Annotated in this window: 112 protein-coding genes and 2 pseudogenes (2 of these 114 running past the window's edge); 65 read left to right on the top strand and 49 right to left on the bottom strand. The window is 58.4% G+C overall.

Features of this window, described 5'->3' with window-relative positions:
• Window positions 1-266, bottom strand: partial view of an AraC family transcriptional regulator gene (locus tag B2590_RS17570; RefSeq protein ID WP_041333627.1) — the 5' portion only. 610 nt of this gene lie to the left of the window's left edge; only the first 266 of its 876 coding nucleotides appear in the window; its start codon is at window positions 264-266; its stop codon lies off the left edge, out of view.
• Between the two features lie 149 nt (window positions 267-415).
• On the opposite strand from B2590_RS17570, the gene B2590_RS17565 reads away from it, so the two are divergent.
• From B2590_RS17565 to B2590_RS17505, 13 genes are all read left to right on the top strand, one after another.
• Complete coding sequence (locus tag B2590_RS17565) at window positions 416-1,906, top strand: CoA-acylating methylmalonate-semialdehyde dehydrogenase (RefSeq protein ID WP_075195413.1); 1,491 nt, start codon at window positions 416-418, stop codon at window positions 1,904-1,906.
• A 9-nt stretch (window positions 1,907-1,915) separates the two neighbouring features.
• Window positions 1,916-3,082: an acyl-CoA dehydrogenase family protein gene (locus B2590_RS17560; RefSeq protein ID WP_126810748.1), complete on the top strand. Its 1,167-nt coding sequence runs from the start codon at window positions 1,916-1,918 to the stop codon at window positions 3,080-3,082.
• A 35-nt stretch (window positions 3,083-3,117) separates the two neighbouring features.
• A complete protein-coding gene (locus B2590_RS17555) occupies window positions 3,118-3,897 on the top strand; it encodes an enoyl-CoA hydratase (RefSeq protein WP_036202464.1) in 780 nt (259 codons plus the stop codon).
• Between the two features lie 39 nt (window positions 3,898-3,936).
• On the top strand, window positions 3,937-5,031 hold the full coding sequence (locus B2590_RS17550; RefSeq protein ID WP_036202467.1) for an enoyl-CoA hydratase/isomerase family protein: 1,095 nt from the start codon (window positions 3,937-3,939) through the stop codon (window positions 5,029-5,031).
• Between the two features lie 46 nt (window positions 5,032-5,077).
• Window positions 5,078-5,971, top strand: coding sequence for a 3-hydroxyisobutyrate dehydrogenase (mmsB, locus tag B2590_RS17545; RefSeq protein WP_036205549.1), 894 nt, complete (start codon window positions 5,078-5,080; stop codon window positions 5,969-5,971).
• Between the two features lie 159 nt (window positions 5,972-6,130).
• A complete protein-coding gene (locus tag B2590_RS17540; protein ID WP_036202470.1) occupies window positions 6,131-7,780 on the top strand; it encodes an AMP-binding protein in 1,650 nt (549 codons plus the stop codon).
• A complete protein-coding gene (locus B2590_RS17535; protein WP_036202471.1) occupies window positions 7,777-8,193 on the top strand; it encodes a PaaI family thioesterase in 417 nt (138 codons plus the stop codon). The genes B2590_RS17540 and B2590_RS17535 overlap by 4 nt, the downstream gene beginning before the upstream one ends.
• Before the next feature lie 4 nt (window positions 8,194-8,197).
• Entirely contained in the window at window positions 8,198-9,007 is an 810-nt protein-coding gene (locus tag B2590_RS17530; protein ID WP_127402302.1) for an alpha/beta fold hydrolase, read from the top strand.
• Between the two features lie 70 nt (window positions 9,008-9,077).
• Window positions 9,078-9,854, top strand: coding sequence for an ABC transporter ATP-binding protein (locus B2590_RS17525; RefSeq protein WP_036202477.1), 777 nt, complete (start codon window positions 9,078-9,080; stop codon window positions 9,852-9,854).
• Window positions 9,851-10,573 carry an ABC transporter ATP-binding protein gene (locus B2590_RS17520; protein ID WP_036202479.1) on the top strand — a complete coding sequence of 241 codons (723 nt, stop codon included), beginning with the start codon at window positions 9,851-9,853 and terminating at the stop codon, window positions 10,571-10,573. Before B2590_RS17525 ends, B2590_RS17520 begins: the two co-directional genes overlap by 4 nt.
• Before the next feature lie 92 nt (window positions 10,574-10,665).
• Complete coding sequence (locus B2590_RS17515) at window positions 10,666-11,880, top strand: ABC transporter substrate-binding protein (protein WP_036202482.1); 1,215 nt, start codon at window positions 10,666-10,668, stop codon at window positions 11,878-11,880.
• Window positions 11,881-11,996: 116 nt separating this feature from the next.
• Window positions 11,997-12,884 (top strand): branched-chain amino acid ABC transporter permease, encoded by an 888-nt coding sequence (locus tag B2590_RS17510; protein WP_075195407.1) that lies wholly within the window; start codon window positions 11,997-11,999, stop codon window positions 12,882-12,884.
• 2 nt (window positions 12,885-12,886) lie between these two features.
• Complete coding sequence (locus B2590_RS17505; RefSeq protein WP_041333636.1) at window positions 12,887-13,882, top strand: branched-chain amino acid ABC transporter permease; 996 nt, start codon at window positions 12,887-12,889, stop codon at window positions 13,880-13,882.
• Here B2590_RS17505 and B2590_RS17500 read toward each other — a convergent pair.
• A complete protein-coding gene (locus B2590_RS17500; RefSeq protein WP_286811991.1) occupies window positions 13,879-15,831 on the bottom strand; it encodes a hypothetical protein in 1,953 nt (650 codons plus the stop codon). The two genes, B2590_RS17505 and B2590_RS17500, sit on opposite strands and share 4 nt — an antisense overlap.
• A gap of 158 nt (window positions 15,832-15,989) precedes the next feature.
• On the opposite strand from B2590_RS17500, the gene B2590_RS17495 reads away from it, so the two are divergent.
• Window positions 15,990-17,054, top strand: coding sequence for an endonuclease/exonuclease/phosphatase family protein (locus B2590_RS17495; protein ID WP_127402300.1), 1,065 nt, complete (start codon window positions 15,990-15,992; stop codon window positions 17,052-17,054).
• A gap of 120 nt (window positions 17,055-17,174) precedes the next feature.
• Window positions 17,175-18,539: a glutamine synthetase family protein gene (locus B2590_RS17490; protein ID WP_127402299.1), complete on the top strand. Its 1,365-nt coding sequence runs from the start codon at window positions 17,175-17,177 to the stop codon at window positions 18,537-18,539.
• Between the two features lie 52 nt (window positions 18,540-18,591).
• Here B2590_RS17490 and B2590_RS17485 read toward each other — a convergent pair whose 3' ends face one another.
• Window positions 18,592-20,055, bottom strand: coding sequence for an aldehyde dehydrogenase (locus B2590_RS17485; protein ID WP_412535606.1), 1,464 nt, complete (start codon window positions 20,053-20,055; stop codon window positions 18,592-18,594).
• 260 nt (window positions 20,056-20,315) lie between these two features.
• On the opposite strand from B2590_RS17485, the gene B2590_RS17480 reads away from it, so the two are divergent.
• Window positions 20,316-21,599, top strand: coding sequence for an NAD(P)/FAD-dependent oxidoreductase (locus tag B2590_RS17480; protein WP_127402297.1), 1,284 nt, complete (start codon window positions 20,316-20,318; stop codon window positions 21,597-21,599).
• Between the two features lie 13 nt (window positions 21,600-21,612).
• Here the strand turns inward: B2590_RS17480 and B2590_RS17475 are convergent, their stop codons facing one another.
• Both B2590_RS17475 and B2590_RS17470 read right to left on the bottom strand, forming a co-directional pair.
• A complete protein-coding gene (locus tag B2590_RS17475) occupies window positions 21,613-22,107 on the bottom strand; it encodes a gamma-glutamylcyclotransferase family protein (protein ID WP_127402296.1) in 495 nt (164 codons plus the stop codon).
• A gap of 19 nt (window positions 22,108-22,126) precedes the next feature.
• Window positions 22,127-22,849 carry an FMN-dependent NADH-azoreductase gene (locus tag B2590_RS17470; protein ID WP_127402295.1) on the bottom strand — a complete coding sequence of 241 codons (723 nt, stop codon included), beginning with the start codon at window positions 22,847-22,849 and terminating at the stop codon, window positions 22,127-22,129.
• 121 nt (window positions 22,850-22,970) lie between these two features.
• Between B2590_RS17470 and gcvA the strand changes: the two genes are divergently transcribed.
• A complete protein-coding gene (gcvA, locus tag B2590_RS17465; protein ID WP_286811992.1) occupies window positions 22,971-23,888 on the top strand; it encodes a transcriptional regulator GcvA in 918 nt (305 codons plus the stop codon).
• A gap of 3 nt (window positions 23,889-23,891) precedes the next feature.
• On the opposite strand, the gene B2590_RS17460 is transcribed toward gcvA, so the two are convergent.
• Window positions 23,892-24,527 (bottom strand): glutathione S-transferase family protein, encoded by a 636-nt coding sequence (locus B2590_RS17460; RefSeq protein ID WP_127402293.1) that lies wholly within the window; start codon window positions 24,525-24,527, stop codon window positions 23,892-23,894.
• Window positions 24,528-24,677: 150 nt separating this feature from the next.
• Between B2590_RS17460 and B2590_RS17455 the strand changes: the two genes are divergently transcribed.
• The gene (locus B2590_RS17455; protein ID WP_127402292.1) at window positions 24,678-25,634 is read left to right on the top strand and encodes a helix-turn-helix transcriptional regulator; all 957 of its coding nucleotides are present in this window, start codon (window positions 24,678-24,680) and stop codon (window positions 25,632-25,634) included.
• A gap of 4 nt (window positions 25,635-25,638) precedes the next feature.
• On the opposite strand, the gene B2590_RS17450 is transcribed toward B2590_RS17455, so the two are convergent.
• The 4 genes from B2590_RS17450 to B2590_RS17435 form a co-directional block, all read right to left on the bottom strand.
• Window positions 25,639-27,264, bottom strand: coding sequence for a phytoene desaturase family protein (locus B2590_RS17450; RefSeq protein WP_127402291.1), 1,626 nt, complete (start codon window positions 27,262-27,264; stop codon window positions 25,639-25,641).
• Window positions 27,261-27,899 (bottom strand): TetR/AcrR family transcriptional regulator, encoded by a 639-nt coding sequence (locus B2590_RS17445; protein WP_127402290.1) that lies wholly within the window; start codon window positions 27,897-27,899, stop codon window positions 27,261-27,263. Before B2590_RS17445 ends, B2590_RS17450 begins: the two co-directional genes overlap by 4 nt.
• 112 nt (window positions 27,900-28,011) lie before the next feature.
• Window positions 28,012-28,785 (bottom strand): DODA-type extradiol aromatic ring-opening family dioxygenase, encoded by a 774-nt coding sequence (locus tag B2590_RS17440; protein WP_127402289.1) that lies wholly within the window; start codon window positions 28,783-28,785, stop codon window positions 28,012-28,014.
• A gap of 16 nt (window positions 28,786-28,801) precedes the next feature.
• Complete coding sequence (locus B2590_RS17435) at window positions 28,802-29,239, bottom strand: DoxX family protein (protein WP_127402288.1); 438 nt, start codon at window positions 29,237-29,239, stop codon at window positions 28,802-28,804.
• 117 nt (window positions 29,240-29,356) lie between these two features.
• Here B2590_RS17435 and B2590_RS17430 point away from each other — a divergent pair, with 117 nt between their 5' ends.
• Window positions 29,357-30,247 (top strand): LysR family transcriptional regulator, encoded by an 891-nt coding sequence (locus B2590_RS17430; RefSeq protein ID WP_127402287.1) that lies wholly within the window; start codon window positions 29,357-29,359, stop codon window positions 30,245-30,247.
• Between the two features lie 14 nt (window positions 30,248-30,261).
• On the opposite strand, the gene B2590_RS17425 is transcribed toward B2590_RS17430, so the two are convergent.
• The 4 genes from B2590_RS17425 to B2590_RS17410 all read right to left on the bottom strand — a co-directional run bounded on the left by B2590_RS17425 (window position 30,262) and on the right by B2590_RS17410 (window position 32,558).
• Window positions 30,262-30,747, bottom strand: coding sequence for a VOC family protein (locus B2590_RS17425; protein WP_036202538.1), 486 nt, complete (start codon window positions 30,745-30,747; stop codon window positions 30,262-30,264).
• A gap of 24 nt (window positions 30,748-30,771) precedes the next feature.
• A complete protein-coding gene (locus tag B2590_RS17420; RefSeq protein ID WP_127402286.1) occupies window positions 30,772-31,593 on the bottom strand; it encodes a YciI family protein in 822 nt (273 codons plus the stop codon).
• A 95-nt stretch (window positions 31,594-31,688) separates the two neighbouring features.
• Window positions 31,689-31,901, bottom strand: a complete 213-nt coding sequence (locus B2590_RS17415; RefSeq protein WP_036202542.1) for a hypothetical protein — start codon at window positions 31,899-31,901, stop codon at window positions 31,689-31,691.
• 42 nt (window positions 31,902-31,943) lie between these two features.
• A complete protein-coding gene (locus B2590_RS17410; protein ID WP_286811994.1) occupies window positions 31,944-32,558 on the bottom strand; it encodes a class I SAM-dependent methyltransferase in 615 nt (204 codons plus the stop codon).
• A 129-nt stretch (window positions 32,559-32,687) separates the two neighbouring features.
• On the opposite strand from B2590_RS17410, the gene B2590_RS17405 reads away from it, so the two are divergent.
• The 3 genes from B2590_RS17405 to B2590_RS17395 are packed head-to-tail and all read left to right on the top strand — an operon-like array spanning window position 32,688 to window position 34,094.
• Entirely contained in the window at window positions 32,688-33,047 is a 360-nt protein-coding gene (locus B2590_RS17405; protein WP_075195391.1) for an NIPSNAP family protein, read from the top strand.
• 1 nt (window position 33,048) lies between these two features.
• Entirely contained in the window at window positions 33,049-33,396 is a 348-nt protein-coding gene (locus tag B2590_RS17400) for an antibiotic biosynthesis monooxygenase family protein (RefSeq protein WP_228210277.1), read from the top strand.
• On the top strand, window positions 33,393-34,094 hold the full coding sequence (locus B2590_RS17395; protein WP_286811995.1) for an ArsR/SmtB family transcription factor: 702 nt from the start codon (window positions 33,393-33,395) through the stop codon (window positions 34,092-34,094). Before B2590_RS17400 ends, B2590_RS17395 begins: the two co-directional genes overlap by 4 nt.
• A gap of 49 nt (window positions 34,095-34,143) precedes the next feature.
• Here the strand turns inward: B2590_RS17395 and B2590_RS17390 are convergent, their stop codons facing one another.
• Window positions 34,144-34,776, bottom strand: coding sequence for a glutathione S-transferase family protein (locus tag B2590_RS17390; RefSeq protein WP_036202566.1), 633 nt, complete (start codon window positions 34,774-34,776; stop codon window positions 34,144-34,146).
• Between the two features lie 137 nt (window positions 34,777-34,913).
• Entirely contained in the window at window positions 34,914-35,036 is a 123-nt protein-coding gene (locus B2590_RS17385) for a hypothetical protein (protein ID WP_256713578.1), read from the bottom strand.
• A 183-nt stretch (window positions 35,037-35,219) separates the two neighbouring features.
• Between B2590_RS17385 and B2590_RS17380 the strand changes: the two genes are divergently transcribed.
• Together B2590_RS17380 and B2590_RS17375 are read left to right on the top strand one after the other, a co-directional pair.
• Window positions 35,220-35,459: a type II toxin-antitoxin system ParD family antitoxin gene (locus B2590_RS17380; protein WP_036202568.1), complete on the top strand. Its 240-nt coding sequence runs from the start codon at window positions 35,220-35,222 to the stop codon at window positions 35,457-35,459.
• A complete protein-coding gene (locus tag B2590_RS17375) occupies window positions 35,459-35,755 on the top strand; it encodes a type II toxin-antitoxin system RelE/ParE family toxin (protein WP_041334366.1) in 297 nt (98 codons plus the stop codon). Before B2590_RS17380 ends, B2590_RS17375 begins: the two co-directional genes overlap by 1 nt.
• A gap of 17 nt (window positions 35,756-35,772) precedes the next feature.
• Here B2590_RS17375 and B2590_RS17370 read toward each other — a convergent pair whose 3' ends face one another.
• Complete coding sequence (locus B2590_RS17370) at window positions 35,773-36,453, bottom strand: DUF2959 domain-containing protein (protein ID WP_286811996.1); 681 nt, start codon at window positions 36,451-36,453, stop codon at window positions 35,773-35,775.
• A 108-nt stretch (window positions 36,454-36,561) separates the two neighbouring features.
• Complete coding sequence (locus tag B2590_RS17365; protein ID WP_286811997.1) at window positions 36,562-37,245, bottom strand: winged helix-turn-helix transcriptional regulator; 684 nt, start codon at window positions 37,243-37,245, stop codon at window positions 36,562-36,564.
• Between the two features lie 144 nt (window positions 37,246-37,389).
• On the opposite strand from B2590_RS17365, the gene B2590_RS17360 reads away from it, so the two are divergent.
• Window positions 37,390-38,328, top strand: a complete 939-nt coding sequence (locus B2590_RS17360) for a carbon-nitrogen hydrolase family protein (RefSeq protein ID WP_286811998.1) — start codon at window positions 37,390-37,392, stop codon at window positions 38,326-38,328.
• 36 nt (window positions 38,329-38,364) lie between these two features.
• Entirely contained in the window at window positions 38,365-38,799 is a 435-nt protein-coding gene (locus B2590_RS17355; RefSeq protein ID WP_286811999.1) for a GFA family protein, read from the top strand.
• Window positions 38,800-38,866: 67 nt separating this feature from the next.
• On the opposite strand, the gene B2590_RS17350 is transcribed toward B2590_RS17355, so the two are convergent.
• Window positions 38,867-39,952 carry an aldo/keto reductase gene (locus B2590_RS17350; protein ID WP_286812000.1) on the bottom strand — a complete coding sequence of 362 codons (1,086 nt, stop codon included), beginning with the start codon at window positions 39,950-39,952 and terminating at the stop codon, window positions 38,867-38,869.
• 196 nt (window positions 39,953-40,148) lie between these two features.
• Between B2590_RS17350 and B2590_RS17345 the strand changes: the two genes are divergently transcribed.
• Window positions 40,149-41,081 (top strand): AraC family transcriptional regulator, encoded by a 933-nt coding sequence (locus B2590_RS17345; RefSeq protein ID WP_286812001.1) that lies wholly within the window; start codon window positions 40,149-40,151, stop codon window positions 41,079-41,081.
• A 12-nt stretch (window positions 41,082-41,093) separates the two neighbouring features.
• Here B2590_RS17345 and B2590_RS17340 read toward each other — a convergent pair whose 3' ends face one another.
• From B2590_RS17340 to B2590_RS17305, 8 genes are all read right to left on the bottom strand, one after another.
• Window positions 41,094-41,411, bottom strand: coding sequence for an antibiotic biosynthesis monooxygenase family protein (locus B2590_RS17340; protein WP_286812002.1), 318 nt, complete (start codon window positions 41,409-41,411; stop codon window positions 41,094-41,096).
• Between the two features lie 35 nt (window positions 41,412-41,446).
• Complete coding sequence (locus B2590_RS17335; protein WP_286812003.1) at window positions 41,447-42,013, bottom strand: GNAT family N-acetyltransferase; 567 nt, start codon at window positions 42,011-42,013, stop codon at window positions 41,447-41,449.
• A 39-nt stretch (window positions 42,014-42,052) separates the two neighbouring features.
• Window positions 42,053-42,676: a LysE family translocator gene (locus B2590_RS17330; RefSeq protein ID WP_286812004.1), complete on the bottom strand. Its 624-nt coding sequence runs from the start codon at window positions 42,674-42,676 to the stop codon at window positions 42,053-42,055.
• A 259-nt stretch (window positions 42,677-42,935) separates the two neighbouring features.
• The gene (locus B2590_RS17325; RefSeq protein ID WP_286848027.1) at window positions 42,936-43,328 is read right to left on the bottom strand and encodes a YciI family protein; all 393 of its coding nucleotides are present in this window, start codon (window positions 43,326-43,328) and stop codon (window positions 42,936-42,938) included.
• Window positions 43,329-43,475: 147 nt separating this feature from the next.
• Window positions 43,476-43,844 carry a glyoxalase superfamily protein gene (locus tag B2590_RS17320; protein WP_286812006.1) on the bottom strand — a complete coding sequence of 123 codons (369 nt, stop codon included), beginning with the start codon at window positions 43,842-43,844 and terminating at the stop codon, window positions 43,476-43,478.
• 12 nt (window positions 43,845-43,856) lie between these two features.
• Window positions 43,857-44,423, bottom strand: a complete 567-nt coding sequence (locus B2590_RS17315; protein WP_286812007.1) for a GNAT family N-acetyltransferase — start codon at window positions 44,421-44,423, stop codon at window positions 43,857-43,859.
• 42 nt (window positions 44,424-44,465) lie between these two features.
• Window positions 44,466-44,981 carry a GNAT family N-acetyltransferase gene (locus B2590_RS17310; RefSeq protein ID WP_286812008.1) on the bottom strand — a complete coding sequence of 172 codons (516 nt, stop codon included), beginning with the start codon at window positions 44,979-44,981 and terminating at the stop codon, window positions 44,466-44,468.
• A 52-nt stretch (window positions 44,982-45,033) separates the two neighbouring features.
• The gene (locus B2590_RS17305; protein WP_286812009.1) at window positions 45,034-45,681 is read right to left on the bottom strand and encodes a DJ-1/PfpI family protein; all 648 of its coding nucleotides are present in this window, start codon (window positions 45,679-45,681) and stop codon (window positions 45,034-45,036) included.
• A gap of 267 nt (window positions 45,682-45,948) precedes the next feature.
• On the opposite strand from B2590_RS17305, the pseudogene B2590_RS19295 reads away from it, so the two are divergent.
• Window positions 45,949-46,044, top strand: a pseudogene (locus tag B2590_RS19295) (IS110 family transposase); the annotation flags it as partial.
• Between the two features lie 3 nt (window positions 46,045-46,047).
• Here B2590_RS19295 and B2590_RS17300 read toward each other — a convergent pair.
• The 11 genes from B2590_RS17300 to B2590_RS17250 form a co-directional block, all read right to left on the bottom strand.
• The gene (locus B2590_RS17300; protein WP_199447575.1) at window positions 46,048-46,374 is read right to left on the bottom strand and encodes an antibiotic biosynthesis monooxygenase family protein; all 327 of its coding nucleotides are present in this window, start codon (window positions 46,372-46,374) and stop codon (window positions 46,048-46,050) included.
• A 95-nt stretch (window positions 46,375-46,469) separates the two neighbouring features.
• Entirely contained in the window at window positions 46,470-46,751 is a 282-nt protein-coding gene (locus tag B2590_RS17295; RefSeq protein ID WP_199447574.1) for a type II toxin-antitoxin system RelE/ParE family toxin, read from the bottom strand.
• Window positions 46,748-47,020: a CopG family ribbon-helix-helix protein gene (locus tag B2590_RS17290; RefSeq protein ID WP_075195372.1), complete on the bottom strand. Its 273-nt coding sequence runs from the start codon at window positions 47,018-47,020 to the stop codon at window positions 46,748-46,750. The genes B2590_RS17295 and B2590_RS17290 overlap by 4 nt, the downstream gene beginning before the upstream one ends.
• A gap of 347 nt (window positions 47,021-47,367) precedes the next feature.
• The gene (locus B2590_RS17285) at window positions 47,368-49,050 is read right to left on the bottom strand and encodes an AMP-binding protein (protein WP_286812040.1); all 1,683 of its coding nucleotides are present in this window, start codon (window positions 49,048-49,050) and stop codon (window positions 47,368-47,370) included.
• 57 nt (window positions 49,051-49,107) lie between these two features.
• On the bottom strand, window positions 49,108-49,683 hold the full coding sequence (locus B2590_RS17280) for a peroxidase-related enzyme (protein ID WP_286812010.1): 576 nt from the start codon (window positions 49,681-49,683) through the stop codon (window positions 49,108-49,110).
• A 142-nt stretch (window positions 49,684-49,825) separates the two neighbouring features.
• Window positions 49,826-50,734, bottom strand: coding sequence for a hydroxymethylglutaryl-CoA lyase (locus B2590_RS17275; protein WP_286812012.1), 909 nt, complete (start codon window positions 50,732-50,734; stop codon window positions 49,826-49,828).
• Window positions 50,734-52,731: an acetyl/propionyl/methylcrotonyl-CoA carboxylase subunit alpha gene (locus tag B2590_RS17270; RefSeq protein WP_286848025.1), complete on the bottom strand. Its 1,998-nt coding sequence runs from the start codon at window positions 52,729-52,731 to the stop codon at window positions 50,734-50,736. The genes B2590_RS17275 and B2590_RS17270 overlap by 1 nt, the downstream gene beginning before the upstream one ends.
• Entirely contained in the window at window positions 52,731-53,537 is an 807-nt protein-coding gene (locus tag B2590_RS17265; protein WP_286812014.1) for an enoyl-CoA hydratase-related protein, read from the bottom strand. The genes B2590_RS17270 and B2590_RS17265 overlap by 1 nt, the downstream gene beginning before the upstream one ends.
• A gap of 14 nt (window positions 53,538-53,551) precedes the next feature.
• Entirely contained in the window at window positions 53,552-55,159 is a 1,608-nt protein-coding gene (locus B2590_RS17260) for a carboxyl transferase domain-containing protein (protein ID WP_286812015.1), read from the bottom strand.
• Between the two features lie 332 nt (window positions 55,160-55,491).
• Window positions 55,492-56,658, bottom strand: a complete 1,167-nt coding sequence (locus B2590_RS17255) for an isovaleryl-CoA dehydrogenase (RefSeq protein ID WP_075195364.1) — start codon at window positions 56,656-56,658, stop codon at window positions 55,492-55,494.
• Between the two features lie 25 nt (window positions 56,659-56,683).
• Window positions 56,684-57,130 carry a MerR family transcriptional regulator gene (locus tag B2590_RS17250; protein WP_127402279.1) on the bottom strand — a complete coding sequence of 149 codons (447 nt, stop codon included), beginning with the start codon at window positions 57,128-57,130 and terminating at the stop codon, window positions 56,684-56,686.
• A gap of 102 nt (window positions 57,131-57,232) precedes the next feature.
• Here B2590_RS17250 and B2590_RS17245 point away from each other — a divergent pair, with 102 nt between their 5' ends.
• The 17 genes from B2590_RS17245 (at window position 57,233) to B2590_RS17165 (ending at window position 80,372) form a co-directional block, all read left to right on the top strand.
• Window positions 57,233-57,994: an SDR family NAD(P)-dependent oxidoreductase gene (locus B2590_RS17245; RefSeq protein ID WP_127402278.1), complete on the top strand. Its 762-nt coding sequence runs from the start codon at window positions 57,233-57,235 to the stop codon at window positions 57,992-57,994.
• Between the two features lie 713 nt (window positions 57,995-58,707).
• Window positions 58,708-60,018, top strand: coding sequence for a nucleotide sugar dehydrogenase (locus B2590_RS17240; RefSeq protein ID WP_007153314.1), 1,311 nt, complete (start codon window positions 58,708-58,710; stop codon window positions 60,016-60,018).
• Between the two features lie 93 nt (window positions 60,019-60,111).
• Window positions 60,112-61,596 (top strand): glycosyltransferase family 2 protein, encoded by a 1,485-nt coding sequence (locus B2590_RS17235; RefSeq protein WP_041334401.1) that lies wholly within the window; start codon window positions 60,112-60,114, stop codon window positions 61,594-61,596.
• 63 nt (window positions 61,597-61,659) lie between these two features.
• Complete coding sequence (locus B2590_RS17230) at window positions 61,660-62,841, top strand: PilZ domain-containing protein (RefSeq protein WP_051946516.1); 1,182 nt, start codon at window positions 61,660-61,662, stop codon at window positions 62,839-62,841.
• Between the two features lie 14 nt (window positions 62,842-62,855).
• Window positions 62,856-64,232 (top strand): tetratricopeptide repeat protein, encoded by a 1,377-nt coding sequence (locus tag B2590_RS17225; RefSeq protein ID WP_127402277.1) that lies wholly within the window; start codon window positions 62,856-62,858, stop codon window positions 64,230-64,232.
• Window positions 64,233-64,237: 5 nt separating this feature from the next.
• Window positions 64,238-65,677: an alginate export family protein gene (locus tag B2590_RS17220; protein WP_127402276.1), complete on the top strand. Its 1,440-nt coding sequence runs from the start codon at window positions 64,238-64,240 to the stop codon at window positions 65,675-65,677.
• Window positions 65,678-65,686: 9 nt separating this feature from the next.
• Window positions 65,687-67,279: a right-handed parallel beta-helix repeat-containing protein gene (locus B2590_RS17215; protein WP_127402275.1), complete on the top strand. Its 1,593-nt coding sequence runs from the start codon at window positions 65,687-65,689 to the stop codon at window positions 67,277-67,279.
• Window position 67,280: 1 nt separating this feature from the next.
• Entirely contained in the window at window positions 67,281-68,699 is a 1,419-nt protein-coding gene (locus B2590_RS17210; RefSeq protein ID WP_127402274.1) for an MBOAT family O-acyltransferase, read from the top strand.
• An 11-nt stretch (window positions 68,700-68,710) separates the two neighbouring features.
• Window positions 68,711-69,862: an alginate O-acetyltransferase gene (locus tag B2590_RS17205; protein WP_127402273.1), complete on the top strand. Its 1,152-nt coding sequence runs from the start codon at window positions 68,711-68,713 to the stop codon at window positions 69,860-69,862.
• An 11-nt stretch (window positions 69,863-69,873) separates the two neighbouring features.
• On the top strand, window positions 69,874-70,527 hold the full coding sequence (locus B2590_RS17200; protein ID WP_185906480.1) for an alginate O-acetyltransferase AlgF: 654 nt from the start codon (window positions 69,874-69,876) through the stop codon (window positions 70,525-70,527).
• Complete coding sequence (locus B2590_RS17195; protein WP_127402271.1) at window positions 70,524-71,948, top strand: alginate O-acetyltransferase AlgX-related protein; 1,425 nt, start codon at window positions 70,524-70,526, stop codon at window positions 71,946-71,948. The genes B2590_RS17200 and B2590_RS17195 overlap by 4 nt, the downstream gene beginning before the upstream one ends.
• A gap of 33 nt (window positions 71,949-71,981) precedes the next feature.
• On the top strand, window positions 71,982-73,166 hold the full coding sequence (locus B2590_RS17190; RefSeq protein WP_185906479.1) for an alginate lyase family protein: 1,185 nt from the start codon (window positions 71,982-71,984) through the stop codon (window positions 73,164-73,166).
• An 81-nt stretch (window positions 73,167-73,247) separates the two neighbouring features.
• Window positions 73,248-74,711, top strand: a complete 1,464-nt coding sequence (locus tag B2590_RS17185; RefSeq protein ID WP_127402269.1) for a mannose-1-phosphate guanylyltransferase/mannose-6-phosphate isomerase — start codon at window positions 73,248-73,250, stop codon at window positions 74,709-74,711.
• 84 nt (window positions 74,712-74,795) lie between these two features.
• A complete protein-coding gene (locus B2590_RS17180; RefSeq protein WP_127402268.1) occupies window positions 74,796-76,181 on the top strand; it encodes a phosphomannomutase in 1,386 nt (461 codons plus the stop codon).
• Window positions 76,182-76,235: 54 nt separating this feature from the next.
• On the top strand, window positions 76,236-77,864 hold the full coding sequence (locus tag B2590_RS17175) for an acyl-CoA synthetase (RefSeq protein ID WP_126810713.1): 1,629 nt from the start codon (window positions 76,236-76,238) through the stop codon (window positions 77,862-77,864).
• Between the two features lie 158 nt (window positions 77,865-78,022).
• Window positions 78,023-79,174 (top strand): acyl-CoA dehydrogenase family protein, encoded by a 1,152-nt coding sequence (locus B2590_RS17170; RefSeq protein WP_036202699.1) that lies wholly within the window; start codon window positions 78,023-78,025, stop codon window positions 79,172-79,174.
• Between the two features lie 16 nt (window positions 79,175-79,190).
• The gene (locus B2590_RS17165; RefSeq protein ID WP_127402267.1) at window positions 79,191-80,372 is read left to right on the top strand and encodes a thiolase family protein; all 1,182 of its coding nucleotides are present in this window, start codon (window positions 79,191-79,193) and stop codon (window positions 80,370-80,372) included.
• Window positions 80,373-80,387: 15 nt separating this feature from the next.
• Here the strand turns inward: B2590_RS17165 and B2590_RS17160 are convergent, their stop codons facing one another.
• Together B2590_RS17160 and B2590_RS17155 are read right to left on the bottom strand one after the other, a co-directional pair.
• Entirely contained in the window at window positions 80,388-81,392 is a 1,005-nt protein-coding gene (locus B2590_RS17160; RefSeq protein ID WP_041334426.1) for an AraC family transcriptional regulator, read from the bottom strand.
• Window positions 81,393-81,495: 103 nt separating this feature from the next.
• Complete coding sequence (locus tag B2590_RS17155) at window positions 81,496-81,915, bottom strand: DUF4864 domain-containing protein (protein ID WP_127402266.1); 420 nt, start codon at window positions 81,913-81,915, stop codon at window positions 81,496-81,498.
• A 173-nt stretch (window positions 81,916-82,088) separates the two neighbouring features.
• On the opposite strand from B2590_RS17155, the gene B2590_RS17150 reads away from it, so the two are divergent.
• On the top strand, window positions 82,089-82,976 hold the full coding sequence (locus B2590_RS17150) for a chemotaxis protein (protein WP_091643333.1): 888 nt from the start codon (window positions 82,089-82,091) through the stop codon (window positions 82,974-82,976).
• A 3-nt stretch (window positions 82,977-82,979) separates the two neighbouring features.
• Here the strand turns inward: B2590_RS17150 and B2590_RS17145 are convergent, their stop codons facing one another.
• On the bottom strand, window positions 82,980-84,053 hold the full coding sequence (locus B2590_RS17145) for a mechanosensitive ion channel family protein (protein WP_126810712.1): 1,074 nt from the start codon (window positions 84,051-84,053) through the stop codon (window positions 82,980-82,982).
• Between the two features lie 112 nt (window positions 84,054-84,165).
• Here B2590_RS17145 and B2590_RS17140 point away from each other — a divergent pair, with 112 nt between their 5' ends.
• Together B2590_RS17140 and B2590_RS17135 are read left to right on the top strand one after the other, a co-directional pair.
• A complete protein-coding gene (locus B2590_RS17140) occupies window positions 84,166-85,008 on the top strand; it encodes a hypothetical protein (RefSeq protein WP_286812017.1) in 843 nt (280 codons plus the stop codon).
• Window positions 85,005-85,691 carry an NAD-dependent epimerase/dehydratase family protein gene (locus B2590_RS17135; RefSeq protein ID WP_286812018.1) on the top strand — a complete coding sequence of 229 codons (687 nt, stop codon included), beginning with the start codon at window positions 85,005-85,007 and terminating at the stop codon, window positions 85,689-85,691. The genes B2590_RS17140 and B2590_RS17135 overlap by 4 nt, the downstream gene beginning before the upstream one ends.
• Before the next feature lie 3 nt (window positions 85,692-85,694).
• Here B2590_RS17135 and B2590_RS17130 read toward each other — a convergent pair whose 3' ends face one another.
• A complete protein-coding gene (locus B2590_RS17130; protein ID WP_286848023.1) occupies window positions 85,695-86,507 on the bottom strand; it encodes an enoyl-CoA hydratase/isomerase family protein in 813 nt (270 codons plus the stop codon).
• A gap of 231 nt (window positions 86,508-86,738) precedes the next feature.
• Here B2590_RS17130 and B2590_RS17125 point away from each other — a divergent pair, with 231 nt between their 5' ends.
• The 6 genes from B2590_RS17125 to B2590_RS17100 are packed head-to-tail and all read left to right on the top strand — an operon-like array spanning window position 86,739 to window position 93,362.
• Complete coding sequence (locus B2590_RS17125) at window positions 86,739-87,554, top strand: ABC transporter ATP-binding protein (protein ID WP_091643347.1); 816 nt, start codon at window positions 86,739-86,741, stop codon at window positions 87,552-87,554.
• The gene (locus B2590_RS17120) at window positions 87,554-88,432 is read left to right on the top strand and encodes a branched-chain amino acid ABC transporter permease (RefSeq protein ID WP_286812020.1); all 879 of its coding nucleotides are present in this window, start codon (window positions 87,554-87,556) and stop codon (window positions 88,430-88,432) included. The genes B2590_RS17125 and B2590_RS17120 overlap by 1 nt, the downstream gene beginning before the upstream one ends.
• Before the next feature lies 1 nt (window position 88,433).
• Complete coding sequence (locus tag B2590_RS17115; protein ID WP_036202730.1) at window positions 88,434-89,477, top strand: branched-chain amino acid ABC transporter permease; 1,044 nt, start codon at window positions 88,434-88,436, stop codon at window positions 89,475-89,477.
• A gap of 59 nt (window positions 89,478-89,536) precedes the next feature.
• Complete coding sequence (locus tag B2590_RS17110; RefSeq protein WP_075195351.1) at window positions 89,537-90,745, top strand: ABC transporter substrate-binding protein; 1,209 nt, start codon at window positions 89,537-89,539, stop codon at window positions 90,743-90,745.
• Between the two features lie 8 nt (window positions 90,746-90,753).
• Window positions 90,754-91,563 carry an ABC transporter ATP-binding protein gene (locus tag B2590_RS17105; RefSeq protein ID WP_036202733.1) on the top strand — a complete coding sequence of 270 codons (810 nt, stop codon included), beginning with the start codon at window positions 90,754-90,756 and terminating at the stop codon, window positions 91,561-91,563.
• Entirely contained in the window at window positions 91,560-93,362 is a 1,803-nt protein-coding gene (locus B2590_RS17100; RefSeq protein ID WP_036202736.1) for an AMP-dependent synthetase/ligase, read from the top strand. Before B2590_RS17105 ends, B2590_RS17100 begins: the two co-directional genes overlap by 4 nt.
• On the opposite strand, the gene B2590_RS17095 is transcribed toward B2590_RS17100, so the two are convergent.
• A complete protein-coding gene (locus B2590_RS17095) occupies window positions 93,348-93,692 on the bottom strand; it encodes a DUF1127 domain-containing protein (protein ID WP_051946521.1) in 345 nt (114 codons plus the stop codon). The genes B2590_RS17100 and B2590_RS17095 overlap by 15 nt on opposite strands.
• A gap of 116 nt (window positions 93,693-93,808) precedes the next feature.
• Here B2590_RS17095 and B2590_RS17090 point away from each other — a divergent pair, with 116 nt between their 5' ends.
• Entirely contained in the window at window positions 93,809-94,699 is an 891-nt protein-coding gene (locus tag B2590_RS17090) for a LysR family transcriptional regulator (protein ID WP_075195350.1), read from the top strand.
• 178 nt (window positions 94,700-94,877) lie between these two features.
• On the opposite strand, the gene B2590_RS17085 is transcribed toward B2590_RS17090, so the two are convergent.
• Window positions 94,878-95,858 carry an XdhC family protein gene (locus B2590_RS17085; protein WP_126810707.1) on the bottom strand — a complete coding sequence of 327 codons (981 nt, stop codon included), beginning with the start codon at window positions 95,856-95,858 and terminating at the stop codon, window positions 94,878-94,880.
• 243 nt (window positions 95,859-96,101) lie between these two features.
• Here B2590_RS17085 and B2590_RS17080 point away from each other — a divergent pair, with 243 nt between their 5' ends.
• The 10 genes and pseudogenes from B2590_RS17080 to B2590_RS17040 all read left to right on the top strand — a co-directional run bounded on the left by B2590_RS17080 (window position 96,102) and on the right by B2590_RS17040 (window position 107,417).
• On the top strand, window positions 96,102-99,086 hold the full coding sequence (locus tag B2590_RS17080; RefSeq protein ID WP_206512137.1) for a xanthine dehydrogenase family protein molybdopterin-binding subunit: 2,985 nt from the start codon (window positions 96,102-96,104) through the stop codon (window positions 99,084-99,086).
• On the top strand, window positions 99,083-99,928 hold the full coding sequence (locus tag B2590_RS17075; protein WP_126810705.1) for an FAD binding domain-containing protein: 846 nt from the start codon (window positions 99,083-99,085) through the stop codon (window positions 99,926-99,928). The genes B2590_RS17080 and B2590_RS17075 overlap by 4 nt, the downstream gene beginning before the upstream one ends.
• A complete protein-coding gene (locus B2590_RS17070; RefSeq protein ID WP_126810704.1) occupies window positions 99,912-100,445 on the top strand; it encodes a (2Fe-2S)-binding protein in 534 nt (177 codons plus the stop codon). The genes B2590_RS17075 and B2590_RS17070 overlap by 17 nt, the downstream gene beginning before the upstream one ends.
• Complete coding sequence (locus B2590_RS17065; protein ID WP_126810703.1) at window positions 100,438-101,967, top strand: AMP-binding protein; 1,530 nt, start codon at window positions 100,438-100,440, stop codon at window positions 101,965-101,967. The genes B2590_RS17070 and B2590_RS17065 overlap by 8 nt, the downstream gene beginning before the upstream one ends.
• A gap of 20 nt (window positions 101,968-101,987) precedes the next feature.
• The gene (locus B2590_RS17060) at window positions 101,988-102,791 is read left to right on the top strand and encodes an enoyl-CoA hydratase/isomerase family protein (protein WP_051946527.1); all 804 of its coding nucleotides are present in this window, start codon (window positions 101,988-101,990) and stop codon (window positions 102,789-102,791) included.
• A 67-nt stretch (window positions 102,792-102,858) separates the two neighbouring features.
• Window positions 102,859-104,112 (top strand): benzoate/H(+) symporter BenE family transporter, encoded by a 1,254-nt coding sequence (locus tag B2590_RS17055; protein ID WP_036202753.1) that lies wholly within the window; start codon window positions 102,859-102,861, stop codon window positions 104,110-104,112.
• A gap of 157 nt (window positions 104,113-104,269) precedes the next feature.
• Complete coding sequence (locus B2590_RS17050; protein ID WP_126810702.1) at window positions 104,270-105,142, top strand: AraC family transcriptional regulator; 873 nt, start codon at window positions 104,270-104,272, stop codon at window positions 105,140-105,142.
• A 251-nt stretch (window positions 105,143-105,393) separates the two neighbouring features.
• Window positions 105,394-106,206, top strand: a pseudogene (locus B2590_RS19290) (PAS domain-containing protein); the annotation flags it as partial.
• Complete coding sequence (locus B2590_RS19285; protein ID WP_407070157.1) at window positions 106,204-106,734, top strand: methyl-accepting chemotaxis protein; 531 nt, start codon at window positions 106,204-106,206, stop codon at window positions 106,732-106,734. The pseudogene B2590_RS19290 and the gene B2590_RS19285, both read left to right, overlap by 3 nt.
• Window positions 106,735-106,814: 80 nt before the next feature.
• On the top strand, window positions 106,815-107,417 hold the full coding sequence (locus tag B2590_RS17040) for a hypothetical protein (RefSeq protein ID WP_036202760.1): 603 nt from the start codon (window positions 106,815-106,817) through the stop codon (window positions 107,415-107,417).
• A gap of 41 nt (window positions 107,418-107,458) precedes the next feature.
• Here the strand turns inward: B2590_RS17040 and B2590_RS17035 are convergent, their stop codons facing one another.
• From B2590_RS17035 to xdhC, 5 genes are all read right to left on the bottom strand, one after another.
• Complete coding sequence (locus tag B2590_RS17035) at window positions 107,459-108,271, bottom strand: substrate-binding periplasmic protein (protein ID WP_286812024.1); 813 nt, start codon at window positions 108,269-108,271, stop codon at window positions 107,459-107,461.
• Window positions 108,272-108,338: 67 nt separating this feature from the next.
• Window positions 108,339-110,261, bottom strand: coding sequence for a methyl-accepting chemotaxis protein (locus tag B2590_RS17030; protein ID WP_286812025.1), 1,923 nt, complete (start codon window positions 110,259-110,261; stop codon window positions 108,339-108,341).
• 111 nt (window positions 110,262-110,372) lie between these two features.
• Entirely contained in the window at window positions 110,373-111,761 is a 1,389-nt protein-coding gene (locus B2590_RS17025) for a uracil-xanthine permease family protein (RefSeq protein ID WP_286812026.1), read from the bottom strand.
• 70 nt (window positions 111,762-111,831) lie between these two features.
• Window positions 111,832-113,187 carry an 8-oxoguanine deaminase gene (locus tag B2590_RS17020; protein ID WP_286812027.1) on the bottom strand — a complete coding sequence of 452 codons (1,356 nt, stop codon included), beginning with the start codon at window positions 113,185-113,187 and terminating at the stop codon, window positions 111,832-111,834.
• A 171-nt stretch (window positions 113,188-113,358) separates the two neighbouring features.
• Window positions 113,359-113,772 carry the 3' portion of a xanthine dehydrogenase accessory protein XdhC gene (gene xdhC, locus B2590_RS17015; RefSeq protein ID WP_041334460.1) on the bottom strand. The gene runs 465 nt beyond the window's last position, so the window shows 414 of its 879 coding nt (coding positions 466-879); its start codon lies beyond the right edge, outside the window; the stop codon is at window positions 113,359-113,361.

Raw genomic sequence — 113,772 nt, 5'->3', positions numbered from 1 at the left:
GGTATCAGCACCAGGTCGCCCGCCCGTATCAGGCAGGGTTCGTCTTCGACATTCAGGTAGGCTTCCCCCTCCGTGCAATGGATCAAAAGATCGTCATTGTGGTGCTCCCGGTGCATGTGGTGGCCTGCGGCGCGGCGATAGTGACCGAAGGCGAGCGGGTACAGGTCGCGGGTCAGCGGGTGTCGTGACAGGCCGCGTATGACCGGGTCAGGGATGACATAACGAATGCTGTCCGGCGGTACGGGCCACTGTGATGTTTTGGTCATCGTAGGCGCCTGTTTCATGATGGATTCGAAAGATAGTCCATCATGGTCGAAACTTAGTCAATCATTAAGCGGCAGAAGGCTGTGCTAGGATCGATGACAACCATAGGGCACAGGCCCAAAGACCTACAACAATGACAGGGAATATTGCTATGAAAAACGTACCCCTTTATATCGGTGGTGAGTTCGTCCAAAGCCAGACTGAGCAGTGGATTGACGTTACTGACCCAGCTACCAATGAAGTGATTGCCCGTGCACCCTGCACCACCGACGCCGAGATGCGTCGCGCTATCGACAACGCAGGCGAAGTGTTCAAGACCTGGAAAGAGGTCCCGGTCTCCGAGCGCGCCCGGGTGATGATGCGTTACCAGGCCCTGCTGAAAGAACACCATGATGAAATCGCCGAGATCCTGTCCAGCGAAACCGGCAAAACCTTCGAGGATGCCAAAGGCGACGTATGGCGTGGTATCGAGGTTGTGGAACACGCAGCCAACATCCCCTCACTGATGATGGGTGAAACCGTTGAGAACGTGGCCCGCGAGATCGACACATATTCCTACACCCAGCCGCTGGGTGTCTGTGCCGGTATCACGCCGTTCAACTTCCCGGCCATGATCCCGCTGTGGATGTTCCCGATGGCCATTGCCTCCGGTAACACCTTCATTCTCAAGCCGTCCGAGCAGGACCCGCTGACCCCGATGCGTCTGGCGGAGCTGTTTGAAGAAGCAGGCGCCCCCAAGGGTGTGTTGCAGGTTGTCCACGGCGGTAAAGAACAGGTAGACGTGCTGCTGACCGATCCGGCCATCAAGGCTGTGTCCTTCGTTGGCTCCGTACCGGTGGGCCGTTACATCTACGAAACCGGCACCCGTAACATGAAGCGTGTACAGAGTTTTGCCGGCGCCAAGAACCACATGGTGATCCTGCCGGACGCGGACAAGAATCAGGTGGTCAAAGCTCTGGTAGGCGCATCGGTTGGTGCTGCCGGCCAGCGTTGCATGGCGATTTCCGTGGCCGTGTTCGTGGGCGAGGCCCAGGAGTGGATTCCGGAAGTGAAGGAAGCCCTGGCTGCGGTCAGACCCGGTGCCTGGAACGACAAGGGAGCCAACTATGGGCCGATTATCAGCAAGCAGGCGAAGCAGCGCGTGGAATCGCTGATTACCCGCGGTGAGGAAGAAGGCGCCAAGCTGCTGCTGGATGGCCGCAACTGCACCGTTGATGGTCTGCCTGACGGCAACTGGGTAGGGCCGACGCTGTTCGCCGGGGTCAAGCCGGAGATGGATGTTTACAAGGAAGAGATCTTTGGCCCGGTTCTGGCCTGCATGGAAGTGGACACCCTGGAAGATGCCATCAACCTGGTCAACGACAGCCCTTACGGTAACGGTACTTCCATCTTCACCAGCTCCGGTGGAGCAGCACGTCGCTACCAGCATGAGATCGAAGTGGGTCAGGTGGGTATCAACGTGCCCATTCCGGTGCCCCTGCCGTTCTTCTCCTTCACTGGCTGGAAAGGCTCCTTCTACGGTGACCAGCACGCCTACGGCAAGCAGGCGGTGAAGTTCTACACCGAGACCAAGACCATTACCTGTCGCTGGTTCAGCAGCGATGCGGTGGCTGAAACCAACTTCTCCATCCGCATGCGGTAAGGGGAGCCCATGAACTTTGATCTGACTGAAGATCAGCTGGCCTTCCGCGAGGCCGCCAGGGCCTTCGCGGAAAAGGCCATGGCGCCTCACGCTGCCAAATGGGATGCCGAGCATGTGTTCCCGGTGGAAGTGATTCGCGAGGCCGGTGAGATGGGCTTTTGCGGTATTTACACGCCGGAAGCCCAGGGCGGCATGGGGCTGTCGCGGCTGGATACCAGCGTGATCGTGGAAGAACTGGCGGCTGCCTGTCCTTCCACGGCCGCCTACATCACCATCCACAACATGGCGACCTGGATGGTGGCGCAGTTTGGCAATGCCGATATCCAGAAACAGATCGCCCCGAAAATGGCCAGTGGTGAATGGTTGGGTTCCTACTGCCTGACGGAACCGGGTGCCGGCTCTGACGCCGGTAACCTGCGCACCAAGGCCACACGGGACGGCGACAGCTATGTACTGAATGGCAGCAAGGTGTTTATTTCCGGCGCCGGCGCCACCCAGATGCTGGTGGTGATGGCTCGTACCGGCGAACCCGGCAGTGGCCCAAAAGGGATCAGTGCCTTTGTGGTGCCCGCTGACAGCGACGGTATCCACTACGGCAAGGCCGAGGAAAAAATGGGTTGGAACAGCCAGCCCACCCGCCAGATTACCTTCGAGAACGTGCGCGTGCCGGCGAATAACCGGCTGGGCGAAGAAGGTCAGGGCTTCATGATCGCCATGAAAGGCCTGGACGGTGGGCGCCTTAACATTGCCACCTGCTCCATAGGTGGTGCCCAGGCGGCGCTGCTGCGCGCGCGCAATTACATGCACGAACGCGAGCAGTTCGGCCAGGCCCTGGCGGGCTTCCAGGCATTGCAGTTCAAGCTGGCGGACATGGCAACCAACCTGGTAGCCGCACGGCAGATGGTTCGCCTGGCAGCCTATCGGTTGGATCAGGGCGATACCGAAGCCACGCTGCATTGCGCCATGGCCAAACGCTTCGCCACCGATGCGTGTTTCGAGGTGTGCAACGAAGCACTTCAGCTCCACGGTGGTTACGGCTATATCCGCGAGTATCCGCTGGAGCGCTACGTACGCGACCTGCGGGTGCATCAGATTCTGGAAGGCACCAACGAAATCATGCGGCTGATCGTAGCCCGCCGGCTACTGGAGCCTGGTGTCGCTGAAGCTATCCAATAAACGCTTCTGCCAACTAACAAAAGGCGAGAATTCACATGAGCGAACTGATTCAGCTGGAAAAGCGCGGCCACACCGCGATCATCACCATTAACAACCCCCCGGCCAATACCTGGACCAAGGCGTCTTTGAAGGCGCTGGAAGAGACGATTGAGGCGCTCAACGCTGATCGCAATATCTTTGCGCTGGTGGTCACTGGCCAGGGCGAGAAGTTTTTCTCTGCCGGTGCCGACCTCAAGGCCTTCGCCGATGGCGACATTGGTAACGCCAGTGTCATGGCGCAGGCGTTTGGTCAGGCATTCGATGCTCTGGTTCGCTTCCGCGGCGTGTCCATCGCCGCCGTGAACGGCTACGCCATGGGTGGTGGCCTGGAGTGTGCCCTGGCCTGTGACATCCGCATTGCCGAGGAGCATGCCCAGATGGCATTGCCAGAGGCCACCGTTGGCCTGTTGCCCTGTGCCGGTGGCACCCAGAACCTGCCATGGCTGGTCGGCGAAGGCTGGGCCAAGCGCATGATTCTGTGTGGTGAGCGTATCAAGGCCGACAAGGCCCTGAGCATCGGGCTGGTGGAAGAAGTGGTGCCTCAGGGCGCAGCCCTCGACAAGGCGCTGGAGCTGGCGGAGATGGCCGGCAAGCAGAGCCCGTCGTCTGTTGCCCGCTGCAAGACCCTGGTGATGAGCGCCCGTGACGGTCGCAGCCACGACGATGGCTGGAGAATGGAGCGGGAACTGTTTATCGAACTGTTCAGCACCGAAGACCAGCGCGAAGGCGTGAATGCGTTCCTTGAAAAGCGCACGCCGGAATGGAAAAACCGTTAAAAGCATCGATAAATCGGGCCGGATTACTGAGTGAATGGTATGAGCGATCAAGTAGTCATTTTTGAGGAACTGGAAGCCGCTGGCGGTAGCCGCATTGGTGTGGCACGGCTGAACGCTCCGCGCGCCATGAACGCATTGTCGCTGGAGATGATCCACCTGTTGAAGGCAAAGCTGGACCAGTGGGCCGCGGACGACACCATCGGCGCCGTGTGGCTGGAAGGCGAGGGCGACAAGGCCCTGTGCGCCGGCGGGGACATTGTGGCTCTGTATCGCGACATGACAGAGCCGCGCTCTGACAGTCGTGCCGTCAGTGAAGGGGATAGATTCTTCACCGACGAATACGAACTGGACTACCAGATTCACACCTATCCCAAGCCTTTTATTGTCTGGGGCAATGGCGTGGTGATGGGCGGCGGCATCGGCCTGATGTCTGGCGGCTCCCATCGCGTGGTGACGGAGCATTCACGTGTGGCGATGCCGGAAGTGAGTATCGGCCTGTACCCGGATGTCGGCGCTGGCTGGTTCCTCAACAAAATGCCGGGCCGGATCGGTTTGTTCCTGGGGCTGACCGGGGCGCGGATGAACGGCGCTGATGCGCTGTTTACCGGGTTGGCCGATCGGTTTATTCGCCACGACATGCGCGAGGAGGTCAAGCAGGCCTTGCAGCAGTCGGGCTTTGCCGGCCTTGAGGGTGGCGCCCATGCCGCTGTCAGCAAAGTGTTGCGCAGATTCGAGGAGGGCTCCCGCGAGGCAATGCCGCAGGCCGTGGTGCGCGAGCACTTTGATGTGATCCAGGCCCTTACCGACGGCGATTCGCTGGTAGATGTGGTGGATAACCTGAGCCAGTACGCCGGCGAAGATCCCTGGCTGATCAAGGCGGTCAAGACGGTCGCGGCGGCGTCGCCGGCGTCCCTGACTCTGACCTGGCAACACTATCACGACACCTTGCACGACAGCCTGTCCCAGGTTTTCGACAAGGAGCTTCAAATATCGAAACGCTGCCTGAAGATGGGTGAGTTTGCCGAGGGCGTCCGGGCACTGTTGATCGACAAGGACCTGAAGCCACGCTGGCATTTCCCGACACTGAAGAGCGTGGACCCGGAATGGATCGACCGATTCTTTATCGAGCCCTGAACAAAACCGAACAGACCAACACTGATCAAAAATGGAGAACAACAATATGGCGACTATCACATTTATCGGTCTTGGCAACATGGGTGGCCCTATGGCCGCCAACCTCGTTAAGGCGGGACACGACCTGACGGTGTTTGATCTGTCTTCCGAGGCGGTCAAGGCGCTCACCAGCGAAGGTGCGAAATCTGCAGCGACGATTCAGGAAGCAGTGGAGGGTGCCGAGGTGGTGATTTCCATGCTGCCTGCGGGCCAGCACGTGGAAGCGGTTTATCTGGGCGACAACGGCCTGCTGAAAAACCTGCCGTCCACCACATTGGTGATCGACTCCTCCACCATCGCACCGGAAACCGCGAAAGGTGTGGCCGAAGCAGCTGTGGCGGCCGGTATCACCTTTATGGATGCGCCGGTCTCCGGCGGTGTTGGTGGCGCCAAGGCGGGCACGCTGACCTTTATCTGTGGTGGTGAGGCGGACGCGTTCGAGCGCGCCAAACCCATTCTTGAAGGTATGGGCAAGAACATCTTCCACGCTGGCCCTCACGGTGCCGGGCAGATTGCCAAGATCTGCAACAACATGCTGCTGGCCATTCTCATGAGCGGCACCAGCGAAGCCCTGGCCCTGGGTGTGAAGAACGGCCTGGACCCTGCGGTACTGTCGGAAATCATGAAGCAGAGTTCTGGCGGCAACTGGGCGCTGAATGTCTACAACCCCTGGCCGGGTGTGATGGAAGGTGTGCCGGCGTCCCGCAACTACGAAGGTGGCTTTCTGGTAAACCTGATGAACAAGGACCTGGGCCTGGCCTTCGATAACGCCGTCAAGAATCAGGCCCCCATTCCCATGGGGTCACTGGCCCGGAACCTGTTTGCACTCCATGCCAACGAGGGTAACGGCGGGCTGGATTTCTCCAGTATCCAGAAGTTCTATTACCGCGAGCAGAGCTGAGCAGGCAGCGCCTCCAGAACGGTCAGGGCTGGGGCTTTACGCTCATATCTTTGAGTTTTGGAGGCGTTTATTTTTAGCTTAAAGTTTACCTTTACGTAAACTATAGCCTGTGCTACACATTGAGATCAGAATTCGCTACAACAACAAAAGGACTGGATTATGAGCCTCCCGGAGTACCAATCGGTCTATGACAATTTCGATCCCGCCAGCCTCGAAGCCGAGATCCTGGAGGGCAGCCTGAGTGACGGCCTGAACGTCTGTACGGAAATCTGCGACAAGTGGGCCGACGACCCCCAGCGGGTCGCGTTGTATTACGAGAAAGCCGACGGCGGTTCCGGCAAACTGACCTTTGCCGAGCTGAAAGAGAAGTCCGCCCGTTTTGCGAACTACCTAGCCTCCCGCGGGATCGGCAAGGGCGACCGAGTGGCCGCCCTGCTGCCCCGCAGCCCGGAACTGTTGATTGTGATTGCCGGTGCCCTGCGCGCCGGTGCCGTTTACCAGCCGCTGTTCACCGCCTTTGGCCCTGGTGCCATCGAGTATCGTTTCGAGCGCGCCAGCACCAAGCTGGTGGTCACTGACCCCGTCAACTACCCGAAACTTACCGAGGTTAAGGACTGCGCACCTGTGGTGTGCGTGAGCGCGGCCGAAGTCAGTGGCGATATCCCGGACTTTGAAAAGACACTGGCAGAGCAGTCTGGCCAGTTTGAACCGGTACTGATCAAGGGTGGTGATCCGTTCCTGCAGATGTTTACCTCGGGTACGGTTGGTAAGTCCAAGGGTGTTGCGGTTCCTGCCAAGGCGTTGCTGGCGTTTTACGTGTACATGAAATATGCCATCGACCTGCGGGACGATGATGTGTTCTGGAACGTGGCTGATCCGGGCTGGGCCTACGGTCTTTACTACGCCGTGGTGGGCCCGTTGCTGATGGGGCATGCCACCCATTTCAACCCGGGCGCGTTTACCCCGGAAACCACCTACGACATGATCCGCAAGTACAAGATCACCAACCTGGCGGCGGCCCCGACTGCCTATCGGTTGCTGAAAGCCAATGACCACGTTCTTCCGGAAGGTGAGAACCTTGGTCTGCGGGTGGCGAGCAGTGCCGGCGAGCCGCTGAACCCGGAAGTGGTGAACTGGATTGAGCGGCGTCATTTCTGCCCGGTCAAGGACCACTATGGCCAGACCGAAACGGGTATGACCTGCTGTAACTTCCATGGCCTTGATCACCCGGTACGCCAGGGCTCCATGGGCTATTCCTCTCCTGGCCACAAAGTCGTTGCCCTTAATGAAAAGAATGAAGTTGTGGGCGAAGGTGAGATCGGCCAGTTGGCAGTGGATGTGAAGGCCTCGCCATTGTTCCATTTCGACGGCTACACCTGGGGCGAAAAAGACCCGTTCGTGAATGGCTACTACCTCACCGGCGATATGGTGGTGAATCACGGCGGTGGCTGCTTCTCATTCAGCGGCCGTGACGATGACATTATCACCACTGCTGGTTACCGTGTGGGCCCGGCCGATGTGGAAAGCACCCTGCTGGAGCACAAGGCGGTGGCCGAGTCTGGTGTGGTGGCGAAGCCCGACGAAAAGCGGGGCTCTATTATCAAGGCTTATGTGGTTATCAAGGGTGACCAGGAGCCTGAAAGCGAAGAGGCCCTGAAGGACGAGCTGCAGGAGCTGGTTCGCCATCGCCTTTCCGCTCACGCCTATCCCCGTGAAATTGAATTCGTGGATGAGCTGCCGAAAACCCCCAGTGGCAAGATCCAGCGCTTTGTTCTGCGTAACCAGGCGAAGGAAGAGAAACAGGGATGATTGTCACCTTCGAGGAGTTGCAGGCCTTCCTCGCCGAACAGTTTCCCCAGGGTGCCCGCTACGGCACCCTGCAGGAACTGGGCGACGGTTGGGCCGAAATGAAGCTGGAGGTTGCTGAAGAGCATCTGCGCCCCGGCGGCACGGTGTCCGGCCCCGCCATGATGGCGTTGGCGGACGTGGCCCTGTATGCCGCACTGCTGGGAAAAATCGGCCTGGTGCCGCTGGCGGTGACCAGTAACCTCAACATCAACTTCCTGCGCAAGCCCGTGGCCCACAGCCCGATCCGGGCGCGGGCCAGCATGCTGAGAGTCGGCAAGACCAGCGGAGTGGGTGAGGTCTACATTCTCTCCGACGGCCTGGAAGACCCGGTTGCCCATGCCACCATCACCTACGCGATTCCGGCGCAGCGGTGACGGCATGAACGTCAGCAATCTTTCGGTTTCCCTGGGTGAGGGCGTCAGGGTTCAGGCCCAGCGCCTGAGCCACGGTGACCGTACCGGGCCTGTGTTGGTGTTCCTGCATGAATCCCTGGGCAACATTGCCTTGTGGAAGCAGTTTCCGCGCCAGTTGGCGGAGGCCACGGGCCTCGATGCGCTGATTTATGAACGCCGTGGTTACGGTGCCTCCAGTGACGAGCCGTTGCCCCGTCCCTACGATTATCTGGAGCAGGAAGGCACCGTGTGGTTGCCCCGGCTGCTGGATGCACTGGCGATTGATGAGGTGATTCTGGTGGGCCACAGCGATGGCGGCTCCATTGCCCTGATTGCCGCAGCAGCGTTGGAAGGGCGGGTAAAAGGGTTGGTCACCATGGCCGCCCATACCTGGGCCGATCACCTCACCCTGGCTGGTATCCGCGACATGCGCCGTCGCTACCTGGAAGAAGGTATTCGCGAGAAGTTACTGCGCCATCACGGCGAACGCACTGATGCGTTGTTCTACGCCTGGCAGGACGTCTGGCTGGATGAGGGATTTCAAGAGTCCATGGACTTTGGCCCTTGGCTGGACGCCATTCGTTGCCCGGCTATGATCATTCAAGGGGACGATGATGAATATGGCGTTCCAGAGCAGGTGACCCGGATTGTGGAGGGTATCGGGCATTGGGCTGAACCGGTGTTCATGGCTGGCACGGGGCATTCGCCCCACTTGCAGCAGCCTGCCCAGGCGCTGACGTTGGTCAGTGATTTTTTGCGAATGGCGATTGGCCAAAAAAGTACGATTTTAGGTTGACGTTTACGTAGACGTCAATCTACTCTGTACACAGTATAAACGCACAACAATAACAAAGGTAGAATGGCTCATGAGTGACCCGTTCGTTCTGGAGACCCAAAGCCTCGTCAAAGAGTTCAAGGGCTTTGTGGCGGTCGATGACGTTAACCTGAAGGTGCAGCGTGGCCACATACATGCCCTGATCGGCCCTAATGGCGCGGGCAAGACCACGGTATTCAACCTGCTCACCAAATTCCTGATTCCTACCCGAGGCAAAATCCTGTTCAAGGGTGAGGACATCACTTCAATGAAATCGGCGGCCATTGCCCGCAAAGGGGTGGTCCGTTCCTTTCAGATTTCTGCGGTTTTTCCCCATATGACGGCGCTTGAGAACATTCGCGTCGCTCTTCAGAGCTTTGAAGGAAACTCCTTCCGCTTCTGGAAATCCGGCGAGTCCCTGAACAAGCTCAATGAGCGTTGCATGGAACTGCTGGACAGTGTGGGGCTGACTGAATTCGCCAATACCACCACCGTCGAACTCGCCTACGGTCGTAAACGCGCCCTGGAGCTGGCCACCACTCTGGCCATGGAGCCGGAGCTGCTGTTGCTGGATGAGCCCACACAGGGAATGGGCAGTGAAGACGTGGAGCGGGTCGTTGAACTGGTGCGCAAGGCCGCTCAAGGCCGCACGGTGCTGATGGTGGAACACAACCTGGGTGTGGTCAGCAAACTGTGCGACCGGGTCACCGTGCTGGCACAGGGGGCCGTGCTCACCGAAGGCGACTACCAACAGGTGTCCGATGACCCCCGTGTGCGTGAGGTGTATATGGGCGGCACGGCCACCAAGAAGCAGGAGGCGGCGGAATGACCCAGGCCCACTCGAAAGACTACGAACAGCTACGAATCTCCGGGCTTCACGCGTTCTATGGCGAGTCCCACATTCTCCATGGCATTGATCTGGAGGTTCAGCGCGGGGAACTGGTCACCCTTCTGGGCCGCAACGGGGCCGGGCGCAGCACAACCCTGAAAGCGATTATGAATATGGTGGGCCGCCGCACCGGCTCGATCATGATTAACGGTGAGGAGACCATGACGTGTGCGCCTCACCACATTGCAAGGTTGGGAGTAGGGTATTGCCCCGAACACCGGGGCATTTTTTCCGGACTCAATGTCATGGAAAACCTGACGCTTCCGCCGGTCGTCCGAAGTGGCGGCATGGGGTTGGAGGAAATTTTCTCCATGTTCCCCAACCTGTACGAACGCCGTACCAGCCCTGGCACCAAACTATCGGGTGGTGAGCAGCAGATGCTGGCCATGGCCCGGATTCTGAGAACGGGCGCCAACATGCTGTTGCTGGATGAAATCACCGAAGGCCTGGCTCCGGTCATCGTTGAAACACTAGGCGAGGTGTTGGTCAAGCTGAAGGAAAAAGGCCTGACCATTGTCCTGGTTGAGCAAAATTTCCATTTCGCCGCACCCCTGGCGGACCGTCACTATGTGATGGAACACGGCCAGATTGTGGAGGAGATCAGCGCCGACGAGCTTGAGGCCAAGCAGTCGATGCTGGACAAGTACCTGGGTGTGTAAGGCCTGGGGATGAGAGTGAAATAAAGAGTGCAACAAGAGCAATAAGAACGAAACCCGAAAACCAACGCAAAGACAGTAGCGGAGAAACAACAATGACAATCACCAAAAAGCTTCTGACATCAGCGATTGCATCAGCCATGTTTGTGGGTGCTGCCCAGGCTGAGATATCCGACAACACCGTTAAAATCGGTTACCTGGCCGACATGTCCGGCACCTATCGTGACCTGGCCGGCCCCAATGGCCAGACAGCCCTGGAAATGGCCATTGCCGACTTCGGTGGCACGGTCAATGGCGCCAAGATCGAAGTGGTCAGCGCGGATGATCGTAACAGCCCGGATTCCGCCTCCAGCACTGCCCGGCGCTGGGTGGAGAACGAGAACGTTGATTTGATTGCCGGCCTGGTTGCCTCTTCGGTCACCATTGCCGTCAGCAACATCCTGGAAGAAAACGACAAGCTGGGCATTGTCTCCGGTTCTGCCGCGTCCAGCATCACCAACGAGCACTGCACGCCGAACCATATCCACTACGTGTACGACACCTACCCGCTGGCCAACGGTACGGCAAGCGCGGTGGTTAAAGAAGGTGGCAAGAGCTGGTTCATCCTGACCGCTGACTACGCCTTTGGGCACGCCCTGGAAGGGGACGTAACCCGCGTGGTGGAAGAAAATGGCGGCGAAGTGATGCAGGCGGTGCGTCATCCGTTCCCGACCTCTGACTTCTCCTCCTTTATCCTGCAGGCGCAGTCCTCAGGCGCTGACGTGGTGGCTCTGGCAAACGCAGGTGCAGACACCACCAATGCCATCACCACCGCCGGTGAATTCGGCCTGACCCAGTCCGGCCAGACCCTGGCAGCGCTGCTGTTGTTCCTGACCGACGTTCATGCACTGGGTGCTCAGTCTGCCCAGGGCATTCAGCTCACCACCGGCTGGTACTGGGACATGAACGACGAAACCCGTGCCTGGTCTGACCGTTTCATGGAAAAAACCGGCGTTCGTCCCACCATGGTTCACGCCGGTATTTACTCCAGCGCCATCCAGTACCTGAACGCTGTGAAGGCCACCGGTTCGGATGCCGCCCAAACGGTACGCAAGCAGATGATGGATACGCCGATCAACGACATGTTTGCCAAGAACGGCATCATTCGTGAGGACGGCCGCATGGTCCACGACATGTACCTGGCAGAAGTGAAAACCCCCGAGGAGTCCAAGAGCGAGTGGGACCTGTATGACATCGTACGGACCATCCCAGGGGACGAGGCCTATCGCCCGCTGTCCGAGAGCAAATGCAAGCTCGTAACCCAAAACTGATGTTCTGACCGACTGGGCCGTCCCGCGCTATCCAACAGTACTGGCGCGGGGCGGCCACTGACCTGCAGACACGCAACTTGTGAATGATCAGTTGCGCTGCTTTTGGAGTTTGTAACATGACCGAGATTCTGGGAGTCCCCGTGGCCGTGCTGTCTGGCCAGTTGATGCTCGGGGTGATCAATGGCGCCTTTTATGCTCTGCTGAGCCTCGGCCTGGCGGTTATATTTGGCCTGCTGAAAATCATTAATTTCGCCCATGGCGCCATGTACATGCTCGGTGCCATGTGTACCGTACTGATTTTTGATGCCTTCGGCGTCAACTACTGGGTAGCGCTTTTCGTCGCGCCCGTGATTGTTGGCTGTTTCGGCATTCTGCTGGAGTACTTCCTGTTGCGCCGCATCGCGGGCCAGGATCACATCTACAGCCTGTTGTTGACCTTCGGGATTGCACTGATCCTTCAAGGTGTTCTGACCAATATTTACGGCGTTTCTGGCCTGCGTTATTCCATGCCGGAGGTGTTCAGAGGTGGTATGAACCTCGGGTTCATGTTCCTTCCCTACTATCGAGCCTGGGTGATCGTCGCTGCCTTGCTGGTGTGCTTCGCAACCTGGTTCATGATTGAGAAAACCCGGCTTGGCTCCTACCTGCGGGCCGGCACGGAAGATTCCCAGCTGATGCAGGGGTTTGGCATCAATGTGCCACTGCTGATCAGCCTCACTTACGGTTTTGGTGTCATGCTCGCCGCCTTCGCCGGTGCGCTTGCCGCACCCATATATTCGGTATCGCCGGTAATGGGCTCCAACATACTCATCGTGGTGTTTGCTGTGGTCGTCATCGGCGGCATGGGTTCTATCGCCGGAGCCGTCGTTACCGGCCTGATGATGGGGGTAGTAGAAGGGTTCACCAAAGTGTTCTACCCGGAAGGGTCGGCAGCCGTGATCTTCCTGGTGATGGTGGTTGTTCTGTTGATTCGCCCGTCGGGCCTGTTTGGTAAGGAGGCATAGTCATGGCGAACGCAACCACGCAGACAGATATCCAGCAAAGCATTATTCAGCAGCAGAAATCCGAGCAACGCAAGAAGCAGATTTTGAATCTTGTGCTGCTGGCGCTGCTCCTATTGGCACCGGCGGTGATGTACCCCGTGTTCCTGATGAAAATCCTGTGCTTCGCCCTGTTCGCAGTGGCGTTCAACCTCCTGCTGGGTTACACCGGCCTGCTGTCTTTCGGGCACGCTGCGTTCCTGGCGGCGGGCTCATACACCACCGGTTACCTGCTCTCGAATTTCTCCGGTCTGACGACCGAAATGGGGATTCTGGTGGGCACAGCGGCGGCAACGGTGTTGGGGCTCGGCTTCGGGGTTGTGGCCATTCGCCGCCAGGGAATCTATTTCGCGATGATCACCCTGGCGTTGGCGCAACTGGTCTACTTCTTCTTCGTACAGGCCCCGTTTACCGGTGGTGAGGACGGTATGCACGGCGTACCCCGCGGCCACCTGTTCGGCTTTGTTGACCTGAGTAACAACTACGCCATGTACTATTTCGTGCTGGCGGTCTTCCTGGGAGGCTATCTGGCGGTGCAGCGCATTGTCGGCTCGCCCTTCGGGCAGGTGCTCAAGGCGATCAAGCAGAACGAGCCCAGGGCGGTGTCCCTTGGCTACAACGTGGATCGCTACAAGCTCCTCGCATTCGTGATCTCCGCAGGCCTGGCCGGCCTGGCCGGATCGGTGAAAACCGTGGTGTTCCAGCTTGCGTCTCTCAACGACGCTCATTGGCACATGTCCGGCGAAGTCATCCTGATGACTCTGTTGGGTGGTACCGGCACGTTGCTGGGCCCGGTGGTCGGCGCCACTTTCGTGGTGAACCTGGAATATCAGCTGGCCCAGGGGCCGCTGGGTGACTGGGTAGATCCCATTCTTGGCGGTATCTTCGTGCTGACGGTGATGGCTTTCCGCTCGGGTATTGTGGGTGAGATCCAGAACTTCATGCGCAAGAACATGAGCTAATCGTCGCTGGCCGCCCAACTGCCATACCCCAACGCCATGACCCGGGCCACTTCGGCCTCGGGTATGGCTGCCAGGTCGCCCAGTTCCAGGGTGTCGTAGTGAAACACATAGAGGCGGGATGTGAATTCCGCCACCGGCAGGGATGCCTCACCCCGAATCTCTCCGTTTCCCCGGGTTGAGCAGGTGATGCCCTGGCCCCAGTCCTGGCCGCTGTCGTTATTGGGGTTGAAGAAGTACACCCGCATTTCGTTTCTGGGGCTCAGGGCCACTCGCAGGATAGTAATGGCATGTCGGCCGACGAAGCGGGCGGCGCTGTCGGTAACGGCGATACCGGCAGGCTGGTGGTGAATCACCGGAATGTTGCCGTTGTAGTAGGGGTGATAGCTGGCGTAGAAGTGTCGGATGAAATCGTCGTAGTCAGTGACTTCCCCAGTGTGGATATCGGCCACCACCTTGAAGCCGTGGCTTACCCACCAACCATAGAATTCCGGGTTGATCCAGCGATGGGCGTCATCGTTCCGGTCTTCACAGCGCCGCCACATCTCACCATAGATCCGGTCCAGGTGTGGAATGAGAATCAGTGAAACCGGGTCTACGTCGACGGGAGTGTCCTTGATCAACCCCGGTTCCAGATTCTTGGACGACACTTCCCGCCCTTCAAATCGGCTCAGCACTTCGTTGTCGCGGGCTGCCCAGGTGAGTACCTGGAGCAGGTAATCGGCCTCGTTGGCGGCCCACATGGACAGTCCTATAGCGGACTGGCAACTGGGATTGTTGCCCTGGCCCACGCCCAGTGGCTGGCCCAACAGGTTGAGTACACCAGCGAGCAGAAATACTCCCGGTGGTACTGCATCACCAAAGGCCTCCGACAGGACCTGTTTCGTTTCCGTCGATAATCTGAGTTTGATCTGCCGCCAGAGGGCCTGCGCAACCGGTGGGGTGAAGAGCGAACCCCGCTCCAGCATCATGGTCAGTCCATAGACAGCCTGGCAGGTTTCCGGATGGATGGCTTCATCAATCAGCGCATCCACAAGTTGGTTGTAACAATAAAAATCATCCAGCCCGGTCATCGTCAGCCCCAGGGCGGTGGGGATGAGATCTTCCTCGTCGCTGGTGCGCAGAAACCGCAAAAACACCGCGTGATAGGGCGACGCCAGCCCGGTATCGTGCATATTGCGGGCAAACGCACTGGCTTCCGCGGAGAGCTCAACGTCGTCCATTTTGGCCAGGCGTAGCTGGTACAGGTCCAATCCGGGATCTTCACGGCTACCGGGAGTGGGTGCAAACAGAGCTCTCACCAGGCGGGTGGCGTCGGCGGTGCCGGTGGTGTTGAGTTCCGGGTCATACAGGCATTTGGCGATCTGGCCAATCATGTCGCAGATGCTGTCCACCTGCACGGGCCCTTGTTCCAGCAGGCGCCACACCTCAGCCACCAGGCTGTCCATCAGGTTTTCGTAGCCAAGGTGGGATATCAGGTATTGGTATAGCCCCAGAACGAGGGGGCCGAGTTGTTTGGGCCGTTCGCGGTCCGCTTCGGTGAGAGTGCCAGACAGCAGGTCCAGGTTCAGGGCCATCACCTGGGTGAGGAAATGCCGGGCCTGCTCGGAGGAAATGCCAGGGTGAAAATAGTCACCGCGCACCACCGCCAGCAGCCGTATTTCGCTGATCGCCTCGACAACGGTGGTAACCGCACCGGCTTCCCGCAGTGAGTGCTTGGCCAGGGCAGGTTGCAGGGTGGCAGGTTTAGACCAGTCACTGGTGCCGAATATACCGGCGGATTCCAGAGCGCGAACCCGACGGTACAGGACATCGAAACCTCCCGGCAGCGTCATTAGAAGGCGCGCACGCTCCAGCAGCCCCAGGCTGGAGGCTTGTGGTGACGCGCTGCGGGCGCGGGCAAAGTCTGCCAGAGCGGCATCGAATTGCAATGAAGCCTGGGCAAGATCCAAGGGTTAACTCCTTTTTTCGTTTTTCCTCGCTCCGTCACTGGCAGTGTAGTCGGCCCCGGGCCAGAGACAAAGCTGGCGATGATCAGGTCGTCCAGCAGAAGTTGTGTCAATCGTTTATGGTGTAGGTACAGATATACGACTCTGTCTCGGAGGCCTGTTTGATCGACTATACCCTGCTGACATTGGCCATCGCCCTGCTCGCGGTGACCGTCCTCGGCAAAGTGCGCCTTCATGACTGGTGGATCCGTGCCTGTGAGTTCCCCCGTGTTCAGATTGTCAGCCTGGCGGTATTGGTGGCGTTCGCAGCGCTATGGCTGGAGAACGATGGCCTGCAAAAGTGGGTGCTTGCGATATTGGCGGTGGTGCTTGCGTTGCAGCTGTATCGCATTTTGCCGTGGACACGGTTATGGCCCCTGCAGGTGCAATCAGCGGAGCCCGGCCAGGAAGACCGCTGTGTCACATTGATGATTGCCAACGTACTGACGCCCAACCGCAACAGCGAGGGGCTGATTCGCCAGGTCCAGGAACACCGGCCGGATGTGTTGCTGACTCTGGAATCGGATCAGTGGTGGGGCGATCAGCTGGATGCGGCTTTTGGTGACTGGCCGACCATTATTCGCGTGCCGCTGGACAACCTCTATGGCATGCATCTGTATTCGAGGCTGCCGTTGGAAGAGGCCGAGGTGAGCTACCTGATTCAGGACGATATCCCTTCGATCCACGGCTGGCTGAGGTTACCCTCGGGTGATCGTGTGAAACTGCACGCGGTGCATCCGCGCCCACCGGCACCCAGTGAAAGTGAGGAGTCCCTGTGGCGGGATGCCGAACTGCTACTGATCGGCCAACAGATTCATAAAGATGGTTACCCCGCCATTGTCGCCGGTGACCTGAACGATGTGGCCTGGTCCCGCACCACGCGGCTGTTTTGCCGCGTCAGCGGCATGCTGGACCCGCGTCGGGGGCGGGGCATGTTCAACAGCTTTCACGCCGAACGCTGGTACCTGCGCTGGCCGCTGGACCACGTCTTCACCACCGAGCATTTTACGCTGGGCAGAATTGAAAGACTCGCCCCCTTTGGTTCCGACCACTTCCCGATACTGACCACGCTGTGCTTCCGCCCCTCAAGAGCGGATGAGCACGAAGCTCCGGAAGCGGACCGCGACGAGCACCAGGAAGCCCGTGAGAACATTCGCGAAGGCAAGATTCGGGAGCAGGATGACTAGGCGCGCTGTGGTATGTCCCTATCTTGCAAATTGCCCCGGAAAGCAGGATAAAGGAGCCTTGAAAATCTCCTGTGCCGGCCCCTCGCCACAGGCCTGTTTGAGTTTTGAAAGGCTGACCTTATGGGTTCTGGTTTTGCGAGCGCTGACGCATTCCTTCAGGCACACCCCGAGCTGCAGTTTATTGACCTGCTGATCCCGGATATGAACGGCATTGTCCGCGGTAAACGCGTGGACCCTTCAACCCTGCCCAAGGTGTTTGAGCGGGGCATCGCGATGCCGGCGTCCATCTTTGCCCTGAATATCCAGGGCACTACCGTGGAAGAGACCGGTCTGGGCCTGGATATCGGTGAGGCGGACCGTGTGTGCCTGCCCATCGACGGTACGCTCACCGTGGAGCCCTGGCAGAAGCGGCCGACTGGCCAACTGCTGCTGACGATGTATGAACTGGATCGCGAAACCCCGTTTTTTGCGGACCCGCGCGTGGTGCTGCAGAACATCGTCAAGCGGTTTGAAGAACTGGGCCTGACGCCGGTGGCGGCCTATGAGCTGGAGTTCTACCTGATCGACCAGGAAAACCTCGCCGGCCGACCCCAGCCTCCCAAGTCGCCCATTTCCGGCAAGCGCCCGGCGGGCACCCAGGCCTACTCCATTGACGACCTGGATGAATACGCGGAATTTCTGGCGGATGTGCTGGATGCGGCCCATGAACAAGAGTTGCCGGCGGACGCCCTGGTGGCGGAATCCGCCCCTGGCCAGTTTGAGGTGAACCTGCATTACGTGGATGACGCCGTGCAGGCCTGCGACCACGCCACCCTGCTCAAACGCCTGATCAAGAATATGGCCTACGACCATGAGATGGACACCACCTTCATGGCCAAGCCGTATCACAACCAGGCGGGTAGCGGCATGCACCTGCATGTCAGCCTGATTGATGGGGAAGGGCGCAATGTATTTGCCGGCGACGCCGAGCAACCTAACGACATGCTGCGCTGGGCCGTTGGTGGGCTTGTGGCCACCATGAACGACGCCATGGCGCTGTTCTGCCCCAACATCAACTCCTACCGCCGGTTTAGCCCGGAGTATTACGTGCCCAGTGCGGCGACCTGGGGCGTGGATAACCGCACGGCCAGCCTGCGCCTGCCGGGTGGAGATCCCGAGGCGCTGAGGATTGAGCACCGCGTTGCGGGTGCTGATGCCAACCCGTACCTGCTGATGGCGGCGGTGTTGGCGGGCATTCACTACGGTATTTCCAACCGCATCGAGCCACCGCCCGTGACCGTGGGCAATGCCCACGAACAGCACGAAGCCAGTCTGGTGAATAACCTGCGGGATGCGTTGCGGGAGCTCGGTCAGTCGCCGGTGATGGCGGAGTATCTGGGCAGGGAGTTTCTGGATGTGTTCGTCGCCTGCAAAGAGAACGAACTGAACGAGTTCGAGATGACCATTTCGGATCTCGAATACCTCTGGTACCTGCATACGGTTTAATGGCTTCCCGTCATCCGATAACGGCGCCACAGGGCGCCGTTTTTCGTGGGAACTATTCAAGCACCAGCCAGGTGGCCTTCAGTTCCGTGTACTTGTCGAATGCATGCAGGGACTTGTCGCGCCCGTTGCCGGACTGCTTGAAACCGCCGAACGGTGCGGTCATGTCGCCGCCGTCGTAGTGGTTGATCCACACACTGCCGGCCCGCAGTGCCTTGGCCACTTTGTGGGCGGTATTGATATTGGAGGTCCACACGGCGGCAGCGAGCCCATAGATGGAATCGTTGGCAATCTCGATGGCCTCCTCGGCGGTGGTGAAGCCGATCACCGAGAGCACCGGCCCGAAGATTTCCTCCGAGGCAATGCGCATGCGGTTGTTCACCCCATCGAACACCGTAGGCTGCACGAACAGCCCTCCGGTCTCTGCCATCACCCGCTGCCCGCCTTCCACCAGGGTCGCCCCTTCGGACCGGCCGATGCCAATGTAGTCGATGATGCGATCAAGCTGGGCCTGGTCGACGATGGCGCCGCAGGTTGTGGCCGGGTCCAGTGGATGGCCAGGGCGCCAGGTTGTCAGGGCCTCGCGGATCAGCCCGACGAATTCAGCGCGAATGCTTTCCTCCACCAATAACCGACTACCAGCGGTGCAGACTTCGCCCTGGTTGAAGGCAATGGCGCTGGCGGCTTCGGCGGCGGCTTTTTTCAGGTCCGGGGCATCCGCAAACACGATGTTGGGGCTCTTGCCGCCGGCCTCCAGCCACACCCGTTTCATGTTGGACTGGCCGGCGTAAACCATCAGTTGCTTGGCCACGTTGGTGGAACCGGTGAACACCAGGCAGTCCACGTCCATGTGCAAGGCCAGGGCCTTACCCACGGTATGGCCGAAACCGGGGAGTACGTTGAACACGCCGTCGGGTATGCCGGCTTCGGTGGCCAGTGCCGCCAGGCGAATGGCGGTGAGCGGCGATTTCTCCGAGGGTTTGAGGATCACTGAATTTCCGGTGGCCAGCGCCGGCGCGATTTTCCAGGCCGCCATGATCATCGGGAAGTTCCAGGGCACGATGGCGGCCACCACGCCCATGGGTTCCCTGGAAATCATGCCGATCTGGTTGTGGGGTGTGGGGGCGAGCTCCCCATACACCTTGTCGATGGCTTCGGCGGTCCAGCGTATGGCACGGGCGGTGGCCGGTACGTCCACCGTGCGGGCATGGCTGATGGGTTTTCCCATGTCGAGGGTATCCAGCAGGGCCAGTTCGTCGCCGTGGGCTTCGATCAATTCGGCAAAGCGAATCAGCACTGCCTTGCGTTTGGCCGGTGCCAGTTCCCGCCAGTCGCCGCGCTCAAAGACTTTTCGCGCGATGGCTACGGCCTTGTCCGCATCAGCCTTGTCGCAGCTGGCCACCTGAGCCAGCTCGCGGCCATCCATCGGGCTGACGGACGGGAAGGTCTCACCGTTTACCGCCCAGCGATAACTGCCCTTTACATAGGCGCGGCCCTCTATGGCGAGGGTGTCGGCCATTGCCTGCCACTCGGGCTGGCTAGTGGGTGTTCCGGAAATGGCATTGGTGGATACAGGGTCAGACATGGCGGCCTCGAAGGCAAAGGAATGGCGCCATCATAGCAGGTGTTTGAGCCGCGTCGACGGCCTTCCATATAGGTACAAGAACGTGTCTTCCCGTGGGCTGAAAGCCGGCATAGACTGAGTTCGGCGGGCAACAGGATTGCCCTTTTCATTGCCTGCCAAAGAACCCTTTTTGATAACCCGTTTGGCACAACTCCATGATCCAGTATTCCCCTGTTCCATCCTTTTACGCGGCATCGGCCAATCCGGCCCCTACACGGCCGGCGCTTAAGGGCGTTTGCGAGGCTGATGTGTGCGTGGTCGGTGCTGGTTACACCGGGTTGTCGACCGCATTGTTCCTGGCCGAAGCCGGTTTCAGGGTGGTGGTGCTCGAAGCAGTTACCGTAGGCTGGGGTGCCTCCGGTCGCAATGGCGGGCAGATCGTCAACAGCTTCAGCCGTGACCTCGACGCAATCGAACGCCAGACCACAGCGGATCACCTGACCCACTTGGCGTCCATGGCGTTTGAAGGCAGCCAGATCATTCGTCAACGGGTACGGGATTACGGCATCCAGTGCGACCTTAAAGAGGGTGGCATTTTCGCGGCCCTGAACGCACGGCAGCTCAGCCATCTGGAGGATCAACAGGCGCTCTGGCGGCGGTTCGGGTACGGGAATCTGGAACTGCTGGACCGGGAAGGAATTCGTGCCCGGGTTGGCACCGAGCGCTACGTCGGCGGCGCGGTTGATCACACCGGGGGCCACATTCATCCCCTGAACCTGGCCCTGGGCGAGGCGGCTGCCCTGGAATCCCTCGGTGGCGTGATCCACGAACATTCAGCCGTTACTGACATTGTTCATGGCCAACCTGCCACGGTGAAAACCGATCAAGGCGAAGTGCGGGCAGCGTTTGTGGTGCTGGCGGGCAATGCCTATCTCGGCGGACTGGTGCCGGAACTGGGCGCCAAGTCCATGCCCTGCGGCTCTCAGATCGTCGCTACCGAGCCGCTTGACGATGAGGTCGCTAAACGCCTGTTGCCGCAGGACAACTGCGTGGAAGACTGCAACTACCTGCTGGATTACTTCCGCCTGTCCGGCGACAAGCGGCTGATCTACGGCGGTGGTGTGGTCTACGGCGCCCGAGACCCGGCCAACATCGAACGGCTGATTCGCCCCAACATGCTGAAAACGTTCCCGCAGTTGGCCGATGTGAAGATCGACTACGCCTGGACCGGCAGCTTCTTGCTCACCCTGTCACGCCTGCCGCAAATGGGCCGGCTGCAGAACAACGTGTTTTATTCCCAGGGCTGCTCCGGCCATGGCGTAACCTTTACCCATGTTGCGGGCAAGGCGTTGGCAATGGCCATCCAGGGCCAGGCCGAGCGTTTCGACGCCTTCGCCAGCCTGCCGCATTACCCGTTTCCGGGAGGGCGGGCGTTTCGGATACCTTTGACGGCAATAGGGGCCTGGTATTACGCGTTGCGGGATCGGTTGGGGGTGTAAAGAAGCCGGCAGCCTATGTGTTGCTGTAAATCGACAGCTCCCGGGCGTGCCGCTCTGGTTTGGGGTCATCAATGGACTCCACGGCTTCAATCTGCGCAATGTAGTCCGCCGGCAAGCCGTTTTCCCGGGCGCCGATGAGCACGTGGTCCTTGTACCAGTGGAAGGGTTTAAGTGAGTTGTTGATGCGGGTGGCATAATACATCCAGGCGCGCAGGGTGCCTTGTTCGGTTTTCAGCTCAACCTGCTTCTCATCGTAGCCAAACCCCAGAGCTTCATGTCGGTCCAGGTCTGGTTTCTCTGAATCATCAATCTCGTAAACCACGCCGGTCACCCAGTCCCCCGGGTTGCCGGTCTCTTCCGCGTCGCATTTGGCGGAGCCGTCGCTGGCGGATTTGTGGAAGCGAAGCCGGTGAGCTGGAAGCTCTGCGACAGCTATGAACCGGGCTGATGGAACCCGGGCCTGGAGTCGTCGTTGCGACATGTTGGAGCCATAGCTGAAGCAGAGCATGCAATGTCCTTGTTGGCGATTACACCGAGCCTACCAGTGATGATGACGTCATTGCAGGTGTCGCCTTGGTGAGTGTTCCCTGCAACGCCAGCACCAGTTCATCCACCTGTTGTTCTGCCTCGGCAACGGATTGCGCCAACACCTCGCCGCCTTCCTCCTGATTTTCAATGGCAATGCTATGTACATTGGTGATGCCGATAAACTCAAGCACCGTGGTCAGGCCTGGCTCAAGGTGATTCATATGTGCCAGCTCCCCTCCAGGCTCGAATCCAGCCCCGCCACGGGAAGACAGGATAACCGCGTGGCGGGGGCGGTCTGCTAGCAGTGCTGTGAAGGGGGCTTCTGGGGTGGATGGGTCATACTCTACGGTTCTGCCCATACGAACAACCAGGTCCACCCATGCTTTCAGAGCCGCTGGCATACCAAAATTATAGAGTGGCGCGCCAATGACCAGGATGTCCGCGGCGACCAGTTCATCGATCAGTTGGTCACTTTCTGCCAGTGTGTCGTCCATCCAGGGCTCGTGCTTTTCGGGTGGAGCAAAGGCCGCCTGTATCCATTGCTGATCAATGAAGGATGGGGGCGTGCCACCGATATCGCGGTAGGTCACGGTATCGCCAGGGCGTTGGGCCTGCCACCGGGAAACAAACTGGTGTGTCAGGCTGCGGCTGTGGGAACCGTGTTCATGGATGCCGGCGCGGCCAGGGCGGGCAGAGGCGTCGAGTTGCAGGATATGAGTCATGTGGAGCTCCATTCGGTTGTAGGAAAATTCATCTGTTGTTGACGGTGAATTAAGCCTAAAGTCATACTTAGAGGGCCACAAACGATGATTTCTTTCGCCTATAGATGAGGTGAGCTCATTCATGAATCCCCGCCGCTTGCCTTCGCTGTCCGCCCTGCGAGCCTTTGAGGCCGCCGCCCGCCATGAGAGTGCCAAACAGGCTGCCCAGGAACTTTCGGTGACCGCCACGGCGATCAGTCATCAGATTCGCGGGCTTGAAGAGGCGCTTGGGGTGGAGCTGTTCGTTCGTAAACCCCGGCAACTGGTGCTGACGACTAAGGGGCGGGACTTACAGGAAGTGCTGGAAACCGCCTTCGACAACATCGGCAATGCCATCGAGCGATTGAAGGCAGTGCCGTCGCGACAGGCGGTGACCCTGTCGACCACGCCGGCTGTGGCGGTGCGCTGGTTGTTGTCCTGGGTGTGTATGTTGCGGGACAGCCATCCGGACATTGACCTGCGCATTCACGCCTCACACGAAGCCGTGGCCCTGGATGGGGTGACGGCGGACCTCGCCATTCGCTATGGAGATGGGCAATGGCCGGGCCTGGTTGCGGAGAAGCTGTTCGATAACACCTTTATTCCTGCCTGCAGTCCCCATCTTGGGCTGACGAGGATGGAGGATTTACCGAATCATCCGCTGATCCACTTCCGGCCGCAGCGAGTATCGGTGAGCCCGGTAGACTGGGCAGGCTGGCAGAAGCAGGCGGGGCTATCCGGGCTGGATGTCAGTGCCGGTTTGGTGTTCTCGGACGAGACCCACACCATTTCTGCTGCCGTGGGTGGCCAGGGCGTGGCACTGATGAGCCGGCCGTTGATTGAGGATGAGTTGGCCGAAGGACGGCTGGTGCAGCCCTTCGGACCGGAGCTGGAAGGCAAACCATTTTACCTGGTGTACCCGGAAAGCCGCCGGCAGGACCCGACGATACTGGCTATCCGCGATTGGGTACTGAATGTACCCGGAGGATTGTGCCCAGTATCGCCGGCTGCTCCCGCCTGATCGTCAGGCTGTGACAGCTTTCATCGACTCCACCAGGGCATCATCCAGCTCATTGGCACGCTTGGCCGCTGGCCGGCTTTCCGTGCGTTGAATGTACTCCTGGAATACCTTGTTCGGCGGAATGTTTTTCTGCATGGTTCCCCACCACAGGTAACTGCTGACCAGCACATCCGCTGCGGTAAACGTGTCACCGCAAATGTAGGGACTCTTGCCCAACACTTTCTCCAGCGTGTTGATACTGTCTTCCACCCGGCCGCAACCGACGGCCTGCACGTTTGTGCTGTCGATCTTCCAGCCGTGGGCCAGCGCACTGGTAGCCATCTCGAAAGGGCCCGCCATGAAAAACAGCCAGCGGTAATAGGCGCCACGTTCCGGAGAGGCAGCCGGTGGGGCAAGCTTCTTGTCCGGGAACTGGTCCGCCAGGTAAGCGCAGATGGCCGCCACCTCGGTCACAATGGTGCTGCCGTGTTTGATGGCGGGCACCTTGCCCATGGGATTGATGGCCAGGTATTCCGGGGTTTTCATGTCCGGGCCGAAATCCATCGTCTCTACCGTGTAGGGGATACCGACTTCTTCCAACATCCAGCGTACAACGCGGCCACGTGACATGGGGTGGGTGTAAAAGGTGAGTTCCGACATGCTGATCTCCTTTTCGAGCCTGTTTTTTCAAGGGTATGGGTTACTGCGAGATCAGATTAATGTGGAATTAGGCGAATATCTGTCCTAGATAAATGGGAAGATGCATTTTTAATGTAGAAAAGCCGAAAAGCTGGCAGGAGGTAGGCCACGATGTCTGGTCCCACGACCCGCGTGTTAACCGTGTTGGAATTGTTGCAGACCCACGGCCAGATCGGCGGTGCCGAACTGGCGGAGCGGCTGGGCGTGGATCGGCGAACCATCCGACGCTACATCACAGTGCTCGAAGAGCTGGGCATTCCCGTGATGACCGAGCAGGGGCGCTATGGTGGATACCGGCTGGTGGCCGGCTTTAAGTTGCCGCCGATGATGTTTACCGACGAGGAAACCCTGGCGGTCTCCCTCGGGCTGCTGGCCGCCCGACAGCTTGGGCTGGCGGATGCTGCGCCGGCCATTGCCAGCGTGCAGGCGAAGCTGGAACGGGTGATGCCGGCCAACCTGAAAAAGCGGGTACGCGGTGTCAGCGACACCACTCGGGTGATCCTTCCCCGGGGCGAACCCAGCCTGGACGACCGCGCCCTTCAAACCCTGACCGTTGCCACGGAAGCGATGCGCTCGGTGGGGTTTACCTACCACTCCCCGGACCACGGCGGGATCGACCGCAGCGTGGATCCCTACGGCCTGGTGTTCCGTCAGGGGCGCTGGTATCTCACCGGCTTTTGCCATCTCCGCCAGGCGATGCGCTCGTTCCGGCTGGACCGCATCAGCCATGTCCACCTGTTAATGGCCACTTTTCAGCGGCCACCGGATTTTGATGCGGCGGATTTCCTGAGTGAGAGTTTCCTGTCCTGGGGGCGTACCCACGAGGTGTCGCTGGTGCTCCATACGGACCGTGAGTCGGCCTCAGCCGTGTTTGGTTTTCATTCCTCCTGTGCGGAGGGATTCGAACAGCGTGAAGATGGCTTGTTGCTAACCACCCAAACCGACAGCTTTGAGTGGTTTTCCTGGTGGCTGGCACAGCTCCCGTTCCGGTTTACCATCCTCAAGCCGGATGGGCTCAAGGATGCGTTGCGGGAGCATGCCACGCGGTTGCTGGAATGTTGTGAGTGAGGATTTACCCCACAAACATTCTCTTCGCCAATGGCAACCCCTTCAGGCCACTGACCGCCACCGTGGCGAGCAGGCCGCCGATCATTGCCCCGGCCACACCGCAGGTCATCACATCCTGGCCGGTCAGGTACAGGCCGGGGATGCGGGTCTTGGGCTTCAGCCAGTCCTGTTCAAAGCGGCTGGGCGAATGGTTCAGGCCATAGATCTCGCCCTTGCTGTAGCGGCAGAAGTAATCGGTAGACAGCGGCGTCGAGAGCTCGTAGTAATCCACCTTGCCTTCCAGGTGCGGGAACTTCTCATACAGCTTCGCCATTAGCCGCTGGGCGTAGGCTTCTTTCTTTGCCTCATACTCGTCGCCACGTTTACCCCAGGTCTCGTCCGCCCAGTCCTCGTACCAGTCATAAGGCCCGGGGGCGACGATCTCGATCGTGGCGCGGCCGGGATAGCGCTCGGCAAAGCTTGGGTCTTTGGCGGAAGGGAACGAGATGTACGTCAGCGGAATGTCGTGTTCGTCCGGCGCGGCCACAAAGTCGCTGACCTGCTTCTCGTAGTTGGTGCCCGGATAGATCCAGTAGTTGGTTTTCGGCAACTTCAGGTTCTCAGCGGTATCTTCCAGGCCGATGTAGAGGCAGTTGCTGGCCATGGAACGTTCCACGGTTTTCAGCTTTTCCTGGTAATAGTCCCGGTGGGGTGCGGTTTCCGGCAGCAGTTTGTCGAACGTGTTGAACACGCCGGCATTGCTGATCACCAGCGGGGCACGAACGTCCTCGCCGTCGGCCATGCGCACACCCACGGCCTTGCCTTTTTCGATCAGAATTTCTTTTACGTCGGCATAGGTGAACACTTCCCCGCCACTCTGCTGGATGACCGGAATAATGGTCTTCGCCATTTCAGAGGCACCGCCGATGGGGTAGTAGCCGCCGTACAGGTAGTGGCGGGCAATCAGGGCGTGGATGATGAAGCTGGATTCTGCTGGCGGCAGGCCGTTGTCGCCCCACTGGCCAGTGAGCACCGCGATCAGTTCCTGGTTGTTGGTCAGGCCTTCCAGAACTTCTCGAGTGGGCTTGTTGAGGAATGCAGGTGCGGTGCGGTCGACCAGCTTGCGCAGGGGCCCGGCGGCCAGGTCCGGAAGTACCTTGCCGATCACCAGCCCCGGCATGGCTTTGGCCACTTGCCGCAGATAACTCAGGTAGGTGTCTATGGCCTGCTCCTCGCCGGGAAACTCTTTCTTCAACTCTGCTTTGAAGGCGTCCGGGCCGGCGACAAGATCCACATGGCGGTTACCAATAAAGATGCGGTCAAAGTGGCTGTCCATAGGCGCCCACTTCAACTGGCCGTCGGTAATGTGGTCGAACAGGCGTTTGCTCAGGGTGTGGTCCGCGCCCACATCCCCAATGTAATGCACACCTACATCCCATTCGTAGCCGTTGCGATCGTAGCTGTGTGTAAAGCCCCCGGCGGTGTAATGCTGCTCGAACACCACCACTTTTTTACCCATTTTGCTCATACAGGCGGCGGTGGTGAGCCCGCCAATACCGGAGCCGATGACAATGGCGTCGTAGTGGCCATCAAGACGATTGGCGCGATAACGGCGCCCGACACGGATAGTACTGGGTTTGGGGCTACTCATGATGTGGTGTCCTTATTGTGTTGTTTGTTTTCGGCAATTGAGCCATCGAGCAGGAGTGTGACAACACCTTCGGCCAGGTGAGGTTCCGCCTTCGTGCTGGGCAGGTGCCCGTCGATAGACAACTGGGACAGGCCATGTACCAGGGACCAGGCGGCAGCTGTCATCAGTGACAACGGAATCGGTTTGACGTAACCGACCGCCTGCGCTTGTGCAATGGTGTCTTCCAGGACCTGGAAAGCTCCCTTTCCGGCAGTGTCCAGGCGCGGGTGAATACCTTTTGGCAGCACCCGCCCGCCAAACATCAGCCGGTACAAATTGGGTTCGTCCCGGGCGAACGACACGTAAACCAGGCCGATATCAATCAGTGCCCGCCTGGGGTCGCTTTGATCAACGGCGAGCAGTCGTTCCCGTAGTGCACTGAAACCGGTAATGGCGAGCTCTGCGAGCAGGCTGTCCCGGTCAACGAAGTGTCGATACAGCGCAGGTGCACTGACCCCGATCTGCTTGGCCAGGGCCCGCAGGCTAATCGCCGCATCGCCATGTTCCCGCAGAATTTCCAGGGCTAACTGATGCGCCTGTTGGGGCAGGTCACCATGGTGGTAATTGGTTTTGAGTGAGGTGGAACTAACAGTCATAAGTTATCACCGATAACATTGTTACCGGTGATAACATCACAGGGCGCAGGAGATTGTCAACTGTATTCGGAGGTCGCTTGTTCGCTTTGTGCGGCAGCAAAGGTTCCGGGTTTCAGGCATTGCGAAAGATAAAGGAATCCATCGACAGCACACCATGCTCAATGCCGCCTTCAATGACCGAGCCGCGTGCGTCGGGGCCAGCGGCACCCAGTGCAACCAGCAACGGCAGAAAGTGCTCCGTGGTGGGGTGCGCGCGCCGGGCATGGGGCGCGAGCGCCAGAGTGTTTATCAGGCGTGCCTGGTCATTTTCCAGAACCGCTTCACGAACCCATTGGCTAAAGGCCTTTGCGTACTCTGCACTGTTGTTATCCCTCCAGCGTACCTCGTAGAGGTTATGGGTCAGACTGCCCGAACCGACGATCAGCACACCTTCCTCCTGCAGCGGCGCCAGCACCTGGCCCAGTTGGTAGGCGGACTGGCTGTCGAGGTTCGCTGGCAGAGACACCTGGAACACCGGCACCGACGCGCCCGGGTACAGGTACGTCAGTGGCACCCAGGCACCATGGTCAAGACCGCGTTGGGCATCGGCGACGGGCTTCCATCCGGCATTGTCCAGCAGAGATAGAGCCTTACTTGCGAGCGAGGGATGACCATGCGCCGGGTACTCCAGTTCGTACATGGCGGGCTCAAAGCCTCGAAAGTCATGGATGGTGGGCGGTACCTCCGACAGACCCACCTGTACTTTCTGTGTCATCCAGTGGGGCGACACCACCAGCACCGCAGTTGGTCGGGGCAGTTCCGTTCCAAGCTGCGAGAGGGCCGGGCCTGCTTGGCCCGGCTCCAGTGCAAAGGTGGGAGCGCCGTGGGATACGAACAGACTGGTCATGGCGCGATACTCCTGTTTATTTCGTTGCCAAACGGTCTACCGAAGCGTGCCCGGCACCGCTAAACATCAGGGACACCGACGCCGCCAGTAATGCCAACCCGAATTCATAGCCGTTGTTGCTCATGAACAGGCCATTCTGGAAATGCACGCTGAAGATGGCAATCAACATGGCGAAGGCCAGCGCTGCACTGGCGGGGCGAACCAGTAGCCCGATGATCAGCGCCAGGCCGCCCAGGAACTCGGTGCCACCGGCCAGAAGAGCCATGAGGTAACCCGGGCTCAGGCCGATGGAATCCATCCATTGCCCGGTGCCTTCCAGTCCGTAGCCACCGAACCAGCCAAACAGCTTCTGGGCGCCATGAGCTACGAAGATGATGCCAACGGGAATGCGCAGGGCAAGGGCGCCCCAGCCAGCGTTGGTGTCGAGCAGTTTGTTGAGGAATGTATTGTTCATGATCCTGTTTCCTTGTGTATGAGATGTGTGTTGAGCATGGGAATACTTTACGAATATCTTATTTTGGGATAAACATGCTTTTATTGGATTAACTGTCTCAAAAAACGGAACAATAGAATGGATAGATTGCTGGAGATGCAGACCTTCTGCGCCGTTGTGGATGAGAGCAGCTTTGTGGCCGCCTCGGAGGCAATGGGGATGTCGAAAGCCGCAGTATCCCGCTACATCGGTGAACTTGAATCCCGGCTTGGGGTGCGACTTCTTCACCGCACCACCCGGCGACTGTCGCTGACCGCGGAAGGGGAAGTGTTCTACGTGCGATGCCGGGAACTGCTGGCGGGAGTGGAAGAGGCGGAGGCAGAACTGACCTCACGCAGCGGCATCGCCAAGGGTGTGTTGCGCATTAATGCCCCGGTGAGTTTTGGCATTCGCCACCTTGCGCCCTTGTGGGGGCAGTTTCATAGTGAATATCCGGATGTGGAACTCAACATCGACCTGTCCGACCGCATTGTGGATATTGTTGAGGAAGGCTTTGATCTGGCGATCCGAATTGCCAGCTTGAGAAATTCCACCCTGGTCAGCCGGCGTCTCACCACCACGCGGCTTGTTGTATGCGCCTCTCCCGGATACCTCAGCGCCCACGGCACGCCAGAACATCCCGAGGATCTGATCCATCATAAGATCATCGCCTACAGCAACCTGGCCACGGGTAACGACTGGCATTTTGACGGCCCCGATGGATCAGTGAGCACACGGATACGCCCCTGGATGCATGCCAACAACGGCGAAACCTGCTGTGCCGCCGCCCTGGCCGGTCAGGGGGTGATCCACCAGCCCAGTTTCCTGGTGCAGGATGACCTGGACGCAGGCCGGTTGGTGGAACTGATGCCGGATTACCGCTCAGACGAACTGGGTGTTTACGCGGTCTATCCCACCCGCAAGTTCGTCACGCCCAAGGTGAGGGCGCTGGTGGATTTCCTGGTGTCGGCGTTTCCGGAGGTTGTGTAGGCGTAGCTGTGTTTCTACCCTCGCCGTGCCGCCTCAATAGCCGCAACATCGATTTTACCCATCGTCATCATCGCCTCGAACACCCGTTTCGCGGTTGCGCGGTCCGGGTCGGCAATGGCGTCCGACAGCACCTGCGGCGTAATCTGCCAGGAAATACCCCACTTGTCCCGGCACCAGCCGCAGGCACTTTCCTCACCGCCGTTGCCCACAATCGCGTTCCAGTAGCGATCGGTTTCCTCCTGATCCGCGGTGGCCACCTGGAATGAAAACGCTTCGCTGTGCGTGAAGATGGGGCCACCATTGAGCCCGAGGCAGGGAATGCCCAGCACGGTAAACTCCACCGTCAGTACATCCCCTTCCGAACCTGACGGGTAGTCTGCCGGCGCATGATTTACAGCATCCACGGACGAATCCGGGAAGGTTCTGGCGTAGAAGTTTGCCGCTTCCTCAGCATCGCCGTTGTACCAGAGGCAAATGGTATTTTTCGCTCGCTTGGTCATTGCATGGCTCCTGGTTGTTGTCATTTACTGGCACTGCTCAAGCCCGCTGCTGATCATCCACTGGACCCCAAATCGATCCTTGGTCATTCCGAAACGATGCGCCCAGAAGGTCTGTTCGAACGGCATGATCTCTGCGCCTCCTTCGGACAATGCCCGGAAAACCCGCTCCGCCTGCTTGGTATCATCGTATTCAAGGTGAATCTGCGTACCCTGCGGCGCCTGATAACAGTCTCCCGCCATATCCGCCCCCATCAGCCGACGGCCACGGATGTTAAGGGAGGAATGAACAACGCGGTCGTGCATTTCCTTCGGCACATCCTCTGCCGCTGGCGTTTCGCCGTAGGTAATCACGGCTTCCAGAGTGCCGGCGGTGACCTCCGCATAGAATTCCATGGCTTCCCGGCAGTTGCCGCCAAACGCCACGTGCATGTTCATCTCCCGTGGCAGTTTTTCCTGCGAACGATGCTTCTCAAGTGCGGGGCTGGGCGCGAAATCCTCCAGCGTGAAGTAGCGGCGTAACTCAAGGGTGACATTGCCGCCAGCATCTTCCTTTGGCCATTGCTTTGCCCAGGCGATGGCGTCTTCGAAGGAATCCACCTCAAGCACACTGTAGCCGGCCAGCAGCTCGCTGGTCTGCTCGAAGGGCCCGTTGACAACAGTGGGCTCACCGTTGCGGAACTGAATGCGGCAGCCTTCCCGGGTGGGCCACAAACCGTCGCCACCGGTAAACACCCCTGCCTGCGTCATCCGCTCGTTATAGTCCGCCATCGCCTGCAAGAGGTCATCCGTAGGCATTACGCCATTCTCGGTGTCCACATCGGCCTTGCGCATCAGCATGTATTTCATGTTGTCGTTCTCCAGTGATTGTTGGTGGTTTCACTGGTTAGTCGCGTGGGGCGGGACGAAATCGACAGGGGAAGAAAAAATTTCAGGGATGTCGTTTATTGTGCGTCTTTTGCCTGTTCCGCCGCTCGTTTGTTGTCCCGTGCGGTAAAGCCCCAGCCAACGGCGGCAAGGAGAATCAACCCGGTAATAATTGGTGATACCTCCCCGAACGAGACTACCGCGCCGATGACAGACGCCACGGCTGCAACGGCAGACAGTTTCCAGGAGTAGCCGCTGGTTCCGGACTGTTTTTGAGGTACTTCTGCCATACTAAATCCTCGTTGAGCCAACAGGGTTCTCTGTTGACGGGGTCACTTCCGGGCCACCAAAAACACTGACGACTTACCCGGCTGCCATTCATAATCGATGCTGAACCCTGCCTTGGCCAGCATCGCTACCAGTGATTGCCGGCTAAAGCGGTTCACGAACGGCGCCAACCCCACCGCCTGTATGGCTGGAATCAACAGCCGCCAGAGCACCATCAGTTCACCCACCAGAGCAGTGCTGGAAACAAAAACGCCACCGGGTTTCAGCAGTTCATGAACCCGGGCAATCGCCGTTTCGGGGTTGTCCAGCAGATGGAGAATATTGAGCCCCAGCACCGCATCAAAGGTTTCCGCCTCCAGCGCCAGGCTTTCCAGGGTGCCCTGCTGAAAGCGCACGTTCTCGACACCAGCATCGCGGGCTTTCTGCGTGGCGATGTCCAGCATTTTGCCGGATATGTCGGTGGCAAGAATCTCTTTCACGTAGGGCGCATGAACCAGGGCAGTGCTACCGGTGCCGCAGCCGAATTCCAGCACCGACCAGTCTGGCCGGAAATATCCTTGGGTGATGTCGAGTTTTTTCCGGTAGGTTTCCTCGTCCCGCACCGGGCTCTTGGCGTAGCGGCGTGCGCTCTTGTCCCAGAATTCCTTTGAGGCCTTCATCGTGCAAACGCTCCTGTAAGCAGGCTGTCAGTAAAATCTGTCCCGGATTCACTTCGGTCCACAGCGAAACATTCGCATTGAATTAAGTTGCACAATAGGCGCCTAAACTAACGGTTCAGGAGGCTTTCAATGCCCATCGTTTGCGTCATTCGCTATCAGATAGACCCGTTCCAGAAAGAGCAGTTTAAAGTTTACGCCAAAAACTGGGGTGACATCATTCCACGTTGCGGCGGTGACTTGATCGGCTACTTCCTGCCCTCGGAAGGAACCAACGACATCGCCTGGGGCCTTATCGGTTTTGATTCTCTTGCAAGCTACGAATCGTATCGGTGTCGTCTGAAGGCGGATGAGGCCGGAAAAAGGAACTTTGCGCTCGCTGAATCCCAGCGCTTTATACTACGGGAAGAGCGCAGCTTTGTGGAAGCCGCCGAAGGCACCGTGAATGTACCTTCAACACGTCGTTGCTCTGACTCTGTGGAGGAGATCTAAAATGTTGGCAGTGATATTTGAGTTAGAACCACGCCCGGGTAAAACCGCCGAATATCTCGATGAAGCAGCCGCGTTGGCGCCGCTTTTAGAACAAATAGACGGCTTCATATCCATTGAGCGTTTCGAGAGCCTCACGCACCCTGGCCGGATACTGTCCCTGTCGCTCTGGCGGGATGAAGCCGCCATTGCGCAATGGCGGAACATGGAAGCCCATCGTCACGCCCAGGCAAAAGGACGGAGTGATATCTTTTCCGACTATCGGTTGAGAGTGGCGGACGTTGTCCGGGATTATGGGCTTTCTGATCGATCAGCAGCGCCTAACGATTCAAAGGCTCATCATAACTCGTGAACACGAACGAAATTGCCCGAATAGCGTCACTAGTGGGAGTTCCTGCCCGCGCTACCATGTTGCTGGCACTCATGGATGGCCGTGCGTATACCGCGCATGAGTTGGCGAGAATAGGAGGGGTTTCTCCTCAGACCGCCAGCGGTCATCTGTCGCTTCTGGTTGAGGCGGAGTTGTTGGTGTTGCTGAAACAAGGGCGGCATCGATACCATCGCCTGGCGTCAAGGGAGGTGGCGACAATGCTGGAGGGCATCATGCAGGTCGCCGCGTTGGGCCGGAAACCGCCCAGGGTCGATACCGGTCCACGCGATCCCGGCATGAGGCGGGCAAGGATGTGTTACGACCATCTTGGTGGTCGCCTGGGTGTTGCCGTTGCAGACTATTTGGTGGCAGAGCAAGCCATTGTGCTCGAACCTGATGGGGGCGCTCTAACAGACCGGCTGCAGGCAGCATTGGCGCCCATTGGATTGTCGTTCGGCCAGCCCCAATCTGTTAACTCCGTGTCTTTGTGTCGCCCATGTCTCGACTGGAGCGAGCGCCGGTTTCACATAGCCGGCCCTTTGGGACAGCAAATTTGCAACCACCTGCTCGATAACGACTATCTGCGACGGCGTGAGGCAGGTCGCGAATTAAAAGTGACTGCGAAAGGCGCCACAGCCTTGAGTCGTTGGTTGGGTGCGGAACGCTGGAGTGAGGTGTGATTGTGGCGAAGCGGTTTCCGAAGACCGTGGACAATACCCCTGTTAACCCTCAGCCGCTGCTTTCCATCGCAGCGAACGCTTCAGCGATGGTTGGCGGAGCTGTGGGGCGAGCGTACATTGCCTTTAGATAGTCCCGCAACCGCGGAGCGCTCGCAAGCATCTCATCTGTGTTCGCCCAATCCAGTGTATACGCCGCGTTGAAATCCGCCACGCTTAGCCGGTCGCCGACCATGAACTCGCGTTCCGCCATATGCTGTTCAAGCACCTCTAACATTTCCCGGCATTCCTGTCTCGCCAGCTCGACATCCTGAGGTATTCGCTTCTCGTCTGGGTAAACGAACGTGTGGCGGGCGATGCGCCACAATGGTTGTTCGACCTCGGTCACAAGGAAGAACATCCAGCGGTACATCTGTGCCCTGTCTTCCAATGTCTCGGGAATGAATCCGGCCTGAGGGTATTTTTCGGCCAGGTAGAGCTGGATTGCGGCTGATTCAGTCAATACAAGGTTCCCATCCACCAATACCGGCACTTTGGCGGCAGGGTTGAGAGAAAGAAAGTTCTGTTGGTGGTGCTCATCCTGCATAAGATCTACCGGGTGCAGTTCGTGCTCAAGGCCCAGTTCGTTAAGCAGCCAGACAACGCGCAAAGCGCGGGTTGGGGGTGTTCCGTATAATTTCAGCATTTCCTGCTCCTCCGATGCGTGGGCACCGTTTGTTCGATGGGTTCTTAATTAAGTCGAACCGGAGCATGTGAAATCGACATCACATTGTAATTTTACCTTTGAGCAATGATTGAAGTTAACGAGTCACTTCCGGGCGATTAGGAAAACCGATCCAGAACCGACCAGTCTGGCCGGAAGTATCCCTGAGTGATCGCCAGTTTCTTACGGTAGGTTTCCTCGTCCCGCACCGGGCTCTTGGCGTAGCGGGGCGTTCCCGGCATCAGACACGAACTTGCCCCCTTTCAATATAGGAGCGCAGCTTTGTGGAGGCCGTCGAAGGCACCTTCGACACTTTGTCGCTCTGACTCTGCGGGTGGCGGTGATAAGGGAGGCATCGCACGGATTGAAATGCACCCCAGTCTAGATCAAAATATACCAATTATTGGTACCAGTGAGGTGTCACGATGCAAAAGAATACCAGCATCACTTTAGGCCAACACTTTGAGGCGTTCATTACAGAACAGCTCAAAAATGGCCGATACAGCTCGACCAGCGAAGTTGTACGTGCAGGGTTGCGCTTGCTTGAAGAGTCTGAAACCCGTCTGACAACACTCCGAAAACTACTTAAGGAAGGAGAGGACAGTGGTTTTGAAGACTACTCCTACGATTCATTCATTCAGGAGCTGGATAGCGAAAAACGATAATGCCAAACTTCAAGCTTTCCAGGAAGGCCAAAGCTGATCTTAGATCGATTGCACTTTACACGGAACGTAAATGGGGTCGAGATCAACGAAATCATTACCTCCTTCAGTTCGACCAGTGTTTCCACCTCCTGGGCGAAAACCCGAACCTGGGGCGGGCCTGCCACGAAATCAGCCCTGGCTACCAGCAATACCCTCAGGGCAGCCATATCATTTTTTATCGGTTAGCTGCAGACGGTGCAACTGAAATTATCCGGATCCTTCATAAGCGCATGTTGCCCGAGGGGCATTTGCTATAGGGCTTCGTCGCTCTGACTTACTGACGAAAACGCCGGATAAATGCCTCGGATTCCGCAATCGACTGCTCCATATTGCGAATCAGCTCATCCACGTCCTGGCGGATACCCACCAGCTCATTCTCCAGCGAGCCGATCGCCTGGGCGTTCAGATTGTGCTTGAGATACAGCACCTGATCCTGAAATGCCTCCAGCACCGGGTCCATGCGCTCCTCGGCATCGTGCATGCGGCTGATCAACTGGCTGTACTGGGTGCGGGTTTCATCAAGCTGTTGTTCGCTGCTGCGGCGCAGGGAGGCGCTTTCGTATTCACCGAGTTCGTCTTCCCATTCCTCGAACAGGGCTTCCGCCACATCTTCCACCTTGTCGATGCGGTCGCGGACATCTTCCGCGCTGGACTTGCTGTCTTCGTAGGCATCGCTGATCTCAGCGTAGCGCTCCTTGAGATCGGTATCCGGCGTGTCCACCACGCTCTGGAAACGTTCAAGGGACGAGCGGAACGTCTCCTGGGCATCGTTCTGGCTGTCCCGCGCGTTTTCCACCCGGTCCACCAGGATGTCGCGCTTTTCAAAGCCGAGCTTTTCCATGGTGTTGTAGTACAGCGAGGAGCACCCTCCGAGCAGCGCGACACTGAAAAACACCAGCCCCAGACGCCTTGCGATGGATGGTGTTATTGAGCTGGCAGTCACTGGATGCGGCATAGAGTTGTCTCCGGTTGGGGCATGGGTGCGACCCCGGAAAGTGAAGCATGGCGATGGTGCAATGACAAGCTACTACCGGCTATCGCCATGGCTCGGGACGCGCTGGGGTTATTTTACCGGGACTTTACTGGAAGCAAACACACTCCGCCCCAGCCACCGCCATAGGTCCCGGGTATCCCGCCGACCGCCACGCACGAGCAGGCGGCGCGCCTGCTGCTCGGCATTCGGGTCGCTGTCGCCGGTCCAGATTTCGGTCAGGCTGGCGACGCTGGCTTCTACCACCAGGGTCAGCTCGTGGCCCGGGTCTTCACGGCACAGGTCGATCTCGCCGTTGGCAACCACCAGCCACCAGTGCCGTTCCCGTTGCCGGGCGTCGTTCAGGAAAAAGTGGATGACCACTTTGCGGTCAGAGGGGAATTCGTCAATGTGTGCGAAACGGCGAATATCCCACATCAGGAAGCCGGCATCGAGCTGGTTTGCCTGCAGCCGGCTGCCAATCCATCTCGCTCCCCAGTGACCAATTGCCAGGATGATCGGGCGCAGCTCCTCACCCGCCGGTGTAAGCACATACTCCTGGTTGTTGCCGTCCTGCACGCGGCGAAGCACGCCCACTTCCTCAAGCTTTTTCAAACGCTGAGCCAGGAGCGTTGCTGACATTCTTGGCAACCCCCGCCGTATCTCGTTGAAATGGGTACTGCCACACAGCAGCTCCCGCACCACCAGCGGTGTCCATCGCTCCCCGAGTATTTCCGAGCCCCGGGCAACGGTGCAGAACTGTCCATAGTTGGTCATGGGCTTTGGCTCCCTGGGCGGCGTGAGTGCCCCGAGCTTTCATCCTAGCCCTTTTTCGCATGGCTGGCGCTCCATTTTCTGGACTATCGCCTGCACCCGGCCGGGGGGATAGTGATTTCAGACACCACGGGAAAGGGGAACACCATGATCAAGCTCGCCATCGTTCAGGAACCACCGGTCTTTCTGGACCGGGAAAAGACCATCGCAAGGGCAGTGCAATTAGTGCAGGACGCCGCCAACCAGGGAGCCCGGCTGATCGTTTTCTCGGAAGCCTTCATCCCCGGTTATCCCGCCTGGATATGGCGGCTGAAACCGGGCGGTGACTGGGGGCTCTCGGAGCAGTTGCACCGGCGACTGCTGGACAACGCTGTCCAGCTTGGTTCTGACCAGTTGCGGCCCCTGCTGGAGGTCGCCAAGGAAATGCAGGTGACCATCGTGTGCGGCATCGACGAACGCGACGAAGACACCAGCCGCGCCACCCTCTACAACTCGGTAATCACCATCAGCCCCGAGGGCACGGTGCAGAACTGCCACCGCAAACTCATGCCCACCAACCCGGAACGCATGGTATGGGGCTTCGGCGATGCCAGCGGGATGAAAGTCACCGACACCCCCGTTGGCCGGGTCGGGTCACTGGTGTGCTGGGAAAACTACATGCCACTGGCGCGCTACGCACTGTTCGCCCAGGGCATCGATATATACATCGCCCCCACCTACGACAGCGGCGACCGCTGGGTTCGTACCCTTCAGCATATTGCCAGGGAAGGGGGATGCTGGGTGCTTGGCGCAGGCAATGTGCTGCGCACGAGCGATCTGCCCGCGGACTTTCCGGAGGTAGAACGCCTGTATCCGGACAAGGAGGAATGGATCAACTCCGGGGATTCGGTGGTCATTTCGCCCGCCGGGGAAATCGTAGCCGGCCCCCTGCTAAAGGAAACCGGCCTGCTGCTGGCAGACATTGATGTCACCGAAGTGAACGCGGCAAGGCGCAGCCTGGATATCGTCGGCCACTACGCCCGGCCGGACATCTTCTCACTGCAGGTGAACACCCGGCCGCAAAGGCCCGTGAGCTTCAATGAATAGGGAGACATGTGACGAAACCAATGAGGGGGATGTGTCATGAACGAAGAAAAGGTCTACCACGGAAGCTGTTTCTGCGGGGCGGTCCAGTTAACCGTCAGGGGTAATCCGGAAGCCATGGGCTACTGCCATTGCGAATCCTGCCGGCACTGGTCCGCCAGCCCGGTGAATGCATTCACCCTGTGGAAGCCGGGCGCCGTTTCCATCCAGCAGGGCTCAGACAACATCGGCACCTACAACAAGACACCGGGAAGCAGCCGTAAATGGTGCAAAACCTGTGGCGGTCACCTGTTCACCGAGCACCCTTCCATGGGGCTGACGGATGTCTACGCTGGGATCATTCCGGAGTTCCCTTATCAACCCGGCGTGCATGTTCACTATCAGGAGGCTGTGCTGCGAATCCGGGATAGCCTTCCGAAATTGAAGGATGTGCCTTCGGAAATGGGTGGTAGTGGGATTGAGGTGGCTGAATAGGCGGAGTCTAACTGCTTTCAGGTAAAACAGCCTGCCCCGACCTGTAACGCCGGGGCAGCGCCGCATATCACGCCTTCATATGCGCCCGATACTCCCCCTGTCGCTCCAGCATCCAGCCCGGATACTCCGCCGGCAGGCGGCTGACCTCATCCAGAGCTGCCAGTTCGTCGGCTGAGAACCGGACCTGTGCCGCCAAGAGATTGTCCCGCAACTGGTCTATCCGCTTGGCCCCGACAATCACACTGGTTACGGCGTTCTGGTGTAGCAGCCAGGCAAGCGCAATCTGAGCCACACTGACGGGCTGGCTGTCGACCTTCTTGCCGGTGGCAATCTCCCGCATTACGGCGATGACAGCACTGCCACGCTCCCGGTTCACGGGCGGGAAATCAAACTTGGCGCGCCGGTTCTCTTCGGAGGCCTCCGGCCCTTCGTACTTGCCGGAGAGGTAGCCGCCCGCAAGTGGGCTCCACACCATCAAGCCGATGTTTTCGGACTCAAGCATGGGAATCACTTCCCGTTCGAGATCCCGGCCCACGAGAGTGTAGTAAGCCTGCAGTGACAGAATCGGGCACAGGCGGCGGGCGCGTGTAATGCCAACGGCTTTCATCACCTGCCAGGCGGCCCAGTTCGACAGGCCGACGTAACGGACATGGCCGTGCTGCACCAGGGTATTCAGCGCTTCCAGGGTCTCCTCTATCGGCGTGGCCGGGTCGAAGCCGTGGATCTGGTACAGATCGATGTAGTCGGTTTGCAGTCGCCGCAGGCTGGCCTTGCACTCGCTCATGATATGGCCCCGGGAGGCGCCACGGGCGTTGGGACCTTCACCCATAGGCCCGAGCACCTTGGTGGCCAGTACGACATCCTCGCGGCGGACGTCCAGATTCTTCAGGGACTGGCCCACGATGCGCTCACTGGCACCACCACCGTACACGTTGGCGGTATCGATAAAGTTGATGCCCGCCTCCAGGGCCGTCTTCATCAGCTGATCGGCCTGTTCCTGCTGCAACTGGCCGATCAGCCCCCACATGTCGTCCCCGCCGCCGAAGGTCATGGTGCCCAGGCACAGTTCCGATACAAACAGCCCCGAGTTGCCCAGCGTCCGCAGGCGCAGGGGTGCGTCATGGGTGGATTGGGGTAAGTTGGGCGTTGTCATCGTCGATCACCTCTTCGTAATGGAAGAACCTGCCGGAGCAGGGCCGTGGGTTCATACTAGGCGACGCAGGGCCAATCGGGCTGGCGGAAACTCTCAGAGGATTGCACAATCCTCTCAACCTGATCTCAGCGCGGGGATGCCCCTGCTGAAGTGCGGCGCCGGACGGTTTATGATTCCATCAGAACAGGAGACCACTATGACCGCCCAGCCCAATGTCATTCCAATACAACCAGACAACCCATCCCTGAGCCGGCTCCGTGATCTTGTCGAGCAGCAATGGCAGACCCATGGCCCGGAGAGCGCGATAGACGGTTTACGCCTGACCCGCGCCCTGGAACCCAGCGGCACCATCCGGGCTCTTTATCAGACCTCGTTCTGCACCGTATTGCAGGGGGCCAAGGTAACGGCGGTCGGGGAGTCGGCCTTTCATTATCGCCAGGGCGAGTGCCTGCTGGCGTCTGTCAATGTGCCAGTGAACTCCCGAATCGTGCAGGCCGCCCCCGATAAGCCATATCTGGCGTTGAGCCTGTCGATTGATCCGGCGATGATTTCCGAGCTGCTGGTGACCCATCCGGAAATGGCGTATCGGGGCCCAAAACAACCGGCACTGTCCACGGCCGGGATGCCGGATGAACTGTACGATCCTGTCATCCGCCTGCTCCGGTTGCTGGATCAACCGGACGATCGTGAAGTTCTGGAGCCGCTTGTCCGCCGGGAAATCTGTTGGCGTGTATTGCGTTCGCCGCTGGGGCCGGCCCTGCAGCAGGTCGGCCTGAAGGACAGCGACACCGCCCGCATTGGCCGGGTAACGGCCTGGATGCAGGCGAACTACCAACAGCCCTTCCGGGTGGCTGAACTGGCGGCAATGGCGAGTATGAGCCCGGCGACCTTCCACCGGCATTTCAAGAGCATCACCCGGTTAACGCCTGTGCAATTCCAGAAGCTGGTGCGTCTGCAGGAAGCCCGGCGACTGCTGTTAAGCGATCAGGAAGTGGCGAGTGTTGGCTACCGGGTCGGCTATGAAAGCCCGTCCCAGTTCAGCCGCGATTACCGCAAGCTGTTTGGCGCACCACCGGGGCGGGACAAGGCCGTGATGCGTTCCAGCGTGGCGATTGAGAGTGGTGTATGAGGGGGTTGCCGGTCAAATACCGTACTCCCGCTCAACCTTCGCAATCCGCACCCGAAAGCTCGAATACCATTGCTGATGGCCAAGCCGCTGGGCCTCCTGATGCTCCGCGTTCTGCTTCCAGTTGCGAATAGCCTCGAGGCTTTCCCAGTAGGACACCGTAATGCCCAGACCCTCCCGGGCGGATTCCATACCCAGGTAGCCGGGTTGTTGTGCCGCCAATTCAGCCATTCGCTCGGCCATTTCGCCGTAGCCGTTGTCGCCCTCGGTACGGTGGCTGGTGAAAATGACGGCGTAGTAGGGGGGAGTGGGGGTGTTGGCAATTTCTGACATGGCGTGCTCCAGGGTAAGTCCAGTACAAACGGGGGCTAATGGTTAGGCTTCTCTACTTCCCACTGCTCTCGTTGCAACCGGTAAAGCACATGTGGCCGCAACGGGCTACTCTCGGGCAAACTGGGATGTTCAAACTCGCCACTGTACGTCATGCCGATGCGCTCCATGACACCGCGTGATCGCAGGTTGCCAACGGTGGTGAAGGAGACAATTTCAGAAAGCCCCAGCTGTTGAAACCCGACATCCAGGGCACCGCGAGCAGCTTCTGACGCATAGCCATTTCCCCAGTGGGCGAACGATAGGCGCCAACCGATCTCCACACACGGAGAAAAAGGCATCGTTGCTACGGGGACGTGCAGCCCGCAAAAGCCAATAAAGGGCTCGGCGCCCTTGACCTCTACCGCCCAGAACCCCCAGCCACGTTGTTTGATGAGCGAACGAATTTTATCCGCCATTTCGTTGCTTGCTTGCCTACTCAGCGGCTCGGGGAAGAACTCCATAACCTTTGGGTCGGCGTTTAGAGCGGCGAACGGCTCGAGATCACTCTCGCGCCATTGGCGCAAACGTAGTCGTTCGGTTTGAAATTCCAATAATTCTGCCATAACTGGATGAGCCTTACTCCTGACGACGAGCGTTAGAAACTACGAGCGTTGGGACTTGAGCCCAAGTAAGAGTGCTGCACCAATCATTCCCGCCCCTGAAGCTCTCTCGACCCATGCCTGTGTTTTGTTGCTCAGTTTGGTCGCCAGCCAGCTCCCGCCTTTACCGTAAGCGCTGAGAAATATCCCGTCGATCACGATGTAGGTAAAACCCAACACGAGAATTTGCGGGAACAGGCTATGAGTAGAGCTTAAAAATTGTGGGAACAGGGCGGCAAAGAATACAACTGCCTTAGGATTGGCAGCGGATGTGATGAAACCACGAGCCCATAGAGCTTTCAAGGATGCCCTCTTGGCAGGTGTCGCTGAGCCATGCGATTTGAAAGAGTTAATGATCTGGCGAGTACCTAACCAGACCAAGTAGCTCACGCCGAGCCATTTGATAATGGTGAACCCGTATTTGGAAGCGTTCAAAGCCGCCGCCAAACCAAGCCCCGCCAAGACTATTTGAATAGCATTTGCTGTTAAGTCACCTGCGGCCGTGGCAAGCGACCTCTTAAACCCATTCGACGTACTTACAGAAAGCATGAGCAGATGGCTTGGCCCCGGTGTACACATGAACAGAAGTACGGTACCAACGTACAGAGCCCATATTTCAATAGTCATTTGAAGTTCCCTCTAATTCACATATGGCGCGAATATCCTCGAGATCCACTGGACGTGATAGCGCAGATTTATACTGGACCAGATCGTCTTTCAGCATAAGGGGAAGCTCAAGACCCAGCAAAGGTAAGGTCGCGTAGCGAGAAAAATCTAAGTCGAGTGGAACCCAGGCCCCGCTGCCTGCATCGAGGATTTTCGCACCGTCAGCGCTCCCTACCTCGACCTTGATACCTTCATACTTGAACTGTACGTCATTGGGTTGCTAACTGATGCACGCAGCCTCCGCTTCGCGGATCGCGGGGCAGTAGTCCATCGGGCGGAGCTCGATGCCCCAGCCCAGTTCCTCGCCCATACGCGCTGCCGGGTGCAGTGAGGCGAGCTTCACCGCTGCATCGAAGTCCGGCGCTTCGATGATCACCACACCGCCCACGACTTCCTTGGTTTCCGCGAACGGCCCGTCGGTGACTATCAGTTTTCCGTCCTTGAAGCGCATCGACTTTGAGTCCCAGCTCAGGCTCCCGCCCCATGTGACCTCGCCCGCTGCCTGCATCTCGGCGTCAAAGCTCTTGCACTTCTCCCCAATCTCGGCCAGCTCGTCTTTGCTCATCTGGTTGAATTTTTCTTCGTTTCCGTAGGCCAGCAGCATGTATTTCATGGTGTTTCTCCCGATCGTTGTTTCATCGAAAACCGTTTATAGGCTCATCGGGTAGTCGACTGGGCATCGCGGTTTTCGACAATCGAGCGATTCTTGTCGACGCGGTAGTAAAATAAACCTGTCCCGGTCTTCTCAGGCGCGTCATGGTTATGTAGTAGACGTGCGCTCATTAAACAAAATTCTGTTTGAAAACGGGTCTACCACCTCGAATATCCTGTCGCCCCATGGGGCTGTGGTAATGTCCGGGCAACTGTAGCGGTAGCCACGCGAGGTTACTTCATCGAAAAGGCCCTCGAGATTATCCGTATTCACGAACGTTTTGGAGCCGGGCGTGCAGTCCCCTGAGTGCTCGCTGAGGTGAAAGACAAGGTCACCTCTGGAAACCTGCATATAGAGGGGGAAGCCTTCCTGGAAGCGGTGCTCCCAGTCGACCGACATGCCGAGGAACTCCAGATAGAATTCCCTGGCCTTTGCCTCATCAAAAATTCGGATAATCGGGATCGTTTGAAACTTCATCCATGCTCCTCCTTAGCAAGTAGTACGGCCGGTGCGTGCGCGTCCAATCCATTGTTGCCTGGTCATCCGCCATTCAACATGGGTCCAGCCCTTGTTTGACATCCAGTCGGGGGCCGGTCGTGTGACGGCCGTCGCGCCAAACGCTTCTACGAGCCTCGCTATGCGAGAGTTTGCGCCGACCGTGCCACCATAGATTGTATGCAGTTCCAGTGAGTTAAAGCCAAACACCGCCAAGGCTTGCATGACCTCCAAGGCGTACGCGTATCGCCCCCAGTATTCTGGCGCCAGTTCGATTCCTAATTCCGCTGTTCCTGCTTCCGCATTCGCACATCGCAGCCCACAGCAGCCAATAAGCACTTGGGGGGCGTCCCGTAAAATGATGGCGAGTTGATAGTTCAGCCGTGGCTGCTCAGCCGCCCATGCCTTGAATAGGTCAATGAGCTCGCGAGCATGCTCGGGATTGGCTTGCTCGGCCCCATAGAACTCCTGAGAGCGAGGATCGTTGTGGTATGCCTCAAAAGCGACCGTATCCCCATCCCCGAAATCGCGAAGAATAAACCTTCTCGTCACCAATTCCATTGTGCGCGCTCGCTTCCTTAGGGCCGGTAAAGGCTATGTGGCTCAGGCACTCGCCGCATGGCGTTTGCGGTAGATAAGAACGTCCCAGCCACGGTATTTGGTACGGGTATCAATTCTGAACCCCACCTTCTCCGCCACACCAGCAGAAACGACGTGGCGGGTTGCGATGATCGCTATGATCGAGTCAATGCCACAGTGCGAGAAGCCGTACTCCAACGCCGCCTCCGCAGCTTCTGACGCCAAGCCTTGCCCCCATACGGTTGGTGCAAGGCGATAACCGATCTCTATTTCCTGAGCGCCATCAAGCTCTACGTGGCTCAACCCGCAAAAACCAATAATCGCCCCGGAAAGACGATCAATAATAGCCCACTGACCAAAACCATGATCCCGGTAAGAGTCCAGGCACCAGTCGATAAACTGCCGGGTATCTTCCTCGGTGCAGGGCCCATTGGTGGAAAACTCCATTACCTTTGGATCACCAAGAATCTCCGCGAGTGTGCCAACATCTTCCGATGAAAACTCGCGCAGTAACAATCTGGGTGTTTCAGTTATGAGCACGCGTCTGTCCTTGATGCATTTTGTGTATGACGCCCGCGAACTGCTTCGAGCATTAGTGGTTACGACAATGGAGTCTGCTACGCCTCAAGTACGTCGGCGCATCAGGGTGTTGCTCAACCCTTCCATAACGGGTTGTAGCAGGAAAATATTCAGAACTGAACTGCACGTCACCTGCTATTTGCTCTCCGAAAGTGTGCGCAATAAATGCCAGCATGAGATCAATACCCGCCGAGATACCGGCCGATGTCCAGATACTGCCATCCTCAACAAAGCGCTCTTCTATGACCTCAACATCACCCAAGGCTCTCAGGCGTTCAAGTGACGCCCAGTGGGTGGTCGCTTTTTTACCAGACAACTGGCCTGCAGCATGGAGAATGAAAGACCCGGTACACACTGATAGCAGCGCCTGGCAGTGTTCAGCCTGCCGTCGAACAAAACCTGTTAGGGCTTCGTTATAGACTTCTTTCCGCGTCCCGCGCCCACCTGGAACCAAGAGGTAGTCCAGCGGCGGGCAATCTTCGAAGGAAATATGTGGGTTAACCGATAAATCTCTGGCACACAGGATGGGTGATTTCGATTCTGCGATAATGAAGCAGTTCTCCGGGCCGCTGGCGATCTTCGACCATATTTTGAGGATCTCCCATGGCCCTACGAAGTCGAGTTCTTCAACTCCGTCAAAAACTAAAATGCCGAAATTCATGCTCGCTCCTTAAGCAAATGTCGTTGGCAGAATGTGCTGCTTGGGAACCGGGGCGAACCCTCAACGCCTGAGTGTATTTGAATTGTAGAGATTGTTGATGCCAGTGGCCGCTGGGGGCCTTCATGCAGCAGCTCGATGATGGCAGGCTCCTCATTCGAGAGACCGGTAACAAGTGCGTAGCGCTGCATGACTCTCAAGCGATAACTCGAACCTTGATATCGCTCTCCAATGCGCTACGCCCAAGCCATCGGCGTGCTCGCCTACACCCTCCTCAGTGAGCTCCCGGAACTCCGATCATTGAACCGAAAAGAGATTGCAGCACTGGCACTGGTCGGTGTCGCACCCATAAACCGGGACAGCGGCCGTTTACCCCCGCTGCTCTGCCGAAAACTGATGCTCGATGACCTCATAGTGCTGCACCGAAAGATCAGGCTCAAGCTCATAAACCTCATCCTCTGGGTACAAGCGTGCCCGCGAAATATCGTTGCCAGCAAACGCCTTGATGGACTCCAGCTTGTCCCAGTAAGTGATGAGGGTAAGTTCTATTTTGGCGGGCAATGATCGACGGAAGATTTGAGCACCGAGAAAGCCTGGTGTTGCAGACGAATCCTTGATGCCGGTTTCGTAAAGATAGCCCGTGAACCCCGCACTGTGGGCTTCAGGCACTCGGCACTTCCATTCCCTGGCGATCATAACCGCACACTCTCCCTTGCTTTGTAACGCCTTGGCTTTGCGACGTGCCGGAGCGCCAGCGTAGGCACGTCCGACAAGAGCCACTGGTTAAATGGCTATCGTTCGCCTTCTAGCTCGTGCCATACCCTTAGAATGATGATGGTACTCACATGTACGGAATAGCGGACAACGTACTTGCCAAAAACCATGTCGCGGATGGAATCAGGTACCGGCGCCAATTCAACCGGTGTTCCCATTCTGGGGAAGTCTGGGAGTAATTCGATTTTGCTAACCAGTTCTGCGGCTATCCTGCCTGCCGCAGGAGGATTGTGGACTGCGATAAACTCCCTGAGGCGCTTCAAATCTTCAATGGCTTCGTCCGTGTAAACCAGTTTCACTTACCTGACCTCGGCGCATCCTGCTCGTTTTCGGTTCCCCAACTGTTGAGCCAACCATGGACCTCGCTAGCATCAACTACCTTTCCTTGGGCGGCCGATTCCATTGCCTCTAGCGTTTGCTGCCAACGCTCCTGCTCACGCTGTTGCTTTTCAATGTATTCTGATAGCGCCTGATTAATCACCCAGCCTTTACTTCGGTGGAGTCTGCCGGCAATTACTTCCAGGTGCTGTTCAACTTCTGCCTGAAGACGAACGGTAGTGACACTCATAACTGTACCCTCAATGCGGATTACTACAAGGTATTACATCATAGTTAGCGAGGGTGCGGCAAAAGAATTTAACAGCGTGTTACACGAACGCGTTCGCATAACACGCATTCGTATAATTCCAATTGTAGTCGTCCCTTTCTGACCCAGAAAACTATTTAAAATCAAATGGTAATCGGAGTCCAAAACGGCTACCGCCGGAGTTTTTCGATCCGGTTCGTATAACTCCAGACTGCTACAGGCCCCCCGCATGATTCCGACATTTCCAAAAGCGTATACACAGAATACACAAGGCACAAACCCCAGCACATGGCTGGGGTCTGAGGTAAGAGCGGACTGGAGGAGGGGCGTTACTTCTTCAACCCCATCTCCTCAATCGAAATCTCCCGCATCTTGAACTTCTGGATCTTCCCGGTGACGGTCATCGGGAACTCATCCACGAACTTGTAGTTCCTGGGGATCTTGAAGTGGGCAATTTTGCCTTTGCAGAATTCCCGCAGCTCGTCGCCGGTCACTGGGTCTGCGTCCGGGTTGAGTTTCACCCAGGCGATGAGTTCTTCGCCGTACTTGTCATCGGGGATGCCGGTCACCTGCACTTCCTCGATGGCGGGGTGGGTGTAGAGGAACTCCTCGATTTCTTTCGGGTAGATGTTCTCGCCGCCGCGGATGACCATGTCCTTCATGCGGCCGACGATCTGGATGTAACCGTCTTCGTCCATGGTGGCCAGGTCACCGGTGTGCATCCAGCCGGCGCTATCGATGGCTTCGCGGGTTTTCTCGTCGTTGTTCCAGTACTTCAGCATCACGCTGTAGCCACGGGTGCACAGCTCGCCGATTTCGCCGCGTGGGACCACGTTGCCGTTGCCGGGGTCGACGATTTTGGTTTCCAGGTGGGGCTGGGTGCGGCCCACGGTGGTGACCTGTTTCTCGAACGGGTCCAGGGAGCTGGTCTGGGTGGACACGGGGCTGGTTTCGGTCATGCCGTAGGCAATCTGCACTTCTTTCATGTTCATCTTGCCGTTGACCTTTTTCATCACCTCTGCCGGGCAGATGGAACCAGCCATGATGCCGGTGCGCAGGGTGGAAAGGTCGTAGGTTTCGAAGTCCGGCTCGGCCAGTTCGGCGATGAACATGGTGGGCACGCCGTACAGGGCGGTGGCTTTTTCCTGATGCACGGCCTGCAGTACGGATTGGGGCTCGAAGCCTTCACCTGGGTAGATCATGGTAGCGCCGTGGGTGATGCAGCCCAGGTTGCCCATCACCATACCGAAGCAGTGGTACAGGGGCACGGGAATGACCAGGCGGTCTTTCTCGGTGAGCAGTTGGCTCTCCGCCACAAAGTATCCGTTGTTGAGGATGTTGTGGTGGGTGAGGGTGGCGCCCTTGGGGTTGCCGGTGGTGCCGGAAGTGAACTGGATGTTGATGGGGTCATCGAACTGCAGTTGGCCCTGTACCTTGTCCAGTTCTTCCTGGCTGACGTCGCTGGCGAAGCCGACAAACTCGGCCCAGGTCCACATGCCGTCGTGTTTGTCTTCGTCCAGGTTCACCACGGCACGCAGCTCGGGCACTTTCTGGGCCTTGAGCTTGCCCGGGGCGGCGGCTTTCAGTTCGGGGGCCAGGTCGTAGACCATCTTGCGGTAGTCCGAGGCCTTGAAGCTGTCTGCCGTGACCAGCACGGAGATACCGGCCAGGTTCATGGCGTAGTCCAGCTCATGCACGCCGTAGGCCGGGTTGATGTTGACCAGAATGGCGCCCACTTTGGCGGTGGCGAACTGGGTGACGGTCCACTCGTAGCGGTTGGGGGACCAGATGCCTACGCGGTCGCCGCGTTTGACGCCGATGGCGAGGAAGGCGCGGGCGGCTTCGTTGACCTTTTCCACGAACTCTTTGTAGGTCCAGCGGATGTCTTGGTGCAAGGCGACCAGGGCTTCGGTGTCGGGGTATTTTTCGGCGGTGCGGTCGAGCATTGCGCCGATGGTCATGCCCAGCAGGGGCACTTCGGAGGTGCCGCTTGTATAGCTTGGGAGAGTCATGCTCATGATGTCTGCCTCCATTGTTGTTGTCGTCGAGGGCAAGCAGTGTGAAATCTGCTAGCGACTCTGGCTGTGATACTCAGGGTTCGGTTGCATATCGCTGGCGATGGCCACGCGATTGGACATGTTGTAGAAGCCGATCAGGTTGCTCAGGTCCCAGATGGCCCGGTCGCTGAGGCCGGCGTCCCGCAGGGTTTGTACGTGTTCTTCGGTGACGGTGGCCGGGGAGCGGGTCAGGTGCGAGGCGAAATCGAGCATGGCGCGCTGGCGTTTGTCGAGTTTGGCGCTGCGGTAGTTCATGACCATGTGTTCGCCCAGTTCGGGGTCGCCACTCAGTACCCTTACGGCGGCGCCGTGGGCGACCAGGCAGTAGTAGCATTTGTTGTCGGAAGACACGACGACGGCGACCATTTCCCGCTCGAGTTTGCTGAGTTCGCCTTCGCCCAGCATGAGTTCGTTGTAGAGGCGGGTGAAGCCTTCCAGCTGTTTGAGGTTTTGGCTGTAGGCGGTGAGTACGTTCGGGATCATGCCGAGTTTTTCCTGGCAGATCTGGAAGTACTTCTGGGTGTCTTCTGGCATGTCTTTGATCTCCGGGATTGGGAGATCCAAAGCGACTACGTTCTTGTTGCTCATTATTGCACCTAGCCTTCAGAGTTGAGTGCTGTGGGGAGCGAGCGAGGCTTTCCGGGACACGCCGTAAATACGTCCATGTAGGCTCGTAAAAAACATCCTTGTTTTTTACGGTCCCGAAAAGCCTCGCTCGCTCCCCATTTGATCATTTGCAGTTACCGCCTAATGCCTGGCCTACTTTTGAGCCGTTGTTGCGTTTCAACTGCTCGCTTATCCATTCGCCGGTTGTGACCAGTTTGTTGAGGTCGACGCCGGTTTCGATACCCAACCCGTTAAGCAGGTATAGCACGTCTTCGGTGGCTACGTTGCCTGATGCACCTTTGGCGTAGGGGCAGCCGCCGAGGCCGGCTACTGAGGAGTCGATTACCGCAATGCCTTCTTCCAGTACCGCGTACAGATTGGCCAGGGCCTGGCCGTAGGTGTCGTGGAAGTGGGCGGCGAGTTTTTCGATTGGAACCTCTGCGACGACGGCTTCGAGCATGCGTTTGGCTTTCAGCGGGGTGCCTACGCCGATGGTGTCGCCGAGGGAGATTTCGTAGCAGCCGAGTTCGGCCAGGGCCTTGGCGACTTTGGCGACCTGTTCGGGGGCGATGTCGCCTTCGTAGGGGCAGCCGAGCACGGTGGAGACGTAGCCGCGTACCGGGATGTTGTGTTGTTTGGCGGCTTCCATCACCGGCAGGAAGCGTTCGAGGCTTTCGGCGATGGAGCAGTTGATGTTTTTCTGGCTGAAGGATTCAGACGCAGCACCGAAGACGGCGACTTCGTCTACCCCGGCCGCGAGGGCGTTTTCGAAGCCCTTGAGGTTGGGGGTGAGGACGGAGTAGCGCACGCCTTGTTGGCGTTTGATGCCGGTCATGACTTCGGCGGCGTCGCCCATTTGGGGCACCCATTTCGGCGACACGAAGCTGGCGGCTTCGATGTGGTTCAACCCGCAGTCGGCCAGGCGCTCGATCAGTTCGGTTTTGATGTGGGTGGCGATGATCGGGCCGGGTTCGTTTTGCAGGCCGTCCCGGGGGCTCATTTCTACCAATCTTACCTGCTGCGGAAAGGCCATTAGCTTGCCTCCTCGTCTGCGGTGACTTCTATGGCGATCAGTTCGGCTCCCTCAGACACCTGGTCGCCTTCGGCGAAGAAGATGTCGGTGACCACGCCGTCGGCCGGGGCCTTGATGGCGTGTTCCATTTTCATGGCTTCCATGATCACCAGGCTCTGGCCGGCGGTGACTTTGTCGCCCACTTTGGTCTGTACTGCCACGATGGCGCCGTTCATGGGCGCGGCCAGGCTGCCTTCACCGGCCATTTCCTCGAAGCCGTAGGTTTCCCGGTAAACGGTGCATTGGAAGGTGTCGCCTTCGTAGAAGAGCACCAGCTTGTCCTCGTGCAGGTTACCGTGGACGCTGATGTGGTGGCCGTTGATGACGGCCTGCAGGTAGTCGTCGTCCAGCTTTGCCGTCAGGTTGTACACGCTGCCGCCGACGAACACCTGGTAGCGGTCGTCACGCTCCAGTACCTTGAGTTCGTGGATGTCGTCACCCACCTGCAGTTGCAGGGGCTGGGCGTATTCGGAATTCATGCGCCAGCTGTTCTGGCGGCCGAACGGCGACCAGGGGTCGGTGCTGATCACTTCCCGGGACTTGCGTTGTTCCAACACGAAGCCGGCGGCCAGTACCAGGGCCTTGTGGGTATCCAGTTTTGATTTCGGGAACAGCAGGTCCCGATGGTCTTCGATAAACCCGGTTGTCAGCTCCGCTTCCCGGAATGGCTGGGCGTCGGCCAGGGCGTGGAGGAAGCGGATGTTGGTTTTCACGCCGGCGATGCGGTAGTGCTCCAGGGCCTGGACCATGCGGTTGATGGCCTGGTCCCGGGTTTCGTCCCACACGATGAGCTTGGCGATCATCGGGTCGTAATGGATGCTGATGTCGTCGCCTTCGGTGACGCCTGTATCCACCCGTACATGCGCGCTCTCATCCGGCGTACTCAGGTAGCGCAGGTTGCCGGTGGCGGGCAGGAAGTCCTGGTCCGGGTCTTCGGCGTAGATGCGCGCTTCCAGGGCGTGGCCCCGGGTTTTCACCTGGGACTGTTCCAGCGGCAGCGGGTCGCCCCAGGCCACTTTCAACTGCCATTCCACCAGGTCCTGGCCGGTGACCATTTCGGTAACCGGGTGCTCCACCTGAAGGCGGGTGTTCATTTCCATAAAGAAGAAGGAGCCGTCCACGTCGTAGAGGAATTCCACGGTGCCGGCGCCCACGTAGTTGATGGCCTGGGCGGCTTTGACGGCGGCTTCGCCCATGGCTTTGCGGGTGTCTTCGCTCAGGCCCGGGGCGGGGGCTTCTTCCAGTACTTTCTGGTGGCGGCGCTGCACGGAGCAGTCGCGCTCGGCCAGGTACACGCCTTTGCCGCTCTTGTCGCAGAACACCTGGATTTCCACGTGGCGTGGCTGGGTCAGGTAGCGCTCGATGAGCATGTCCGGGTTGCCGAAGGCGTTCTTGGATTCCCGTTTGGCGGCGGCCAGGGCGTCGTCAAAGTCTTCCATCCGCTCGACCACGCGCATGCCTTTACCTCCACCACCGGCGACGGCTTTCAGCAGCAGCGGGAAGCCGCATTTTTCGGCTTCCTTGCGCAGGGTCTCCGGAGACTGGTCGTCACCGTGGTAACCCGGCACCAGGGGCACGCCGGCTTTTTCCATGATGGCCTTGGCGGCGGATTTGGAGCCCATGGCCGCGATGGCGGAGGAGGGCGGGCCGATGAACACGATGTTGTTGGCTTCGCAGGCTTCGGCGAACTGGGTGTTCTCGGAGAGAAAGCCGTAGCCCGGATGAACCGCCTGGGCGCCGCTTTCTTTGGCCACCTCGATGATTTTGTCCGCTTTCAGGTAGCTCTCGGAGCTGGCGGCGGGGCCGATGTGAAAGGCTTCGTCGGCCATGGCCACGTGGCGTGCGTCGGCGTCGGCGTCGGAATAGACAGCGACCACGCGAATGCCCATGCGGTGGGCGGTCTGTATGATCCGGCAGGCGATTTCGCCCCGGTTGGCGATCAGAATTTTGCTGAACATTAGTCTTCCTCCGGAACCCAGTTGGCCTTGCGTTTGTTCAGGAAGGCGCTGAGCCCTTCCTGACCTTCGGCACCCACCCGGATGTCCGCGATGCGTTGTGCGGTGTCGTCAATCACGTCGTTACCGATCACTTTCTGGCTGACGGCGAACACCAGCTCCTTGGCGGCTTTCATGGCTTCGGGGCCGTTGAGGGCGAGCTGCAGCAGCAGTTCGTTGCAGCGGCGTTCCATGGCTTCCACGTCGTCACACACTTCGTGCACCAGGCCGTAGTGTTCGGCTTGCCGTGCGGTGAACACCTCGGCGGAGATGAAGTAACGGCGTGCCTGGCGTTCGCCGATGGCGCGCACCACGTAGGGGCTGATCACAGCGGGTATCAGGCCGAGTTTCACTTCGCTCAGGCAGAAGCTGGCTTTCTCGGTGGCGAGCACGATGTCGCAGCAGGCGGCCAGGCCCACGGCACCGCCGAAAGCCGCTCCCTGCACCAGGCCGATTACCGGTTTGCCGAGATGGTTCAGGGTGTCCATCAGCCGCGCCAGTTCCCGCGAGTCGTCGAGGTTTTCCTGGCGGGTGTTGTCCGCCATGCGGCGCATCCAGCCCAGGTCCGCCCCGGCGGAGAAGTGTTTGCCTTCGGAGCGCAGGATGACAACGCTGGTGCTGTCATCGGTGTTTACGGTTTCCAGCGCGTTGATCAGTTGCTGGATGATCACGTCGTCAAAGGCGTTGCGTTTGTCCGGGCGGTTCAGCACCACTTCGGTAACGCCGCCGCTACGGCGATTGAGCAGAACCGCGTTTTTCTGTTCGGTCATGGCGTTGTCCTCCGTCACATGCGGAACACGCCGAAGCGTGTTGGCTTGGCCGGGCGGTTAAGGGTGGCGGACAGGCTGAGGGCGACCACTTCCCGGGTCTGGGCCGGGTCGATCACGCCGTCGTCCCACAGTCGGGCGCTGGCGTAGTAGGGGTGACCCTGGTGTTCGTAGGAGTCGACGATGGGCTTCTTGAACTCGGCTTCTTCGTCAGCACTCCACTCCTGGCCTTTCCGCTCCATGCCTTCACGTTTGACGGTGGCAAGCACGCCGGCGGCCTGTTCGCCGCCCATCACGGAGATGCGGGCGTTGGGCCACATCCACAGGAAGTCGGGGCTGTAGGCGCGGCCGCACATGCCGTAGTTGCCCGCTCCGAAAGACCCGCCGATCAGTACGGTGATTTTGGGCACGTTGGCGCAGGCCACGGCCATGACCATTTTGGCGCCGTGCTTGGCGATGCCTTCGGATTCGTGCTTCTGCCCGACCATGAAGCCGGTGATGTTCTGCAGGAACAGCAGCGGGATGTTGCGCTGGCAGCACAGTTCAATAAAGTGCGCGCCTTTCTGGGCGGACTCGCTGAACAGGATGCCGTTGTTGGCGATGATGCCCACCGGGTAGCCATGGATATGGGCGAAGCCGGTCACCAGGGTCTGGCCGTAGTAGCGTTTGAATTCGTCAAACTCGGAGCCGTCGACGATGCGGGCGATGACGTCGCGCACGTCGAACTGTTTGCGCAGATCGGTGCCGACGATGCCGTAGATTTCTTCGGCATTGAACAGGGGCGCCTTGGGCTTGCGGATCTCCACGTCGGTCGGTTTACGGCGGTTGAGGTTGGAGATGCAGCGGCGGGCGATTTCCAGGGCGTGGGCGTCGTTCTCGGCGTAGTGGTCGGCCACGCCGGAGACTTTGCAGTGCACGTCGGCGCCGCCCAGGTCTTCGGCGCTGACAACTTCACCGGTAGCGGCTTTCACCAGTGGCGGGCCGGCCAGGAAGATGGTGCCCTGGTTACGCACGATGATGGATTCGTCGGCCATGGCGGGTACATAGGCACCGCCGGCGGTGCACAGGCCCATGACGACGGCGATCTGGGGGATGTCATCGGCAGACATGCGGGCCTGGTTGTAGAAGATGCGGCCGAAGTGGTCGCGGTCGGGGAAGACGTCGTCCTGCCGTGGCAGGTTGGCGCCGCCGGAGTCGACCAGGTAGATGCAGGGCAGGCGGTTCTGCAAGGCGATTTCCTGGGCGCGCAGGTGTTTCTTGACCGTGAGCGGGTAGTAGCTGCCGCCTTTAACGGTGGCGTCGTTGGCGATGATCATGCATTCGGTGCCGGAGACGCGGCCGACGCCGGCGACGACGCCTGCGGCCGGGACTTCTTCATCGTAGACGTTGTAGGCGGCGAACTGGCCGACTTCCAGGAAGGGGGAACCGTCGTCCAGCAGGCGGTTGATGCGCTCCCGGGGGAGCAGTTTGCCGCGGGCGATGTGGCGTTCCTGGTAGGAGGGGCCGCCGCCTTGCTGGATGGTGGTCACTTTGTCCCGCAGGTCGGCCACGGCCTTGGCCATGGATTCCTGGTTCGCCTGGAATTCTTCGGACCTTGGGTTAACTTTGCTTTGGAGTATGGTCATGGCTTGTTAGTCCGTTTTTTAGTCCGTGCGTCGGGTCTGATGGCATGGCGCTCCAGGACACGCCGTGAATACGTCCCTGTAGGCTCGTAAAAAACATCCCTGTTTTTTACGGTCCCGGAGCGCCATGCCACCAGACCCTCGTCTGAATTTGGTTGCTATCCGCTCTTTGTACTTCTGTTTGAGGGCAACTACCCAGGTTCGGGCGGTTGGCCGGGTAGGGCTTTCGGGAATGTCGTAGGCCAAGGACGGCCTACGTCAAGCGCACATGGATGTGCTCGTAGCGGTTCCCGAAAGCCCTACCCGGCCGACCGCCTCCACCCGGAACAGCGGGCCTAGTTGTTCAGGTACAGCTCACGACCAATCAGCATCCGGCGGATTTCGGACGTGCCGGCACCGATTTCATAAAGCTTGGCGTCCCGCAGCAAACGGCCTGTCGGGTACTCATTGATGTAGCCGTTACCGCCCAGCAACTGGATGGCGTCGAGGGCCAGTTTGGTGGCCATTTCGGCGGAGTAGAGGATCGCGCCGGCGGCGTCTTTGCGGGTGGTGTTGCCGCGGTCGGCGGACATGGCGACCATGTAGACGTAGGATTTGGCGGTGTTCATCCAGGTGTACATGTCAGCCACTTTGCCCTGGACCAGCTCGAATTCACCGATGGCCTGGCCGAACTGTTTGCGCTCGCGGATGTAGGGAACCACCACGTCCATGGCGGCTTGCATGATGCCCAGCGGGCCGCCGGAGAGGACGAGGCGTTCGTAGTCGAGGCCGCTCATGAGGACTTTGGCGCCGTTGCCTTCGCCGCCCATGACGTTTTCCTTGGGTACCTTGGCGTCTTCGAACACCAGCTCACAGGTGTTGGAGCCGCGCATGCCGAGTTTGTCGAGCTTCTGGGCCTGGCTGAATCCCGGGGTGTCGCGTTCCACAATGAAGGCGGTGATGCCGCGCGGGCCGGCAGACGGATCGGTTTTGGCGTAGATCACATAGACGTGGGCGTCGGGGCCGTTGGTGATCCACATTTTGCTGCCGTTGAGCACATAGTGGTCGCCGGCGTCTTTGGCGCTGAGTTTCATGGAGACGACGTCGGAACCGGCGTTGGGTTCGGACATGGCCAGGGCGCCGATGTGTTCACCGCTGATGAGCTTGGGCAGGTACTTTTCTTTCTGCTCGTCGGAGCCGTTGCGGTTGATCTGGTTAACGCACAGGTTGGAGTGCGCGCCGTAAGAGAGTCCCACGGATGCAGAGGCACGGCTGATTTCCTCCATGGCGATGACGTGTGCGAGGTAGCCCATGCCGGAGCCGCCGTAGGCTTCGTCAACGGTAATACCCAGCAGGCCCATGTCACCGAACTTTTTCCACAGGTCGTTGGGGAACAGGTTGTCATGGTCGATGGCTTCGGCGCGGGGGGCGATTTCACTGGCGGCAAAGCCGTTGATCTGCTCGCGCAGCATGTCCAGGGTCTCGCCGAGGCCGAAGTTGAACTCTGAGTATTGTGATTTCATGGTTGGCTACCTTTTAATCTTGCTGTTATTTCTGCTCGGTGGACTCAGGCTCTTTGGTGGTGGCCTTTGTCTGTTTACGCTTTCGTTGTTGCAGGTCAGCAAGCGCCTCGCGGCATCGTGCTTCTGCGGTGTCCATTTCCATTTCCGCCTGGGCAATGTCGTTTTTCTGTTGCTCCAGTTGCGCCCGTTTGCGGGCCAGGGTGTCCAGCATCAATAGGAGCTGTTTCTCGTTGCCGCTGAGGGTTTCGTCCCACAGGTCAAAAAGCTCCTTGGTTTCCGACAGGGAAAAGCCCATGCGTTTGCCCCGGAGGATCAGCTTCAGCCGCACCCGGTCCTTCGAGCTGAAGATCCGGGTCTGGCCGCGCCGGGTGGGGTGCAGTAGACCCTGATCTTCGTAGAAGCGTACGCTTCGTGTCGTCACGTCGAACTCTTTGGCCAGCTCGCTGATGCTGTAAGTTTTCTTGATGTCCATAGAGATTTCCTTTTTAGACTTAGGTTAGATAAAGTTTACGTAAACGTAAAGTATTTTTAAGGCCCGATTTCAACCAACAGATATGTGAAACAGGAGTGAATGATGGAATTCAAAAATGTGGCAGCGATTGTAACAGGCGGTGCATCCGGCTTGGGCGAGGGCTCAGCGCGTGCCCTGGCGGCAGCTGGGTGCCGTGTGGCGATTCTGGATGTTCAGGATGAGCAGGGTAGAAAAGTGGCGGAAGACATTGGGGGCGTCTTTATTTACTGCGACGTGACGTCTTCTGAGAGTGCGGAAGCTGCGTTCAGCGAAGCCCGTAAGGCGCATGGGCCCTGCGGCGTGGCGGTCAGCTGCGCGGGTATTGCTCCGGCCGCAAAGATCCTGGGCCGGGATGGTGTGATGCCGCTTGAGGCATTCAGCAAGGTGGTTCAGGTCAACCTGATTGGGTCCTTTAACATTCTGCGTCTCGCCGCGGCCGATATGGCCCAGCGGGAGCCCAACGCGGATGGTGAACGAGGGGTCATTATCAACACGGCGTCTGTGGCGGCTTACGAGGGCCAGATTGGCCAGGCAGCCTACAGTGCGTCAAAGGGTGGCGTGGTATCGCTGACACTTCAGGCCGCCCGCGAGCTTGCCCGGGAAGGTATTCGGGTCAACACCATTGCTCCGGGAATCTTTATGACGCCAATGATGGCGGGCATGCCACAGGAAGTGCAGGACAGTCTCGCGGCCACGCTGCCTTTCCCCAAGCGATTGGGCAAGGCTGAAGAGTTTGGCATGTTGGTGGATCAAATGGTGCGCAACCCGATCCTCAACGGTGAGGTTATCCGCCTGGACTGTGCACTGCGCATGGCGCCTAAATAAAGCAGCAGCGCGTTAACACGAATCTCGTCTCTTTGGTGAGGTTCAGTGGTGGAGCTCAGTCGGTGATCGGCTGAGTTTCACTGTCTTTGAGCGGTATTTTTCTCGATACGACCCTGTATAACGACGAAAGATTCAAATGGGTTCCATACGAAAAAATCGCGTTTGATTCGATTTTATAATATCGATTTTTATTTTTTTGCGATTACGAAATAGAAAAGCGCACTCCTTTCTCTCATATGTACCTTATCGGTGCATGCTCTGATGATTTCCTTTTTCATTTCTTCTGCGTTGTCAGGCGACTAGATCTTTCCTGTATTCCAATTGTGCACACTGAAAATCAAGACATGTATCTCTTGCCTATAGTTGAAATTATCTTTTCGTAACAGGCATTTAACGTTTCGTTACGATAGTTTTCTGGCTGTTGGAACGCTGTGGACGACGTAGATCGCTTGCCGGTGATTTGTCCGTCTTCGTGTTCCCCCAACTCAAACTGGATACTCAAAAGGCGCATCAGGGCAACGTTTTCTGTTGAGCGTGCCTGTTCGTAATCAGACACCGGTCGCGGGGAAAAGTTCAAAAAAGAACCTCTTTTCCGATTTCGGGGTCGCTGTACCGAGCCTTTTGAGTGTCATCAGTCAACCAGTAGTCAGTCGTTGGATTCATGGCGGCTCCCGGGTGGGAGTCGCTGGATGACAGTCAGGGGAGTAAAGGATATGCGAGTCAGTATTTTTGGTTTGGGTTATGTCGGGGCGGTGTGTACCGCCAGTCTGGCCCAGCGGGGGCATCACGTGGTCGGTGTGGATGTGTCGCCCATCAAAATTGATCTGATCAACAGCGGCAGGTCTCCCATTGTGGAGCCGGGGCTGGAGGAGCTGCTCCGGAGCGGGCGCGAGAACGGATTCATCAATGGTGTTACCGACGGGCACATCGCGGTTCAGGAGAGTGAGCTGTCGATGATCTGCGTGGGCACGCCCAGCAAGCCGAATGGCGATCTTGATCTGCAGTTTGTCGAGAAAGTGTGCGGCGATATCGGTAATGCCCTGAAGGACAAGGGCGACTGGCACCTGGTAGCGGTGCGTAGCACGGTGCTGCCCGGAACGGTTCGTGAGGTGGTCATCCCGGCTTTGGAGAAAGCGTCCGGGAAACGCGCCGGCGTTGATTTTGGTGTGTGTGTGAACCCGGAGTTCCTGCGGGAAAGCACGGCGATCAAGGATTATGACCACCCTCCGATGACGGTCATTGGTGAGCTCGACGAACGCTCCGGCGAGTTCCTGGCGCGGATATACCAGGACCTTGATGCCCCCATCATCCGTAAGCCCATCGAAGTGGCTGAGATGATCAAGTACACCTGCAACATCTGGCACGCGACCAAAGTCAGCTTCGCCAACGAGATCGGCAATATTGCCAAGTCGATGGGCGTGGACGGCCGGGACGTCATGGACGTTGTCTGCCAGGACAAGAAGCTGAACATTTCACGCTATTACATGCGTCCGGGCTTCGCCTTCGGCGGTTCCTGCCTGCCCAAAGACGTGCGGGCACTGACCTATCGGGCCAATCAGATGGACGTGAAGCACCCGCTGCTGAGTTCCATCATGAGCAGCAACAATGAGCAGGTTGCCCACGCCTTCAAGATCCTCACCAGCTATGGCTGCCGCAAGGTGAGCATGCTCGGCCTGAGCTTCAAGTCCAACACCGACGATCTGCGGGAAAGCCCGCTGGTGGAGCTGGCCGAGATGCTGATTGGCAAGGGGTATGACCTGCAGATCTTCGACCGCAACGTGGATTACGCCCGCACCCACGGCGCCAACCGCGAATACATCAACCAGAAGATTCCGCACCTCTCGAACCTGATGCACAGCGACCTGCGTGGCGTGATTGATCACGCGGACGTGATCGTGGTCGGCAATAACGACGAGCTGTTCGAAACGGTGATTTCGGAAGTGCCTGAGGGCAAGCGGGTGATTGACCTTGTGGGCTTCATGAAGACCACAAGTACCGAGGTGCTGGAAGGCATCTGCTGGTAGGTCTTCACCCCCATGCGTGACGTCCTGGTGCCCTGGTGGGGCGGGGCGTCACGCTCAGAAAACGCACGGAATGTTATTTCAGGAACGGACGGCATGTCTTATATCTCAGACAACATAGTGTCCAGAACAGGCGGTTGGCTGCTTTTTCTCTCCGTACTCGGGGCGTTGGCGATCTCTTTGCCCACTACCTACACGGTGAGGGGCGGCGCCCACTTCCTCCTGGTCATCGGGGTGATTGGTATCTGGCGGTACTCCGTTGGGTTTATCCACTTTTTGCGTGCGATGTATTTCCTTAAATGGGCATTCCCCAAGATTCGGCGCCGGGCAAAGGCGTTGGGCGAAGACGCCGCTCCGTCCCATGTCTATCTGATGGTGACCAGTTTCCGTATCGATGCCGACACCACGGCCATGGTTTACAACTCTATTATCCGCGAAGCGGTTGAGTGTGGTTGGCCGACAACGGTGGTGGCATCGGTGGTGGAGCTTTCCGATGAAATGCTCATGCGGGCAATGTGGCGGAAGCTTGACCCACCCAGCCACATCAGGCTCAAGATTGTGCGCATTCCGGGGACCGGTAAGCGGGATGGTCTGGCGTACGGCTTTCGTGCCATTTCACGGGATCTGCCTGACGAGAATGCCGTGGTGGCCGTGGTGGACGGCGATACCGTGCTGGAACCCGGAGTGGTACGTAAAACCGCCCCTTACTTCCGGTTGATGCCGAACATCGGCGCGCTGACTACCAACGAGTTTTGCGAGGTGCGCGGCAGCTATCTGATGTCTGAATGGCACAAGCTGAGGTTCGCCCAGCGCCACATGAATATGTGCTCGATGGGGCTGTCGTATCGGGTTTTGACGCTCACCGGTCGCATGTCGGTATTCCGGGCCAGCGTGGTTACGCGCCCGGAGTTCATCAGCGACGTGGAGTATGACTCCCTGAAGCACTGGCGGCTGGGCGAATTCCGCTTTCTGACCGGCGATGACAAGTCCAGCTGGTTCAGCATGATGCGCCTGGGGTACGACACCTTCTATGTGCCGGACGCCACGATTCGCACAGTGGAGCATCCACCTGATCCCAGCTTTATCCGTTCTGCCCGTCAGCTGATGTTTCGCTGGTATGGCAACTCCCTGCGGCAGAATTCACGGGCTACCAAGCTTGGCCCCCGGCGCCTTGGATGGTTTACCTGGTACGTGCTTTATGACCAGCGCATTTCAATGTGGACCAGCATCCTGGGGCTGACTGCGGCTATCGTCGCGTCCATCAAGTACTCCGGTATTGTGCTGGTGGCCTACCTGCTTTGGATTGGGCTTACCCGTTTGGTGCTGACGTTGCTGCTTATCACTACCGGACACTCGGTCGGGCCAGCCTATCCGTGCATTCTCTATTTCAACCAGATCTTCGGCTCGCTGGTGAAAATCTATGTCTTTTTCCGGCTCGACCGACAGTCGTGGACACGCCAGAAAACCCGGTTCAGCGCGAACAACGCGTCTTTCCAACAACGCATGAACCGTTGGTCATCAAGAGTGATGACGATATCCGCAGGCAGTGTCTTTCTGGCGGTGGTGATGAAGCTGGTATAGCGCAAGGGGAGTTTTTCTTATGTACACCAATCATCGTTGGGACAACACACAAGGATCAAAGCAATGAATATGGCAGCAAGTAGGGCAGATATTGAACCGCAGTTTGTCCATGAATCCGAGGCACAGCGACAGTATGCCCGGGTAAGAATTCCGGCCAAGCTGTTTGTAAACCTTGGTGGCTCAACCCACAACTTTCCAGTGGCCGATCTTTCGGCCGGTGGGTTCAGTGTCAACACGGGCCTGGAGTCGTTTCGTCAGGGCCGGGTCTACAAGGGTCGCCTGGTGTTCAAGGTTGACGGCTTTGATCTTGCCATTGACGTGAACTTTGTCCCGCGCAGTTTCGATTCGATGAATGATCGCTGTGGGTGTGAGTTTCAGGATCTGGGAGCCCGGGAGGTTTCCGCCCTGAGATACCTCATTACCGCATTCCTCAGCGGTGAAGTGGTTTCCGCCGGCGATGTGCTCAACACGCTGTCCCGCGAAAACTTCACCAAGGCCCGCAAAGGCAAGGGCAGCAATGACCTTGGATTCTTCGGCAAGCTTCGCGCCATGGTCGGAAGCCTGATCGTGATGTTGATAGGTCTGTTTGCGATCAGCTTTGTGGTCTCCGAGCTGTGGGACATCTACTTCGTAACCAAGGCGGAGTCCGCCATGGTGGCGTCGGAGCAGATTCCCCTGCGGATTCCCAAAGACGCCAAGGTCACAACGCTGGTCAAGCCTGGGCAGGAGGTTAAGGCGGGCGAGGCTATCGCTACTTTTGACGCGCCCATGATGTCTTATGTGAATGACCTGGTTGGAGAGGGCAACTACAGCGTCGGCCAGATCGAAGAGCTGTTGGACCAGCGGGTTCGGGGAACGATCACCAGCCCCTGTGACTGCAAGGTGGTGAACATGAGGCCGGCGGAAGACCAGTACATGAGCAAGGGTGAGCAGCTTGCGGTTATGGCGCCGATGGACTCGTCCGCCCACGTTGTTGCCAACTTCCCGTTTAACCAGGGTGAAAAGCTCGAAGAAGGGCAGCAGGTGATATTGCGGCTCCCCAACGGCAAGGAACAGACCGGGCACATTACGTCGCTGTATGTGAACTCCCAGGCTCAGGGCGGGCTGGTTGACGTTATCAGTGCGTCTATCGAATCCGCCGAACCGCTGCCGATTGAAGCAATCGGACGCCCCATTGGTGTCACGGTCGACCAGTTCCGGATGCCGAGCCTGCAGAAGGTTGTTGAACGGTTTTCGGAAGGTTGAGGGAGTTGCGGAGCATGAAGCGAGTAGCGTGCATTGCCGGTCTGTTCACTCTGGTGCTGTCTGGTTGCGGCAACCTGCCCGACATTCAGCGGGCTGAGAAGGCTGCTGCCGAAGGTGACGTTCAGGAGGCCCGGGCGCAGTTGGAAAAGCTGGCGAAGTTTGGCCTGGCGGACGCCCAGGTGGAGCTGGGGGATCTTTATGGTGCGCAGGACACACCGGAAGCACGCCAGAAGGCGCTGGATTGGTACAGGAAGGCCGCGGAGCAGGGTAGTGAACGAGCTGCTATCAGGATAGGCAAGATGAATGCGCGGGAAGGGGAAACCCCGGAGCAGCGGGCCAATGGCGCCCGTTACCTGCGCAAAGCGCTTGCGGAAGGTGATAAGACGGCGTTGATCCCGTTGATCAACCTGTACATCCATTTCCCCCGGGAGTTCCCCAACGGCAAACCGCTTGAGCTGATTCAGCAGGCGCGGGAAGCCGGCGATCCCAAAGGTGACGTGGCTCTGGCTCGCTACTACCTGCTGACGGACCAGTTCGAAAGCCACACGGATGAAATTGAAGGGCTGTGCGCGCCCATTGCCGAGGCCCAGCCCGAATGCTTCCAACTGCTCGCCAGAGTGTATCTGGTTGACGGCCGGAGTGAGGATCTGAAGGCACTTGTTGACCGGGCCAAGCAGGCCTGGGAGCAGGGCAGTATTGAAGATCGCGATCTGTACCTGTTCGCGCGGTGGTTGTCGGACGACGAAACCCCGCAAAAACAGGTGGCTGCCACCAACGAACTCTACCAGATGTTGACGCCCGACTACGTGCCCGCCCTGACGGCGCGCGCCAAGTTGATCATGGAGAACAACTACCTCGCTGAACCGAAGGTCGTTATCGAGATGCTTCGGGAGGCGCGAGCCAATGGTGACCTGAAGGCGTCGCTGTCACTGGCCCGGGCCTATGAGCGAGGCCGCATTGTGCCGACCGATCCGAAGAAGGCGATCGAGTACGCCATGGAAGCGCGTGAAAAATACCCCTCGGCGGAATACCTGCTCGGGCGCATCTACAAGCGTGGCTATCTCGGGGAGCCAGATCCGGAGAAGGCCAAACATCACCTTCTGGCCGCTGCGCGCAGGGGGTTTCCAAAAGCGGATTACGCCCTCGCGGAGTTGTTCTGGGAGGCAAAGGGGATCGAGGTCAACCGGGTTTACGCCTGGAGTTTCGCGTTGCTGGCCGTGGAAGGCGGTGTTGAACGCGCGAAGGAACTGATGGTGGACATGGTGTTGACCCTGCCAAAGCACACCGAAGAAAGAGCTGAAGCTCTGTACCAGCAGGAACGTGCTGCACGTCGCCAGATGATGGCCGAGGGTGCTTCGGGCCCCGCAAAGACCACGAAACAAGGAGGATAAGCTCAATGCAGCTTATAAAGAATGATCGATTAACTCTCCTGGCGCTCTCTGTCAGTTGCCTGGTTTCACTGGGTGCGGCGCCCGCTGTGGCGCAGTCAATGGCAGAAGCTGAAGCCAACCAGAGTTACCCACGGCTGGTTGAGCAGAACGTGAAATCCAAGCTGAGCTTTATCAGCGAAGGTGATCGCCGTCTTGGGCTGGGCCCCAATGGTGAGACCAAGTCCAATGAGGCCGGGCTTGATATCAAACCCGAGTGGGTCTGGCAGTTGTCTCCGCACTGGCGCTCAAAACTGCGCCTGCAGGCGTTTGGCGCAACCGGTCAGGTAGACGTCAGCGACGAAATCGGCGGCACCACGACCGATGGCTTTTTTGCGCTCCGTGAGGCCTGGCTGGATTACAACGGCCTGAGTGACTATCCCGGCGAGTCGATTCGCTTTGGCCGTGAGCGGCTTAAGGAAAACAGCGGTATATGGTGGGACGACGACATTACCCTCACACGCTGGATCTTCAATACATCGCTGCTTGACGCCACGGTGGGTGTTGCCCAGAAGTTCGCTGAGTTGCGAACCGACACCAACGAACTTCAGGGTTATGAGCAAGACATCGCTCGCATGTTTGTCCACACGCGCTGGCAATGGCGGAAAGGGCACTATCTGGGTTTTCTGGCCACGCATGGGCAGGGTTATGGCAGTCAGGCTGACGAGTATGCGGCGCGAGGGCAGACCCTGGATGACAGCTTTACCGATTCGCTGACCTGGACGGCCATCCAGGCGGACCGAAGTTATTTCGATTGGCACTCCCACGATGCGTTTCAGTATTTCGCATCGGTTGCGGCAGTGAATGGTACGGACACTGTGATCGGTACAGACCCCAGTGCGCCCAGTGGCTTCAGTGATCGTGAACGCGATGTCTCCGGTTGGGCGGCGGACCTGGGCGCGCGTGCCCAACTGCTGGATACGCCCCGCTGGGTTGTCGGTGCTCACGGTGCCGTTGCGTCCGGTGGCGGTGGGCCGGGCGAAAGTGACGCCTTCCGGCAAACCAGCCTGGAAAGCAACCGCTCACGGTTTACCGGCACCCGTTCCCAGGTTCAGCGTTTTGGCGAGGCCATTCAGCCCGAATGGACCAACTTAAAGGTGTTCACGCTCTATACTGCGCTATCTGACCGCGACACCTGGGACGCCAACCTGCTGTATCACCGTTACTGGCTGAGTGATGAAAACGGCACCGTGCGCTCCGACCTGGTCGAGCCCGGTTTTACCGGCAGCAGTGACGATCTCGGGCAGTCGGTGGACTTGGTGCTGGGCTACTACGGCGACAGTGCTTCAACGTCCTGGGCGGCGTTTGATGTGCGTTTCCGTGGCGGCGTTTTCATGCCGGGTGATGCCTATGGTGACGATGCTGATGCCAGGCATCGGGTGGTTGTGGATGTTTCGAAGCGGTTCTGAGGAGAGCTCATGATAGCCCGAGAAAGCATGTGGGTCCTGAGCCTGCTGATCACCACACTGACACTGCCTGTGCAGGGTGTCGCCGCAGGCAATGCTGGCGCTGGCAGAACGGCGACCCCACCGCCGGCGATTGCGCCCCTGATGGAAGACTACGACATCGAGATAAAGCCCGGTGAGGAACTGTACTTGCCGGAGCCGGAACTGCCCGATGTGTCGGCTTATAGCCGTGACGCCATCGAGGCAAAGCTTGCCGGTCGGCAGGATTCCGCGCCGAATGTAACGGTGGAACGTATGGGCGGGGTCAGTGCACTGGGGGATTTCGTGGACGAAGGGCGGGCGCGCGAGTGGGTGATCCGTCAGTTTTCACATCCTCAGGCGATTATGGTTAACAGCGGGAAGGTGACGCTGGAGGATGTCTATCGGCAGGTGAATGATCGTCGCTACATGGAACAGGTCGGCGATGGTACTTACATCATTCGTTTGCCGCTGGCGGTCAAACAAGAGGCCACCCTGGTTCTGCGCGATGAGACCCTGCGGCTGTCGGAGGAGCGTGGTTCGTTTATTGCCAACGACGGCTGGCTGTTTGCCATTGACAGCAAGATTATTGGGTGGCGCGAGGAGGCCAATGGCCCGGCCACGTTCCAGAAGAAAGGCAACTTCCGCCCGTTCTATGTGGGCTGGGGCGGTAGCGAGAACTTTATTCTCGGCACCACCATGGCAAATCTGGGTTATCTCCAGAGTAAATCCTACGGCTTCACGGTGGCCCAGTATTCCGAGTACGACAACGCCCGCCTGCAGCGCAGCGCGCCCCATGCCTGGCTGGTGGAATCCACCTTCGAGGATCTCTACTACGGGTTCTACTGCTATGAGGCGGAAGACGTTGCCATCGTCGATAACGTCTATCGCAATAACGTTGTTTACGGCATCGACCCTCATGACTACTCCAGCCGACTGCTGATTGCCAACAACGAGGTTTATGGCACCCGTGAGAAGCACGGCATCATCATCTCCCGCGAGGTAAATAACAGCTGGATTGTTGGCAACCGTAGCTATGACAACGGGCTATCCGGCATCGTGCTGGACCGCCAGAGCAGCAACAACGTGGTGGCCAATAACGTTTCCTATGACAACCAGGGTGACGGAATCGGGCTCTACGAGTCGCCGGACAACCTGCTCTGGGGCAACCGGTTGATGAACAATCTGCGCAATGGCATCCGGGTCAGAAACAGCAGCAATGTGAATGTCTACCACAACGTTGCGGTGCTCAACGGTACCTGGGGTATTTATGGCCAGTTGAAAGACCTGTCCGCCACCGACCGTAATTTCAAAGAAGACTTCTACTCCTACGAGGTGTCGATGAACGTGGTGGGCGGCGAACTAGCCTCCAACGCCAGCGGTCCCCTGTCGACCGACAACCCTGCTTACATCGCAATTTATGACGTTGGAATGCGATTCCCCAGGTCAGACGTGGGGATCCACTTCGAGGGTGTGCTTGGCAAATACCAGATGCAGATTTTTGACGCACTACGGAACCAGGGGCGTGCAGTATTCATAGAGCCCAAGGCTGTGGTGTCGGGCCAGGTTACGCAGGCGGAGAACTGACATGGTTTTTTCATCCAATATCTTCCTGTTTCTGTTCCTGCCCGCCTTTCTGGGGTTGTATTACCTGACACCGTTCAGGCACCGCTCACTGGTTATCCTGATCGGCAGCTACGCCTTCTATGCCTGGTGGCGGGTGGATTTCCTGTTGCTGTTCGTGGCCGTGACCTTCTGGAACTATTTCATCGGTCTGGCAATACACCGCGCCGGCATTGGCACCGCGAATGCCCGCAAGTGGGTTGCCATTGGTGTTGGTGGTGACCTGGCGACGCTCGGCTACTTCAAGTACGCCAACTTTGGTGTCGACAGCTTGAACAACCTGCTGGTCAGCGCCGGCAGTCAGCCGCTGGAACTGGCGAATATCATCCTGCCCATCGGCATTTCCTTCTACATCTTCCAGGCCATTTCCTACGTGGTGGATGTCTATCGAGGGGATACGGAACCGACCCGGCGGTTTATTGATTTCGCGGCCTTCATTGCGTTGTTCCCCCAGCTGATTGCCGGGCCGGTTCTACGTTACAAGGACCTGGCGGACCAATTCACCTACCGCACCCATACCATGGAAAAATTCGGTGAGGGTGCGTTCAGGTTCATGCAGGGCTTCATCAAGAAAGTCTTTATCGCCGACTCGATAGCACCGCTGGCGGACAGCGCCTTTGCGCTGTCTGATCCCAGTACGGCGGATGCCTGGCTGGGCATTCTGGCGTACACCGCGCAGCTGTATTTCGACTTTTCCGGCTACTCTGATATGGCCATCGGCCTGGGTCTGATGATGGGCTTCCGGTTTAACGAGAACTTCAACCAGCCCTACATCAGCCAGAGCATTACCGAGTTCTGGCGTCGTTGGCATATCAGCCTGTCCACCTGGCTGCGGGATTACCTGTACATCCCCCTGGGCGGCAACCGCAACAGTACTGTCAAAACCTATCGCAACCTGCTGCTCACCATGTTGCTCGGTGGCCTCTGGCACGGCGCCAACTGGACGTTCCTGTTGTGGGGTGCCTGGCACGGTCTGTTGCTGTCAGTGGAAAGGGCGCTGGGTGTGTCGGGCAGCCCGTCCGGGTTCCGGTTTTTCCGGTGGGCGCTGACCTTCCTGTTCGTGATGCTGGGCTGGGTCACCTTCAGGGCCAGCACGCTCACCGAGGCCTTCGGCTTCTACGGTGCGATGTTCAGTTTCGACGGTGCCGGCCTGAGTGATGTCTTTGTCCAGGGCATTCGGGACCTGAATCTGGCGATCCTGGTAGTGGCTTTCGGAGTGATCGCGATGATGGGGCTGAAGGATCGGCTCGGGCATCGTGACGTTGGCCCTGTCCTGTCCGGCTGGCGGTCTGCCGCCGCGCCGTTGCTGGTACCGGTGTTTGCGCTCGCCGTGTTGAAGCTGTCCGCTGAGAGTTTCTCACCGTTCCTGTATTTCCAGTTCTGAGGGTGGATCTGATGACTAAAACGTCTGCACGAATCACGGCTTTTCTCTTCATCGCGCTGGTCCTGGTTCTGGGTGTGCTGTCCTTGCGGCCCTTGCTGGGTTACCAGGCCGAAACAGGGCTGAGCCCGGTCAACGGTGAATTGGCCCGAAACCTGGAGAGCCATTACGACGATCAGTTCCCGGCGAAGGATCTGGGAACCAATCTCTGGGCCGCGATCAACTACACGCTCTTTGACGAGGGCCGGAAAGGCGTTGTCGTGGGGCAGGATGAGTGGCTGTTCACCGACGAGGAAATCTACCCGGCCAGCCGTGACGGCGAGGTGGTCGACCGCAACCTGGGTCGTGTTCAGCGCGTCGCCGACTATCTGTTGGCCGAGGGCGTTCCACTGGTTGTGCTGGTGGTGCCCGCCAAGGCCCGAATCCATTCGGACAAGCTGGGCAGTACAAAGCCGGAACCGATGATGATGTCACTGTACAACCGGTTCCAGCAGTCGCTGGCAACGGCGGGCATTCCCGCGCCGGAACTCAAACCGCTGTTGGAGCAGGCACAGCACCGTGGTGAACCGGTGTTCCTGAGAACCGACACCCACTGGTCGCCGACTGGCGCAAACCTATACGCGGAGGGCGCTGCCGAATTTATCCGCGACCGCTTCAATGGTTTGTCCTGGGGTGAACAGAGCTTTATGACATCGATTGCCCAACCGGTCCAGCACCGGGGTGACTTGCTCAATTACATTCCGGTGGAACCGGCATTTACCGACTTCGGCCCTGCGCCTGACCAGCTGGAACCAAGAACAACGCGCGCTCAAAACGACGGCCAGGCGAACGCCAGCGCCCTGTTTGACGATGGCGCCACCAACACCGTGCTGGTCGGTACAAGTTACAGCGCCAATGAGCAGTGGGATTTTCCCGGTGCCTTGCGAAAGCATCTTGGTCAGGACCTGATCAACGTGGCCGAAGAAGGCGACGGGCCTATCGTACCGATGATCGATTACCTGAATTCTTCCGATTTCCGGGATCAGCCGCCACAACTGGTGATCTGGGAATTTCCCGAGCGTTACCTGGCGCAGCCACTGGAGTCTGAACAGGCTCAGGCGTGGTTCCGCCAGGCCGACAAGACGCTGACCGCACACGCGGCTAGCCGTTCTGAAACCAACCCCTGAGGATGATGAAAATGAGAGCACTGATGCATACCGCTTTTTTTGCCCTGATCAGCAGTTTGCTGGTCTCCATGAACATGGCCCAGGCCGGCGAGGACGCGCTTTATGCCGCGGAGGCACCGGACGGGGCGGCTTTCATTCGCGTGGTGAACGCGGATGCCAGCGGCGCCATCGCCCGCGCTTCGGTGGGCGACAAGGTGATCAAGGAAGTGTCGCCATTGGAGGCGAGCCCCTACATCTACCTTTCTGAGGGTAACTATCAGGTGGACGTTGCCGGTCAGAAGACGTCCGTCAACATGAAAAAGAACGAGTTCTACACCGTGGTTGTACTGGATTCCGGTGAGATGAAAGTGATGAAGGATGTCGCCTTCGACAACCCTCGCAAGGCGCTGCTTTCATTCTATAACCTGACCAGCAATGGCGGGGTCACTTTGAAAACGTCCGACGGCAAAGTAGCCGTGATTGATGCAGTGGGCTCCCTTGATGTGGCTAATCGCGAGATCAATGCCGTCAGCATTGCGCTGGGCGCTTTTCAGAGTGACAAAGCGCTGGCCACCACGAGTGAGGTGAACCTACAGCGCGGCAAGGTATTCAGCGTGTTTGCGATTGATGTGGGTGGCGAACCCAGGCTGGTTGTCGCTGAAAACCGAGTGGATACGTCGGTATGAAGCAGGTGTTCAGAGGCCGTGGGTTATGGGCGCTGGTTGCGCTCGGGCTGCTCAGTGTCGCGGGCGTAAAGGCCAGCGCCGCCGAGCTGCCGGAGTACAATATTGAGCGCTGTTGTGACTTGTGCCCACTCACGGCATACCCATCCAGCTACGACACCGGTTATCTGAAGAATTTCAAGATGCTGGTCCAGGGCAAAGACGGCTGGCTGTTCCGTTCGGAAGCGGAGCTGGTGGAGCAGTTCGGGCCGAATCTGGAAGGCCTGAAACACCTGAAGCGCTTTGCCAGGCACCTGAAAGAAACCACCGGTACCGAATTGGTGATGGTGTTCCAGCCTACAAAAGGCCTGGTCCATCCCAATCATCTGCCCGCGACATCGCCGGTACCGTTCAGTTGGAACGTGGCTCGTAAAAACTACGCTGACGCGTTGATGCGTTTTCGTCAGGCAGGGCTGGTGGTTCCGGATTTGACGCCGCTTCTGGACGAAGAAACACGTGAAGACGCCTTCTTCTTTAAACGGGATCACCACTGGACTCCGTATGGTGCGCGACGGACCGCGGAGGTCGTGGCGGAGCGAATCAAGGACATGCCGGCCTATCAGTCGCTGTCGCAGCATGAATTCGTGACTCGTCGGTCCGGGTTGATCCGAAAAGACGGGTCGCTTCAGGACGCGGTTAAACGGATATGCGGCTTCGAATACGGCTCGCAGTACGTGGACGAATTTCGCACGGAATCCTCCGGCACCGGCCAGTCCGCTGAAGCCAGCGCCCTGTTTGGCGACCAGGAGTTGCCATCGATAACGCTGGTCGGCACCAGTAACAGCAAGGGCGCTCAGGACTACAACTTCGTCGGTGCGCTGCAGGAGTTCCTGGGTGTGGAAGTGCTCAACGTTGCCGTTGCAGGCGGCAGCTACGACGGATCCATGTACGAGTACCTGCTTTCCGACAACTTCCGGGAGTCGCCACCCAAGATCATGATCTGGGAGGTGCCCGGTTACCACAACCTCGACAGTGCGGAGTTCTATCGGCAGGTCACACCGATGATCAGTGGTGCCTGTGAGAGCCAGGAGCCGGTGTTGCAGAAAACCACGCCGGTCAAGGCCGGGACCACCGAAGTGCTCTACAACGGCGGTGGACAGTTCATCGAAATGCCGAGCAACGAATACGTCGTCGACCTGCAGTTCAGTGACCCGGGGGTGAAAGAGGTTGATGCCTTCATCTGGTACGTGTTCGGGCGCAAGGACCGCGTGGATATGGAGTACGGCGATCGGGTTGAAACCCCTGGCCGGTTTGTCTTCGAGCTCCCGGAAGGGCCGAACTGGAACGATGAAATGTTCATGTCGCTGGACCTCGCGCTGAAACCGGAGCAGGTCTCGGAAGGCTTAACGGTAACCACGAAAATCTGTCGCCGTCAGGACATCTGACGCACATTCATCCAACGCATAGAGAGGATGGTTATGCGAATCCAACAACGCTCTGAACATCGACAATGGGGCCGGGTGCTGCTGTCTGCGGCGATAACCGCCGTCTTTGGTGTGAGTAGCGTTCACGCCGGGCAGTGCCTGAACGGACAACTGCGTGCTCCGGTGGGCTATTACCAGACGCCGGAAGACAAGGATGGCGGTGACTACGACTGCGAGCGGGTGGAGCCGCACGTCGGCTCGCTGTCGCTGACCAGTAAGTACAAGGGCAGTGACAGCGCTCGCAACAATCTGAACAAGCAGGCCTATGAAGAGTACAAGAAGGCCACCAGCAACGTGCGTGATTTCGAGAAGGCTGTTATCGCTGCCGCCGATGACTACCAGGTTGATGGTGATGGCCCCGAAGCGCTGGATTGCGTATTGGACAACCTCGACGCGTGGGCATCATCGGATGCCCTGTTGACGGATGACATCAATCACGTCGGTCAGGCGGTACGCAAATGGGCACTGGCAGCCGCTGCGAACGCCTATCTCAGGATGTGGACGTCGGCGCCGGAGGCCGCCATGGACCTGGAGCGGGCGCGCCGAATTGAAGACTGGTTCCTGCGCCTGAGCGACGGGGTCCGCGATTACTATACGGACCGAGAAGCCAAGAAGGTCAACAACCATGATTACTGGGCCGCCTGGGCCGTGATGTCGGCATCGGTGGCAACCCAGGACTGCGACGACTGGAACTGGTCGCTGGCCAAGTTCGATGAAGCCATGGGGCAGATCAATGAGGACGGTTACCTGCCCAAGGAACTCAGCCGGGAAACCCGGGCCTTGGAATACATGAACTACGCCATGCAGCCCCTGACCATGATCGCGCTGTTTGCCGAGGTCAATGGCAACTCTGTTTATGAGCGTTACCAGGATCAGTTTACGAAAATGGCCGGAAATGTCGTCGCGGGGCTGGATGATCCGGAACGAATTGAAGACATCACCGGAGACGAGCAGATTGTCGACGGGCTTTATAAGGCCTGGTCCCTGGCCTGGATGGAACCCTGGCAGGCCGCCTGGGGACCTGTTGAGGGAATGCCCGCCTTTCTGGATGAACTTCGGCCGATGAAATCCACCCGTCTGGGTGGCGATATTTCCTATCTGTACGGCATTAACCCGCTGTGGCCCGAGGGCGCGCAGCCGGATCCACCCAGCAACATCACCCTAAGTAAACGGTTCTAACGGGCCCTGGTTCAAGGGTCCAGATTAATACGCCAACGGACGTCCCTGTGGTACGTCTTTGTAGAGCAAAGGAGCAGAACGATGATTCCAGTCATACTCTCAGGTGGTAACGGTTCACGGCTTTGGCCCCTCTCGCGCCAGGCCTATCCCAAGCAGTTCCTCCCATTGGTGGGGGAACAAAGTATGTTGCAGGAAACTCTGTGCCGGCTGCCGGTCGACGACGCCGAGTCGCCGGTTGTGGTGGCCAACGATGAGCACCGCTTTATTGTCAAAGAGCAGTTGGAGGCCATAGGCCGTCAACCGTTGTCGATACTGCTGGAGCCGTTTGGCCGCAACACCGCCCCGGCGGTCGCGATGGCCGCTATCGAAGTGGCGCGAAAAGATCCCAAAGCCATCATGCTGGTGTTGCCCGCGGATCATGCCATTGAAAATGTCGAGGCGTTCCAGCGGGCTGTTGCCCAGGGGCAGGAAGCCGCCAGGTCCGGAGGGTTGGTGCTGTTTGGCATTACGCCAACCCGGCCGGAAACCGGCTACGGCTATATCGCTGCCGGCCAGTCCGGGGAAGCCCCCGGTGCTGCCCGGCCGGTGTCCCGCTTCATCGAGAAGCCGGACGCCGAAAAAGCCGCCGCGCTGCTGTCTGCCGGTGGTTACTACTGGAATAGCGGCATGTTCACGTTCCGAGCCGACAGCTACCTGGCGGAACTGAAAAAACACAGCCCGGACATTTACGACACCTGTCTTCTGGCCGCCCGAAGCCTGGAGCGGGACATGGACTTCACCCGTATTCCGTCGGAGATATTCGAGCATTGCCCGGACGATTCCATTGACTACGCGGTGATGGAGAAAACATCGAAAGCCTTGTTGGTGCCCATGGATGCCGGCTGGAGCGACGTTGGCTCCTGGTCCACGATCTGGGATGTGACCGACAAGGACGAGAACGCCAATGCCATTCTGGGCGACGCCTGCCTGGAAGACAGTGACAACTGCCTGGTGCACACCTCGGACAAGCTGGTGGCCATGTTGGGCGTGAAAGACCTGGTGGTGGTCGATACCAAGGATGCATTGATGGTTGCCCACAAGGACAAGGTGCAGGACGTCAAGAAACTGGTGAAGCGGCTGAACGGTGACCAACGCTCGGAAACCCGCACACATCGACAGGTGTATCGCCCCTGGGGCAGCTACGACAGCATCGATATGGGCAACCGTTTTCAGGTGAAGCGCATAAGCGTCAAACCGGGCGAGAAGCTGTCGTTGCAGAAGCACCATCACCGGGCCGAGCACTGGATCATCGTCAAGGGCACTGCCGAAGTGACCCGTGACGAGGAAACGTTCCTGCTCTCAGAAAACGAATCGACCTATATCCCCATCGGAGCGGTACACCGGTTGTTTAACCCCGGATGCATTCCTCTCGAACTGATTGAAGTCCAGTCCGGCGCCTACCTGGGCGAGGATGACATTGAACGTCTGGACGACCGGTACGGTCGCGCGGCGCCCACCCCGGATGTGGAGGAAGATCAGATTCCGGTGATGTCGGAAAAAGTCTAGGGCCAACGCGGCCCGCTTTGCAGAGTTGTTAGTGGCTGCACAGCGGGCCGCGTTATTGATCGAAGGTTAGACGGAGAAACAGTTATGGACGTGTCCTGTTTTAAAGCCTATGACCTGCGTGGGCAGGTTCCCGAGCAGTTGAATCCTGAGCTGGCGGAGCGAATCGGACGTGCGTATGTGGAGCTGACAAGCGCCCGCCGGGTTGTGGTGGGTTACGACATCCGGCTATCGAGCCCGGAAATCTCGGCGGCATTGACTGCCGGGCTCAAGGCGGCCGGGGCGGATGTCTATGACATCGGTCTTTGCGGTACCGAGCAGATCTACTTTGCCACCAGTCATTACAGCATGGATGGCGGCATCATGGTGACGGCCAGTCACAATCCAAAGGACCACAATGGCATGAAGCTGGTCGGTCTTGAATCGCGCCCCATCAGCTCGGATAACGGCTTGAATACCATCCGCGACAGGGTGTCCCAGCCGTTTATGGATGCCGCCGTTCCCGGACGCTCAGAGAGCCTTTCAGTGGAGGCCGACTATATCCATCATTTGCTGGGATACATCGATGGCACCACGATTACCCCTCTGAAGGTGGTGGTTAACGCGGGCAATGGCGGTGCGGGCCCGGTCATCGACGCGTTGTCGCGATGGTTGCCCTTTGATTTCGTGCGGCTGCATCACGAACCGGACGGGCACTTTCCGAACGGAGTTCCCAATCCCCTGCTTGAGGAAAACCGAGCGGTCACCGCCGAGGCGGTTCTGCGCGAAGGGGCGGATATGGGGATCGCCTGGGACGGTGACTACGACCGTTGTTTCTTCTTCGACGAAAACGGCCGATTTATCGAAGGTTATTACATCGTGGGCCTGTTGGCGGACCAGTTCCTGCAGAAGGTGGATGGCGGCAAGATCATTCACGACCCGCGGCTGACCTGGAACACCCAGGAGTTGGTCCGAAAGGCTGGCGGAACGCCCATCGAAAGCAAAACCGGACACGCGTTCATCAAACAGCGCATGCGCGAGGAAGATGCCCTGTATGGGGGTGAAATGAGCGCCCACCACTACTTCCGGGACTTCGCCTACTGCGACAGCGGCATGATTCCGTGGCTTCTGGTTGCCGAACGTCTGTGCCAGACCGGGCAGCCGCTATCGTCACTGATCGACGCCCGCATTGACGCTTTCCCCGCCAGTGGTGAGATTAACCGTACGGTGGATGATCCGGCCCGGTTGCTCGCGGTGATCGAGGAGATCTATGGTGCCGATGCTGTATCGGTGGGACACGTTGATGGCCTGAGTGTTGAGTTTGAACGCTGGCGGTTCAATCTCCGGATGTCGAACACGGAGCCGCTGGTGCGGCTGAATGTGGAGTCCCGGGGGGACATTGCCCTGATGAAGGAAAAGACCTTTGAGCTGCTGGCGGAAATGGCGCGGCTGGATCAGCCGGATACCCGTCGAACGGCTACGGGGGCTCGCTGAAACGTCGGCTGTGCCCTATAGTCAGGTGTTGGATAACAACACCAGGAGACCAGTATGAACTCCATCTTCGACAAGGGATTAGAGCCAACCGACGCCAATAACGCCACACTGACACCGCTGGATTTCCTGGCCCGCACGGCCAGCGTGTACCCGGAATACCCGGCGGTGATTCATGGTGCCACACGCCGCAACTGGCAGCAGACCTACGAGCGTTGTCGCCGCCTGGCGTCCGCGCTGGCTGACAAAGGTGTCGGCAAGGGCGACACCGTTGCTGCCATGCTGCCAAACATTCCGCCCATGCTGGAGTGTCATTTTGGCATCCCCATGTTGGGGGCAGTACTCAATGCCCTGAACACCCGCCTGGATGCCAAAGCCATCGCCTTCATGCTGGAGCACGGCGAGGCGAAAGTGCTGATTGCCGACCGGGAGTTTGGCGACGTCATCAACGAAGCCGTCGGCATGCTCGACAACCCGCCACAGGTGATTGACGTCAACGACCCCGAATTCAGTGGTGCCGGAACCCAGGTGAGCGATCTGGATTACGACGCTTTCGTGGCCAGCGGCGACCCGGCCTTTGACTGGCAAATGCCGGAAAATGAATGGGATGCGATTTCGCTGTGCTATACCTCCGGCACCACTGGTAACCCGAAAGGCGTGGTGTATCACCATCGCGGTGCCTATGAGAACGCCATGGGCAACCAGGCGGTGTGGTCCATGGGTATGCATCCGGTGTACCTGTGGACACTGCCGATGTTCCACTGCAATGGCTGGTGTTTCCCTTGGACCATCACTGCCTTTGCAGGCACCCATGTGTGCCTGCGTAAGGTAGAGCCAGAGAAAATCCTGCAGCTGATCAGCGAACACAAAGTCAGCCACATGTGTGGTGCGCCTATTGTACTGAACACCTTGCTGGGCGCTTCGGACGCTGCAAAATCCAGCTTCAGCCATACCGTTCAGGCAATGACCGCAGGTGCGGCACCTCCGGCAAAGGTCATCGAAGCCATCGAAAACATGGGCTTTCGCGTGACCCACGTTTACGGGCTTACCGAGGTGTACGGACCGGTCACGGTATGCGCCTGGAAATCCGAATGGGATGACCTGCCGGTGGAAGACCGGGCCAGAATCAAGGCACGGCAGGGCGTTCGCTACCATACCCTGGCCGGCATGATGGTGGGTGACCCGGAAACCATGGAAGCAGTGCCGAAAGACGGCAACACCATCGGCGAGATCTTCCTGCGCGGCAACACAGTAATGAAGGGTTACCTGAAAAACCCCAAAGCCACCGAAGAGGCATTCCGCGGCGGCTGGTTCCACACCGGGGACCTGGCCGTCTGGCATGAGGATGGCTACGCGGAGATCAAGGACCGCCTGAAAGACATCATCATTTCCGGCGGCGAGAACATCTCCACCATTGAGGTGGAGGACATACTCTACCGTCATCCCGACATCCTCGAGGCCGCCGTGGTGGCAAGGCCGGACGAAAAGTGGGGCGAAACACCCTGCGCCTTCGTCACCCTCAAGCCCGAAGCAGGGGACGTCAGCGAAGACGACATCATCGCCTTCTGCCGGGAGCGACTGGCGAAGTTCAAAGTGCCCAAGACCATTGTGTTCAGCGAACTGCCGAAAACCTCCACCGGCAAGATCCAGAAGTTCGTGCTGCGGGACGACGCCAAAAACCTCTGACCGCGCGTTATAAACCCCGGGGCTGCCAGCGATGCGGCCCCGGGGTGCTATTTTTTATCAAATTTCCTGCCCGGTTATGTCATGGCGCTCAGACCGTGACTGCGACAGACTGACCGTTATCCAATCAAGGCCACACTAATCACCGACGGGAGACACCCATGACCAGCGCTGTTGATAAAGAAGAACTCGACATGTTCCGGGAGTCCGTCATCAAGGCCCTGGAAACCGAAGTAACGCCCCACTATGAAGAATGGGAACACTCCGGCATCGTGCCCCGGGAACTCTGGAACACCCTGGGCAACGCCGGCATGCTGTGCGTCGACGTACCCGAAGACTGGGGCGGCTGCGGTGCGCCCTTCCTGTACTCCGTTGTCGTGGGCGAAGAAATGGCCCGCATGGGCTTCGGCGCTCTGTCCACCAACGTCATGGTGCACTCCGACATCGTCGCCCCGTACCTCAGCCATATCGGCAACGAAGAACAGCGCCAGTACTGGTTGCCGAAAATGGTCTCCGGCGAAGCGGTGGGTGCCATCGCCATGACCGAACCCGGCGCCGGCAGCGATCTCCAGGCCATCCGCACCAGCGCGGTGAAAGACGGGGACGACTACATCCTCAACGGCTCCAAAACCTTCATCACCAACGGCCAACACGCCGACATGGTCATCGTCGCTGCCAAAACCGACCCCAAAGCCGGTGCCCGTGGCATCAGCCTGTTCCTGGTCGACACCTCGTTGCCCGGTTACAGCAAAGGCCGCAACCTCGACAAAATCGGCCAGCACTCCGGCGACACCTCGGAACTCTTCTTCTCCGACATGCGCATCCCCGCCTCCGCGCTGCTGGGTGAAGAAGGCCAGGGCTTCATGTACCTGATGCGCGAACTCCCCCGCGAGCGCCTCGTCATCGGTGCTCTCGGCGTTGCCGCCGCACGCGGCGCCCTGGACCTGACCATCAACTACGCCCAGGAACGGGAACTGTTCGGCCAGAAACTGGCCCAACTGCAAAACACCCGTTTTGAAATCGCCCGCATGGAAACCGACTGCCGCGTCAACCGCGCCTTCGTCGACGAATGCATCGCGCTTTACGAAAAAGGCGAACTCGACGCGCCCACAGCTTCCATGGCCAAGTACAGCGCCACGGAAATGCAGTGCCGGGTAGCCGACGGTTGTTTGCAGTTGTTCGGCGGTTACGGTTACACCAGCGAGTATCCGATTTCGAGAGCGTTTATCGACGCCAGAGTGCAGAGAATTTACGGCGGCACTTCGGAAGTGATGAAAGAAATCATCGCACGGTCGGTTTTAGGTAAGGCTTAATCAGAGGATTGAAGACATGAATAGCAACGATGTAGTCATCGCAGGATCAGCAAGAACTCCCATGGGCGGCATGATGGGCGATCTCAGCTCCGTGCGCTCCCCGGATCTCGGCGCCATCTCCATCAAGGCCGCCATCGAAAGAAGCGGCCTGCAGCCCGCCGACATCCAGGAAGTCATCATGGGCTGCGTACTGCCCGGTGGCCTCGGCCAGGCACCCGCACGCCAGGCCTCCCGCGCCTCCGGCATCCCCGACTCCAGCGGCTGCACCACCGTCAACAAAATGTGCGGCTCCGGCATGCAAGCCGTCATCATGGCCCACGACCAGATCAAAGCCGGCACCAACAGCATCATGATCGCCGGCGGCATGGAAAATATGAGCCAGGCACCTTACCTGCTGCCAAAAGCCCGCGCCGGAATGCGCATGGGCCACGGGCAGGTCATGGATTCCATGTTCCTCGACGGCCTTGAAGACGCCTACGAAGGCGGCCTCATGGGCGTCTTTGCCCAGCGCACCGCCGACAAATACGACATCAGCCGCGAGGCCATGGACAACTTCGCCATCGCCTCCCTCGAACGCTCCCTGTCGGCCATCAAGAACGGCGGATTCTCCGACGAAATCACCCCCGTGACCGTCTCCGGCCGTGGTGGCGACACCGTGGTGGATACCGACGAACAGCCAGGCAAAGCCAAGCCCGAGAAAATTCCCCACCTCAAACCGGCCTTTGCCAAAGACGGCTCTGTCACCGCCGCCAACGCCAGCTCCATCAGCGACGGCGCCTCCGCGATGGTACTGGCCACCCGCGAAGAAGCCGAAAAGCGCGGCCTCACTCCCCAGGCCCGTATCGTCGCCCACGCGACACATGCCCGCCTGCCAGCCGAGTTCACCCTTGCGCCCATCGGTGCCATCGAAAAGGTACTGAAGAAAGCCGGCTGGAGCCGCGACGACGTCGACCTGTTCGAAATCAACGAAGCGTTTGCCGTGGTTACCCTGGCCGCCATCAATGAGCTTGGGCTCGATGCCGACAAGGTCAACGTTCATGGCGGCGCCTGTGCCCTGGGTCACCCCATCGGCTCCTCAGGGTCGCGGATCATGGTCACCCTGATCAACGCCCTGAAGCAGCGTGGTCTCAAGCGTGGCGTGGCGTCCCTGTGTATCGGGGGCGGGGAAGGTACCGCTGTCGCGATCGAACTGCTGTAAGCGGAGAAAGAAGAACTACTGGTCCTGCTTGCGGTAGGCCAGTGGGCTGAGCCCGGTCCAGTGCTTGAAGGCACGGGAAAAAGCGCCGGGCTCGGTAAATCCCAGCTGTGATGAGATCTCCGACACCGTCAGGTTCTGCCGCGTGAGCATAATCACCGCCTGGTCCCGCCGCAGGTTGTCCTTGATCTTCTGGTAGGAACTGCCCTCCGCCTTCAGTTTGCGCGACAGGGTGTAGGCGGTCATATGCAGCTGCCCGGCGATCTGTTCCAGCGTGGGCAGGCGATCATCGTCCACGTTTTCCAGAATCTGCCGAACCTGGGTTGTCAGGCTGTCGTCCTCATCGGTCCAGATCAGCAGGTTGCGCGGCGACTTCTCAATAAAACCATCCAGTTCCTCCGGCGTTCGCGTCACCGGCATGTCCAGATAATTGTGGCTGAAAAACAGGCTGTTGCGGTCGCGGTTAAAGAAACACTGGCAGGGGAAAACAAACCGGTACTCGTCAAAGTGTCCGGGCAAATCATGCTGGAAGGTGGCGTGGCTGAGTACGATCTTGCGTCCGATCAGCCAGCCGATTAATCGGTGCCACACCATCAGTAGCCATTCCACCAGGAAGTTGTCCGGGTCCAGTTCCGGATGGCGGTGGGTGATGCTCAGCTCCACTTCATCGCCGCGGGTGTCCAGCTCAATCACCATGTCATCGGAGAACAGCCGGTAGCAGCGAATGCTCTGGCGGATCACCTCTTCCAGGTTGCTGCTGTGTACCACCAACGATCCCATCAGGTGAAAGTGCCCCACGCGGCAGGGCTGTGTGGTACGGCCCATGAACTCGTCATCCAGTTTGCCCCACACCAGCCGGAACAGGCGGATAAACTGTTCCGTGGGCACCCGTGCCCGTGGCGAGTGGATGAACTCCGGGTCGATGCCATTATTGCGAAGCAGTTCGTCGGAATAGCCACCGGCCTTCTCCAGGCCATAAAGAACGGCCCTGGCGTAATGAGAGGAGAAGGTCAGGTTCTTCATAGGTGGTGTTCAGGCTCTGCCGGCAATCAGGTTCATGGACTGTATCTTACGGACGGACAGAGCTGAAAGACATAGGCGTCAGAAACCATTAGCCGGTCAGCGATTATATAGAGCTTGGACCCTCTTTGAGCCCGACGCCGCCGATTTTCCAGTCATCACCATTCTTGACCATATGGTAGTGGGCGATCCAGCGTTTGCCCTCCGGCCCCAACAACCGTACCACCTGAATCTGGAAACCGGGGTGGGGTATGCGCTCCATGAACTCAATGGACGAGGCCCGGTGGACGGGCGCATAGGATAGCTTCACCATATCGTAGAACGACTCTATCGAGCCGGATTGCTGCTTGATGCCTTCCGAGGCATGGTCCCAGGCAGCTTGCCTGTCGTCATTGGCGAAGGCTTCAATCTGCGACAGGATCGTGTTCTGGATGGCGTCATCGATATTGTCGTCGTCGGCATGACCACCCACGGCCATGACGGCGAAGAACAGGAATACCGATATTAGTGCAAAGGCGCGTTTCATCGAATAGCCTCCCGATGACAACAGTATAGGTGATACGCGGGAGAGGAAGCGCTGGATTCACTGGCAGCCGATGCGACCTCCGAAGGGCTGCAAAATCTTACAATGTCGGTTTGGGCGGCATGTTATCTTTCGCCTGTTATACTTTTTCCAAAGCTCCTGACAGGTTTGAGGTTATGGCCGAGGGTACCAAACACCCCCAGAAACTGCTGTTGTTTTATCTGACCAATCAGAGGCCATTCGGCCTGGGCACCCTGAAAATCCGGGAAATCATGCCCTTTGTTCCGCTGACCAAGCTACCACACAGCCATTCGGCGGTGATCGGTACCATGAGCTTTCGCGGCTCCGCCGTGCCGGTGATCGACATGGCTGCTGCCGTGGGTTACCAGCCGTTGACGGCGGAAGAACGCAAGACCGCTTCGATCATCGTGACCGATGTTCAGCGCCAGGAAATCGGGTTCCTTGTGCGCAGTGTGCGGAAAATCGTGGAAACCGAGTGGAAGAAGGTTATGCCCCCGCCGAAGAGTCTTGGCGACCGTGCCTTCATTACCGGCCTGGTGAATATCGATGATCAGATCGTGCAGTTGCTGGACGTGGAGCTGTTGCTGGCACGGGTGTACCCGGAGTCCGTAAACCCCCGGGAAGTCACGCTGACAGACGTTCAACGGGAAACTCTGAAAGGCCTGAATATCCTGCTGGTGGACGACTCCCAGGTGGCTCGCAAACAGCTCTCGGACGCCCTGGACAGCAAGGATGTGAGCTATTTTGTCACCACCAACGGGCAGGATGCACTGGACCTGATGCTGAACGCCAACCGCGATGGAAAACCCATCAACATCCTGGTGAGCGACATCGAAATGCCCGGCCTGGACGGCTACGAGCTGACCTTCAATGTGAGGGACAGCGGCAACGCCCTGAAGCAGCCGTACATCATTCTGCATACCTCCCTGAACAGTGAAATGAGCGTGAGTTACGCCAAACAGGTGGGGGCAGACGAGGCATTGACCAAATTCGATGCCGAAGAGCTGCTGCACGCCATGCTGCGCGGGGCAGAACAGGGGTGAGGGTTACTGGTCGGGCGTTTCCACCAGCCTGGCACGAACCCTTGGTAGATGCGCCGGAAACTGCGCCTGTATAAAGGTGATCAACCCCTCGCGGATGGCGCAGCGGAGATTCCAGAGTGAGCTTGAGTCCCTGGCACTGAGCAGGAAGCGCACCTCGATATTGGCCTCGCCGGCTTCGGTCACCTGCACGATCTTGGTCTTCCCGTCCCAGTCCGGCGCCTGTTCCAGCAGCCTCTCAAACTCGGTTCGTAGTGGTTCGATAGGCATGGAATAATCGACGGTGATGAACACCGTTCCCATCATTTCGGTGTCGTTTCTCGACCAGTTCTGGAACGGGTTTTCGATAAACCATTGCAGCGGCACTACCAGCCGCCGCAAATCCCAGACCCTCAGCACCACGTAGGTGGCGGTGACTTCCTCCACCCAGCACCATTCGCCCTGTACATGCAGTACGTCATCGATGCGGAACGGTTGGGTGAGGGCGATCTGCATGCCCGCTAACAGGTTGCCCAACACCGGTTTGGCGGCGAAGCCGAGAATAATGCCGCCAATGCCCGCAGATGCCAGCAGGCTGCTGCCAAGATGACGAACCGGCTCGAACGTGACCAGCGCGGCGCCCAGGCCCACAATGACGATGAGAATGTTCAGCACCCTCACCAGGAAGCGCGTTTGTGTTTCCACTTTGCGGGCGCGTTTCCACTGGCCTTCCAGGACTGGATTCAGAGAGACGATGACGTCGCCGATGGCTGACGTGCAGCGCACCAGCGCCCAGGTGACGGCCACAATCAGCAGCAGCGTGGCGGCGTGGCGGAAGTGGTTGATCAGAGGCAGGTCCTGGGACGCCGCTTCCAAGATGGCGTTGAGCACCACCAGGGTAATGGCAATGCCCAGAGCGGTTGATGAGGCATCCAGAAACAGGCGGGGAACTGTTTTGCTGCGGGTTAAGCGTTGAACCGTTGCCAGCACACCCTTGTACACAAGAAAGGTGATAGCCATTGAGAGCAGGACGGTAACGCCCGGGTGCCACCAGGCTTCAAGGCCTGCCTTCAGCGTGTTCAGGGTTTCAAAATCAGTCATGGGCGATCGGCATTGAATCAGCGGGTGGGCCAGTCTGTTGTTGTCGTCAGTTTAAACTGCTTTTCAATGGCGTGATATGGTTGCGCTTCGTTCCTTGCTCCAAAATGCGTTTATGAAACTGATCCTCAGCCGTAAAGGCTTTGATTCCTCCGCAGGCGGCTGTCCCAGCCCGGTGTTCCCTGACAGGTCTTTCTATACCCTGCCGATCCCCGACTCGCGTTCCCGGATCACCTACCATGATATCCATCACGATGGTCTGAATGTTGGCAAGCTGGTGGCCGACCTGACCGGCAACCGGCGTGGTGGCGCCCGAAGGGCTCACCTCGACCCGGACCTGATCGCTGACGCCTATCCCCGGGAAACCGGCTGGCGGCCCTGCCTGGGGCAAACCGGCGCTGCACAGGGGCACCTCCGTAAACAGCAGGTGGGGGTGGGGGATCTGTTCCTGTTTTTCGGTCTGTTTCGGAACGTGGAAAAACAGGGCAGGCGCTGGCAGTTTGTAAAACAGGCCCGCCCGTTTCACGGGCTGTGGGGCTGGCTCCAGATTGGCGATGTTTACCGCATTGATGAGTTGTCGGATCGTGACCTTCGGTGGGCCCGCTACCATCCACACTTCCATGGTCAGCCAGATGGTGGCAATACGCTCTATGTGGCCTCCGATGCCCTGCAGCTTGAGGGGCGATCAACCGGCCTTCCGGGTGCCGGGGTGTTTGGACGCCTGGAGGAGCGGCAACGCCTGACGGCACCGGATGCCGCTTCGACCACGCAATGGCGATTACCCGGGTGTTTCTATCCGGATTCGGCGGACACCGCGATGAGTTTTCACGGTAACCTCGCCCGCTGGTCCCGGGACGGGGAATACTGCACTCTGAAAAGTGCCTCGCGGGGGCAGGAGTTTGTGCTGGATACTAGTGGGTGTCCGGGTGTTGTTTCGTGGTTGAGGGAGATTCTATGAAAGTGATGCTATTGGGTGCCACTGGCCTGACCGGTGGCCAGGTGCTAAAGGGTCTGCTGGCGCGGGAAGACGTGTCATCGGTCGTCGCGCCCGTGCGTCGAGCGTTGCCGCTGAACCATGAAAAACTGCATCAGCAGGAAGTGGATTTCGACCGCCTGGATGAACACAGTGATCTGTTCGCGGTGGATGCCATCGTCTGTTGCCTGGGCACCACCATCAAGAAGGCCGGCTCTCGCGAGCAGTTCCGTAAAGTGGACTACGGTTACCCGATGAAAGCGGCGGAGCTTGGCCGGGCAAACGGTGCACAGGTATTCGTGCTGATGTCTGCCATTGCCTCCTCATCGTCTTCCACCGTTTTCTACAATCGGGTGAAGGGTGAACTGGAAGACGGCATAAAGTCGCTGGGCTATCCCTGCCTGTCCATCTACCAACCCAGTCTGCTGCTGGGCGAACGCAGCGAGCAGCGCACCGCCGAAGCACTGGGCATTAAAGCCATGCCCTTCATCAACCGGGCGTTGATCGGCCCACTGGAAAAGTTTCGCGGTATTGAGGCGGTCACCGTGGCCAGGGCAATGGTCAATGAGGTGTCGGCGCTTGCTCAGCAGGCGCCCGCGCAATCGGAGGTTCGGGTACACGAGTACCCGGACATCAAGGCGTTGGCTGCCCAGGATGTAGCATCCTGACAGTCAGGATCCGTGAAATTCAGGGGGGCGCTTGGCCAGGAACGCGGCGACGCCTTCTGCGAAATCCCCGGTCCGGGTCAGTTCCAGGAACGCTTCCTTTTCGGCTTCCAGTTGGGCAGCCAACTGATCGCCACAGGCTCCGTCCGTAAGCCGTCGAAAGGCACCGAAGGCTCGGGTGGGGCCATTCGCGACGTTTCTCGTTATCTCAGTCACTCGTTTTTCAAAGTCGGCTTCCGGAACAGACTCAGTGATCATGCCCCAGTCCCTGGCTTCGGTCGCACTCAGGGTTCGGCCCAGCAGCATTAACTCGGCTGCCCGCCCAACGCCGATCTTGTGGGCCAGGAACCAGCTACCACCACAGTCAGGAATGGCGCCAATGCCGTTGTAGGCCAGCAAAAACTTGGTGTCTTCCTGAGCAATGACAAGGTCCGCCATCAGTGCCAGGCTCAGCCCGGCACCAGCGGCAACCCCCTTGACCACCGCGATCACCGGGGCGTCCATGCTGCGTAACAGGAGGATGGCCGGGTTGACCGCACCCAGGATGGCGCTGACGGCTTTGCCCGCCTGTTCGGGAGAGCCGGTCATGCTGGCGATATCCCCGCCCGCCATAAAAGCGCGCCCGGAGCCGGTCAGAACGATGCATCGAAGGCCTGACCGGTCTTTCAGTGCCTGAGCCTCCGCGAGAAAGGCTTCTGCCATGGGCACACTGATTGCGTTCAGGGCTGCTGGCCGGTTGAAAGTCATCGTTGCAATGCCCGTATCGGCGTCGAATTCGGTGGTTACCAATGAGTCTGACATGGTGGATGTTTCTCTCATCGTGGTGGGCCTATGGCTTCATTATTTGTTCAGCGCCCTTCGGTGTCTGACAGGTAACAGGGTAGAAGGGTTTGCCCAATGTTGCCTGAATGGACTACTTTTAATCTGGATCGGGGATCTCCCGATGACAAGAAAAAACAACAACGACAATCATCTTCGGGCGTGAGATGGGTACCAGCAGGGCGTGTTCGCGAGCCTGTCTGCCCGGCGCCAGGGGTGCCGGGAGGTAATGTGAGCATCCTTGAGATCAGTAACCTGTCTCTCTCATTTGGTGGCGTCAAGGCGCTGCAGGATGTCAGTTTCCAGGTGCCTGAAAACACCGTCACGACCATTATCGGCCCGAACGGTGCGGGCAAGACCTCGCTTTTTAACTGCATCTCCGGCTTTTACAAACCGCAGCAGGGCACCATTCGCTACCATGGCCAAGAGTTGCCAGGCAGTATCAAGCCGCCGAGGCGAGCCGCACTTGGCCTTGCCCGAACCTTCCAGAACATAGCCCTGTTTCGGGGTATGACCGTACTCGACAACATCAAGCTTGGCGCCCATGTACACATGAAGAGCGGACTGCTCAGTGCGCTGGTTTATTTCGGGCCGGCCCGCCGGGAGGAAATGGCTGTTCGCAGGGAAGTGGAAGAGCGGATTATCGACTTCCTGGAAATCGATCATATACGACGCCAGCCGGTGGCCAGCCTCTCATACGGGCTTCAAAAACGGGTTGAGCTTGCCCGGGCCCTAGCCATGCAACCAAAGGTGTTGATGCTGGACGAACCGGTGGCCGGCATGAATCGGGAAGAGAAAGAGGATATGGCCCGATTTATTCTGGATATCCGGGAAGAGTGGGGCATTACCGTGCTGATGGTAGAGCACGACATGGGCATGGTGATGGACATATCAGACCATATCGCGGTGCTGAATTTCGGCCAGGTTATTACCGAAGGCGTGCCGGCGGATGTTCAGAACAACCCCGAGGTGATCAAGGCTTATCTGGGCAACAGTGACATCGACAGTTTGCGAAGAAAGCTCAATCCAGAAGGGGAGGTTGCCTGATGGATTGGTTGTTCTTTGGTGAAATCAGCCTCGCCGGTTTGGCCATGGGCGGGCTTTACGCCCTTATCGCGTTGGGGTTTGTAATCATCTACAAGGCCACCCGGGTGATCAATTTCGCCATTGGCGAGATCATGATGTTTGCCGCTTATCTGTTCCTGGCCTTTGCTGGTGGCATGGAGTTATCACCCTGGATTGCCCTGCCGCTGGCGGTGATCGGCGGCAGTATTCTCGGCGGTGTGATCGAGAAAACCATGATCCGGCCCATGCTGGGCGAATCTCCCATTGCGGTCGTTATGGTCACCATTGGTATCGGCAGTATTCTGGTGGGCCTGGTGGAGTTCATCTGGACCGCCGACCCGCAGTTGTTGCCGCGTTTTCTGCCACGGGAGCCGGTGTTTATTGGCCCGCTTTACCTCGCTCCAAAAATTGCCTACGGCTTTCTGATCGGTTCGGCCCTGCTCATTATTTATCTGCTTTATTTCCGCTTCTCCCGCGGTGGCGTGGCCCTGAGGGCAACGGCCTCGGATCAGGCGGCGGCCTATTCCATGGGTATCAACGTGCGCCGGGTGTTCAACATGGCCTGGGTGTTTGGCTCTCTTGCGGCATCGTTGGCCGGTGTGTTGGTGGCCGCCACCGGCGGACTCAGCCCGCAATTCGGGATCATTGGTCTGAGTGTGCTGGTGGTGGTGATCGTTGGCGGCTTGGACAGCATTCTCGGTGCCCTGGTCGCTGGCGTGTTCATCGGCTGGCTGGAAACGGTTGCGGGGGCTTATCTCGGAGGCGAGTACCGTATGCCGGCAACGTTCCTGGTGCTGGCGGTGATCCTGGTGATCCGCCCCTACGGCCTTTTTGGCACCCACGAAATAGAGCGAGTGTAAGATGCGCATCGGTGACGCGAAACAGAGTTACGAGGCCGATGAGGCAATCTGGACCAGCCAGACCCAAAAACTGTGGCTGGGTCTTTTCCTGCTGATTCTCATGGTGTTCCCGTTTGCCGTCGACTCTTACCTGCTGTACCTGGGCTGCCTGGTTGGCATTGCCGTAATCAGTACCACCGGCCTGAACATCCTGACCGGCTTTACCGGGCTGATTTCCCTGGGGCAGGCGGGGTTCATGGGCGTTGGCGCCTACACGGTGGCCTGGCTGTCCATCAACACCGGCCTACCGTTTCCGGTCACGCTGTTGCTGGCCGGGCTTATGGCTGCTGCCGTCGGGATTCTGGTGGGCCTGCCATCACTGCGGGTCAAAGGCCTGTATCTGGCCATCGCTACCCTGGCCGCGAGCGTGTTCCTGCACTTCATTTTTGCCGAGTGGGAATCCGTCACCGGTGGCATGGGTGGCCTGAGCCTGGAGCCAGCGCACCTGTTCGGGCTGACGTTCCAGAGTGATTTCATGATGTATTTCATCATCGTGCCGCTGGCGGTGCTGATGGTGCTGGCGGCCCGGAATGTGTTCCGGACACGAATCGGCAGGGCCTTTATTGCCATTCGCGACCGGGATATTTCCGCCGAGATTCTCGGCATTAACCTTCTGCGCTACAAACTGATGTCGTTCGCGCTCAGCTCGTTCTACGCCGGCGTGGCCGGTGGCCTGTTTGCCTATTTCTACCGTGTGGTTACCCCGGAGAGCTTTCCGCTTTCCATGTCCATTTTCTATCTGGCGGCGGTGATCGTGGGGGGCATGGGCAATCTGTTGGGGGGCATCCTCGGTGCTGCTTTCATGACCCTGGTGCCGGAAGCGCTGAAACTGCTGACGGCGGCCCTGACTCCGTTCTACCCCAACGCGCCCGTGTTCATGTCGCCGATGCTGGAAATCATTTTTGGCGCCCTGATCGTGGGCTTCCTGATTTTTGAACCTCATGGGCTTGCGGAAATCTGGCACCGTATCCGTCGCTTTTTCCGCCTCTGGCCGTTCCGGAATTAATGGTTCTCTCACGGGAACCCGTGCAACACCAACAACAAGAAGCCGCAAGGAGAATGAACATGTTCAGAAACATCCTCAAAAAAGGTCGCCGGCTTGCCGGGCTTGGTAGCCTGGTTGCTGCGCTGACAGTCGCCGCGCCGGTGATGTCACAGGACAAGGAGCCCGTCGTGTTTGGCGGCTCCATACCGCTCTCCGGCGTGTTCGCGTTTGCCGGTATTCACATCCACGCCGGTCTGACCGACTACACCAACTGGATCAACAGCCAGGGGGGCATCAATGGCCACCCGGTCGAGTATGTGATGGAAGACACCGCCTATGAGGTGGATCGTTCGGTGGCGGCCTTCAAGAAAATTTCCGGTAGCAGTTCCCCGGCTACCTATTACGGCGACAGCACCGGTTTCATGAAAGCCATTGCCTCTGAGCTCAATAGCCAGGGCAATACTCTGATGAGCGGAGCCTCGTTCGCCACTGCGCTGACGGATAACGAGCAATACCCTTACCAGTTCATTCCCGGCCCGAACTACAGTCAGATGTTCGGCATCATTCTGGAGTACATCGCCACCCAGGGTGAAGGCGGTGATATGCCTACCGTGGCCTTTGTTTACAGTGATACCGAATTCGGTAAGGACCCCATCGAAAACGGCAAAGCCCGCGCGGGCGAGCTGGGCATCGAGGTTGTCGAGGAGATCGTGACCAAGCCCGGCAGTGTGGATGTGTCCGCCGAGGTTCTGAAGCTTCGCCGGGTAAGACCAGACTATGTTGTGTTCCATGGCTACGTACTGTCGCCGATCAACGAGTTCATGGTGCAGATGCGCCAGATGGGCCTCGATACCCAGTTCATGGGCACCTTCTGGTCCTCGGACAAACTGATCATCGACAAGATGGGAGCGGATGCCGATGGCTACATGGGCGTAATGCCCTACAACTATTACGACAGCGAGGAAAGCGGGCCCATGCTTGATGCCCTCCGTGCCCAGGCGGAGAAGAGTGACCCGGAAGCGGGCTACCGTCCCACCGGCTACATGCAGGGATGGTTCAATGCCATGGTCTGGACAGAAGTGGTCAAGCGCACGCTCGATGCGGGGAAAGAACTGACCGGAGACAACATGGCAGAATCTCTTGCCTCTATTGAGGACTGGGATACTGGCGGCATCATCGGCATTCCGGTCACCGTGCGGAACATGTCCTTCCCGGTCGGCCGGATCTGGCGGGTGAATGCTGAAGAAGGTCGTTATGAGCCGGTATCGGACTGGATTCACCTCGACTGAGGGGCTGTATGGAAGCCTTACTGGAAATCGATAATATCGAGGTGGTCTACAACAAGTCGGTGCAGGTTCTTCGGGGCCTGTCGCTGCGGGTGCCGGAGGGCGCCATTGTGGCGCTCCTCGGTTCCAACGGTGCTGGCAAATCCACCACGCTGAAGAGTGTCTCCGGCCTGCTGACCCTGGAAGACGGGGAGGTGACCGCCGGGGAAGTACGTTTCCGGGGCAGGGATGTAAAAGGTACGCCTCCCGAAAAACTGGTGCGTAACGGACTCTTCCATGTCATGGAAGGCCGCCGTGTGTTTGAAGACCTCACGGTGGAGGAGAACCTGGTTGCCGCCACCTACGCCCTCAGTGGCAGCAAGCCCTCCCTGAGCGACAGCTACGAACTGGTCTATGACTATTTCCCGCGCCTCAGGGAACGTCGCAAGCAGTTGGCGGGTTACCTCTCTGGTGGCGAACAGCAGATGCTGGCTCTGGGCCGGGCGCTGATTGCCCAGCCGGACCTGATCATGCTTGATGAGCCGTCCCTGGGCCTGGCACCGCTGCTGGTGGAAGAGATTTTTACCATCGTGGCGCGGATCAACCGTGAACAGGGCACCGCGATTCTTCTGGTGGAGCAGAATGCGGCCGTGTCTCTGGCGATTGCCTCATACGGTTACATCATGGAGAACGGCAAGATCGTGATCGACGGCCCGGCGGATAAGCTTACGGCGAACGAGGACGTTCAGGAGTTCTATCTGGGTGTGGGCGGCAAGGAAGGTGAAGCCCGTAGTTACCGCGATATCAAGCACTATAAACGCCGTAAACGGTGGCTGTCATGACAACACCTTCCCTGCCTGATCTGACCCTGACCCAGATGCTGCGGGCCCATGCGCAAGAACGGCCGGATGCCCTGGCCCTGCGTCAGAAAGACTTTGGCATCTGGCAAGCCTATTCCTGGCGGGACTACTACAACCGCGCCCGGCATTTTGGTCTGGGGCTGCGCGCCATGGGGCTGGAGGAGGGTGGCCACGTGGCCATCATCTCGGAAAACCGGGTGGAATGGGTGATCGCCCAGATGGGTATTGGCATGGTGCGGGGCATCTGTGTTGGGGTGTACCCGACCAGTCCCTGGAATGAAGTGGCCTACGTTCTCGAACACAGCGATGCAAGCATTGTGGTGTGTGAGGATCAGGAGCAGACCGACAAGGTGCTGGAAGCCTGGCCCCAACTGCCCCAATTGAAGCACACCATTGCCATTGATATGAAAGGCCTTCGCTACTATCCAGAGCCCCCGGCGGCGTTCGAGGACATTGAGGCCAGAGGCCGGGAGTATGAAAAAGACCATCCCGGACTGGTGGATGAATTGCTGGATGGCCAGCGGATGGATGACACCGCCCTGATGATCTACACCTCCGGTTCCACCGGACGGCCGAAGGGCGCGATGATCAGTTGGGGCAATCTTCACGCTGCCGCTCCCGGTCTTATTGAATTGCTGCAGGCGGACGATCGCGGTTCTAGCCTTTCCTACCTGCCGCTGTGCCATGTGGCGGAGCAGGCGGTAACCAACATTGCGCCGGTTTACGCAGGCAGCTCCGTCAGCTTTGGCGAGAGCCTGCGGACCGTTCAGGAGGATTTGCGGGAAATTGCGCCGACCTTTTTCCTGGGCGTGCCCAGAATCTGGGAGAAGCTGCACTCCGCCATCTATATCAAGGTCCAGGAAACAGGGCGTTTCCGCCGGGCATTGTTCGATTGGGCCATCCGCGCGTGTTCGCCTATGGCGACCAAATCTCGGGCGCAGTGGAGCCTGAAAGAAAAAGGCCTGTACAGCCTCAGTTACTGGCTGGTGTTCCGGGCCCTGCAGAATTTCATTGGCCTGCGCCGATGTACCATCGCGATGACCGGAGCGGCCCCCATTTCCACCGGGATTCTGGAATTCTTCCGGACCATTGGTGTTCCGCTGCTGGAAGTCTATGGCCAGACGGAAAGTACCGGCGTGGCAACCGCACAGCCGGTGGATGACGTGAAGCTGGGAACCGTGGGTGTCGCGATCGCCGGCGTTGAGGTCAAACTCGGTGATCAGAACGAGATCATTATGCGCGGTGGCAGCATGTTCAAGGGCTACTACAAGAGCGACGCGGCGACTGCTTCTACCCTGAAAGACGGCTGGCTGCATACCGGCGACGTAGGCGAGTGGCGGAATGGCCAGCTCAAGATTGTCGACCGGCTGAAAGACATCATGATCACCGCCGGCGGCAAGAACCTGTCGCCGACGGAGATTGAGAACACCATCAAGGCCAGCCCCTATATCAAGGAATGCATTGTGATCGGTGAGGCCCGGAAATACGTTTCCGCCCTGATACAGATCGATTTTGACACGGTGGCCAAGTGGGCCGAACAGCAACGGATTGCCTATACCACCTTCCGCAGCCTGACAGAACAGGCGCAGGTGAATGAACTGATCCAGGCCGAGGTGAGCAGGGGTAATGATCAGTTACCCCAAGTGGCACAGATCAAGCGTTTCCACCTGCTCACCAAAGAGCTCGACCATGACGACGATGAAGTGACAGCCACCATGAAGGTGCGCAGAAGCAACATCTATGAGAAGTATACGGATGTGATCGAGTCACTTTACGTTTGAACAAACCCGCGCTCTGCGACATGCCTCCAGCGCCTTGAGGGCATCGACCTTCAGTGGGAGATTGAGCGCCCACTGAATATCCGTCCTCTCGAAGCCGATGTCCGCCAGCATCTCGTCATCTTCCTTCAGCAAAGGCAGGAACAGGCGACGAAAATGGTGCCTGCGCCGGAAGATTCTGACCCAGAACTCAACCGTTGCCATGAACGCCAGTGGCGGGGTGGCCGGCATGTAAAGCTCCAGCTCCGGGGGCTTGGCGGGGGCGTCTGGACGAAGCTGGGGGCGGCGAAAATCCTGATAATGGCTCATCGTTTCAATCTCCAGTTCAGTCATCAGTATGGGTGCCCTCGCGTGTTTGCGGGGGCATGGTTATCAGCATGCAACGTCACCTTTGATCAAACAAACGAAAAGATTTAACATCTGAGTTAAGAAAAATTGAAAGGTGGCTTATGAACAGTACCGAACTTGCGCCTAACCGCGAGGTTGGCCCGCTACTGGATACCGACGTATTGAGAACCTTCGTGGCCATTGCCGAGAGCGGAAGCTTTACCCGGGCCGCGAAGCAGGTTTTTCGCACCCCTTCGGCCCTGAGCATGCAGATCAAACGGCTTGAGGAAATTCTCGGTCATGTCCTTTTTGTGCGCGAAGCCCGTCGCGTCCGGCTGACGCCCGAGGGAGAAGTGCTACTGGGGTATGGCCGGCGACTGCTGCGATTGAACGAGGAGGCTATCCGGCAGTTCCTCTCTCCCGTTTTGGAAGGCCGGGTCAGTTTGGGCACTTCAGACGATGTGGGGAGCCGTATCCTGCCGGGCGTACTGGCGCAGTTCGCGCGCTCGTATCCGGCGGTTCAGGTGGATGTGGTGGTTGGCTCCAGTCAGCAGAACCTGGACCGGCTCGATGCGGGAGAGCTGGATATGGTGCTGGTCACCATTGGCAATGAGGGGCAGGAGCGACGCGGTGAAGTTGTACACACCGAACCGTTGGTGTGGGCCGGCCGCGAAGGGGGTGTCGCCGCCAACCGGTCACCCCTGCCGGTGGCGCTTGCCAGCCATGGTTGCGTATGGCGCCGGGCCGCGCTGACGGCCCTGGATGACGCCCATATTTCCTATCGGGTTGCCTACACCTGCGATAATTGCTTCGGCCAGGAAGCGGCGATGTTGTCGGACCTGGCGGTTGCACCGTTCCCCGTCAGCCTGGTGCGCCCGCCGCTACGAAAACTCGACCGGGAAGGGCTGCCGGCGCTGGCGGAGTATCAGATTGCACTGGTGCGAAGTGGCAGCAACCCGGTCAACGACGCGCTGGCGGGGCATGTGAAGGATGCGTTTCTGGATTGGAGGTGATTGTGATTGGGAGATAACCCGGACCAATCCGCCCGCACAGATGCCTAAAAAACGATCTTTTCGCATAGATAATTGGCGAAAGTTCATTGAACTTCCAGCATTCGATGCGAATGCATAGTTTTGTAACTTCAGCTATTGCGCTGGATAACACAAGGTGGCCTACGTCAGAACTGGCTCTTCAGGTGAGTGACGAAGCGTGTGAAGAGCATGAGCGGCGCGACATCAGTGATGGCAAAGAGTTTTCCGAGCGGTAGGCGAATGTGATCTCAGCGAGAATGGAAATTGCAATTTCTGTCGGCGTCATCGCCTTGATATCCAGGCCCACGGGGCCATGAATCCTGTCTACCTCTTTCCCGAGCCCCAGGCCTTCAAGCTGGCAGATGCGGTCTTCGTGGGTGCTGCGACTGCCCAAAGCGCCAATATAGAAACAATCCGAGGTCAGTAATGCCTTTAGAATAGCCGGTTCCCAGTCATGCTCATGGAATAGCAGGACGGCAGCCGTCCAGGCATCCACCTGGGCCGCGTCAATCACTTCCGGGCTCGTCAGGGCGCTCGCTTCGATCCCCTCCGAATAACAGTCCTCACGGGTTTTGCGGTCCGGTGATAGTACGTCCACTTCATAATCCGTTGCCGCGCCTAGGCTGGCGAGCGCTGCGGTATTGGGCCCTTTTCCTATAATCAGTAAGCGACGTCGTGGCAGATACCAGCGCCTGAACACGCCATTGTTCACAGGCTGGTCATGGTTTATCACCGTCTGGTGTCTACCGGTTTCGAGACAGGTATCCAGGGCAACGGGAGTCCGGGACCTGAGATACGAGTTGATCTGCCGTGCCGTTTCGTCGCACAACGTCACGTCAATATAAATGTCGATCCCTGCGCCACAGGGCAACTGAATATCCATGTAGGGAGAGCCAACCCCCAGACGGATCTGTCGGTTGGCCTGGGCTTCGAGGGCGGCAACGGCTTCGGAAACAATGACGGATTCGGCACACCCACCGGTCAGGTAGCCCACCGAGCGGCCGTCCTCGGAGACCACCATCTGACTTCCCAGAGGCCGCGGCGATGAACCGGTATTGGCAATCAGGGTGACCAGCGCCACACGTTGGCCGTCTTCCCGGTGAGCGATGAAGTCTGTGATCAGATGTTCGAGGGATCTCATGGTTATTGTGGACAACCTTACTGAGGAGGATGTCCTGATTCTCCCACAGTGTTCGATTCATTGTCCGCACCACATCCGGGGAATTCAGTGCAAATCAGACTCTCGGGTAAAAACCCGTACGGCGGCGTAATAAGCAATTTCCCGGGGTAACGACACTGCCGGAACCGCTCTATAGACTTTCTGCAAGTTGGCCCATTACCCCTATTTTCGGCCGCGGAGGAAAGTATGAGTTTGGCTCCGTCAATGACAACAACAAATGAAAAGCAGTATATCGGTACACGCCAGGCGCGGATCGAAGACGAGGTCCTCTTGCGTGGCCAGGGGCGCTATGGCGATGAAGTGCCGACCCCACCGGGAACCTTATACGCCGCCATTGTGCGCTCGCCTCATCCCCATGCCCGGCTCAAAGCCGTGGATTCGTCCCGGGCGCTGGAAATGGATGGGGTTCATGGTGTACTGACCGGTGAAGATGTCCGCCAGTGGGCTTTGCCATTCCCGGTGGGCGTGCGTCAGCCCATGGAGCACTGGTGTCTGGCTGTGGACAAGGTGCGTTATGTTGGTGAGCCAGTTGCCGTGGTTATCGCTGAAAATCGATATCTGGCTGAAGATGCTCTAAACGGAGTGACGGTTGACTATGAAACGCTTCCGGTGGCTGTCGACACCGAGCTTGCCATTGAGTCAAACGCTGCCGTCCTTCACGAGAAGGTTGGCGGAAATGTCGTCAGCGACCGCACATTCCGTTATGGCGATCCCGAGACTGCGTTTGCCGAGGCCGACCGACAGGTCTCGATCAAGGTTCGTTTCCCTCGCAGTTCCTGCATGCCGATCGAGTGCTACGTGGTGCTTGCTCAATTCGATCCGGCCAACGCTGCTTTTGATATAACGTCCAACTTTCAGGGGCCTTATGCGCTTCACTCGGTCATGTGCCGGGCTCTTCAAGTACCCGCGAATCGTCTTCGACTTCGCACCCCGCCGGACTCAGGCGGCAGCTTTGGCATCAAACAGGGCGTTTTCCCGTATGTCGTCATGATGGGCCTGGCCGCGCGCAAAGTCGGCGCGCCGGTCAAGTGGGTTGAGGACCGTCTGGAACACCTTCAGGGCGCCTCTTCCGGAACCAACCGGGTCAGTACGCTCGAAGCCGCGGTAACGCGAGAGGGCCGGGTAACGGCCCTGCGTCTGGACCAGCTAGATGATTGCGGCGCCTACCTGCGAGCGCCGGAACCGGCTACCACCTACCGGATGCATGGCAATCTGACCGGCGCTTATGCCATTCGCAACCTTGCCGTGCGCAACCGAATTGTGATGACCAACAAAACGCCGACCGGGCTCAACCGCGGGTTCGGTGGGCCGCAGGTGTATTTTCCGCTGGAACGGCTGATGCAGCGTATTGCCGTTGAGCTAGATCTGGACCCACTGGACGTCATTCGTACCAACCTCGTCCCCAAAGGCGCGTTCCCTTATCGCTCGGCAGCCGGTTCACTACTGGATTCCGGGGATTACCCGGCAGGCCTGGAAAAAGGCGTCAGGGAAGGGGGCCTGGAAGAACTCATCCAGCGGCGTGATGAGGCAAGGCGTGAGGGGCGTTACTACGGGATCGGTTACACGGCCGCTGTCGAGCCGTCCATCTCGAACATGGGTTATATCACCATGGCGTTCACTCCCGAGGAACGTAAACGGGCAGGCCCCAAGAATGGTGCCGTCAGCACGGCAACGATTAGTGTCGATCCGCTTGGCAGTGTCAGCGTGCATGTTTCGTCCACTCCCCAGGGGCAGGGCCATCAAACCGTCGCTGCACAGATCGTGGCAGAAACGCTGGGTGTTCCACTGGAATCCATCAGCGTCAACGTGGAACTGGACACCGGTAAAGACGCCTGGTCGATTGCATCCGGCAATTACTCCAGCCGATTTTCCGGCGCCGTAGCCGGGGCTGTCTACAAGGCGGCCCTAAAGGTCCGTGCTCGACTAGCCGCCCTTGCCGCGGAGCAATGGAATATCGATAGCGACGATATCCGGTTCTCGGAGGGCCGGGTTTATGTGGAGGGTACGGACCAGTCGTCTTCTTTCCACCGCCTGGCAGGCGCCACTCACTGGTCTCCGGGAACAACACCCCAAAGCGAGCCGGGTGGCCTTCGGGAAACGGCGTTCTGGACTCCTCCGGAACTGGCGGCTCCCGGTGACGATGAGTTGATCAACAGTTCCCTGTGTTATGGCTTCATTTTTGATTATTGCGGGGTAGAGATTGATGCCATCACCGGTGCTGTCCGCATAGATCGTTATGTGACCCTTCATGACGCTGGCCGCATGCTCAACCCACAACTGGTGGATGGCCAGATTCGCGGCGGGTTTGCCCAGGCTCTGGGCGCTGCCTTGATGGAAGAGTTTGTCTATGGCGCTGATGGCAACTTCCAGTCGGGGACGCTTGCCGATTACCTGATCCCCACCAGCGTTGAGGTCCCGGAGCCGGTTATCCTCCACATGGAGACACCGTCACCTTTTACGCCTCTCGGAGCCAAAGGCGTTGGCGAGGGGAACAACATGAGCACCCCGGTATGCATCGCCAATGCAGTTGCCGATGCGCTCGGGACCAGGGACGTCGAACTTCCTCTGACGCCATCGAAAGTACGCACGCTTATGGGCATCGAGGAGCCACCTCGTCCGGAAGGTGTGGGTGAGCCGGACATCGAAGCCACCCCTGGCAGTGGCTCTATACTCAGGGCCCGGGATTCGGTCGAACTGCCCGGCACCCCCCATGAGGTTTTCGACGCTCTCCTTGATCCGCAAACACTGGCCGCCATCATCCCCGGATGTCACGACCTGGAGATGACCGGGGAAAACGAATACCGGGCCGATGTCACGGTTGGCGTGGGTATGATACGTGCCCGTTTTGATGCCCGGGTCAGCCTTCACGACCTGAACCCTCCGGACAGCCTTCAACTGCGTGGCTCCGGCAGCAGTGCCATGGGCTCGGCGGAAGCATTCGCCACCGTCACCCTGACCGCGCTCGAAGGCAATCGTACGCGGCTGGACTACGACTACGAGGCAACCGTCGGCGGCAGGATCGCTTCGGTTGGCGGTCGCATGTTGCAGAGCGCGTCAAAAATGATCATTGGCCAGGTGTTCTCGCGGTTCTCCCGTCGGATGGGCGGCGGTACATCCCGGTTCCTATTCCTGCAGAGGCTGTGGCAGAGAATCCGGGCACTGCTTACTGGTAAAGGAGGCCCGTCATGAAACCGGCCACTTTTGATTATACCCGGCCCGGCACCCGGCGGGAGGCCTGTGACCTCTTGCACGAGTTTGGTGATGATGCACGGCTTATCGCCGGTGGCCAGTCACTGATGGCGGTGCTGAACATGCGGTTTGCCCAGCCCGGGCTTTTGATCGACATTGCCGGGATTCAGGACCTGCATTACATCGAGGATCGCGGGGATTATCTCGCAGTCGGTGCTGGTATTACCCAGGCAGAACTGCTGGAGCATCCCGGCCTCGCCGATAAGGTGCCGCTTCTCGCCCAGGCCATGCCCTGGATTGGTCATGCCCAGACGCGCAATCGCGGGACTGTGTGCGGGTCGATTGCTCATGCCGACCCCAGTGCCGAACTGCCCTTGTGTCTGACCGCTCTCGGAGGCGAGGTCGTTCTGGAAGCCCGTAAGGGCAAAACCCGAAAATTACCCGCTCACGAATTTTTTCAGGGGATTCTGACCACGGCAAAACGCCCGGACGAACTGATTACGGAAGTGCGTTTTCCACTCGGCCAGGGTAACGAACGTTACCGCTTCCGCGAGGTCTCAATGCGCCATGGTGACTTCGCCATTGTTGCCCTGGCTGTCAGGATTTGCGAGGACAGAACTGACCTGACGGTCGGCGGTGTTGCCGACCGGCCGGTTCGTCGAAGCATGACCGGTAATGATGCCCGGGCGTCATGGCTCAATCACTTTGCCTGGTCCCTCAATGCTCAGGACGACGCCCACGCCTCGGCTGTCTATCGTCGCCATCTGGTACGTGAGCTGGGTTCTCGCCTGATAGATGAATGTTCCGCTCAGAAGGATGACACCCATGCACCTCAAGGCTGATACACGGCACCGTGTCACTGTCACTCTCAATGGCCGGGAACGCGCCGGTTATGCAGAGCCGCGCACACTGCTCAGTGATTTCCTGCGCCACGAACTGGGCGCCACCGGCACGCGGGTGGGCTGTGAGCACGGTGTATGCGGTGCCTGCACGGTACTGGTCGACGGTCGGGCCAGCCGTTCCTGTCTGATGCTGGCGGTACAGGCTCAGGGCAGGGATTTGCAGACGGTCGAGTCGCTCGCCCGCGAAGAGACGCTGAATGATCTCCAGCAGGCGTTTCGCAAACACCATGCCCTGCAATGCGGCTTCTGTACCGCGGGCATCCTGATATCCAGTACCGAGTTCCTGACCCGGGTATCGAGACCCACCGAGACGCAGGTCCGCGACATGTTATCGGGGCACCTGTGTCGTTGCACAGGCTACACGGGCATCGTCAACGCCATCCTTGAGGTCGCCGAAACGCGTGATCACGAGGTTTCAGGACCAACCGACAAAGAACAGGAGAACAATAATGTTTGATCTTGGTCGAAGTTTTCTTGCGTCTGTGGAGCGCCGCCCCCAGGCGACAGCGATTGCGGACGGAACCCTGCGCAAAAGCTATGAGACCTGGTTCCAGGACATCCAGAGCGTCGCCCGATGCCTCGAAGGGTTTGGTCTGAGTAAAGGAGACCGCCTGCTGGTCATCATGCAGAACCGCTGGCAGATGGCGACGCTGCACTGGGCATGCCAGTTCGCCGGTATCATTGTGACTCCGGTAAATTGGCGTTCGACCGCCCAGGATCTTGAATTCTTGATCACCGATACCGAGGCACGTGTTGTCGCCTACGACGAATCCGCCAGCGAAGCGGTGCAAAACTGCTCGTCTGCCCGGTCTCTTGTGCGCATTACCTCTGGCCAGATCAAGGACCCGGACGCCCATGACTTCAACAGTCTTCTGGGCACCCGGGGTGACACCATACTGCGGGCCACGGCAGAGGATCTTTCGCTGATGCTCTATACCTCGGGCACCAGTGGCAAACCCAAGGGCGTGCCCCGGGTGCACCGGGCAGAGCGTTCGGCGGCGCTGGCCCATGTGGCGCAGAATCTTTATCGACACGATGAGTGCACGCTCGGTGTCATGCCGCTCTATCACACCATGGGAGTGCGCTCGCTGCTCTCCATGGCGTTGGTTGATGGCAAATTCGTATGCATACCGAAGTTTGACCCCAAGGAAACGCTCGATGCGATTGAGCGTGAGCAGGTCAGTAATCTCTACCTGGTGCCAACGCTCTACCACATGCTGATCGAACATCCGGATTTCGACCCGGGGCGTGTTGGGAGTGTTGACAAGCTCGGCTATGCTGGCGCCCCCATGAGCGCTGGACTGATCGCCCGTGTAGAGGCCGCTTTCAATCCCAGTCTGTTCGTCAATCACTACGGCAGTTCCGAGATCTACACCTTCACCATCGACCAGAACGCCAGCCAAAAGCCCGGCTCCTCTGGGCGTGCTTCCCTCAATCAGCGCATTCGCGTCGTCCGGATTGGAGCCGACACACCCGACGAGCAAATGCCCGTTTGCGAGGAAGGCGAAATCATTGCCGACATGAACGGTGACGAAGCCTTTCAGGGTTACTGGCAACGACCGGATGCCGACCAAAAGGCCCTAAAACAGGGCTGGTATTTCACCAGTGATACTGGCTATTTCGACGCCGACGGTGACCTTTTTGTGACCGGGCGGGTTGATGATCTGATTATCACCGGCGGCGAGAACGTCAGCCCGGTGGAGATCGAAGACGTTCTTTCCCTGCACCCCCAGGTAGAAGAAGTTGTGGTGGTAGGCCTGCCTGATGAACGCTGGGGCAAGATCGTCACCGCTTTTGTGAAACCCCGGGCACCGATCAAAGAGGAAGAACTCGACCGTCACTGTATTGAGCGTGAGCTGACCCGGTTCAAACGACCTCGTCGTTATGTCTTCGTCGACGAAATTCCCAAGTCGCCGGTGGGCAAGATTCTTCGTCGGGTACTGCGAGAGCAGGAGCCCTCCACCACCAACAACCAGTGACCATTACAGGACATACTGCCATGAAAGAGAATGAATTGAAGGAATTCCTGTCCTCGGGCTTCGACGGCTTCGAGGTCCATCTTGATCCTGCCGGGGAACGTGCGGATATCGTGCTTAACCGCCCGCCTCTGAACGTTATAGAGATGAACCAGCGTGATGAGTTGCGCTCGGTCTTCGAGGCTCTGGACGAGCTTTCGGACGTCCGGGTCATCGTGCTGCGCGGTGTTGGGGAGCATTTCTCCAGCGGCGGTAATATCCGGGGCTTCCTGGAAGCTTCACCAGAACATGTATCGAAACTGGCAGACAACGTTGCGGCACCGGCTCGTTGCAGCAAGCCGGTGATCGCTGCTAACCGTGGCTACACCTTCGGGGTTGGCTTCGAACTGTCCCTGGCCTGCGATTTTCGCATTGCATCGGAAACAACCCTTTATGCATTGCCAGAGCAGAAGTTGGGGCAAATACCCGGTTCGGGTGGTTCGGCCCGGCTACAAAAAACCATCGGCATCACCCGCACCAAGGACATGGTAATGCGTGCCAGGCGAATCAGCGGCTCCCAGGCTCTTGAGTGGGGCTTCGTGACTGAATGTGTTGCCGATGATGAGCTGGAAAGGGCAACGGATGCGCTGGTGAAAGAGTTGCGGTTTTTCTCCCCACTGGCACAGCGTACGGCCAAGCGGATGATCAATGACAATGAGGACGCCACCTTGTCGGTCGCCATTGAGATGGAGGGGCACTGCTACAGCCGCCTGCGTTCTTCCGAGGATTTCCGTGAGGGAGTGGAAGCCTTTCAGGAGAAACGTAAGCCTGAATTCCGGGGTAAATGAACCTGATGTAAGTACACGATATCAGTCATCGAAATACCTGACATCCAACAACAATGAGAGACAGGTTATGCAAAATCAAACACTCGAAAATCCGGATACATCTCCTGCCGCTGATCCATCCGCTCCGTGGTTGAAGAGCCTGATGCAAGCCCTGAACGTCAAGTCCGTCAGCGCGGGGGTTGTGGCCGCGCTATTTGGCTGTTCGGGACCGGCGTTGATCGTTATCAGTGCCGCCGAAGCAGGTAATCTGAGTAACGGGCAGACCGTGGCCTGGCTGCTCGCCATCTACTTTGTGGGTGGGCTGATCAGTCTCGTCATGGCGCTTCGCTATCGCCAGCCCATCACCGGGGCCTACTCAATTCCCGGCGCAGCCATCATGATCGGAGCGCTGGCTACAATTCCCTTTACCGAGGCCGTTGGGGCTTTCATCATGAGCGGCGCCATCGTGCTGTTGCTCGGAGTAAGCGGCGTTATCGGCCGCATCATGAACTGGCTGCCGATGCCCATTGTCATGGCAATGATCGCTGGCGCGTTGATCCGGTTTGGCACTGGGGCGGTTCAGTCAGTGGAAAGCATGCCACTGATTGCCGGTTCGGCCGCCGTGGCTTTCTTCCTTTCCGCCCGCCTCACCAAGGCCGTACCACCCGTCCTGACGGCGGCCATCGTCGGTTTCGGCATTGCACTTGCGATGGGCTCCATACAGCCGGCCGATGTGAACATTGCCTTTGTCGCGCCGGAGCTGACCATGCCGACCTTTACCCTGAATGGGCTGCTTGCTATTTCTATTCCATTGGCGGCCCTGGTGATCGGTGCGGAAAACGCCCAGGCGATGGGTGTCCTGATGGCCGAGGATTATCGTCCACCCATCAACGCAATGACCACCATTAGCGGTATTGGCGGCATGATTGCCGGTGCAATCGGTGGTCACAACGCCAATATTGCTGGCCCAATGACCGCGATCTGTTCGTCCGAGCAGGCGGGAGACGACAAATCCAAACGCTACGGTGCAACCGTGGTCAATGGCGTCCTTTTCTGCGCCTTCGGTCTTTTTGCCGGGGCGGCCGTTCCCTTTATTCTCGCCTTACCCAAGGCGCTGATCGGCGCCGTCGCGGGCCTGGCTATGATTGGTGTCCTGATCGCGGCTTTCCAACACGCTTTTTCGAAAGCAGCTGGCCATCAGATCGGTGCCATGGTTGCGTTGCTGGTTGCAATGAGCGGTATCAGTCTCTTTGGTATCAGCTCTCCTTTCTGGGCGTTGGTTTTCGGGATTCTGGTCTCCCTGATGTTGTCGGAGAAACCGTCGGAAAATAAAGCAAAGTAAGTAGAGCGAGACGGCAATATTCGTACCAGCTCTAACCAATTGGGCCGCAGGGATGCGGTCCTTCCAGAATCTACTGAGCGGTACAACGCAAGCTATTAGTAAACAAAATCAAGAGGTGGTAGTCTCGAAAAGATGCCACATGGTTAAGGTCCTGGTTATGTCACGTGCTCTCCGAATCTTTCACGGGGCATTCGGGCGGGTTGCGTTGCTCGGAATGGATGAGTCGCTCGTCCCACATGCTCACTCAGAATGCCATGTTCTTCTGAAAGCGTCAGGAGGCGATACCTTCTTTTCGGTCCGGAATCGGCAGCAGCCACTGACCGACCATACCGCCGTTCTGGTCAATGCCTGGGAGCCGCATTCCTACGACCATCAACATGGCTCCGACGACACCGTGATCCTGGCCCTGTATATCGATCCGAACTGGCTTGCGGCTCTGAAGGACACATTGTCGCTCAGTGGTCGTTCTGATTTTTTCTCTCAACCCTGTATCCAGCTGACGCCGTCTATCCGTACCAAAGCGGATCTGCTGATATCGGACGTGCTGTCATTCGATACTATTCAGTCTCAGCGGCTGGAGGGTATGCTCTTTGATCTGATGATTAGTATTATTGAGAGGTATTCAGACTGGATCCATTTGTCCCGTTTAAGGGTATCTTCCGCTGGCGGCTTCCACGATGCGCGAATCCGGAAAGCCAAAGAGCTTATTCTGAACAAGCCCCAGGGTGATCTTGACATGGAGGCTATCGCCCGTGAGTGCGGCTTGTCCAGGGCCCAGTTTTTCGCCCTCTTCAGGAAGAATACTGGCATGACGCCCCAGATGTTGGCCAACATTGGGAAGATGCAGCTGGCTTTCCAATGGCTTTCAGAAAACCGCTCGTGTACGCTTGGCAACCTCTCGGATACTCTGGGCTTTTCCTGTCAGGGGCATTTCACCCGCTTTTTCCGACGACATATTGGTGCCTCACCAAGCCAGTATCACAGGACGATAGACGTCTACCCTACTCAAAGCTCTGATATCTACCGCTGAAGGTGTATACCACCCTCGTGCCAGCAAACCGTCAACGAACGCGACGCCACACCCTGGAGCGGCCCCTTCTGGACGCCCTGTGTGCCCTGTTCCAGATCCGTGACCAACTAGGGGAAGACGGGCATTCAGCAGTGCGCTGACAATAGCCGGTAACTGAGCTAAAAATGTACTGCAATTGTTTCTTACAGTTCGTTACCTTAACTGTACCTTAAGCTACTTATTTCCCCGATGGGTTGAGCATATATTGAGCAATGTGCTGCTTCATCCATCAGGGAGAGAATGTCATGTTTGGGCGCCATCGTATTGCGGAATTGACGGATCAGTTAACGGTCTCCAGGGGCGAACAGGAGAGGATTCAGCAAACCCTGAATGCCATTGCCTCCCAGATCGGGTATATCGAGTTCAGCCCTTCGGGAATTGTAGAGTCTGCCAATGATATCCTGCTATCCATTGTCGGGTACGAGCGCCAGGAGGTCATTGGCAAGCACCACCGGGCGCTGTGTGACTCAAGCTATACGGCGTCGTTGGAATACCAGCACTTCTGGGAGGATCTCGGGCGCGGTATCAAGAAACAGGGCACATTCCCCCGCTTTGCCAAGGATGGTCGGCGTGTCTGGCTGGAGGCCACCTATTTCCCCGTCACCGATGAGGACGGGAAAGTCTTCAAGGTCATCAAACTGGCAACAGACGCGACTGCCGCCCAGGACAAAGTGGCGGATGATACCGCCATGCTTGATGCCCTCGACCGCTACATGGCCGTCATCAAGTTCACGCCCGACGGCACGATACTGGAGGCCAACGAGAACTTCCTGGCCACCACCGGCTACGCCAAGGACGAGATCATCCATCAGCACCACAGGATGTTCTGCTTTGATGATTTCTATCGCGATAATCCGGACTTCTGGAAGCGGTTGGCTCATGGTGAGAGTTTTTCAGGGCAGTTTGAGCGCAGAGACAGGAGCGGCAAAAGTATCTGGCTGGAAGCCACCTACAGCCCTGTGCTGGATGCTGGCGGGCAGGTATACAAGGTGATCAAGTTTGCCTCGGACATTACCGCGCGGGTGAACAATGCCCGTGAGGCGGCCGACGTTGCCGCCGCCACTTCCGAGGAGACGTCACAGATTGCTGCTGAAGCCACTCGAGCTCTCAACCTTGCGGTAGAAACCTCGGAGTCGGCACTGATAGAGGTGGCTAGCGCCACTGAAGTCAGTCGGGATCTGGAAATTCAGGCCGAGCAGATTGGCAGTATTGTCAGCACCATTCGCACTGTGGCAGAGCAAACCAACCTGTTGGCCCTGAACGCTGCGATCGAAGCCGCCCGTGCCGGCGAAATGGGGCGGGGGTTCGCGGTGGTGGCCGACGAGGTGCGTAAACTGGCTGCAAAGACTGCTGAATCCCTGGAAGAAATTTCCACAGTGGTGGGCAAGAACAGCCACTTGATTGAGTCCCTGCGCGCGAATATGGACGGGGTGTCAACGCTTTCACGCCGCAGCTCGGACGAAATCTCCGGCATTGCTACCGGTATTCAGCAGGTGGAAAAGGGCATGACGGATCTGGCGGCGGTGGTGGCGCGGTTGAGTAGCGAGGGGTGATCTGTTTCGGAGATGGGGTTGAAATCCTGGTGTATCGACAGAACGTGTAAGCGCATAAGTCGGCTGAACCAGGAGAGCAAATGGAATACATAAGCCCCATCAGCAGCGCCGTCATGGCGGTTATCTGGATCGTCTATTTTCAGTTGTTCCTGATCCAGTATCAGCGTAATAATCGCCCCTATATGGTTATTCACCATGCCCAGAACGAGAACCCGGACGCCCTGTGTCTGCTGGTGAATATGGGCAAGGAAACCATCCATGTGCAGTGTGTGCAGGTGGTGCTGCAAACCCGTAGCGGTGAAGAGAGAACCCTGACCGTTACCGAGTATCGCCGGGTTGGGGCAGACGACAGCAATGTACACCAGGTTCTGCGGCAGGGGCCGCTGCAGCCAGGTGGCTACCTGGTGCTGGGGTCGTTCCGCAACATCATCCTGGGCCGCCGAAGTGACGATAGCGACAGTGACAGCGACTACCTGTTCGAGGATGTTACTGCTGTAGAAATTCGGGCCGCAGTGGTTCACGGCCCCAGCCGCTATGCCGTGGGTGTACGCCGGCGCTTCTGGCTAAGACATGACGGTGCATCGGAAATTTTCCCCCGCGATATCCACAGTGAACAGCTCAACCGCAGGCGTCACCGGCATGAAGTGCGCCGTTGGCTGGAAACGGAGCTGTGCCCTCAGTAGCCGTGATCAGTTCGGGCCAGAATACGGCGAGAGGGTCAGTGTCACTGAGTGTTTTTCGCCTTTTGCCGTTTGAGAAAGTCCACTTTCCATTGCTCCATGCCAAAGTACTCGGTGCCAATGTTGGCCTCTACCCGATGCTTGGCCTTGATCGCCGCGACCTGTTCGTGGCGCTCATCAAGAAAACTGTCGAAGCGTGGCAGCAAATCCCCATGCCTGATCGTTGAAAGCCGGTAGGAGCTTCGGGTATGCGGGAGGTTGGGGTCGAACACGAGAACGCCCGGTCTTACCCGAACATTGTTGATGTGGTGCAGGGCGACCACCACGTTGTAGTAAGCGCCGTCGCTGTTCTTCAGCAACGCCTGGTGAATCATTTCGGGCAGGCTGTCGCTGGGCACCGGAAGTATCTGTGAGGCTTCGATCTTTTCCTCGTATCCCCGGGCCGTCCAGCCATCGACAAGGCCGATGCGTTTGAGGTGGTCCCCATCCAGGCCGAGTCGCCGCGGAGACACCAGAACGCCGTCAACATATTCCACGACGGGGCGGCTGTAGCTGATCCTGTCCTCGGTTTTTGCCGAACGGGCCCAGTCGGGATGATCCGGGTACTTGAAGTCCACCTCGCCTTCAACGAGGGCCGGCATCAATTCATCGACCGGCAAGGGTTTATAGATGAAGGTTACGCCGGCATGTTCGGCGAAAAGGTCCAGTAGTTCACGGGCGAAGCCATTGTATTGGCCTTGTTCGTCAACCCCGTAATGGGGCAGGAAGTTTCCCTGTTCTACCCCAACCACGTATGTCTGCGCAGTTGCCTGGGCGGTCCAGGCAAACAGCAGGCAGGCGGCGAATATCTGTTTCACTGATGGCTCCCTCTAGTTAGTCGTTGTTGGATGAGCTGTATAGCGCCCGAATCTTTTCTTCATTAAGTCAGTCTTCACGGTCGAGCCGGAACGCTTTCATTTGAGCTTCAAGCTTTTCCGCCATCGCACGTAATTCTTCAATTTCACGGCTGGCTGCCGTCATGTCCTCACTCGAACGTGCGCTGAGATGAGAGATGTCCTGAACGTTTGAGCTGATCTCCTCGGTGACGGAGCTCTGTTCTTCGGTTGCTGCAGCCACCTGGTGGCTCATCTCTACAATCCGGTCCACGTTCTCGCCGATTCCATCCAGGGCTTTGCCCATGCTGGCGGAGGTACTGACGGTTTCTTCGGTGGCTTTCTCGCTTGTGGCCATCGTCTCGACCGCACGCTCGGAGCCCTCCTGCAAACGCTCGATAATGGTTCGAATTTGCTTGGTAGATGATTGCGTCTTCTGTGCAAGGCTGCGAACTTCGTCAGCAACCACCGAGAACCCGCGCCCATGTTCGCCGGCCCGGGCCGCTTCGATCGCTGCGTTCAAAGCCAGTAGATTGGTCTGATCGGATATGGCATTGATCACTTCGATCACCTGGCCAATATCCCGCGCTTCGGTAGCCAACTGCTGGATCGCCGAGGCCGATTCGCGGATGTTATTCGCCATTCCCTCGACCTGGGCGATGGAACGCGACATGCCTTCACGAATGTCACTGGCGCTGTTGCCGACCTGCTCCAGCTGGTTTGCCGTTTCCGTGGCGCTTTTGGCAATCTCCTGAACCGTGGCTTCCATCTCGCACACCGCCGTGGCGACGGAGTCCGTCAGGCTGCTTTGTTCCTTGGCCCGGTCGGTGTTGGCCGTCATCACAGTGGAGGTTTGATCGACAAAGGCCTTGAGCCGGATTGCCGTCTCCAAAAGACCCCGAACCATCTCTCGTTGTGCCCCGACAAACTGGTTAAACCCGGTCGCCAATTGGCCCAGCTCGTCTTTGCGTTCAACCGCCAGTTCCTGGGTGAGATCGCCGCCACCCTTGGCAATTTCGGTCAACGCCCGAGTGATTTTCGTCAGTGGCTTCGTCATGCGAGTGGCGACCAAAGCTATGATGCCGAGGAAAACAAGAGCCACGAGGACGCCGACGAGCAAGGAGGTCTGGTTGGCCCGGCTGGCTTCGCCGTAGATCTCGGTAGACGGAACCTCTACAACGACACGCCAGTCCGTGATCGACAGAGGCAGGCTGGCGGCGATGAAGCGACGGCCATCACGATCAAACTCGGTCAGATGGTATGTCGGGTCTTTCAACAGTTCGGCGGCGGCCGTTGGAGAAATAACCTTCGATAGGGGCTGATCTGTTTGCTGCAGGTCAGGATGAATGTTGACCTGGCCGGTTTCAGACACCAGGTAAACGATACCGGTTTCACCAAAGCGGAATTCCCTGATTCGCTCAGCCATCTGATCAAGCCCGATTCCAACGCCGGTTACTGCGATAGCCTCGCCGCCATCCTCCATGCGGGCATTGATGAAGAGGGTAGGTTTACCCGTCGCTTTGTCCACGTCCAGCGATAGCTCCATCGTCTCGCCGCTTTCCAGGAAATTATAGAACCAGCGGTCCGCCTGGGGAGTCACCACCCTGTCGATGCCCTGATGGGTGTAGTAGTTGCCCGTGTTTACCGACACGAAGTGTGCGGAGGCGGCCTCCTGGCTGCGTCTGACCCCCTCGAGATACCGGGTGGCGGGGGCGAGCCCCTGCTGTGGTTCGTTGTCGCCTATCCACTCTTTGAGGTAGCTGTTCCCCGCGATCAGCCGTGACGCTGTAATAGGCGCCTGGAGGTCACGCTCAACGGAATTTGCTATGGCCTCCAGGCTGGATGGCAGGGCGGAGTTGAGCAGGTATCGATCAAGAAGCCCGCGCATCTGGACGATATTAAGGGAAACCAGCAGCAACGTGCTGGCAAGCAGTGCTGCCCCCATTCCCATGATTAGCTTTAGGCGAATGCTCATCGGTACTCCTGGGCGATTGCGTATTGCTGTCCGACGAAACGCCTTCTCTTGTCCCTCCCTCCTTGAGTGAAATAACGGCGTCCAAGGGGCTCTCCCGGCCCCTCCGGATGTTCAAAGTGAATCAGGTTTTATCACAGTGCTTTCTGTCCGTTCAGCGTCATCGGGCGCCGGTTTATGGACTTTTGGAAGAATAAGGTTCAACGCGATGGCGGTAATGGCCCCGGGGATCAAACCGGATTCGATCATCGCTTGCAGGTTTTCGGACAGGTTGGCATAGAGCCCTTCTTGCGCCGGAAAACCCACCGCGATGGTCAGCGAGGTGCCAATGATCAGCATGTTGCGCTTGTCGAACGGCACCTGGCTGAGCATCTTAATGCCGGCACTGGCGATCATACCGAACATCAGCAGTACCGCACCGCCGAGCACCGCGTTAGGAATACTGGAAACGAGACCGCCGAGCTTTGGCAACAGGCCGGCCAACACCAGGAATCCGCCGCCAATCGCCACCACATAGCGGCTAACGACGCCCGTCAATGCAACCATGCCTACGTTCTGGCTGAAACTGATCTGGGGGAACGCATTGAAAACAGCGGCAAACACGCTCGCGATGCCATCGGCCATGACGCCGCCGGAGAGTTCCTTCTTGGTGGGTTCACGGTTCAGCCCGCCCGCGGTGGTGCCCACTATATCGCCGATGGATTCGGCCACGGTGACCAGCGACAGCACCACCACGGGGATGATGGCGGCCATATGGAACTCGATACCAATGCCCAGCGGGGTGGGGAACGTCACCCAGTCGGCATCGCCCACCTTGGAGAAATCGACATAGCCAAAAGCCGCGGCAGCAACGAAGCCAACCAGCAAACCGGCCAGTGGGGCAACTTCACTCCAGATACCTCGGCCGAACTGGTGAAGCCCCACGGTGACGACGAGAACAAGCGAGGCCAGTCCGATGTGATGGGGGGCGCCGAAATCCGACACGCCGAAACCACCACCGGCGTAGGCAAGACCAACGGGCATCAACAGAATGCCCAGCATCACGACAAAGGTTCCAGTCACCACTGGCGGGAACAAAAACCGGAACCAGGGAAGAAACAACCCCATTAGCGCCATCGCGACGCCACCGCACAACGCTGCTCCAAGGGCGGCGGGCAACCCCATGCCGATGGCTATGGGAATCAGGACCGGTACGAATCCGAAGCTGGTCCCCATAACAATAGGAAGGCGAGCACCGATGGGCCCCAGGCCCAGGGACTGCAACAGAGTAGCGATGCCAGCGACAAACATCGCGGCCTGAACCATAAAAGCCGTCTGATCGGGAGGCAGGTCCGCCGCCCCGGCGATGATGATTGGCACGGTCACGTTGCTAACGAACATCGCCAGAACATGTTGAATGCCCAGCGGTATCGCACGGCGCAAGGGCGGCATGGAATTAACGTCGCGGGTGCTATAACGGTCACCTGGACCGGTATCTGGCCGTTCGGATGTACTTGTTGTCATGAGTCTCTCCTAGGTGTTGTTTTTGTAGGAATGCCTGACTGTTGACTACCAATAGCTCTACAAAGATTTTCTAAATAGCTCTCCTTAGTTGGCGGGCTGCTTCATCATGGCGTGCCATCAACGCGTCAAGATCGACGTCGCAGGGCAGGCCGCCGGTCACTCTCCAGCGCCCGGCGACCATGACCCGGTCAGCGCGTTGTGCACCACACAGCAGCAACGCCGCCAGTGGATTCTCCGCGCCTGAGAAACGCGGCTCATCAAGTTTGAACAGCGCCAGGTCAGCCTGCTGGCCTGGCTCCAGTCCACCGATATCGGTTCGTCCCAGGCAACGGGCCGAGCCTTGCGTTGCCCAGCGGATGACGGCTTCGTGTGTTACCTGGCTCGGCGAGTAACGCAGGCGGCCCAGAAGCAGTGCCTGACGCATTTCCGAGGCAAGGTTCGAGTGGTCGCTCGATGCTGATCCATCGACCGCCAATCCGACCGGTGAGCCCGCCGCTTCGAGTTCCAGGGTCCGGCACAGCCCTGAGCCCAGAACCATGTTTGACGAGGGACAGTGAGCGATGCCCGTGCCTGCACGGCCAAGGCGCTGAATTTCGTCGTCATTGAAATGAATGCCATGGGCCAGCCACGTGCGATCGGTGAGCCAGCCACTGTCCTCGAGATAATCCAGCGGGCGCATGCCAAACAGCTTCTGGCAGTAAGCGGTCTCATCTTCGGTTTCGGCAAGATGGGTGTGGAGGCGAACGTCGTTGTTCTCTGCAAGCCGCCCGCTCTCGCGCATCAATGCCCGGCTGACTGAAAACGGTGAACAAGGCGCCAGGGCGATGGTGGTCATGGCCCCTTCAGCACGCTGGTGGTAACGGTCGATAAGACGCTGGCTGTCATCGACAATGGTTTGCTCGTCCTGCACCACGGTCTGTGGCGGCAGACCGCCATCGTCGCGCCCGACGCTCATGGACCCGCGAGTCAGTGCCGCTCGAACGCCGAGGCGCTGGGCGGTTTCGACCTGGCAGTCAATCGCGTTTACCAAGGCACCGGAAAAGACGTAATGATGGTCCGCTACGGTGGTGCATCCCGACATCAGCAGCTCGACCATCGCCAACTCGCTGGCCAGGGCCATCTGGCTGTCGTTGAGATTGGCCCAGACATCGTAAAGCGTGGTCAGCCAGGGAAATAACTCTTTATTGAGCGCGGGGGAATAGGCTCGGGTCAGGGTTTGGTAGAAGTGATGGTGGGTATTTACCAAGCCGGGTAACAGGACATGCCCGGAAGCATCAAAGGTCTCGTTAACGGGCTGGTGAGGTTGCTGCCCCCTGGCCACTTTTTCCACAATTCTTGTTCCCGTGACGACAATACCGCCGGCTGCGCCTGGGTCAGAGCAGGCAAGCGGATTGCGAATCCATAATCTGTGGTCTGTTCCGGTCATTCCTACAGCTCTTTGTTGTATACATTATGACCGATAACTTCGTACAAATATGTATTACTTGTCAAGTAAAATTGTGAGCAAATTGAACTTTTAATGACAGGGTATCTGCCGGGCCGGCGCTCAGGCGGGCGCCGGCCCGGGGTTGGCAGCGATGTCAGGTTGTCTGCTGGGTTACGTTTTCTGGCCCGCGACTTCAACCTCGTTTGGCTTAACTTCTTTCGTAAGCGCTTTAAGAGCCCCCCAGGAGAGGCCTCGTTTTGATGGTTTCTTGGCCGTGTCGGAAGCGACCAGGCTAAGAAGCTCGGCGGAAATGGACACCGCGACTTCCATGGGCCGCTTACCCGGGATGTCACTGCGCCCGACGGGGCACCGGATGCGGTCGATATCGGCTTCGGTATACCCGCGGTGAGCAAGGCGTTGGCGAAAACGCTCCGCCTTGGTCTGCGAACCGATCAGGCCGATCGTGCGCACATCGTCCCGTTTCAGCAGCGCCTGGCAGAGGTCATAATCCAGTGCGTGGTTGTGGGTCAGAATCAGTACATGGGCGTTGCTGCACAGTTCGGGAACGTCCCCAACCGGGTCGTC

The sequence above is a fragment of the Marinobacter sp. UBA3604 genome (assembly GCF_002375325.1).
Taxonomy (GTDB): domain Bacteria; phylum Pseudomonadota; class Gammaproteobacteria; order Pseudomonadales; family Oleiphilaceae; genus Marinobacter; species Marinobacter salarius.
The sequence above is the reverse complement of the archived record's forward strand: the minus strand, read 5'-3'. Positions and strand labels throughout refer to the sequence as shown.

Coding starts and splice junctions, on each gene's coding strand:
- B2590_RS17565 (WP_075195413.1), top strand. CDS start 416: ATGAAAAACGTACCCCTTTATATCGGTGGTGAGTTCGTCCAAAGCCAG.
- B2590_RS17560 (WP_126810748.1), top strand. CDS start 1,916: ATGAACTTTGATCTGACTGAAGATCAGCTGGCCTTCCGCGAGGCCGCC.
- B2590_RS17555 (WP_036202464.1), top strand. CDS start 3,118: ATGAGCGAACTGATTCAGCTGGAAAAGCGCGGCCACACCGCGATCATC.
- B2590_RS17550 (WP_036202467.1), top strand. CDS start 3,937: ATGAGCGATCAAGTAGTCATTTTTGAGGAACTGGAAGCCGCTGGCGGT.
- mmsB (WP_036205549.1), top strand. CDS start 5,078: ATGGCGACTATCACATTTATCGGTCTTGGCAACATGGGTGGCCCTATG.
- B2590_RS17540 (WP_036202470.1), top strand. CDS start 6,131: ATGAGCCTCCCGGAGTACCAATCGGTCTATGACAATTTCGATCCCGCC.
- B2590_RS17535 (WP_036202471.1), top strand. CDS start 7,777: ATGATTGTCACCTTCGAGGAGTTGCAGGCCTTCCTCGCCGAACAGTTT.
- B2590_RS17530 (WP_127402302.1), top strand. CDS start 8,198: ATGAACGTCAGCAATCTTTCGGTTTCCCTGGGTGAGGGCGTCAGGGTT.
- B2590_RS17525 (WP_036202477.1), top strand. CDS start 9,078: ATGAGTGACCCGTTCGTTCTGGAGACCCAAAGCCTCGTCAAAGAGTTC.
- B2590_RS17520 (WP_036202479.1), top strand. CDS start 9,851: ATGACCCAGGCCCACTCGAAAGACTACGAACAGCTACGAATCTCCGGG.
- B2590_RS17515 (WP_036202482.1), top strand. CDS start 10,666: ATGACAATCACCAAAAAGCTTCTGACATCAGCGATTGCATCAGCCATG.
- B2590_RS17510 (WP_075195407.1), top strand. CDS start 11,997: ATGACCGAGATTCTGGGAGTCCCCGTGGCCGTGCTGTCTGGCCAGTTG.
- B2590_RS17505 (WP_041333636.1), top strand. CDS start 12,887: ATGGCGAACGCAACCACGCAGACAGATATCCAGCAAAGCATTATTCAG.
- B2590_RS17490 (WP_127402299.1), top strand. CDS start 17,175: ATGGGTTCTGGTTTTGCGAGCGCTGACGCATTCCTTCAGGCACACCCC.
- B2590_RS17485 (WP_412535606.1), bottom strand. CDS start 20,055: ATGGCCGACACCCTCGCCATAGAGGGCCGCGCCTATGTAAAGGGCAGT.
- B2590_RS17480 (WP_127402297.1), top strand. CDS start 20,316: ATGATCCAGTATTCCCCTGTTCCATCCTTTTACGCGGCATCGGCCAAT.
- B2590_RS17475 (WP_127402296.1), bottom strand. CDS start 22,107: ATGCTCTGCTTCAGCTATGGCTCCAACATGTCGCAACGACGACTCCAG.
- B2590_RS17470 (WP_127402295.1), bottom strand. CDS start 22,849: ATGACTCATATCCTGCAACTCGACGCCTCTGCCCGCCCTGGCCGCGCC.
- gcvA (WP_286811992.1), top strand. CDS start 22,971: ATGAATCCCCGCCGCTTGCCTTCGCTGTCCGCCCTGCGAGCCTTTGAG.
- B2590_RS17460 (WP_127402293.1), bottom strand. CDS start 24,527: ATGTCGGAACTCACCTTTTACACCCACCCCATGTCACGTGGCCGCGTT.
- B2590_RS17455 (WP_127402292.1), top strand. CDS start 24,678: ATGTCTGGTCCCACGACCCGCGTGTTAACCGTGTTGGAATTGTTGCAG.
- B2590_RS17450 (WP_127402291.1), bottom strand. CDS start 27,264: ATGAGTAGCCCCAAACCCAGTACTATCCGTGTCGGGCGCCGTTATCGC.
- B2590_RS17445 (WP_127402290.1), bottom strand. CDS start 27,899: ATGACTGTTAGTTCCACCTCACTCAAAACCAATTACCACCATGGTGAC.
- B2590_RS17440 (WP_127402289.1), bottom strand. CDS start 28,785: ATGACCAGTCTGTTCGTATCCCACGGCGCTCCCACCTTTGCACTGGAG.
- B2590_RS17435 (WP_127402288.1), bottom strand. CDS start 29,239: ATGAACAATACATTCCTCAACAAACTGCTCGACACCAACGCTGGCTGG.
- B2590_RS17430 (WP_127402287.1), top strand. CDS start 29,357: ATGGATAGATTGCTGGAGATGCAGACCTTCTGCGCCGTTGTGGATGAG.
- B2590_RS17425 (WP_036202538.1), bottom strand. CDS start 30,747: ATGACCAAGCGAGCGAAAAATACCATTTGCCTCTGGTACAACGGCGAT.
- B2590_RS17420 (WP_127402286.1), bottom strand. CDS start 31,593: ATGAAATACATGCTGATGCGCAAGGCCGATGTGGACACCGAGAATGGC.
- B2590_RS17415 (WP_036202542.1), bottom strand. CDS start 31,901: ATGGCAGAAGTACCTCAAAAACAGTCCGGAACCAGCGGCTACTCCTGG.
- B2590_RS17410 (WP_286811994.1), bottom strand. CDS start 32,558: ATGAAGGCCTCAAAGGAATTCTGGGACAAGAGCGCACGCCGCTACGCC.
- B2590_RS17405 (WP_075195391.1), top strand. CDS start 32,688: ATGCCCATCGTTTGCGTCATTCGCTATCAGATAGACCCGTTCCAGAAA.
- B2590_RS17400 (WP_228210277.1), top strand. CDS start 33,049: ATGTTGGCAGTGATATTTGAGTTAGAACCACGCCCGGGTAAAACCGCC.
- B2590_RS17390 (WP_036202566.1), bottom strand. CDS start 34,776: ATGCTGAAATTATACGGAACACCCCCAACCCGCGCTTTGCGCGTTGTC.
- B2590_RS17385 (WP_256713578.1), bottom strand. CDS start 35,036: ATGCCGGGAACGCCCCGCTACGCCAAGAGCCCGGTGCGGGACGAGGAA.
- B2590_RS17380 (WP_036202568.1), top strand. CDS start 35,220: ATGCAAAAGAATACCAGCATCACTTTAGGCCAACACTTTGAGGCGTTC.
- B2590_RS17375 (WP_041334366.1), top strand. CDS start 35,459: ATGCCAAACTTCAAGCTTTCCAGGAAGGCCAAAGCTGATCTTAGATCG.
- B2590_RS17370 (WP_286811996.1), bottom strand. CDS start 36,453: ATGCCGCATCCAGTGACTGCCAGCTCAATAACACCATCCATCGCAAGG.
- B2590_RS17365 (WP_286811997.1), bottom strand. CDS start 37,245: ATGACCAACTATGGACAGTTCTGCACCGTTGCCCGGGGCTCGGAAATA.
- B2590_RS17360 (WP_286811998.1), top strand. CDS start 37,390: ATGATCAAGCTCGCCATCGTTCAGGAACCACCGGTCTTTCTGGACCGG.
- B2590_RS17355 (WP_286811999.1), top strand. CDS start 38,365: ATGAACGAAGAAAAGGTCTACCACGGAAGCTGTTTCTGCGGGGCGGTC.
- B2590_RS17350 (WP_286812000.1), bottom strand. CDS start 39,952: ATGACAACGCCCAACTTACCCCAATCCACCCATGACGCACCCCTGCGC.
- B2590_RS17345 (WP_286812001.1), top strand. CDS start 40,149: ATGACCGCCCAGCCCAATGTCATTCCAATACAACCAGACAACCCATCC.
- B2590_RS17340 (WP_286812002.1), bottom strand. CDS start 41,411: ATGTCAGAAATTGCCAACACCCCCACTCCCCCCTACTACGCCGTCATT.
- B2590_RS17335 (WP_286812003.1), bottom strand. CDS start 42,013: ATGGCAGAATTATTGGAATTTCAAACCGAACGACTACGTTTGCGCCAA.
- B2590_RS17330 (WP_286812004.1), bottom strand. CDS start 42,676: ATGACTATTGAAATATGGGCTCTGTACGTTGGTACCGTACTTCTGTTC.
- B2590_RS17325 (WP_286848027.1), bottom strand. CDS start 43,328: ATGAAATACATGCTGCTGGCCTACGGAAACGAAGAAAAATTCAACCAG.
- B2590_RS17320 (WP_286812006.1), bottom strand. CDS start 43,844: ATGAAGTTTCAAACGATCCCGATTATCCGAATTTTTGATGAGGCAAAG.
- B2590_RS17315 (WP_286812007.1), bottom strand. CDS start 44,423: ATGGAATTGGTGACGAGAAGGTTTATTCTTCGCGATTTCGGGGATGGG.
- B2590_RS17305 (WP_286812009.1), bottom strand. CDS start 45,681: ATGAATTTCGGCATTTTAGTTTTTGACGGAGTTGAAGAACTCGACTTC.
- B2590_RS17300 (WP_199447575.1), bottom strand. CDS start 46,374: ATGATCGCCAGGGAATGGAAGTGCCGAGTGCCTGAAGCCCACAGTGCG.
- B2590_RS17290 (WP_075195372.1), bottom strand. CDS start 47,020: ATGAGTGTCACTACCGTTCGTCTTCAGGCAGAAGTTGAACAGCACCTG.
- B2590_RS17285 (WP_286812040.1), bottom strand. CDS start 49,050: ATGACTCTCCCAAGCTATACAAGCGGCACCTCCGAAGTGCCCCTGCTG.
- B2590_RS17280 (WP_286812010.1), bottom strand. CDS start 49,683: ATGAGCAACAAGAACGTAGTCGCTTTGGATCTCCCAATCCCGGAGATC.
- B2590_RS17275 (WP_286812012.1), bottom strand. CDS start 50,734: ATGGCCTTTCCGCAGCAGGTAAGATTGGTAGAAATGAGCCCCCGGGAC.
- B2590_RS17270 (WP_286848025.1), bottom strand. CDS start 52,731: ATGTTCAGCAAAATTCTGATCGCCAACCGGGGCGAAATCGCCTGCCGG.
- B2590_RS17265 (WP_286812014.1), bottom strand. CDS start 53,537: ATGACCGAACAGAAAAACGCGGTTCTGCTCAATCGCCGTAGCGGCGGC.
- B2590_RS17260 (WP_286812015.1), bottom strand. CDS start 55,159: ATGACCATACTCCAAAGCAAAGTTAACCCAAGGTCCGAAGAATTCCAG.
- B2590_RS17255 (WP_075195364.1), bottom strand. CDS start 56,658: ATGAAATCACAATACTCAGAGTTCAACTTCGGCCTCGGCGAGACCCTG.
- B2590_RS17250 (WP_127402279.1), bottom strand. CDS start 57,130: ATGGACATCAAGAAAACTTACAGCATCAGCGAGCTGGCCAAAGAGTTC.
- B2590_RS17245 (WP_127402278.1), top strand. CDS start 57,233: ATGGAATTCAAAAATGTGGCAGCGATTGTAACAGGCGGTGCATCCGGC.
- B2590_RS17240 (WP_007153314.1), top strand. CDS start 58,708: ATGCGAGTCAGTATTTTTGGTTTGGGTTATGTCGGGGCGGTGTGTACC.
- B2590_RS17235 (WP_041334401.1), top strand. CDS start 60,112: ATGTCTTATATCTCAGACAACATAGTGTCCAGAACAGGCGGTTGGCTG.
- B2590_RS17230 (WP_051946516.1), top strand. CDS start 61,660: ATGAATATGGCAGCAAGTAGGGCAGATATTGAACCGCAGTTTGTCCAT.
- B2590_RS17225 (WP_127402277.1), top strand. CDS start 62,856: ATGAAGCGAGTAGCGTGCATTGCCGGTCTGTTCACTCTGGTGCTGTCT.
- B2590_RS17220 (WP_127402276.1), top strand. CDS start 64,238: ATGCAGCTTATAAAGAATGATCGATTAACTCTCCTGGCGCTCTCTGTC.
- B2590_RS17215 (WP_127402275.1), top strand. CDS start 65,687: ATGATAGCCCGAGAAAGCATGTGGGTCCTGAGCCTGCTGATCACCACA.
- B2590_RS17210 (WP_127402274.1), top strand. CDS start 67,281: ATGGTTTTTTCATCCAATATCTTCCTGTTTCTGTTCCTGCCCGCCTTT.
- B2590_RS17205 (WP_127402273.1), top strand. CDS start 68,711: ATGACTAAAACGTCTGCACGAATCACGGCTTTTCTCTTCATCGCGCTG.
- B2590_RS17200 (WP_185906480.1), top strand. CDS start 69,874: ATGAGAGCACTGATGCATACCGCTTTTTTTGCCCTGATCAGCAGTTTG.
- B2590_RS17195 (WP_127402271.1), top strand. CDS start 70,524: ATGAAGCAGGTGTTCAGAGGCCGTGGGTTATGGGCGCTGGTTGCGCTC.
- B2590_RS17190 (WP_185906479.1), top strand. CDS start 71,982: ATGCGAATCCAACAACGCTCTGAACATCGACAATGGGGCCGGGTGCTG.
- B2590_RS17185 (WP_127402269.1), top strand. CDS start 73,248: ATGATTCCAGTCATACTCTCAGGTGGTAACGGTTCACGGCTTTGGCCC.
- B2590_RS17180 (WP_127402268.1), top strand. CDS start 74,796: ATGGACGTGTCCTGTTTTAAAGCCTATGACCTGCGTGGGCAGGTTCCC.
- B2590_RS17175 (WP_126810713.1), top strand. CDS start 76,236: ATGAACTCCATCTTCGACAAGGGATTAGAGCCAACCGACGCCAATAAC.
- B2590_RS17170 (WP_036202699.1), top strand. CDS start 78,023: ATGACCAGCGCTGTTGATAAAGAAGAACTCGACATGTTCCGGGAGTCC.
- B2590_RS17165 (WP_127402267.1), top strand. CDS start 79,191: ATGAATAGCAACGATGTAGTCATCGCAGGATCAGCAAGAACTCCCATG.
- B2590_RS17160 (WP_041334426.1), bottom strand. CDS start 81,392: ATGAAGAACCTGACCTTCTCCTCTCATTACGCCAGGGCCGTTCTTTAT.
- B2590_RS17155 (WP_127402266.1), bottom strand. CDS start 81,915: ATGAAACGCGCCTTTGCACTAATATCGGTATTCCTGTTCTTCGCCGTC.
- B2590_RS17150 (WP_091643333.1), top strand. CDS start 82,089: ATGGCCGAGGGTACCAAACACCCCCAGAAACTGCTGTTGTTTTATCTG.
- B2590_RS17145 (WP_126810712.1), bottom strand. CDS start 84,053: ATGACTGATTTTGAAACCCTGAACACGCTGAAGGCAGGCCTTGAAGCC.
- B2590_RS17140 (WP_286812017.1), top strand. CDS start 84,166: ATGAAACTGATCCTCAGCCGTAAAGGCTTTGATTCCTCCGCAGGCGGC.
- B2590_RS17135 (WP_286812018.1), top strand. CDS start 85,005: ATGAAAGTGATGCTATTGGGTGCCACTGGCCTGACCGGTGGCCAGGTG.
- B2590_RS17130 (WP_286848023.1), bottom strand. CDS start 86,507: ATGAGAGAAACATCCACCATGTCAGACTCATTGGTAACCACCGAATTC.
- B2590_RS17120 (WP_286812020.1), top strand. CDS start 87,554: ATGGATTGGTTGTTCTTTGGTGAAATCAGCCTCGCCGGTTTGGCCATG.
- B2590_RS17115 (WP_036202730.1), top strand. CDS start 88,434: ATGCGCATCGGTGACGCGAAACAGAGTTACGAGGCCGATGAGGCAATC.
- B2590_RS17110 (WP_075195351.1), top strand. CDS start 89,537: ATGTTCAGAAACATCCTCAAAAAAGGTCGCCGGCTTGCCGGGCTTGGT.
- B2590_RS17105 (WP_036202733.1), top strand. CDS start 90,754: ATGGAAGCCTTACTGGAAATCGATAATATCGAGGTGGTCTACAACAAG.
- B2590_RS17100 (WP_036202736.1), top strand. CDS start 91,560: ATGACAACACCTTCCCTGCCTGATCTGACCCTGACCCAGATGCTGCGG.
- B2590_RS17095 (WP_051946521.1), bottom strand. CDS start 93,692: ATGACTGAACTGGAGATTGAAACGATGAGCCATTATCAGGATTTTCGC.
- B2590_RS17090 (WP_075195350.1), top strand. CDS start 93,809: ATGAACAGTACCGAACTTGCGCCTAACCGCGAGGTTGGCCCGCTACTG.
- B2590_RS17085 (WP_126810707.1), bottom strand. CDS start 95,858: ATGAGATCCCTCGAACATCTGATCACAGACTTCATCGCTCACCGGGAA.
- B2590_RS17080 (WP_206512137.1), top strand. CDS start 96,102: ATGACAACAACAAATGAAAAGCAGTATATCGGTACACGCCAGGCGCGG.
- B2590_RS17075 (WP_126810705.1), top strand. CDS start 99,083: ATGAAACCGGCCACTTTTGATTATACCCGGCCCGGCACCCGGCGGGAG.
- B2590_RS17070 (WP_126810704.1), top strand. CDS start 99,912: ATGCACCTCAAGGCTGATACACGGCACCGTGTCACTGTCACTCTCAAT.
- B2590_RS17065 (WP_126810703.1), top strand. CDS start 100,438: ATGTTTGATCTTGGTCGAAGTTTTCTTGCGTCTGTGGAGCGCCGCCCC.
- B2590_RS17060 (WP_051946527.1), top strand. CDS start 101,988: ATGAAAGAGAATGAATTGAAGGAATTCCTGTCCTCGGGCTTCGACGGC.
- B2590_RS17055 (WP_036202753.1), top strand. CDS start 102,859: ATGCAAAATCAAACACTCGAAAATCCGGATACATCTCCTGCCGCTGAT.
- B2590_RS17050 (WP_126810702.1), top strand. CDS start 104,270: ATGTCACGTGCTCTCCGAATCTTTCACGGGGCATTCGGGCGGGTTGCG.
- B2590_RS17040 (WP_036202760.1), top strand. CDS start 106,815: ATGGAATACATAAGCCCCATCAGCAGCGCCGTCATGGCGGTTATCTGG.
- B2590_RS17030 (WP_286812025.1), bottom strand. CDS start 110,261: ATGAGCATTCGCCTAAAGCTAATCATGGGAATGGGGGCAGCACTGCTT.
- B2590_RS17025 (WP_286812026.1), bottom strand. CDS start 111,761: ATGACAACAAGTACATCCGAACGGCCAGATACCGGTCCAGGTGACCGT.
- B2590_RS17020 (WP_286812027.1), bottom strand. CDS start 113,187: ATGACCGGAACAGACCACAGATTATGGATTCGCAATCCGCTTGCCTGC.